The sequence below is a fragment of the Variovorax sp. P2_H12 genome (assembly GCF_056403395.1).
In genome coordinates, this window is sequence record NZ_JBFUFO010000028.1 from 1 (window position 1) to 86,539 (window position 86,539).

An 86,539-nucleotide genomic window follows, 5' to 3' on the forward strand; every position below is an offset into this window, starting at 1 on the left:
ATCGCGGGCTTGACGTAGTCGTCATTGGCGAAGTCGTGCTTGCCCAGGACGTCCTGGTCCTGGCCGCGGAACTTGTAGTTGGTGGTCAGCGAGACGTTGCCCGTGAGATTCGGCGCCGGTGCCGCTGGTGCGTCGGCGGCGGCGGCCTGTGCGCTGGCGAGCATCGGCAGCGCCATCAACGACGCGGCGAGTAAGGTTCTTTCGAATGCGAGTTTCATGATTGATGAACGATTGGGGGAGGTGAGAGCGTACGGCTGCGCTCGTAAAAAGCTCGTAAAAAGCGTGGGGCTGCGCATAAAGATTTGGTCTCTTTGCCGCCAGGCAACGCACAAGGCAGGTGCCTCTTGCTGACGTCGGTGGCAATATGTCCGAAATCCTCAATGCGCGCGTTCCAATGCTCATCAACTGCGTCGTTTACGAAGAGGGCATCAAGCTCGCTGACATCCAGGTCGCTGAGATCAGCGAGTACGCGTCGCTTCCCGGATGCTTCGTCTGGGTTGCACTGCGCGACGCGACGCCCGAAGAACTGAGTGAACTCCAGGGCGAGTTCGGTCTCCACGCGCTGGCCGTCGAAGACGCACGGCACGGCCACCAACGGCCGAAAGTCGAGGAGTATGGCGACTCTCTTTTCGTGGTGCTGCACCTGCTCGAGTCCGACCCCGCGGGAAAAACGGCGTTGCACGTCGGGGAGGTCGACGTCTTCGTCGGGCGGAACTACGTGGTGTCGGTGCGAAATCGCAGCGAGCATGGATTCGTGGACGTTCGGGAGCGATGCGAACGCGAGCCCGAACTGCTGCGCCAAGGACCCGGCTTCGTGCTCTATGCCCTCATGGACTCCGTGGTCGACCGCTACTTTCCCGTGATCGATGCGCTCGAGGTGGAACTCGAGGACATCGAGCAGCGGATTTTCACCAAAGGGGCTGCGCGCGAGAGCATCACGCGCCTTTATGACCTGAAGCAGCGGCTGATGGTGGTCAAGCACGCCGTTGCTCCGCTGCTTGAAGGAACTGGCAAGCTCTACGGCGCCCGGGTGCCGCAGATCTGCAACGGCTCGCAGGAATACTTCCGCGATGTCGTCGACCACCTCAACCGGATCAACAACACCATCGAGGCGATCTTCGACTCTATCGGCACCGCCATCCACGTCAACTTGTCGATGGTGACCATCGAAGACGGCGAGGTGGTCAAGCGCTTTGCCGCCTGGGCAAGTATCTTCGCCGTATGCACGGCGCTTGCCGGCATCTGGGGCATGAATTTCGAGCAGATGCCCGAGTTGAAGTGGACCTATGGCTATCCTGCCGCCTTGTTGCTGATCATCGGCATATGCGGCTACCTGTACTACCGGTTTCGTCGAGCAGGCTGGCTCTGAGGTGCATTTCGAAGGGGGTGTCCCGGTCATCCGGCTGGCTTTCCCCCAGAACCCCCATCTGATTGCGCGGAGAACCCTCCAGCCGGGTGTTGGATCCCTTCTCAAGAATGGGACTGCTTCGCGCGTTTTCGGAAGACGGGGAGCCTCTCTTTACGACTTTTTTACGCCCCCCGCCGCACTTTATTTCCCGTTTTTACGCACCCGAGCGGACACTTTCAGAATTGCTTTTGCAGGAGTGAAGAATGGACGTCGTATGGATTGCCGCCATTGCGGTGATGTGGGTCGTGATGGCCGAAACCGTGCTCGGGCTGTGCAAGCTCGACGCACCGAAAGGGGAGCGTCCGTGATCAGTCTCGAAGTCCTCTACGGGTTCGGCGGCCTGATCGCCGTGCTCCTCTTCGCGTATCTGGTTTTCGCGCTGATTTGCGCCGAGGAATTCTGAGATGAGTGCTTCTGCCTGGGGCCTGCTGGTCCTCTTCCTCATTGTGCTGGGCCTGCTGGCCTGGCCGCTGGGCCGCTTCCTCGCGGCCCTGTGCGAAGGCCGCTTGCCGCGCTGGATGCTGCGCGTCGAAGCGCCGCTCTACAGACTTGCGGGGACTTCTGCCGAACAGTCGATGCACTGGCGCAGCTACGCGTTGGCGCTGCTCGCCTTCAACGCCATCGGCGCTTTGGCCGTCTATGGCCTGCAGCGGCTGCAGGGCATGCTGCCGTTCAACCCGGCGGGCATGGCGGCGGTGTCCCCCGATTCGTCCTTCAACACCGCCGTGAGCTTCGTCGCCAATACCAACTGGCAGGGCTACGCCGGCGAATCGACCATGAGCTACCTCACGCAGATGCTGGGGCTCTCGGTGCAGAACTTTCTTTCGGGCGCCACCGGCATTGCGGTGGCGTTCGCGCTGGCGCGCGGCTTCGCGGCGCGGCGCACCGACGGCAAGGGCTTCGTCGGCAACTTCTGGGTCGACGTCACGCGCATCACCGCCTGGGTGCTGCTGCCGATCGCGTTCGCGATCGCGATGGTGCTGGCGGGCCAGGGCGTGATCCAGAACTTCGATGCCTACAAGACGATCGGCACCTTGGAAGCCACGGCCTACCAGAGCCCCAGGCTGGATGCCGGCGGCCAGCCGCTGAAGGACGCGGCGGGCAACCCGGTGCTCGAAGACGCGACGACCACCACGCAGACGCTCGCCATGGGCCCGGTCGCTTCGCAGGAAGCGATCAAGATGCTCGGCACCAACGGCGGCGGCTTCTTCAACGCCAACTCGGCCCATCCGTACGAGAACCCGACGGCGCTCTCCAACTTCGTCGAGATGCTGGCGATCTTCCTGATCCCGGCGGCGCTGTGCTTCGCCTTCGGCCGCGTGGTCGGCGACCGGCGGCAGGGCTGGGCCATCCTCGCAGCGATGACGGTGATGTTCGTGCTGGCGGTGATCGCGGTCATTCCGGCCGAGCAGGCCGGCAACCCGCTGCTGCCGCCGCTCGGCGTCGACCAGGCGCAGAGCGCGCTGCAGGCCGGCGGCAACATGGAAGGCAAGGAAGTGCGTTTCGGCATCAGCGCCTCGGCCCTGTTCGCGGCCGTCACCACCGCGGCCTCGTGCGGCGCGGTGAATGCCATGCACGATTCCTTCACGCCGCTGGGCGGCATGGTGCCGCTGGTCCTGATGCAACTCGGCGAGGTGGTGTTCGGCGGCGTCGGCACGGGGCTCTACGGCATGCTGGTCTTCGCGATCCTGGCGGTGTTCATCGCCGGGCTGATGATCGGCCGCACGCCCGAGTACCTGGGCAAGAAGATCGAGACGCACGAGATGAAGCTGACCTCGATCGCGATCCTGGTCACGCCGATCCTGGTGCTGGCCGGCACCGCCGTCGCCGTGATCGCAGACGCGGGCCGAGCTGGCATCGCCAATCCGGGCGCGCACGGATTCTCGGAAATTCTCTACGCGTTCACCTCGGCCGGCAACAACAACGGCAGCGCCTTTGCCGGCCTGTCCGCCAACACACCGTTCTACAACGCGTGGCTCGCCATCGCGATGTGGTTCGGCCGCTTCGGCGTGATCGTGCCGGTGCTCGCCATCGCGGGTTCGCTGGCGGCCAAGAAACGCCTGCCGGTGACGGCCGGGACCATGCCCACGCACGGCCCGCTGTTCGTCACGCTGCTGATCGGCACGGTGCTGCTGGTCGGCTTGCTCAACTATGTGCCCGCGCTGGCTCTCGGCCCGGTCGTCGAGCACCTGATGTTGTGGAAATGAGACCGCAGACCATGAAACAGAACCCTTCTCCTATCTCCCTCGGCGAGCCGGCCGAACTGGCGGCCGTGGTTGAAGCCAAGGCCCTCGCCAGGAAGAAAAAGCACCTCTCGCTGTTCGATGCCGCGCTGGTCAAGCCGGCCCTGTGGGGCGCCTTCGCCAAGCTGAGCCCGCGGGTGCAGTGGCGCAACCCGGTGATGTTCATCGTCTACATCGGCAGCATCCTCACGACCTTGCTGTGGGTGCACGCGCTGAGCTTTCCGGGCGACACCGGCATGTCGTCGGCCTTCGTGTTCGCGGTGTCGGTCTGGCTGTGGTTCACCGTGCTGTTCGCCAACTTCGCCGAAGCGCTGGCCGAGGGCCGCAGCAAGGCGCAGGCCGCCTCGCTGCGGGGGCTGCGCAAGGACACCTGGGCCAAGAAGCTGGCCGAGCCCTTCCACGGCGGCAAGTGGCTGCCGCTGCAGGCGCCCGATCTGCGCCGCGGCGACGTCGTGCTGGTCGAGGCCCACGACGTGATCCCGCTCGACGGCGAGGTGATCGAAGGCGTCGCCTCGGTCGACGAGAGCGCCATCACCGGCGAATCGGCCCCCGTGGTGCGCGAGTCGGGCGGCGACTTCTCGGCCGTCACCGGCGGCACCCGCGTGCTGTCGGACTGGCTGGTCGTGCGCATCACCGTCAACCCCGGAGAGTCCTTCCTCGACCGCATGATCGGCATGGTCGAGGCCGCCAAGCGGCAGAAGACGCCGAACGAGATCGCGCTGACCATCCTGCTGGTGGCGCTGACCCTGGTGTTCCTGATGGTCACCGTCACGCTGCTGCCGTACTCGGTGTTCAGCGTCAACGCGATCGGCACCGGCACGGTGGTGTCGCTGACCGCACTGGTGGCGCTGCTGGTGTGCCTGATCCCGACCACCATCGGCGGCCTGCTGTCGGCGGTTGGCGTGGCCGGAATGAGCCGCATGATGCAGGCCAACGTGATCGCCACCTCGGGCCGCGCCGTCGAGGCCGCGGGCGATGTCGACGTCCTGCTGCTCGACAAGACCGGCACCATCACGCWCGGCAATCGCCAGGCCAGTGCCTTCATCACGGCGCCGGGCGTCTCGCAAGCGAAGCTGGCGCGCGCCGCGCTGCTGGCCTCGCTGCCCGACGAGACGCCCGAAGGTCGCAGCATCGTCGAACTGGCCCGCCGCGGCGGCACCGACGACCAGGGCGTCGAAGGTGCACACTTCGTGCCCTTCACCGCCCAGACCCGCATGAGCGGCGTCGACCTGCCGGCGGCGCCGACGAGCCCGGACGCCGATCCGGTCGCGCTGCGCAAGGGCGCGGTCGATGCGGTGCGCCGGCACGTGGAGGCGCTCGGCGGCGCGATGGCGCCCGAGGTGCTGCATGCCGCCGACACGGTGGCGCGCCGCGGCAGCACGCCGCTGGCGGTGGCCGAAGGCAGCCGGGTGCTCGGCATCGTCGAGCTCAAGGACATCGTCAAGACCGGCATCAAGGAGCGCTTCGCCGAGCTGCGCCGCATGGGCATCAAGACCGTGATGCTCACCGGCGACAACAAGCTCACGGCCGCCGCGATCGCCGCCGAGGCCGGCGTCGACGATTTCCTGGCCGAGGCCACGCCCGAAGACAAGCTGGCGCTGATCCGCAAGTACCAGTCCGAAGGCCGCCTGGTCGCCATGACCGGCGACGGCACCAACGACGCGCCGGCGCTCGCCCAGGCCGACGTGGCGGTCGCCATGGGCAGCGGCACGCAGGCCGCCAAGGAGGCCGGCAACATGGTCGACCTCGACTCGAACCCGACCAAGCTGCTGGAAGTGGTGGAGACCGGCAAGGCGCTGCTGATGACGCGCGGCTCGCTCACCACCTTCTCGATCGCCAACGACGTCGCCAAGTACTTCGCCATCATTCCGGCGATCTTCGTCTCGACCTACCCGCAACTGGGCGCACTCAACGTGATGCAGCTCGCGAGCCCGTCGTCTGCGATCCTGTCGGCGGTGATCTTCAATGCGCTGGTCATCGTGTTCCTGATCCCGCTGGCGCTCAAGGGCGTGCGCTACCGCCCGGTGGGTGCCGCGGCGCTGCTGCGCCGCAACCTGGCGATCTACGGCCTCGGCGGCCTGGTCGTCCCCTTCATCGGCATCAAGCTCATCGACTGGCTGCTGGTCGCCGTGCATCTCGTCTGAGGATCTCATCACCATGACACCCATTCTTCGTCCCGCCCTGGTGCTCTTCGTGCTGCTCAGCGCGCTGACCGGGCTCCTGTATCCGCTGGCCGTGACCGGCGCCGCACAGGCGCTGTTTCCGGCCCAGGCCGAAGGCAGCCTGGTGCTGCGCGACGGCAAGGCGGTCGGCTCTTCGCTGATCGGCCAGAACTTCAGCGATCCGAAGCACTTCTGGAGCCGCCCGTCGGCCACCGCGCCGATGCCCTACAACGCGGCTGCGTCGGGCGGTTCCAACCAGGGGCCCCTGAATCCGGCGCTGGCCGAGGCGGTCAAGGGCCGTATCGAGGCGCTCAGGGCCGTCGATCCGGGCAACGCGCAGCCGGTGCCGGTCGACCTGGTCACGGCCTCGGCCAGCGGGCTCGATCCGCACATCAGCCCGGCCGCCGCGCGCTACCAGGCGGCGCGGGTGGCGCGCGTGCGCGGGCTGCCGGCCGACCATGTCGAACAGCTGATCGCGGATCACACCGCGGCGCCGCTGTGGGGCGTGCTCGGCGAACCGCGCGTGAACGTGCTGGCGCTGAACCTGGCGCTCGACCAGGCGCGCTGAGGAGCGCTCGAGATGGACGACGATCTGCTGCACGCGCTGTTGGCGCTGGCCGTCCTCTTCATTCCGCTGGGCTTCGCGTGGTTGATGGTGTCGCTCAGCACCAGGCGGCGCGCCCGCCGTGATCGGCAGGCGGTGCGCAAGCACCTGCCGCTGCGCTGAACCGTCCCGCCATGAACGACGCCGCGCGCCCCGACCCCGATGCCTTGCTCGCGCAACTGCGCGCGGAGGACGAACGCGCGCGGCGCGGCAGGCTGCGCATCTACTTCGGTGCCAATGCCGGTGTCGGCAAGACCTGGGCGATGCTCAGCGCCGCGCAGCGCGAGCAAACGGCGGGCCGCGACGTGGTGATCGGCGTCGTCGAGACGCATGGCCGCAGCGAGACCGCAGCGCTGCTGGCGGGGCTCGAAACGCTGCCCTTGCGCGAGGTCGCCTATCGTGGCCGAACGCTGTCCGAATTCGATCTTGATGCCGCGCTTGCACGAAAGCCGGCGGTGCTTCTGGTCGATGAACTGGCGCACACCAACGCTCCTGGCTCGCGCCACGCCAAGCGCTGGCAGGACGTGCAGGAACTGCTGGCTGCCGGCATCGAGGTCTGGTCGGCGCTCAACGTGCAGCACCTCGAAAGCCTCAACGGCACGGTCGGCGCGATCACCGGCGTGCGCGTGCAAGAGACCGTGCCCGACACCGTGCTCGACGAGGCCGACGAGGTGGTGCTGGTCGATGTCACGCCCGACGAACTGACGGCGCGGCTGGCCGCCGGCAAGGTCTACCTGCCGCAACAGGCCGAGCGTGCGGCGGAGAACTTCTTTCGCAAAGGCAATCTGATCGCGTTGCGCGAGATCGCGCTTCGCCGTACGGCCGAGCATGTGGAAGATGATGTGCGCGGTTGGCGCGTGGAGCAGTCCGGTCCAAAGGGCGACGCGGGGCCCCAGGCGTGGAACACCTCCGGCGCCATCCTTGCCTGCGTGGGGCCGCACGAGGGGGCTGACCAGACCGTGCGGACGGCCGCGCGCCTTGCCGGACAGCTCAACGTGCGCTGGCATGCGGCCTATGTGGAGACGCCTCGGTTGCAACGGCTCGCGGCCGCGCGGCGCGATCGCATCCTCGCCGTCATCAAGCTGGCCGAGGAATTGGGCGCCGAAACGGCGGTGCTCACCGGCGTCGACGTCGCCGAGCAACTGGCGGCCCAGGCACGGCGGCTCAACTGCGCGACGCTGGTGGTCGGGCACGCGGAGCCGGCGCAGGGCTGGTCGCGTTGGTGGCCGCGGACAGACCTGTCGCGCCAACTGGCGCGCTACGCGCCCACCCTCGACATCCTCGAGGTCGCACGAGCCGACAGCTCTCGTCGTCTTGCTCAGGTCCGCGAGGTCGGGCGGCGCAACGAAGCGGGCCTGGAGGAGGATGAGCGCTCTCACGCGCGTTGGCCCGGCTACGCATGGGCGGGGGCAATCAGCATTGCGATGACGGTCGTCGCCATGCCGCTCGTCGGCGTCCTGGAGTTGGTCAACATCGTCATGCTGTTTCTGCTCGGCGTGGTCGGCGTTGCGCTTCGTTTGGGGCGTGGCCCGGCAGCCCTCTCGGCTGTAGTGAACGTGGCTGCTTTCGACTTCTTTTTCGTCCCGCCGCGCATGTCTTTTGCCGTCAGCGACGTGCAGTACTTGGTGACCTTCTCCGTCATGCTTGTCGTCGGCCTGTTGGTGGGGCAGCTCACCGCAGGGTTGCGATTTGCAGCCGGTGTATCGACCAGCCGCGAGCGGCGTGCACAGTCGCTGTTCGAACTCACCCGCGAACTTTCGGCCGCGCTCGAAAGCGCCCAGGTGATCGAGCTCGGCGCTGCCGCAGTGCAAGGCCACTTCGGCGGGCGCGCACTGGTGCTGGTGACGGACGCCAACGACCGGCTCGTAGTGCCTGCCGATCCACCCTCCGGCTTCGACGCCAGCGTGGCTGACTGGACGTTCAGGCAAGGACAGGCGGCCGGTCTTTCGACCGCAACGCTGGCTGCGCAGCCCTGGCACTACGTGCCGCTGAAGGCCCCGATGCGGGTGCGCGGCGTGCTTGCGCTCGAGCCCGCACACCCGCGCTGGCTGCTCATCCCCGAGCAGGCCCAGCAGCTCGACACCTTGGCGCGCCAGATCGCAATCGCGTTGGAGCGGGTGCACTACGTCGAGGTGGCGCAGCAGGCGGTCGTCGAGATGGAGTCGGAGCGACTGCGCAATGCGCTGCTCGGCGCCATCTCGCACGATGTGCGTACGCCACTGACGGCACTGATCGCGCTGGCCGAGTCGCTGCAGGCCACGCCACCGGAGGCTCACGCAGAGGCGGCGCGCGCCATCGTGGCTCAGGCTCGGGAGCTGAATGCGCTGGTCAATAATCTGCTCGACATGGCGAGGCTGGAAAGCGGCATCGCAGGCGGTGCTGTCAACCTGCGACGCGAGTGGCAGTCGGTGGAAGAGGTGGTGGGTGCAGCCATCCGCGCGGCACGGCCCGCGCTAGGAGAAATGATCGTTCAGACAACGCTTCCCGAGGACCTGCCGTTGGTCGAGTTCGATGCCGTGCTGATCGAGCGCGTGCTGGTCAACTTGCTCGAGAACGCCGCGAAATACGGTGCGCCGCCCATCGTGATCGCTGCGCATGCGACGCCCCATGCGCTCGTGTTGACGGTACGCGACCATGGTCCGGGTCTGCCGGCCGCGCTCAAGGGGCGTGAGCGGACGTTGTTCGACAAGTTCACGCGCGGCCAGGCGGAATCGGCGACGCCTGGTGTGGGTCTGGGCCTGGCGATCTGCAAGGCAGTGGTCAGCGCCCATGGCGGCGAGATCACCGCGGCCAGTGCGCCGGACGGCGGTGCCGAATTCAGCGTGACCCTGCCGCGGCGCGCTCCGCCCGCGGCTATCGACGATCCTTCGCCCTGACTGCCATGACCAGCCATGTTGCCATCGTGATCGAGGACGAGCCGCAGATTCGCCGCTTCGTGCGCAATGCGCTGGAGGCCGAAGGCTGGCAGGTGCATGAAGTCGGCACGCTGCGCGACGGACTCGCCGCCGTCGGCACGCGTCAGCCCGACCTCGTGGTGCTCGACCTCGGCTTGCCGGATGGCGACGGCATCTCGTTGATTGTCGATGTACGTGGGTGGTCCGGCGTGCCGATCATCGTGCTCTCGGCGCGCACCGAGGAGGCCGACAAGATCGCGGCGCTCGACGCCGGCGCCGACGACTACCTGACCAAGCCCTTCGGCACCGGAGAGCTGCTGGCACGCGTGCGTGCCGCCGTGCGTCGGCCCCGTGCGGTGGGAGGCGGCGAGCAAGGCGACGGCGGAGCTGAACCGGCCTTCCGCTTCGGAGACATCGAGGTCGATCGTCCGGCCCGGCTCGTGCGACGCGCGGGTGTCGAAGTCCATCTCACGCCCACCGAATACCGACTGCTCGGAGTGCTGGTGGCCAACGCCGGCCGAGTGATCACTCATCGCCAGCTGCTGCGCGAGGTTTGGGGTCCTTTGTGCGATGAACAGAGCCACTATCTGCGCATCTACATGGGCCACTTGCGACAGAAGCTCGAGTCCGATCCCGCGCAGCCTCGGCATCTGCTGACGGAGACGGGTGTCGGCTACCGTCTGGCAATTTGAGAGGCTCGTGCCGCTGCGTGGCGAATCCTGCCTGCGATTCACTGCTGTCTCCAGACCCTCGAGTTAATCGGCCTGATCTCGTAGTCGCCACCCTCCGCTTGCGCGGACACTTCAGGCGACAGGTAGACCGGAAAGCTATGAGTCGCGCCGGCGGGGATGTTGCTGACCCCCGCAACCCAGAGCTGCTCGATGGCGACCTGCTTGCCGAACTTGTCCTTCACAGCGACGGCCACCTGCACTCCACAGGCGATGGGATTGTTGTTAAGCACGGCTGCGGTGACGGTGATGCGCATGCCCTCGGTGCGTGCACTGCGGCTCTCGACCTCGAAGTTGCCTGCGCTGCATTTTGGGGTGTCGTCCTGCGTAACGACCGATTCGATCCACGACCACCCGCTGGCTAAGAGAAAGGCGGCAACCGCCAGTGATGCCGCGCCCAGGCCGACAATGAGGATGACCTTCGTCGGCTTCATGGCAAGAACGCGCTGAGCACCAACGTGGCGACGTGATTCAACATAGTCCCTCCATACCTCCAAATTGATACGTCGACCCGAGACTTCGACGAGCGCCATCGGCGGAAGCCGACCGAGTGCGCTCAATTTCGATGCACCGGCGAACAACCACGCCATGCTTGGGGTGCGTGCCATCTCCCCCATTTTCCAACCGGAGAGCCAAGCATTGGCCTATAACCGCAGTCTCGACAACAAACGGACATCCCAGCATGCACCCACCTCGGCAAGGCCTTGGAATTCTCACGCTGAGCGCGCTGGGCGTCGTCTATGGCGACATCGGTACGAGCCCTCTGTACACCATGAAGGAGGTCTTCAACCCGGCCCATTCGCTCGCCCTCAACGCCGCAAACATCATAGGGGCAGTTTCGACGATCTTGTGGGCGCTGATGATCGTTGTCACGCTCAAGTACGTCGTGCTGATCCTGCGTGCCAGCAATCGAGGCGAAGGCGGGATCATGGCGCTGACAGCTCTTGCAGCCAAGGCGGCGGGAAGCACGCCCAAGCGACATACGCTTCTCCTGCTGATCGGCGTGCTCGGCGCGGCACTTTTTTACGGCGACGCTGTCATCACGCCGGCCATATCCGTCCTGGGTGCCATGGAAGGATTGGAAACGATCACGCCCGCGCTCAAACCGTATGTGCTGCCCATCGCGATCGCAGTGATCGTCGGACTCTTCCTTGGGCAGCGCTTTGGCACCGCGGCAGTAGGCAAACTGTTCGGCCCCATCGTCGTCGTGTGGTTCGCTGTCCTCGCGATCACCGGCGTGGCTCATATTGTCGAGCAGCCAGCGATCCTGTCCGCCCTCAATCCATTGCGGGCCATTGAATTCATGCAGGCGCGCGGTTGGCAGCTGTTCGTCATCATGGGCGCCATCGTGCTGGCGCTGACGGGTGCCGAGGCGCTTTACGCGGATATGGGCCACTTCGGCAAGAAGCCGATCCGCCTGGCCTGGAACACCTTCGTTCTCCCGGCGCTGGCGCTCAACTACATGGGTCAGGGAGCCCTGCTCATCAGCGATGCCTCCGCCCTCGAGAATCCATTCTTTCGGCTCTTTCCGACGCTATGGCTGATTCCCGCTGTCGTGCTCGCGACCCTGGCATCGGTGATCGCATCCCAAGCCACCATCTCTGGAGCCTATTCGCTGACCAGGCAAGCAATCCAGTTGGGCCTGCTTCCACGAATGCAGGTGCTGCACACCTCCGAGAAGGAAGTCGGGCAGATCTACGTACCGCTCGTCAATTGGGTCATCATGGCTGCGGTACTGCTCGCGATGGTGGGTTTCGAAAGTTCTTCTGCGCTCGCATCCGCATATGGAATTGCGGTCACGATCACAATGTTCATCACCACCTGGCTCACCTTCTTTGTCGTTCGACACGCGTGGGGGTATCCACTGCCACTCGCTTGGGCGGCGACCGGAGCATTTCTGTTGGTCGATGCCGTGCTCGTGGTTTCGTGTGCGCTCAAGTTCTGGCAGGGCGGTTGGTTTCCCATCGTCCTTGGAGGCGTCATCTTCTCGATCATGGCGACCTGGCGGCGTGGCCGGGAGTTGCTGATCGAGCACATTCGAAGCGACGACCCCGATCTGTTGCCGTTCATCGAAGCGTTGAGCGCCGACAAGTCTGTGCGCCGCACCCCGAGAACCGCGGTCTACACCGTCGCCAATCCTGATACAGTGCCGCAAGCCCTGCTGCACAACCTCAAGCACTATCAAGTGCTGCACGAGCAGAACGTGATCCTCACCGTGCGCTTTCAGGAGGTGCCGTGGGTGCCGGAGGAAGAACGCCTGCAAGTGGAGCCCTTGGTCGATGGATTCTGGAGGGTGCAGGTCAACTACGGCTTCAGGGATGAGCCCGACGTCCCGCGGGCGTTGCGCCTTTGTGAGCGTGAAGGGCTCAAGGTCGATCAGGCTGCGGTCTCCTATTTTCTCAGTCGGGAGATCGTGATCCCGACACGCGGACCCGGGATGGCGCACTGGCGCGAAGCCTTGTTTGCCACCATGTCTCGCAATGCCAGCAGCGTCGGAGATTTCTTCCGGCTCCCACACAACTGTGTGGTGGAACTGGGGACGCGTGTGCAAATATGAAGCCCGCACTCCGGTGCTCACGAGGGAGCTGAACAAGCGAAGCACAAACCTCGGTCCCGGCCAGGAGCGGTCCTACGATGCATCCTCCCAGTTGAACGATTTCTTGCGAGCTGCCGTTGAGCACAATGCGTGCATGGAAGTTATCAAGACTCTTGGATTGTTCGTGGCCACCGCTGTGGCAGAAATTGTTGGTTGCTATCTGCCTTACCTTTGGCTGAAAGAGGGCAAATCAGCTTGGTTGCTCCTGCCGGCCGCGCTGAGTTTGGCGCTCTTCGCGTGGATGCTGTCCCTTCACCCAACGGCCGCCGGTCGCGTGTACGCTGCATACGGAGGTGTCTACGTCGGGGTCGCCATCCTGTGGCTATGGGCGGTGGACAAGGTCACGCCTTCGACCAGCGACTGGGTTGGTGTTGCCGTGTGTTTCATCGGCATGGCCATCATCATGTTCGGACCGCGCGAGGCATGACATTCTTGGCCGATGAGTATCAGCAACAACCTGAAGACCTGGGCCAAGCAACTCCAACGCGACGGCGTGACGCTTTGGTTTGCAGGCAAGAATCCCCGAACGCCTTGGTATGCGAAGGCCCTGGGTGTGTTTGTGGTCGCTTATGCGCTGAGTCCAATTGACCTGATTCCAGACTTCATCCCGGTGCTGGGCTACGTCGATGATGTTCTGCTACTCCCTGGGCTAATCTGGTTGACCATCAGACTGCTGCCTCCTGAAGTCCTCGCGGAATGTCGCAGCCAAGCAGAAGAGTGGATGCAGACGGAGGGCTCGAAGCCAAGCAGCCGGGCCGGCGCGGTCCTCATCGTGGTCCTGTGGATTTCCATTGGTGCGGCAGTATGGCTTTGGCTCAATCCGCGTCCATAGACCCTTTCGGGGTTGATGCCGATAGTGGGCCGACCACAACTACCGGCTGCGACCAAACAGCGGACGGTGGCCGCTCCAGCCTTCAGCCCTATCCCCGGTGGCGCATGCGCAGGCCTCTCGGATGCGCTCGCGGCCGTAGCTGCCGCCCGGCTCCTTCATCGCATGGGGACTGCGAGCCCAAAGCGACGCCCGGCGCTTCAGAGCCATCGGCGAACCCTTGCCTTGTAGCTGGCATACACGTCACCGAATGCTGACATGAGGGCTCTCTCCTCAGGTGCTATTTGGAAGCGAGTCATGTAGGCCACGAACACTATCGGTCCGGCCAATGTCCAGGGCGCGCAAAGGAACGCCGTCCAGCCGACGAGCACGAAAAGCAAACCAACGTACATCGGAATGCGGGTGACTCGGTAGATGCCGGTGGTGACCAACGATGAGGAAGTTTCGGGCTTCATCGGGTTCAGGGTTGTTTTGGCCTGGTGAAAGGCGGTGATGCCTGCAGCGCTGAATGCGCCGCCGACGAGCGCGATGGCAACTGCTATAGCAATCCGCAGGGGAGCAGCGACTTCGACGGTCAGCGTGAGCCGAGAGACAGCCCACATCGCCAACGCGAGAACCAACGCCACGACCGGGGGCGGAACCTTCAGTTCAAGGGCTTTCATGGGATTCCTGTCGCTTGAGTGCTTCGTCGCAGGCTACTTCAATGTGCTGGGTTTAGTCGAGGATGCGTTTCTACCTTAGACGGCAAACATCCATCCGGTGACCGCAGCGAGCGCGACCACCAACGTTGGACGCCATCGCGCTGGCATTTGGAAGTCGCCTTTCGCACGCGACGTCGTTCTGGTCGTCCGCTGCCACCAGCGATCCGTCCAGTAGCTCCGACTCGGATTTCGTCAATGGTGTCGGCGAAGGCAGGTTCCAAAGTAGACCGGGCGGTCGCGAGGAAAGGCGCCGAAGTCAGCTTTCGACGGCCTCCGTCTTTCGGCAGCGAAATCCGATCGACCGCAACCAGTCTTCAGCAGACATATCGGAGCCGCCCTCCCCCGCGGCTCCGCCTCACGGCCGATCGGGCACCCTCGCCACAATCTTTTCCCGCACCCCTCTGATCGCACCCCTCAGCGCCTGCAGCTGGCGATCCATGTCCGCATTGAGGACAGTCACCAAGCCCCGCAGCTCGGTCGGCTCGATGTGAAATTCTTCGACACCCCTCAGGGGGTAGCGAGGCGACAGAAAGCTCTGCAGGCACTCATAGGCACGGTACGAATCAGCCAAATTGCAGAACGCATCCTCGACTTCCGAGAAGTTCGTCATTGCCGACTCAGGCGGCTCTGGCGCCTCTTGTTTGGCGACTGGCGCGCGGCGCCGCTTCGCAGTGACCGATGGGGGTTTGATTGACTTGGCGATCCTCGGAGAATGCGCGATCGCGCGAGCAGACTTGGCCATGCTGGCCTCCCTGAAGGTTGCGGTTTACTGAAACCGCCGCCCCCGCTTCCAAACGGTGGCGGCAGCTCGAACGGGTTGGAAGACCGGGCAACCTTTTACAAGAAACCGGCAGGACTTTCGCCCTCCCGTTCGAGCCGCCAAAAATGGAGCACGAACGAGGAAGCCGCAGGGCCAATGAAGGCATCTGCGGCGTCCGCCGTAAAAGCATTGCTGCGGGCTTCCAAACCCGACCACGTCCTTTCGTGACGCGGCTCAAGCAGTATATCGATCGCTGCTGCAGCCGTCGCACGCGAACCAGCGCCCCTTGTTGCTCAGCGGATCTCCGCGATGCCCGTCCCCGCAGCGACGTAGGCGCCCTGTTCCGCCTGAAGCGCAATGCGCCCCGCGCGATGCGCCTTGACCTGCATTTCCATCTTCATGGCCTCCATCGAGCCGATCGTGTCGCCGGCTGCGACGGTGTCGCCGTCGGCCACCGCCCAGGATTGCAGGGTGCCGGAGATCGGTGCGGCGACCGCGGCAGGGTCGGCCGCCGCCGAAGCCGCGGCGCCCTCGCTCGCTGCACCGCTGCCCGCGGCCGAAGACAGCCCGCGCAACAGTTCGGCCGGCAGGCCCAGCGCCATCCGGCGGCCATCGATTTCCACCGCCGTGCGCACCAGCGAGACCTCCGCCAGAGGCTCGGGCCGCACCGCCGCGGCCAGCACATTCGCGAAATCCGTCTCGATCCAGCGGGTGTGCACCTTGAAGGCGTCGGCGGAGACGAAGTCGGCGTGCTCCATCACCGCGCGGTGGAACGGCAGGACCGAGGGCACGCCTTCGATGCGGAACTCCTTGAGCGCACGCCGGGCGCGGGCGATCGCCTGCGCGCGCGTGGCGCCGGTGACGATCAGCTTGGCCATCAGCGAATCGAAAGTGCCCGGCACCGTCGAGCCCGACTGCACGCCGGTGTCGACGCGCACGCCCGGACCCGATGGCGCTTCGAATACGCGCACCGGGCCGGGCGCGGGCAGGAAGCCGCGGCCGACATCTTCGGCGTTGATGCGGAACTCGAAGGCGTGGCCGCGCGGCACCGGCGTCTCGGTGATCGACAGCGGCAGGCCGTCGGCAATGCGGAGTTGTTCGACCACCAGGTCGATGCCCGTGGTCTCCTCGGTCACCGGATGCTCCACCTGCAGGCGCGTGTTGACCTCCAGGAAGGAGATCGTGCCCGAGGGGCTGAGCAGGAACTCCACCGTTCCGGCACCGACGTAGCCGGCGCGCATGCAGACATCGCGCGCGGCCTGGTGAATGCGCTCGCGCTGCGCGTCGCTGAGGAAGGGCGCAGGCGCCTCTTCCACCAGCTTCTGGTTGCGCCGCTGCAGCGAGCAGTCGCGCGTGCCGAGCACGACCACGTGCCCGTGCGTGTCGGCGATCACCTGCGCCTCGACATGGCGCGGACGGTCGAGGAACTGTTCGACGAAGCACTCGCCGCGGCCGAACGCAGCGACAGCCTCGCGCACGGCCGATTCGTACAGGTCGGCGACCTCGTCGAGGCGCCAGGCGACCTTGAGCCCGCGCCCGCCGCCGCCGAAGGCCGCCTTGATGGCGATCGGCAGGCCGTTCTTCTCGGCGAAGGCCACGACCTCCTGCGCGTCGCGCACGGGATCCGAAGTGCCCGCGACCAGCGGCGCACCGGCCTGCAGTGCGATCTTGCGGGCCTGCACCTTGTCGCCCAGCGCCTCGATGGCGGCGGGCGGCGGGCCGATCCAGGCCAGCCCGGCGCCGATGACGGCGCGCGCGAAGCCCGCGTTCTCCGACAGGAAGCCGTAGCCCGGGTGCACCGCGTCGGCGCCGCAACGCGCGGCCACGATCAGCAGCTTGTCGATGTTCAGGTAGGTGTCGGCCGGGCGCTGGCCGTCGAGGCCATACGCCTCGTCGGCCATGCGCGCATGCATGGCGTCGAGGTCGGCATCGGCGTACACGGCGACCGATTGCACGCCGTAGTCGGCACAGGCGCGCACGATGCGCACGGCGATCTCGCCGCGGTTGGCAATCAGGACTTTTTTCATGGGGTCTCTCGCAGGACGGGGCGGGTGGTCGGATGGAAGGCGCGGATCGGGTTGAAGCGCACGCTGGCGCCGATCGGGATCTGCCCGGCGCGGTCGAGGTGGTGCGGCGCCACGGCGCCGATCACCGGATAGCCACCGGTCAACGGATGGTCGGCCAGGAACAGCACGGGCTGCCCGCTCGGCGGCACCTGGATGGCGCCCAGCGCCGTGCCCTCGCTCGGCAGCTCGCCGGGCTCGGCGCGCGCCAGCGCTTGTTCGCCCGCCAGCCGCAGCCCGACACGATTGGACTGCGGCGTGACGGTCCAGAGCTGGCTCGCCAGCAGCGCGATCGCCTCGGGCGTGAACCAGTCGGTTCTCGGGCCCATCACCACGTCGAGCACGACGACGTCCCGTGCGGTGGGCAGATCGGCGGGGGATGGCCCGGGCAGGCCGACCACGGCGCCGCGCACGACCGCGCGAACGGGCAACACGTCGCCGGCCTGGATCGGCGGCGGACCGACGTTGGCGAGCGTGTCGGTCGAACAACTGCCGAGCACCGGCGCCACGTCGAAGCCGCCGCGCACCGCGACGTAGGAGCGGATGCCCGCAGCCGGTTCGCCGAGCGTCACGGTATCGCCGTCGGCCAGCGCGAAGGCTTCGTGGCGGCGCATGTTCAGCGTCGTGCCATCCGCGGTGACGAGGCGAACCGGCGCCTCGGCACCGGTGACGGCCACCACGGCGTCGCCGCGGCAGACGAACTGGAAGCCGCCATACACGAGCTCCACGCAGGCCGCGTCAGCCGGATTGCCGACCAGGCGGTTGGCCGCGCACAGGGCGCCCTGGTCCATCGCACCGGAAGCCGACACGCCCTGCCCGGCCTGGCCGTGCCGGCCCCGATCCTGGAGCACCGCCTGCAGCCCGGTGGCCCGGATCCGGAGCGCGGCGCCGCCCGCCGGCGGAGCTTCGACCGGTTCCGTGGGCACGGTCCGCAGGGGCGCCGGCGAAGCCGACGGGCGCAGTCCGGACACATCGACGAAGCGCACCTTGAAGCCCGGCTGCAGCAGCGCCGGAACCTCGCGGCCCAGGTCCCACATGGGCGTGGCGGTCACGCCGATGATCTGCCAGCCGCCCGGGCTGGCCTGCGGATAGACGCCGCTGAAGGGGCCCGCCAGTCCGACGGCACCGGCCGGGATGCGGGTACGCGGCGTGGCGCGGCGCGGCACGTTCAGGCTGGGGTGCCCGCCGCTCAGGTAGGCGAAGCCCGGCGCGAAGCCGGTGAAGGCGACCGTGTAGTCGCTGCCGGTGTGGCGGCGGATCACTTCCTCGCGCGAGATGCCCAGCAGCTGCGCCACCTCGTCGAGATCCTCGCCCTGGTAGTCGACCGGGACCTCGATCCGCGTGGCCGCGCGCTCGACCGTCGCATGCAGGCTGCGGCCGCCGATCTGGTCGGCGAGCTGGTCCGGCGACACCGCCGTGGGGCGAAAGCGAACCAGGATCGTGCGGGCCGCAGGCACCAGCTCCTCGATGCCGGCGATGGGTTCGGCCTGCAGCGATGCGAGCAGGGCCAGGGTCTGCGCCAGGTCGTCGAGTTCGACCAGCAGCGCATTCAGGTTGACAGGCAGGAAACGCATCATCCCCGCGCTCCTTCGACCACTGCCGAATCGACGAAGGAGCCAATGACCACGCCCGAGCGCTCGAGCAGGCCGCGCACCTGCCGCGCCATCTCGACCGCGCCGGGGCTGTCGCCGTGCACGCAGATCGAATCGGCCCGGATGCGCACCGTGCTGCCGTCGATGGCCTCGACCACGCCCTCGGTCGCCAGCCGAAGCATGCGCGCCGCGACCACCTCCGGGTCGTGCAGCACGGCGCCCTTCTCGCGACGCGACACCAGCGATCCGTCCGGCATGTAGGCGCGGTCGGCGAAGGCTTCGGCGACGGTGCGCAGCCCGCTCGCCTCGGCCCAGCCGAGCAGCGGCGAGCCGGCCAGCCCGACCAGGGCCAGGCCGGCATCGATCGCCAGGATGGCGGCGATGACATCGCGCGCCTGGCGCTCGTCGTGCGCGATGGTGTTGTAGAGCGCGCCGTGCGGCTTGACGTAGCGCACCGCGGTGCCCGCGGCGGTCGCAAGGCCCTGGAGCGCACCGATCTGGTAGATCACGTCGGCCACCAGGTCGGCGCTGGCCAGGTCCATGTTGCGCCGGCCGAAGCCGGCCAGGTCGGGGTAGGCCACGTGGGCGCCGACCGCCACGCCGAGCGCCTGCGCGCGGCGCAGCGTGTGCAGGATGCCGGCCGCGTCGCCGGCATGGAAGCCGCAGGCCACGTTGGCGCTGCTCACGATGCCGAGCATCGCCTCGTCGTCGCCCATGCGCCAGGCGCCCAGGCTCTCGCCGAGGTCGCTGTTGAGGTCCATCTTCATCGCGGCGCCCTCAGCGGAACATCAGGAAATACAGCAGGAACACGTTGCAAGTGAGCAGCGCGAGCGCAGTGGGCACCTGGGCGCGGATCACGGCGTTCTTGTCGGGCAGCTCCAGCAGCGCCGCGGGCACGATGTTGAAGTTGGCCGCCATCGGCGTCAGCAGCGTGCCGCAGTAGCCCGAGAGCATGCCGATGGCCGCCATCACCGCCGGGTTGCCGTGGTACATGCCGACCAGGATCGGCACGCCGACGCCGCCGGTCATGACCGGGAAGGCCGCAAAGCCGTTGCCCATGATGACCGTGAACAGCGCCATCCCGACCACGTACACGGCCACGGCGAAGAAGCGCACGTCCATGTTGATGTAGCTGGTGGTGATGTGCGCGACGGCCTTGCCCACGCCCGCGTCGGAGAACACCAGCCCGAGCATGCCGAGCATCTGCGGCAGCACCAGCGCCCAGCCCAGCGCATCCGTGAGGCGGCGCGATTCGCGGATGCCCTGCACCGGCGTTTCGTTCGTGAGCCTGCAGGCCAGTGCCAGCGCGACGATGCAGCCGACGCCCAGGCTCACCAGGGTGGTGTTCTTCGGGTCGAGCAACGGCGTGCCGCCGAACACGAGGTATTTGGCCGAGAGGGTGCCGACCATCGTGACCAGCGGAATCGCCAGCGCCGGCATGAACAGCTTGTTGCCCAGCCGCCGCGCGCTCGCCGCGTACTCCGCCGCGGTGCGTTCGCGGTGGCGGCCCACGCCGACGCCGCCGAAGGCGGCGATCAGCGCCATGACCACGACGCCGACGCCGACCCAGACCGGCGGCACCTGGTCGCCGATGAGGAACACCAGGGAATACAGGCCCCAGAAGAAGGCGCTCGAATAGCGCTTGGGATGCTGCCGGTCCCTGAGCGTCATCACCGCGGTGATGGCGAGGATGGCGCCGACCAGATCGTAGAGATGAGCGATGGAGAGCGTCATGATCAGGCAGCCTTCACTGCAACGGCGTCATCGGTGGCTGGCGCGGGCGCATCGCCGCCGAGTTCGCGCGCCAGCATCCGGTCCAGCCGGCGCAGGCGCCAGGCGTGGATCACGAAGGCGCAGGTGGCGGTCGGAAGGCCCCACAGCGCGACATGGATCGGCTCGACGTCGATGCCGGCCTCGCGCAGGAAGGTGGTCATGAGCACGATCGCACCGAAGGCCACGAAGATGTCTTCCCCGAAGAAGAGACCCACGTTGTCGGTGGCCGCGGCGTAGGCGCGCAGCTTGTGCCGGATGCGTTCGGGCAGCTTGCCGTAGCGCGCCTCGGCCGCACCCTCGGCCATCGGGGCCAGCAGCGGCCGCACCATCTGCGGATGGCCTCCCAGGCTGGTGAGACCGATCGCGGCCGTCAGCTGCCGTGCGCCGAGGTAGACGATCAGCAGCCGGCCGACCGTCGCGGACTTGATGGTGCTGATCCAGTTCTGGGCATGCTGTCGCAGCCCGTGGCGCTCCAGCAGGCCGATCACCGCCAGCGGCAGCAGGATGATCAGCGGCAGGTTGCGCGTCTTGATGAAGCCGGTGCCGATCGTCGCCAGGATCTTGTCGACCGGGAAATGCGCGGCAAAGGCGGTGACGACGGCCGTGACGATCACGACCAGCATCGGATTGAAGCGCAGGATGAACCCCGCGATGATGACGGCGACCCCGAGCAAGGGCCACAGGTTGATGTCGGTAGGCAAGGCGGTTACTCCTGAATGAAAGGTGATTGACTCAACAGATCAAGAATTCGATTGAGTCAATGGACATGAATTGTTCAACAATTCAGACAAAATTGCTCGCAAGTTGCATGCCAATTCATAGGTAGAAACCCGGATTTCGTTGAGCAAACGGGAGAAAACGGGGGGCAACATCTGCTACAACCGTGAACAAATGAGCCTTGCCACGCCCCCCTCTCCCACCGTCCAGACCCTCAGCGAGCGGATGGCCGAGCAGCTGCGCCTGAAGATCACCCAGGGTGAGTTCTCGCCGGGCCAGCGGCTGTCGGAGCAGGCACTGAGCGACAGCCTGGGGATTTCGCGCAACACGCTGCGCGAGGTGTTCCGCATGCTGACCAAGGACGGGCTGGTCAAGCACGCGCCCAATCGCGGGGTGTTCGTGGCCATCCCCAGCATCGCGTCGATCATCGACATCTACCGGGTGCGCCGGCTGATCGAGTGCCAGGCGCTCGCGCAGGCCTATCCGCGCCATCCGGCCAAGAAGAAGATGCGCGAGGCGGTGGAGACTTCGCTGCGCTGCCGCGCCGGCGGCGACTGGCTGGGCGTGGGTACCGCCAACATGGCTTTCCACATGGCCATCGTCGAGCTGGCCGACAGCGAGCGGCTCAACCTGCTGTTCGAACCGGTGCTGGCCGAGCTGCGGCTGGCATTCGGGCTGTTGCGCGATCCCGAGTTCCTGCACGCCCCGTACGTGGACATGAACGTGAAGATCCTGGAGCTGGCGGAAGCCGGCGACTACGCCGGCGCCGCCGCCGCGCTCAACGACTACCTCGTGCACTCCGAGCGCATCGTGCTGGCCGTCTACGCCAGGCACATCAGCGACGCCGGCTGGGAGAGCTGACGCCGGCTGGCGGCGCCGGCTGCGCGGTCCGGCCCTACTCGGGCTTGAAGTCGATCGACTTGAGCACCGCCCCCATGCGCTGATAGTCCGCGCTCAGGGACTTCGTCAGCTCCTCGGGGCTGCGCGGCTGGCCGGCCTCGAAGCCGATGTCCTGCAGCCGCTCGCGCACCGCGGGCAATGCCAGCACCCTGAGGGCGGCTTCGCGGACCTTGGCCTGCTGCGCCGCGGGCACGTCCGGCTTGACCCACAGGCCCATCCAGCCCGTGGCCTCGAGCTGCGGATAGCCGAGTTCGGTGAAGGTCGGCACATCGGGCAGCAACGCCGAGCGCTTGGGCGTACTCACCGCGAATGCCTTGATCTTTCCGGCCTTGACGAGCGGCAGCGAGCTCGGCATGGCGTCGAACATCAGCGGCACGTGGCCGCCCATCACGTCGGTCAGCGCAGGCGTCGATCCCTTGTAGCCCACGTGGGTCATGTCGATCCCCGCCGCCTTGTTCAGCTGGAGCCCCATCACATGGGAGAGCGTGCCCGCCGTGTAGGAGGCGTAGTTGACCGTGCCGGGATGGGTCTTGACCCACGTCATCAGCTCGCCGAAGTTCTTGGCCGGCACCGAAGGCGAACCGACCAGCACCAGGCCGCCGCGGCTGAGCTCGGCCACCGGCTTGATCTCGGTCGCCATGTCGACGCGCAACTTGACGATGTGCGGAATCTCGCTGACCAGCGAATTCACCGCGACGAGCACGGTATAGCCGTCATGCGGGGCCTGCGAGAGCTCATTCACCGCGAGCACGCCTCCGGCTCCGGGCCTGGGGTCGACGACCACCGCCTGGCCGGTCTCCCGCGACAGGTTGTCGGCCAGCAGCCTGGCGATGATGTCCGCCGAACCTCCGGCGGGGCCGGCGGCGATGATGCGCACCGTCTTGTCGGGCCATTTCGGCGCATCGGCGTGAGCCATCGATGCCGCCAGGCAGATCGCCGCAGCGCTTGCGAGGGACGCGGCGCGTGCGACATGCCGCATTGCCTTCTTCGACTTCATGATCAGTCTCCTTGTGTCTGGGGTCAGGGCGCCCAGCGCAACCGCGCGAGCACCAGTATGGCGAGAAATCCGCTCTCGCCGAGCATCAGTGCCACCGGCTCCAAGCCGACCGTGGCGAGGTCGCGCAACGGCGTCTTCAGACCGCAGCCAGCAGGTGGTCCTGGAATGCTTCGCGCAGCTTGTTCTTCTGCACCTTGCCTGTCGGCCCGAGCGGAATGTGGTCGACGAACACCACGTCGTCCGGCGTCCACCACCTGGCGATCCGGCCGTCGTAGAACCCGATCAATTCGTCGCGTGTCAAGGTCGCTCCCGGCTTCCGGGTCACCACCAGCAGCGGGCGCTCGTCCCACTTCGGATGACGCGCCGCAATGCAGGCCGCCATCGCGACGGCCGGATGGGCCATGGCGATGTTCTCCAGGTCGATGGAACCGATCCACTCGCCGCCCGACTTGATCACGTCCTTGCTGCGGTCGGTGATCTGCATGAATCCGTCGGCGTCGATGGTCGAGACGTCGCCGGTGGGGAACCAGCCGTCGACCAGCGGACCATCGCCCTCCCCCTTGAAGTAGTTCGAGATGATCCACGGGCCGCGCACCATCAGCTCGCCGGCCGAGGTGCCGTCGCGCGGCAGTTCCTCGCCGTCCGCGCCGACGATCTTCATGTCGACGCCGAACACCGAACGCCCCTGCTTGGCCTGGATGGCCAGGCGTGCCTCGGTGTCGAGTGCCTGCTGCCCCGGCTTCAGGGTGCAGACCGTACCCACCGGGCTCATCTCGGTCATGCCCCAGGCGTGCAGCACCTGGACGTCGTAGCGCTCCTGGAAGGCGCGCATCATCGCCGGCGGGCAGGCCGAGCCGCCGATGACCGTGCGGCGCATCGTGCTGAACTGCAGGCCCTGGCCCTCCACATGCGCCAGCAGGCCCTGCCAGACGGTGGGCACCCCGGCCGACATGGTCACGCCTTCGGCCTCGAACAGGTCATGCAGCGATTTGCCATCGAGCCAGGGGCCGGGAAACACCAGCTTCGCGCCGACCATGCATGCGACGTACGGCAAGCCCCAGGCGTTGACATGGAACATCGGCACGACCGGAAGGATGACGTCGTTGGCCGAGCAGTTCAGGGCATCGGGCAGCGCCGCGGCGTACGTGTGCAGCAGTGTCGAGCGATGACTGTAGAGCGCGCCCTTCGGATGGCCGGTCGTGCCCGACGTGTAGCACAGCGACGAAGCGCGCTTCTCGTCGAAGGTGGGCCAGGCGAAGTCGGCCGACTGCGCCTCGACCAGCTCTTCGTAGCAGAGCAGGTGGGGCAGCTTCGACGACACCGGCATGTGCGCCCGGTCGGTCATCGCCACGAAGGCCCTGATCGTCGACACGCGCGAGGCGATCGCCTCGACCAGGGGCAGGAAGGTCAGATCGAAGAACAGGACCTGGTCTTCCGCATGGTCGGCAATCCAGACCACCTGGTCGGGATGCAGGCGCGGATTCAGCGTGTGCAGCACGGCGCCCGACCCGGAGACGGCGTAGTACAGCTCCATGTGGCGGTAGCCGTTCCAGGCCAGCGTGGCGACGCGGTCGCTCTCGCCGATACCGTGCGCCGCCAGGGCGTTGGCCAGGCGGCGCGAACGCTCGGCGAGTTCGCGGTAGGTGGTGCGGTGGAGGTCGCCCTCGACCCGGCGCGAGACGATTTCCTGCTCGCCGTGATGGCGCTCGGCGTGGGTGAGCAGCGTCGAAATCAGCAACGGCTGCTCCATCATCAATCCATTCATGGAGATCCTCTTTGGTTCGGTGGGTTGGAGATTCGGCCGGTTCAGGCCAGGGCCTCGCGCGCTGTCTGCGCCGGGCCCCGCTTCGGCAGCTCGGCGTGGTCGGTGGCTTCGGCGGCTTCGCGGGCCCGCAGGAGATCGGACTCGTAGGTGCGTGCGGCCACCAGCAGCGCGCCGGCAGCCAGCACACTGAAGACGGGCACCGCCGTCAGCGCGAATTCGAGCGTCCAGGCGTCCGACAGGAAGCCTGCGATGAGCGGTCCGGCGGCGAGGCCGAACAGGTTCTGGAACAGCGAAATCACCGATGCGCCGGTGGCGCGGATGCCGGGGTGGATCACGTCGATGACCGCCGCCGGGAGCGGCCCGACCGTGCAGGTCATCAGGAAGCCGCCCACCGCCAGCAGCGCGAACTGCGCCTGCGCGCCGATGGCGAGCCCCAGGCTGGGAGCGCCGAAAGCCAGCACCAGCACCAGCATGGACGCCATGCACAGCAGGGCCACGACGTACAGCCTGGCGCGCGGACGGTGCCGGCCGGCGCGATCGGCCACCGCGCCCCAGACCACGCTGCCCAGCGCGCCGCAGAGCACGACCAGCGCCGCGTTCATGGCGGCCTTTTCCGGCACGACGCCGTGGACGCGATTGAGAAAGCTCGGCAGCCAGGACCAGATCGCGGAGACCACGACCAGCTGCGCCGCACCGGCCACGCAGAGCCACAGCATGGTGCGCGTACGGATCAGCGCCTGGGTGATGGCGCCGGCGGCGCTGCGCGTCGAGCGCGTGGCCCGGTCGAGCCTCGGCGTGAGCTTGACGGTCGGATAGTCGCGCACCTTGAGGTACAGCAGCGCGAGGATGAGGCCCGGCACGCCCACGACGCCAAAGGCGGCCTGCCAGCCGAAGCGCGCCGCGATCATGCCGCCGAGCAGCACGCCCAGCACCGAGCCGACCGAGGCGGAGGCAAAGAAGCCGGCCAGCAGGGCACCGCGCAGCCGTGCCGGGAAGTGGCTGGCGATCAGCGCGGCGCCGACGGAGCCGTAGCCCGCCTCGCCGAGGCCGACCATGGCGCGGGCCGCCAGCAGCTGGCCGTAGCCGCGGCTGAACATGCACGAGATCGACGCCAGGCTCCAGACCAGGCCCATCACGACCACGCTGCGGACGCGGCTGCCGCGGTCGGCAAGCAGCGCCACCGGGATGGCGCCCAGGGCGACGGTGACCGACACCGCCGACACCAGCCCGCCGAGCTGCTTGTCCGAAAGGGCCCATTCGGCCTTGAGGTATGGAAAGAGCGACACGATGACCTGGCGGTCGATGTAGTCGACCATCATCAGGCCGATGGTCATGGCGAAGGCGAACCAGGCTTGCCCGCGGCTGAACAGGTAGCCGTCCTCGTGCCCTTGCGTCGCTTCGCGAAGCGCAGCGGTGTTCATGCTCAGAGCGCCAGGACCGTGGCGCCGACCGTCCGGCGCGATTCGAGTGCGATGTGCGCCTCGGCCGCATCGGCGAGCGGGAAGACCTGCTTCGGCTCGCTGACGATGCGGCCTTCCAGCACATGGCCGAACAGCTCACCGGCCATGTCGAGCATGTGCGCGCGCGGCATGATGTAGTGCATCATCGCGGGCCGCGTGAGCCACAGCGAGCCCTTGGTGGCAAGCGTCATCGTGTCGATCACGACCGGGCCCGACGTGGTGCCGTTGCTGACCAGCACGCCGCGCGGGCGCAGGCTGTCGAGCGAGGCTTCCAGCGTGTCCTTGCCGACCGAGTCGTAGACCACCGGCACGCCCTTGCCGTCGGTGATCTCCCGCACCCGTTCGGCGATGTTTTCCCGCGAGGTCACGATGGTGTGCGTGCAGCCGTTGGCGCGGGCGACCGCAGCCTTCTCGTCGGTGCTGACGGTGCCGATCATCGTCACGCCCATCGCGCGCGCCCACTGGCAGGCGATCAGGCCCACGCCGCCGGCGGCCGCGTGGTACAGGATGGTCTCTCCGCCGTGGAGCGGGAAGACCTGGCGAAACAGGTACTGCACCGTCATGCCCTTCATCATCAGCGTCGACGCGGTGCGGTCCGACACACCGTCCGGCAGCGGAATCAGCACCTCGGCGGGCATGACGCGGACGTCCGAGTAGGCGCCCTGCGGTCCGATCAGATAGCCCACGCGGTCACCCACCCTGATGTCGGTCACGCCGGGGCCGACGGCCTCGACGACGCCCACGGCATCGGAGCCCAGCCCGCTGGGCTTCGGCAAGGGATAGCGGCCGGTGCGGAAATAGATGTCGATGAAGTTGACCGCGACGTAGCTGTGGCGCACGCGCGCCTGGCCGGGGCCCGGCTCGCCGACCTCGGCGTTCTCCAGTTTGAGCACCTCCGGGCCACCGGTCTCGTGCAGGCGAATGGCTCTTGCCATGGATGTCTCCTAGTGATTCGAAATCTCAGGCCGCCTTGCGCAGGAAGCCCTGATGGGCGCCCTTGCGGTTGGGCGCGAAGCCGTTGGCCAGCAGCGACTCCTCCACCGTCTTGTAGAAGACGCCGATCTTGCAGATCTCGCGCGCCTGCCGGGCGCTGGCCACCTCGCGGCCGAACTCGCGCGAGATGCGCACCAGCTGCTCGATCTGCTCGACCGTGCTCATCTTCTTCGTGCGGGCCTGGTTCCACAAGTTGTCTTCGGTGCCGCAGCGCACGTGCAGGCCCATGGCGATGCCCATCATGTTGACCGGCAGCACGTTGCGCATCGAGCTTTCCACCGTCAGCACCGCGCCGTCCGGCGTGGCACGCACGAAGTTCGACAGGTTGTAGATGTTCGGCGCGTCCATGCCGCCGCTGATCGCCACCCAGTTCATGACCAGCGGGCCCTTGTAGATGCCGCGCCGCATCAGGCGCTCGACCGACTCGAAGCTGTTGATGTTGTAGCACTGGAAGGCGCTCTGGATGCCGGCTTCGTTCAGGCGGCGAATGTGCTCCTCAGCCCAGCCGGGCTGGGCCGGCACCGTCATCTCCTTGTAGGCGTTGAAGACCGCCGGGTCTTCCATCGAGGTGCCCTTGTAGTCCTCGTACTCCCAGTGCTCGACCACGTTCATCTGCGAGGTGTTGATGGTCACCGTGACCTGGTCGGGCTTGGGGTCGAGCTCGGCCAGCATGTGGCGCGTGTCGTCGCTCAGCCACTTGGCGGCCGCGCCCTCGGACTCCGGCGCGAAGCTGATGGAGCCGCCCACCTGGATGATCATCTCGGGCACCGCGTGGCGCACGCCGGCGATCAGTTCGTTGAACTTGGACAGGCGCTTGCTGCCCTTGCCGTCGAGTTCGCGCACGTGCAGGTGCAGCACGGTGGCGCCGGCGTTGTAGCAGTCCACCGCCTTCTGGATCTGCTGCTCCATCGTGACCGGGATGTCCTCGGGGAAGTCGGAGGGCACCCAGGCCGGCGCATAGGGCGCCGCCGTGATGATCAGGGGTTGCTGGTTTTCGGGATACAGGGAGCCGTCGAGAAAGTTCATGGTGAAGACCTCGTGGGAAAGGGAACAGGAAGGAGGAAGGAGGAAAGAGGAAGGAGAAGAAGATCGCTCAGAAGGTCGCTTCGCCGACGATGCCGGCGCGCTCCATCTTTCGGACCGCGGGCCAGTAGTCCTGCACGGCGTAGTGCTGGGTGCAGCGGTTGTCCCAGAAGGCCATGCTGTTCTTCTTCCAGCGGAAGCGAACCTGGAACTCGGGAATGGCGGCCTGGCTGATCAGGTAGTTCAGCAGCTGGCTGGCGCCGGGCGCGTAGTCCTGGCCGTAGCGCACGTTCTCGGGCGTGTGGAAGTTGACGAAGTGCGTCGTGAAGCCGTTCACGAAGAGCACTTTTTCACCGGTCTCGGGATGCGTGCGCACCACCGGATGCTCGGCGTCGGGGTACTGCGCCTTGAGCTTGTGGCGCTGCTCGATCGGCATCGCCGCGCCGAAGGTCGCCTCGATGCTGTGGCGGGCGCGCAGCCTGGCGATCTGCACCTTGATGGTCTCGGGCAGGTTCAGGTAGGCCGCGGCCATGTTCGACCAGATCGTGTCGCCGCCGATCTCCGGCGTCTCGACGCAGCGCAGCACGCAGCCGAACGGCGGCTTGTCGCGCCACGTGGCGTCGGCGTGCCAGGCGTTCTCGTAGTGCTCCTTCTTGCTGTCGAGGTCCTTGTAGATGCGCACCAGCCCCGGGTGTTCGGGGTCGCTGCCGGCCACCGGGTGGTCCTCCAGCTCGCCGAAGCAGCGCGCGAAGGCGACGTGCTCGGCACGCGTGATGTCCTGATCGCGAAAGAAAAGCACCTTGTGCTTGAGCAGCAGAGCGCGAATCTCGGCCATCAGGCCGGGATCGCGCGAAGCCGCGCCAAGGTGCACGTTGCGCAGTTCGGCGCCGATCGTGCAGGTCAGCGGTTCGACCTTGATGGAGGTCTTCAGCGCCGCGGCCGAGACGACGGCGGGTCCGGCCGGCAGCGGGCTCGGGAGGGTGACTGAGTTCATGGGCCTGTGTGTCTCCGTGGTGAGCCTCTGGACGGATCCGGGCTCGTTGGGGGGGAGCGAGCCGCGATCCGGCGGCTCCGCAGGCACCGAGAATAGGCAGAAGGCCCCGCCGGCGCCCCCTCCTTGCAGGAGGGGCACCCACCCCACCCCAACCCACCCTGGCGGGGGCGGCGGCTCGGCCGCGGGTCAGTCCGCCGGCTGGATCAGCCCGAGGATGCGGGCACGAAGCACGGCCTGCTTGCGGGTACCCGCATCCAGCTTGGCGAAGAGGTTCTTCACGTGCCACTTGATGGTGGTCTCGCCGACCTGCATGGCGCGTCCGATTTCCTTGTTCGACAGGTTGCGTGCCAGCAGCTCCATCACCTCGCGCTCCTTCGGCGTGAGCACCATGCCGAAGGACGCGGCAGGTCGTGGCGGTTCCGGCATCTTCGCGGTCGGCCGCGGCGCCGACGCCGGAATAGCGGTGAGGACTTCGCGCCCCGACCCTTCTGCCGCAACCTTGCGCACCCAGTCGCCCAGATCGGGATGCGCGTCGGCGAAGACGCGCCGAAGACCGTAGGTATCCGCCAGGTCCATGGCTTCCTGCAGGCGTGTCTGCGATTCCTCGCCGCACCGGTCGAGGGCGAAGGCATGCAGGCCGAGGATTTCGATATGCAGGCGGCCCTGCTGGAGCGCCCGCGCCAATTCGTCGGCGCGCGACAGCGGCTCCAGCGCAACACGCCAGTCCTTCGCGGCAATCGCCGCATACCCCCGGGCCACCTCGCGCAGGATGTCCACGCTGCGCCGCCAAAGCCGGCCCTGGGGCCATGCGTCGTCGCGCAGCAGTGCATCGATCCGCTCGCAGAGCTCTCGGCAACTCGCCGCGCGGTATCGCCCGGCATGCATCCGCACCTGCTCGGTCAGGCTTGCGATGCGCAGACGCGGCAGCCCTCGGGCGGCGCCGACGGCATCGAGGGCGCCGAGCAGCTCGAGCGCACGGTGTTCGGCGCCCTCGGCCGCCGCAATGCGCGCCATGGTCCGGTAGGCCAGCAGCAAGGACTCCGCGAAGCCGCTGCGCTCGAGGATGTCCAGCCGGTCGGCCAGCAGGGCTGTCGCATCGTCGGGACGGTCGCACTCCCAGGCCGCCGCGGCGAGCAGCGCCGCCAGCATGCAGCTGAACCGGTTGCGCCGCCCCAGGTCGGCCTCGGCGCTCGCCACGGCCGGCCGCAGAAAGCTGTCGGCAAGCAGGATCTGCCCTTCCCAGATGTAGCTGAGCCCGACGATGAACTCGCCCCAGCGTCCGATGTACCCCACGCCGCGGCCGAAATCGCCGCGCGGCGCCTGTTGCTCGCGCAGGCGCGCCAGGGCCGGCTCGCCTTCGAGCAGCGCACGGTACGCCGTCCGGTTGGCATGCACCTGCAGGAGCATCGGATCGCGCAGCGGCGCTGCATCCGCCCAGGGATCGTGCAATGTCGCGAAGCGGTCCGGATCGTCTGCGAACAGCGCCGCACCGCCGAGGATCAGCGCGCATTCGCAGCGAAGCTCGTCGTCGACCTCGGGCTGGGCCAGGATCCGCGCCACCAGGCGCTCGGCTTCCTCGTGGCGTTCGCTGACTCCCAGGGTCCAGGCGGCAGCGAGCAGGAGCCGAGGCCGCCGATCCAGTTCGGCAGCCGGGAGCTGCGCCAGCCATTCGAGCACCGCCCCCTGGCGGCCATGTCTCATGATGGACTCGTAGAGGCTGCGCTCGGCCAGCCCATAGGCCTTCTGCTGCTCGCCTGCGGTCAAGGCATGCCGGGCCGCGTATTCGAGCAAACCGTGGTCGGCGAGCCACGCCGCCGCGCGCGCATGCGCCTCGCCCTGCTGTGCCGCGGTCAAGGCCGAAAAGAGCTTGCGCAACACGTCGCGCGCGAGGGTGTGCATGCGCAGCCAGTCGCCCCGTTCGGCCGCGGCGAAGACCGGCGTGTCGCGGCTCAGGCGCGCCAGTCTTTCGGTCGCGTCTTCGTACTGCGTGACTGCGCGGCACAAGTCCGGATGCAAATGGTCCAGGATCGAGATGCGAGTGAGGAAGTCGCTGTCGCCGGGGTCGAGGTTGGCGAGCAGCAGCTTCACGAAGTGGTCATGCAACTCGCCGCCCAGCGCGGCCATGCTCGCGACATCGGCGTGCGCATCGACACCGCGTGCGACGATCGTCAGTGCAAGCTGAAGGCCCAGGGGCCAACCCTCCGTCAACTCATGCAGCCGGGCGGCGGTGTCGTTGTCGAAGCGAAGTCCCAGCCGGCCTCGCACGAGTTCCAGGGTTTCGGCAAGCCGGAAGCGAAGCGAGGCCGGCCCGATCACGACGCATTGGCCGTAGGCGATGAGATCATCGATGTCCAGTCGGCAATCGGGACGCGCGCCGATGATCACGCGCAGGTTCGGCGGCGCATTGCGCAACAGATAGGCCAGGGCTTCGCGCGAGGCCGGCGGCAGGCGATCGGCCTCGTCGACGATCAGTACGACGTCGAGCGCCGACTGTGCCAGTTCCGCGAGCCACACCGTGACGCCCTCGAGGCCGCCGGGGCCGACGGCTTCGAGCAAGGTATGGCCGAAAGTGGACCGCCCGGCTGCGCGCCGGACCGCCAGAGCGAGGCTCTGCGCCAGCCGCTGAGGGTCGTCCTGAGGCTGGCCCGACAACCAGGCGACCACCGACCCGTGGGACAGATGCTCGAGCCGCCACTGTGCCAGCAAGGAGGTCTTGCCGAATCCGGCCGGGGCTTGCACCAGGATGGCGGGAAGATCCCGAATCGCGGCTTCGGTCGAAAGGAGGCGCGCACGCGAGACCAGATGGCGAGGCACCCGCGGGGGAGCGACCTTGAGCAGCAAGTCATCGTCGACTTCGGCGGGACCACGCGTCACGAAATTCCCTCTGAGAACATGAGGAGGTGCGGAAGTCGACTGCCCGGTGCGATTCAGGTGACTCGACAGCTCCCCGTCGCGCAAAGGCAACCCTGCAGCTTCGGGAATTCTAGCTTCGCCCTCGACGTGGCTGAGGGAGCGAATTCTGCCCCCCTGCGAAGGACGGCCTTTGACGTCGGCCGAAGGCGGACGCCTCAACCCGGAATATTCGGCTCGACCAACTGGGCCAGCGCGAGCAGCGACTCCTGCCAGCCCAGGTAGCACATCTCGGCCGGAATCACATCGGGGATGCCTTCCTGCACGACGGACATTTCGGTGCCGCAGGACACTGGGGTCAGCGTCACGGTGGTCTTCATGGTGCCCGGCAGGTTGGGGTCGTCGAACGTCGCATCGTAGGCAATGCGCTGGCCGGGGACAAGTTCCAGGTACTTCCCGCCGAACGAGTGGCTGTGGCCGGTACCAAAGTTGGTGAAGGACATGCGCCAAGCGCCCCCGACCACGGGCTCCATGTGATGGACCTGGCCCGTGAATCCGAAGGGTGGCAGCCAGCGCTCGAAAGCGCTGGGTTCGACGAAGGCACGGTAGAGCCGGTCCGGTGAAGTGCGCAGCACGCGGTGCAGACGGATGGTGTTGGTAGCCATGGTGGTTTTCTCCTGAAGTTGCTGAGGATGATCCTCACTGACACGACGAATGAGCCTGCGGAAAATCGACACCGCGCGACGTCTGCCGGTCTCTGCGGGCCGTCCTGTACGACATGTTCAGCCGAGGCGTGCCGGCCCGTTGGACTCGGATGCCTGCAGCGGTACGGCTCCAGTCGCCATCGGCCCGGAGCCTGGGGAGGATGGCGCCGCCAGACTGCGCTTCATCAGCCATGGCACACCCGGCAGGCGCAGGCCCATTGCAAAGAGCGCATCGCGCCAAAGTCCGCCGCCCTGGGCCTGGAAGCAAGGAGTCAATGCCCTGCTGAGGGTCTGAAACGCCTGCGACGGTCGCAGCCGCTGGCGCGAGTACTCCCGCGCCGCTTCGGATGCGCCGTGGCCCGCCACGGCTTTGGCAAGGGCGAGGGCATCTTGGATGGCGAGTGTGGTTCCAAGGCCGAGTTGGGGGCTCATGGCGTGCGCGGCATCGCCCACGACGCACAGAGGTCCCTCGCCCATGGCGCGCGGCCACGTGTGGCGATAGACCGCAAACGACAGGTCGTCGTGGCGTCGAATTTGATTGACCACGGGCGCCGCCTCCGGCCAAAGCGACAGCACATGCGAGCGCCATGCGCAGAGGTCGCCCGCATGCCATTCGCCACAGCGGTCGACGCGAAGACTCCAGAAGAACGAGAGGCGAACCACGTGGCCTGAGACCTCGGTCGGCAGAAGGCCCATCATCTCCGACGTTCCCCTGAACCGCTGGAGCAGGACATCCGGCTCTTTCCACTCGGGAACCCAGAACTGGCCCCACAGGGCGCCCCACCGGTAGGTCTTGGAAGGGCCTGCAAGGCCGACGTTCTCTCTCAGGCGCGAAGCGGCCCCGTCAGCGATTGCGAACAGGTCGAAATCTGCGCCCCCTTGATTCGTCATTGTCCGTGCGCGCCCATCCAGCGCCGTGAGGGATTGGACCTCGCACCCGAAGGAAAAATGGACCCCGGTCCCTTGCGCTGCCTGGTAGAGCACTCGGGAAAGCGCAGCCCGGCTGACGGCACGGGCTGGCGAGCCCTCGTAGTCGATATCGACGACGCGCCACGCGCGGTGGCTGGCCCCGAGAAGCCGCCTGATGGGAACGCTGACGCTGTCGAACTCACGCCGTACACCCAGTTCTTCGAGTGCGCGCAGGCCCTGCGGCTGGATGAGCAGCCCGGCACCCAGCGGTTCGAGAGTCGGATGCTTCTCGAAAACCTCAACCCGGTGGCCTTGCCGGCTCAATGCAATGGCTGTGGCCAGACCGGCAGGTCCGGCGCCGGCAATTCCGATGTTCAGTTTGGTTGACGGCGATTGCATGCGGTGCTGAGTCGAACCGCTTGAGCATATAGCACCGTCGGGTTGCGGTCCTCAAGCAGACTTTTGGAGAAGTGGTTCCTGGACGGGCATTTGACTGTCACTGAGCAGGCCTCAACAATGAGACAAGCATCCGAGGAGTACCCCATGAAGCAACGACGCGTCAACTGGGAAGTTGCAGGCCCGTTTCCGATTCGCGTTGCTGCAGCAGCCATGCTGCTCGCATGCGCGACGCTGGCCGGTGCACAGACGGACACGCCTCAGCAGCGCTATGACAGCCTCATCGCTCGCTGCAACGATGGCACGATGCCCCGCCCGGAGCGCGATGCGTGCGTGCGGGACGCCGGCCTCGCTCTGCAGCAGGGTCGATGGGGGAGCTCGGGAAATTCTCAGACAGAAGACAGGTCCACGGTGATCTCACCCAGCGGTGCATCGCGCGCCGGCACCGACTCCAGCACCGTCTTCACCTCGCCGGACGGCCGTGCAGTCATCGTGCCGCCGGCCGGCTCCGCACCGCCCGCCGGCGCCGTGACGCAATAGGCGATCATCGGTTCAGATGACGCGGCGGGAGCCCAACTCAAGGGTCACCGGCGCCGAAATCGAACAGGCGCCAAACCACGCCAGCGTCTAAAGGCCCGGCTGAAAGAGAACTCCGACTGGTAGCCGACGCGCACCGCGATCTCGGAAAGCCGCAAGTCGGTCTCTTGCAGCAATTGCGCAGCAACGCCCATGCGCCATCTCGTGAGGTAGTTGTGCGGCGGTTCGCCCACCGAGGCGTTGAACTGTCGGGCGAAGGTCGCGCGCGAGACGCCGGCCTCCTTCGCCAATTCTTCCAATGTCCAGCCGCGCTCGGGCGACTCGTGGATGCAGGCCAGCGCACGTGCCAAGTGCGGGGTGCGCACAGCGGAGAACCAATCGTCGACACGTGGTGCAGCGGTGTTGGCCCAATCACGCATGAAATATACGAAGAGCATGGATAGCAGGTTGCGCACGACGATCTGATTGCCGAAGTTCGGCGTCTCGACCTCGGCCTGCAGAAGGCGCATCGTGTCGCCCAGCGCGGAGTCGCCCGGTTCACTGCCGGGGCGCAGGTGCACCACGGCTGGCAAAGCGCGCATCGCCGGCAGCGCAAGGTGCCGGTCAATGCCGAACTCGCCGCAGATCAGCGTGCATGCCTCGGTCGCGGAATCGGCGACGCCATTGCGCCGTGCCATGAATTCGGCGAGCGGCAGGGCCTTGCCGCGGACCGAATGGGCCACTTCGTGCGCCCTGCCCCGGGGGAATAGCACCAGTTCACCAGGCAAGACCTCGATGGCTTTCGCATCAGACTGACGCACGACGGCGCGCCCCTCGGCCACGAAGTGGAACACCGCGGCGTCGCGCGCGTCGACGGCAAAGCCCCAAGGACCGGCCACGCGCGTGCGTACCAGCACCATGCCGTCGGCGCGCACTGTCCTGAGCCAACCGTTCAATGCCTGCATTGCCGCATGGTAGCGAATGAGACGATTGGTTATTGAATTGAGACTTACACGCATGGATCGTCTGAGCAATTGGCGCTCCAATCGCTGCAACGCCACGCATTCGTGAGGCGTGTCAAAACCCGGAGAAATCATGCAAAGAGCCAAGATTCAAGCTGCAGTGGCCACCATCTACGACCAGATCTTCAATGAAGGCCAAGCCGATCTGCTGCCGGGCCTCGTCGCAGGTCCTTACATTCAGCACAATCCACTGTTCCCGAACGGCACGGATTTCATCACCGGCTTCATCAAGCAGGTCAAGACGGTCCCGTGCGAAGTCAAGCGCGTCGCGATCGATGGTGATCTGGCCTTCATCCACGTGCGGTATCTGGATTGGGGTGGCAAGGAAACCGCGGGCGTGGACATCTTCCGCTTCGATGCCGATGGAAAGATCCTCGAGCACTGGGACGTGCTGCAGCCGGTGCCAGAGACGGCGAACAACACGAACACGATGTTCTGAGCGAGTCGAAATGACGCTCACACCCCAGTGAGGTCGAATCGCAGGTGCGTGCGTGCAGCCGTCTCGCCCGAGCATTTCGAGCAGCTGCTCTTCACCCAGCAGTCATGGGGCGTGCGCGGCGGCATGTCATGCGACCTTCGGTTCGGACAGGACGGCCGTCAGCGCAAAGTCGACGAGATGGAGCCAGGTCGCTTCGAGGCCCATGATGCTGTGGTGGTTGGAGCCGGGAATCGTCTGTACGCTGATGGGCGTCGGCCAGGCGGCGATGAGCTTCTGCGAGCGCTCCGGCAGCACGACGTCGTCCGACTCGGCCAGCAGTACCTGGGTTCTTGCGGCGACCTCCCGGCTGTGCGCGAGCGAATTGAACGGATGCCGCAGCAAGATCGAAAGCGGCACCAGCGGAAAGCGCTTCCTCGCCACCTCCAGCATCGAGTCGTACGGCGTGACCAACTGGAGGCTCGAGAACTCCTGTCGCGCCACCAGCTGGATGGCCACGCCCGTCCCCAGGCTTCGGCCGACCACGTGCAGGCGTACCTTCGGCAATGCCCGGCGCAGGTGATTGGCAAACTGGATCGCGTCCGTGACCGAAGCGACTTCGGAGGGGCGACCTTCGGAATCGGCCACCCCCCGATAGTTGACCGCGGCGAAACCGAAGCCTTCCGGCAGCCAGTGCAGGGCCTTGGCGGTGGCGCGGACGTCCTCGCCTCGACCCGCGAAATAGATGAGCAGGTCCTGCAGCGCAGCCTCACCCTGGGGGTGATAGACATACCCGCGGACCATCCCGCCCGGCACGGTGTGAGAGTAGGTGGAAAAGTCGTCGGACAGATGAACGACCGGGTGGCGCTTTCGGGCGTCGAACAGGATGTGTCCCTGGCGTGTCGCCAGGAGGGTCCAGTAGGCCGCGATGCTTCCAAGCGCGGCCGCCGAGGCCGAGAGGGCGATGCGAGAGACTTTGGATGACAAGGTGGGGTCCTGACCGCCTTCCGAGGCTAGGGGGTATCGACCCGAAGGTCCGCAACTGGCCCGACAGAAGTCGGTCGGTCGTGAGCTTAGCAGCACGCTCCTGGCGCCTGCTTGCATTCATGCGGTCAAACCCGCTTGACAGCATTTCACGAATTGATGATATTTATGATCATAAACACCGAACGCGTATGCCACCCAAACCCAAGCCTCCCCTGCTGCGCGCCAAGCGCGTCAAACGCTCCGACCAAGTGGTCCACGGCATCAAGCGCTGGATCGTCCAGACGCAGCAACAGGTGGGCAGCAGGCTGCCCCAAGAGAAAGAGCTGATCGAACAGATGGGCGTTTCGCGAGGCACGGTGCGCGAAGCGCTGGCCGCGCTGCAGGTGCAGGGGCTGGTGGCCCTCAGCACCGGACCCAACGGAGGCGCCACGCTCACGCAGACCTCCTACGAACAGTGCCTGGAGGCGGTGTCCAACTTCCTCTATTTCCAGCCCGTCGACATCACCATGCTGTACGCGTTGCGGCGCGTGGTCGAGCCCGAATTGGCCGCCAACGTGGCCACGCGCCTGGACGAGGCCGACCTGGCCGAGCTCGAGGCCCTGATCGGCCACAGCCATCCGGCGCATGGTGGCAGCGAAGACTGGAACGAGCGCCGCGAGGCCGACCTGCGATTCCATGACCGGCTGATCGACGCCTGCAGCAGCCCCTTTCTGGGACTCGTCTGCCGCCTGCTCAACGACGTCATCCGGCGAGTGATCATCGTGCGCCATGCGCTTCCGGAGTTCGACCGCTTCGACGAGGAAATCCTGCACAGCCACACCGACTTGCTGGATGCGCTGCGCGCCCGCGACGCCTCGCGGGCGCGCGAGATCATGCGGCTGCACATGGAGCATGCCGAAGCGCTGGCCCTCGAAGCCGAGTCCCGGGTCGACCGCGGCAGTCTGCTGATGAACCCGAGCGGCTAGGCGCGATCGCGGCGCGGATCACCCGCTGCCGCCGCTTCACTTCCAACACCTTCCTTCACCCCGGTCGAGCCGGGGTGCCGGGTTTCCTTTGTCTGAAATTTCTGGAGTCCACACATGAATCAACAACAAGCGCTATGGCGGCTGAGTGCCGTCGACATTGCCGCTGCCGTGCGTCGGCGCGACGTGTCCTGCCGCGAAGTGGCGATCAGCGTGCTGGCGCGCATCGAGCAACTCAACCCGCAGATCAACGCCCTGGCCGAAGTGCTGGCCGATGAAGCGCTGGCCAGCGCCGATGCCGCCGACCGGCTCACGCTGCGTGGCGATGCACTGGGCCCGCTGCACGGCGTGCCGGTCAGCATCAAGGTCAATGTGGACCAGGCCCACCATGCGACCACCAATGGCGCGATCCCGCTGCGCGAGCACATCGCACGCGAGGATGCGCCGCTGGTGGCGCACTGGCGCAACGCCGGAGCCATCATCGTCGGACGCAGCAACACGGCCACTTACTCGTCGCGCTGGTTCACCGACAACGGCCTGCACGGGCGCACGCTGAACCCCTGGGATGCGGCCATCACGCCCGGCGGCTCCAGCGGCGGCGCGGCGGCCGCAGTGGCCAGCGGCATGGGCGCATTGGCGCACGGCAACGACATCGGCGGCTCCATCCGCTACCCGGCCTATGCCTGCGGTGTGCTCGGCCTGCGCCCCACGGTCGGCCGGGTGCCGGCCTACAACCCGAGTGCAACCGCCGAGCGCGGCATCACCCCGCAGCTGATGTCGGTACAAGGGCCGCTGGCGCGCAGCCTCGCCGACCTGCGCCTGGGTTATGAGGCGATGGCACGCCACGACGCTCGCGACCCCAACTGGGTGCCGGTGCCGCTCGAACTGCCGCGGCCTGCGGGTCCGATTCGCGTGGCGCTCTTCAGAAGTTCCCCCGGCTTCCCCGTGGACCCGGCCGTGACCCAGGCACTGAACGACGCCGCGCGCTGGCTGCAGCAAGCGGGCTATGACGTGCAGGAAGCCGAATTGCCCTTCTTCGCCGAAGCCGCCGCCTTGTGGCGCACGCTGACGGTCGACGACAGTCGCCGCAACATCATCGCCGGCGTTGAAGACCACGGCGACGAGGTCATGCAGCGAAGTCAACGCAACCTGCTGGCCGGCATGGCCGAAACCGATCGCGATGGCTTTCTGGAGGCGCTGGCGCGGCGCCAGGCGCTGCTTCGCAGCTGGTCCGTTTTTCTGCAATCCCATCCGCTGGTGCTGATGCCGGTGTCATGGCAACGCCCGTGCCCGCAGGACGAAGACGCCGGCACGCTGGAGCAGGCGCGCGCGTTGATCGATGCCCAGAGTCCGCTGCTGGCGACCGCCGCGCTGGGCCTGCCAGGCCTCTCGGTGCCCACCGGGATGGCAGGCGGCGTGCCCATCGGCGTGCAACTGCTGGCTTGGCGCTTTCGCGAGGATCTGCTGCTGGACGCGGGCCAGGTCCTGGAAGACGCAGCGCAGTTCACCCCGTTCACCGCCCGGTAATTCCCTCTCCGTCTCCATCACTTCAACCAGGAGTTTTCCGATGAGTCAACGCAACCCCGCTTCCGCCATCCCGCTTTCGCGTCGCAACGTGCTCGCGGCTGCCGCCATGGGCCTCGGTCTGGGCGCCATGCTTCCGACCGCAGCCCTGGCGCAAAGCGTCAATCGCATCATCGTGCCCTTCCCACCCGGCGGCCCGGCCGATTTCATGGGCCGCCTGCTGTCGGAAAAACTGAAGGACGAACTCGGCCGCACCATCATGGTCGACAACCGTCCCGGTGCCGGCACCCGCCTGGCCGCCGAGGCGCTGAAGAACGCGCCTGCCGATGGCACCACCGTGCTGCTGGCACCCGTGGACCCGATGTTCATCGGCCCGGCGATCTACGCCAACATGCGCTTCAATCCCGCCACCGATTTCAAGCCCATCACCGACGTGACCGGCGTGCAGTTCGGTCTGGCGGTCAGTGCGGCCTCGCCGGTCAAGACACTGGCCCAGTTCGTCGAGGCCGCCAAGGCGCATCCCGATCAAGGCTCGATCGGCATCACCACGGTGGGTTCGCTGCTGCACTTCCTGGCGATGGACTTCGTGGCCTTGTCGCACTCTGGCGCCACCCTGGTGCCCTATCGCGGCGGCGCCCCCATGGTCACGGAACTGCTCGGCGGCCAGGTGAGCGCCGGCATGGATGCCACGACCACGCTCACCGAGTACCACCGGGCCGGCAAACTGCGCGTGCTGGCGGTGGCCGGCAACAAGCGTGCCGACGGACTGCCCGATGTTCCGACCTTCGCCGAATCGGGTTACCCGACGCTGGTGGCCTCTTCGCGCTACGTGCTCTACGCCCATGCCAACACGGCACCGGCCACCATCGCACAGTGGAACCGGGCCATGCGCAAGGTGCTTGCCATGCCCGACGTGCGCGAAAAACTGGGCCGGGTCGGCTACGACTTGCTGCCCGGCGCGTCAACGGAGGAGGTCGTCCAGTACACCGACGCGCTCGCCGCACGCTGGCTGCCGGTCATCAAGGCCTCGGGCTACAAGGGCGACTGAAGGGTGGCGTACGACGCGCGGCCGAGCGCCAACAGGCGTGGGACACATCCCCCACATCGAGAACCCCAGGGGTTCGCCGATTCGCTTCTGAATGCGTTGAAGCCGGCGCCGTAGACCGGCGGTTACATTTTTCATGACGCGCCGACTACAACTTGGCTCATGGCCGCCGATACATAGGCAGCATGGACAAGCCACATTCAAACCGGTCGCCGGAGCTGCTCACCCAGCTCCCGAGAGAAAACGTCCTCCAGGACGACGGGGTGCATATGCTCGTGTCGACCAAAGGCGTGGAAGGCTCGAGGAGCGATGGCATGCTCCTTCGCCGATGCGCCTTTTCGCTGGCCGCGCCGCTTGGCTGCGAATTCCTGGGTCAGCACAGGCAGCTTTCGGATGGGTTCTGGCACGCGTCCATGCGCAGCAGGGCCCGCAGCGACGGCTCCTTCGGCCCGCCCCAGGTGGCGATCTATGCGACGGAACTCGACGCGCTGGTCAACCTCTGGGCGAACCGCCGGCGCTTCGATCTCGGTATGCGGGTCTGAGGGCCGGAGGCCTCGCGGGAGAGCTCAGGCCGCGGGCACGGCCGCGCCCACCTGCTGGTACACCGCCATCTCGAAACCCATGAGCGTCTCGATGACGGGCATGTCGAAGAAGGGCAGCAGCTGCGTCATCAGGACCCCACCGATGCCCTTGGCGCGGTCGATCCAGTAGTACGAGTTGAAGACGCCCGCCCAGTCCCCGGTTCCGTTGCTGCGCATGCCCGGCAGATCGGCCAGCGTGAGATGGAAGCCCAGGCCCCAGCTCTGCGGCACCGGAAGTGCGGGCACGTCGTTCGACAGCTCGGGCACCGTCGACTTCAACAGCGTCGGCAGCTGGATCCGGCCAAGGTGGTCTTGCAGCGCCATCTGCACGGTGGCGGGTTTGAGGATGCCGGCGCCGTCGTTCAGCCAGGCCTGCACGAAGCGGCCATAGTCCTGCACCGTGCCATAGGAGCCGTGGCCGGCCGCGTCCCACTCCGAGGTGGGCGGCAAGTCGAGCAGCGACGGCGCGAGCTTGCCATCGCCCTGACGCTGCATCACGCGCAGCAGCCGTTCGCGCTGTTCGGGGCTGGGCGCGAAGGTGGAATCATTCATTCCCAGCGGCCCATAGACGAATTGCCGCAGGTAGCTGCCGAGGCTCTGCCCCGAAATCTTCTCGACGACGAGCCCCAGCCAGTCGGTGTTGACGCCGTACTCCCAAGCGGTGCCCGGGTCGTTGACCATCGGCACCGACAGGCTGCGCTTCAGGCCCGACAGAGGGTTGGGCTCCCCCGTCAGCGCGTGGTACCGGAGCAGCTTTTCGTTGAGGAAGAAGTACCCCAGGCCGGCCGAGTGCGTCATGAGCTGGCGCACCGTGGCCTTGCTGGCCGGCGGTCGAAGGCGCGGCGTGTCGCCGTCGAAGCCGTCCAGGACCGACAACCGACCGAATTCCGGAAGGATGGATTCGACGGTGGCATCGAGGCTCAGCCGCCCCTGCTCCACCAGCTGCAGCGCCGCCGTCGTGGCCACGGCCTTGGTCATCGACGCGTTGCGGAACAGCGTGCGCTCGCCCGCTTCGCCGGCCGCATGATGGAACAGCGGTCCGTTGCGGTCGACCACCACCGCCGCAACGCCGTGCAGGGTTCCCTTCGATACAGCGCCATCCAGCAATGCCACGATGGCCGAACCGTTGAATGCCATGATCGCCTCCGATGTTCAGGTGGAGAATCCGCGCGAGGGGTTGTTGCTGGCACGGGTGGGACATTCTGCCCAAACGAGCAGGACAGTGCCACCTCGGCCGGTGTGCGGCGCCCGTCCGTGGCCTGCCCTTTGGTGCAAGACCCTTTGCATCCAAGGCCACTTGCTGCACACCCCAACTTCGAAACAATGCACGCCAAACAGGGGGCGGCTCTTCCAGGATCGGAACATGAAAAAGTCGGACGCGAGCCGAGGCCAGTCGGCTTCGGCGCTCATCTCGGAACGGATCGCCGAGCTCGGGGACTGGCGCGGGGAAACTCTCGCCCGGATGCGCAAGCTCATCCAGGAGGCAGACCCGGAGGTCGTCGAAGAGTGGAAATGGATGGGCACCCCGGTGTGGTCGCACGACGGCATCCTCTGCACCGGCGAATCCTACAAGGACAAGGTGAAGCTCACCTTCGCCAAGGGCGCGTCCCTGAAGGACCCGGCCGGTCTCTTCAACGCGAGCCTCGACGGCAACATGCGCCGCGCGATCGACATCCACGAAGCAGAGGAAGTGGACGAGTCCGCCTTCAAGGCGCTCGTTCGCGAGGCGGTCGGCCTCAACGGTTGCGCCAAGTCGAAGCCTGCGAAGCAAGCGAAGTCCTGAGGAAATCCGCCCCCTGAGCAGCTTCTGCATCGGGGTGTGCGGGATACCGTTCTCGCGCGATTCCCTTCGGGCGTATAAAGCGTCCCGGGAGAATCCATCACTTGAACATCATCATCCTCGGCGCAGGCCGGATCGGCGAGAGCGTGGCCGGCACGCTCGTGTCCGAGCGCAATGACATCACCGTCATCGACACCGATGCGGCGCGCCTGCGCGAACTCGAGGAACGCCTCGAACTGCGCGGCGTCGTGGGCAGCGGCATCGAGCCCGACGTGCTGGCCGAAGCCGGTGCGCGCGATGCCGACATGCTCATCGCCTGCGCCGCGCAGGACGAGACCAACCTGGTCTGCTGCAAGGTCGCCCATCAGGTGTTCGGCATTCCGACGCGCATTGCGCGCGTGCGATCCGATGCCTACAAGGAAGACAGCCCGCTCCTTGGCAAGGAGGGCTTCGCCGTCGACTGCGTGATCTGCCCCGAGGAATCGCTCACGCGCTACATCGGCAAGCTGGTCGAGTACCCCGAGGCGCTGCAGGTGCGCGAGTTCGCCAACGGGCTGGCCTGCCTGGTGTCGGTGCGGGCAGTGGCGGGCGCGCCGTTGGTGCGCCACAGCATCGCCGAGCTGCGCGAATGCGTGCCCGGTGCCGACATGCGCATCGTCGCGATCTACCGCCGGCTCGAAAACGAGCCCGACCGCTTCATCATCTGCGAAGGCCAGACGCTGATCGAGCCCGGCGACGAGGTGTTCGTGCTGTCGGCGCGCGAGCACCTGCAATCGGTGCTGTCGGCGCTGCACCGCTACGACCAGGCGGATCATCGCGACGTCGAGCGCATCATGATCGCGGGTGGCGGGCGCGTGGGGCTGCGGCTGGCAAGACAGCTCTTCGAGACCGGCCGCAACTATCAGATCAAGGTGCTGGAGCGCAACCATGCACGCTGCGTGCAGCTCGCGTCCGAACTGCCGGCCGGCGTGCTGGTGCTGCACGGCGACGGCACCGACGAGGATTTGCTGGAGGACGAGGGCATCGAGGGCATCGACCTGTTCCTCTCGCTCACCAGCGACGACGAGGACAACATCATGGCCAGCCTGCTGGCCAAGCGCCTGGGCGCGCGGCGCGTGCTGGCGCTGATCAACCGGCGCAGCTATGCCGACCTGATGCACGGCACGCAGATCGACATCGCGCTGTCGCCGGCGCAGACCATGCTCGGCGAGCTGCTGGCCTATGTGCGGCAGGGCGACGTGCAGGCGGTGCACAGCCTGCGCCGCGGCGTCGCCGAAGCGCTGGAGATCGTGGCGCGCGGCGACCGCAAGACCTCGCGCGTGGTCGGACGCAAGATCTCGGACATCCGGCTGCCCAAGGGGGCGCAATTCGGCCTCGTCATGCGCGGCTTGCCGGAAGTCGGCGAGGGCGTGGTCCCGGCCGGCGAGGTGCCGCCGACGCCGGCCCAAGTGATCATCGCGCGCGGCGACACCGTGATCGAGAGAAATGACCACATCGTGATCTTCGTGCCGCGCAAGCGCCAGGTGCGCGACGTGGAGAAGCTGTTCCGCGTGAGCGCCACCTTCTTCTGACGGCACCGGCCTCGTTCCATGAGCGACTTCTTTCCGGTGTTGCGCGTGCTCGGCGCGCTCTTGGGCTTCTTTTCGTTCGGCATGTTCGTGCCGTGGGTCATCTCGTGGACGCACGCCGACGGCCTGCGCCATGTGTGGGCCATCTCGGCGGCAATTTCGTTCGTCTGCGGGGTCGCGTTGTGGGGCGGCCTGCACCGCTACCAGCGCGAGCTGCAACCGCGCCACGGCATCTTCCTGGTGTCGCTCACCTGGGTGCTGCTGCCGCTGTTTTCCACGCTGCCGCTGATGTGGGCGCTCGACAGCATCGGCCGGCCGGTCAACTTCGCGCATGCGTATTTCGAGTCGGTGTCGGGCCTCACGACCACCGGCGCGACGGTGCTCTCCAGGCTCGACGAGCTGCCGGTGTCGATCAACGTGTGGCGCACCTTCCTGCAATGGCTCGGCGGCATGGGCATCCTGGTGCTGGGGGTGGCCATCCTGCCGCTGCTGGGCGTGGGCGGCAGCCAGCTCTTCAGGGCCGAGGTGGCGGGCCCGATCAAGGACAGCAAGCTGACGCCGCGCGTGAAGGAAACCGCCAAGGGGCTCTGGGGAATCTACGCGACCTTCTCGGCGGTCTGCTTCCTCGCGTACTGGGCCGGCGGCATGACGGCCATCGACGCGATGATGCACATGTTCACCACCGTGAGCCTGGGCGGGCTCTCGTCGCACGACGCGAGCTTTGCGTACTTCAAATCGCCGCTGCTCGAAGGGGTGGCCGTGATTTTCATGCTCGCGGCCAGTTGCAACTTCGCGCTGTATTTCATCGCGATGCGAAAGGGTCACTGGCGCGGCTTCTGGCGCGACCCGGAGCTGCGGGGCACGCTCATCGCGCTGATCGCCGGCGGCGTGCTGGTGGCGGTGGTGCTGTGGGCGAAGGGCGTCTACGGTCCGGTGGATGCGCTGCGCTACGGCGTGTTCCACGCCATCTCGGTCGGCAGCACGACCGGGTATGCAACCGTCGACTACCTGGCCTGGCCGGTGTTCGCGCCGCTGTTCATGCTGCTGCTCTCGGGCGTGGCGACCAGCGCAGGCTCGGCCGGCTGCGGCATCAAGATGGTGCGGGTGCTCATCCTGGTGAAGCAGGCGCGGCGCGAGATGACGCGCCTCGTGCATCCGCGCGCGGTCCAGCCGGTGACGCTCGGCAGCATGGTGGTCGACCACCGCGTGATCTTCTCGGTCCTGGCCTTCATGCTGGTCTACGGCGTGACCACGATCTCGCTGAGCATGCTGCTGGTGCTGACCGACCTCGACCCGGTCACGGCCTTCAGCGCGGTGCTGGCCAGCGTGAACTGCACCGGCCCGGGGCTGGGCAGCGTCGGGCCGGCCGGCAATTTCAGCAGCCTGACCGATTTCCAGGTGTGGGTCTGCACCTTCGCGATGGTGCTCGGCCGGCTCGAGATGCTGAGTTTCATTGCCCTGCTGACCCCCTCGTTCTGGCGCAAGTGAGCACGGGCCGCCGCGCCCGGCTGGGCGCCAATGAGACGCAAGCGGAGACTTCTGGTTGGGGAAAGTCCTCAGACGAGAAACCGATTTCCAGGCGCCCCACTGTTGTTGCAGCGCAATAGAAGCCGTTTGGCGCCCGCTACGATGGACGCATGGACTGCACGACCAAACTGGAGGCCGAACTGGACGTCTGCTTCGCGTGGCTCGCCCAGTTCGAGGCCGACATTCCTCACGCGCACGATGTGGTCTCGCGCTGGTACACGAGCCCCGCGCTCCAGGCGTACATGCGCTATTCCTGGTTCAAGGCCTCCACGCCCGGAGAGCCTGCCCTCTGCCTGGCCCACATCCACGTCGCCGAGGGCGCCAGAGGCCAAGGGTATTTCGCGAGGCTGATCGAGCGCTTCCTGGATGGAAGCGACGGTCTGCAGGCGCGCGTGCTCTACCTCGAGAACATCGCGAGCCCGCGGTTCGAACGCTGGCTGCTTCGAGTCGGGTTTCAGCGCTGCGCGCACAGCGCCGGCGAATTCTCCGCGTACTACGTGGTCCGATAGGCAGCGGCGGAAACCGCTCAGGCTGCGGACGGGTCGCCGTTTTTCGGCGGCTGCAACTGCGTGGCGATACCGTAGAGCGCCAGCAGGCCCAGCACGTGCCCGATCGCGACGCCTGGCTCGCCCGATTCGATCCGGGCGATGGTCTGGACGTGGACACCCAGTCGGGCGGCGGCCGCGGCCTGGCCGTCGCCGGCGCTGGTACGGGCCAGCCTGGCAGCCGCACCCATGTCCTTGATCGCCTGGAGGGCGTCGCCGCCGATGTCTGCCGAAATCCGCTTGCCTTGAGCCATCCGCGGATTGTCGCCGCACAATCGAAGCGTGCCTCGAACCCTGCCCGACCCGCCACCCAAGCCCTACTGGCTCTACCTCCTGGAATGCAAGGACGGCGCGTACTACGCGGGGATCGCGCTCGACGTGGAGCAGCGCTTCTTTCAGCATGTCTTCGGACTGGGCGCCAAATTCACGCGCGCGCGGCCTCCAGTGCGGGTGCTGGCGGCCCGCGAATACCCCAGCAAGGGAGATGCATTGCGAGCGGAGCTCAGGCTCAAGGCACTGCCGCGCGCCAGGAAGCTGGGCTTCTTCGACGCCGAGGCGTGCCCCTGAGCGTCTCGATTCCCGCGCAGCCACCTCGCCCTATGCCTTGAGCCCCAAGCGCCGCGCCAGCTTGTGCAGGTTGCTGGCATCCAGTTCCAGCTGACGCGCGGCTGCGGCCCAGTTGTCATCGTGCAGGGCCAGGGCCTGCCTGATCGCCTCGCGCTGACTGGCCTCCACGACCTGGTGCATGCTGGCGAGGCGTGAAGCGGCCGCACCGCCCGCAGCCTCCACAGGCAAAGGTGCGCCTGCGCTGGCGGGCATTTCCAAGGCATCGAGATCCAGCATGTCCGCCTCCAGAGTCACGATGTCCGTGCGATCCGCGCCCCGGCTCACGGCTTTCAGCGCGGCACGGCTGATCACGTGCTCCAGTTCGCGCACGTTGCCGGGCCAGCGGTAGTGGCGCAGCGCGTCCTCGGCCTCGATGGACAAGCGCAGGCTGCGCAGGCCCAGGCGTGCACGGTTGAGTTCCAGGAAGCGACCGGCCAGCAGCAGCACGTCATTGCCGCGCTCGCGCAGTGGAGGAATCGGGATCGGATAGACGGACAACCGGTGGTACAGGTCGGCCCGAAACGATCCGTCGCGCACGTGGTCGCGCAGACTCCGGTTGGTCGCGGCGATCACGCGCACGTTCACGCGTCGCGGCCGGTCCGCGCCCAGGCGCTGGATCTCGCCGTTCTGCAAGGTACGCAGGAGCTTGGCCTGGATCGACAGCGGCAACTCGCCCACCTCGTCGAGAAACAGCGTGCCGCCCTCGGCCGCTTCGAAGCGGCCGGGCCGGTCGCTCACCGCGCCGGAAAACGCGCCACGCGCATGACCGAACAGTTCGCTCTCCGCCAGCGACTCCGGCAATGCCGCGCAATTGACATGCACCAGAGGCTTGCCGGCGCGCCGCGACAGTCGATGCAGCCGGTGAGCGAAGAGTTCCTTGCCCACGCCGGTTTCACCCAGCAGCAGCACTGGAAGCTCGGAGTCGGCGACCACCTGCAACTCGTGCAACAACTGCGTGATGGCTTCGCTCTGGCCCACGACGTCGCTGTCCTCGCGTGGCGCATGCGCATCGGCAGGCAAGGCGCCCCCCGACAAGCGCAAGCCGCGGATCTCGGCTTCAAGGCGGGTGACGCGCACCGCGGCTTCGACGGCGCAAGCGAGCTCCCCCAGATCGCGCTGGGCCTGCGCATCGAAAGCACCGACCTCCAGTGCGTCCAGCGTGATCACACCCCAGCGCTCGCCCTCCACGTCGAGCGCCATGCCCATGCAGTCGTGCACCGGCATCGGCTCGCCGGCGCGCTCGGCGATCAGGCCGTCGTAGGGATCGGGCAGCACGCTGTCGTGATGGAAGCAGGTGACGCCGCGCCGCTGCAGGATGGCCGCGAGGCGCGGATGGTCCTTGACGGCGAAGCGGCGCCCGAGCGCGTCGCTGACCAGTCCATCCACGGCCAGCGGACGCAGGTGCTCCTCTTCCAGTTTGAGCAACGCCACGGCCCCGCACCCGAAGTGCGCGCGCAGGCTGCCCACCAGCCGTTGCAGGCGCACCGCCACCGGAAGATCGGCCACCAGATCGGCCAGCAGAAGGAGGGAGGTTGCAGCAGTGGTCATAAACACCCTAAATGGTACATGAGACCATTTTCAATTAGGGTTATATGTACCATCTTCTTTTCAAGGCATTGATTCATAAGGACTTTTTCTTGGCATGCCGTTCGCATAGGACCTGCAACCCTTTCCCACCACCAAGGAGATCTCCATGGACCTGATGAACCAATCCCTGGGCCAGTTGGCCCGGCGCATCCCGGGCGCCACGCGCGTGTTCGATGCACACCAATTCGACTTCTGCTGCGGTGGCAACCAGACCCTGCGCACGGCGGCCGAGGCGGCCGGCGTCGATGCCGCGCCGATCGTCGAGGAACTGCGCACGCTGGAAGGCCGCGCTGCGGCCGGCGATGCGCAAGACTGGGGCGAAGCAAGCGCCACCGATCTGGTCAACCACATCCTCGCGCGCTTCCACGCCGTGCATCGCGAGCAGCTGCCCGAGCTGATCCGCCTGGCACGCAGGGTCGAGCAGGTGCATGGCGAGCGCGCCGACTGCCCGCGCGGACTGGCCGACCACCTCGTGGCCATGGCGCAGGAACTGGAGAGCCACATGCGCAAGGAGGAGGACGTGCTGTTCCCGATGATCGCGCGCGGCCTGGGCGCCAGGGCCACCGCGCCGATCACGGTGATGCGCATGGAGCATGACGAACATGGCGCCGCGCTGCGCCGGCTGGCCGAACTGACCGATGACATCACACCGCCGCGCGCGGCCTGCACCACCTGGCGTGCGCTCTACGCAAACCTGCGGACTTTCCGCCAGGACCTGATGGCGCACATCCATACCGAAAACAACATCCTGTTCGAGCGCTTTGCGCCGGCCGTGGTGCATTGACCCAGGAGAGACCGACATGGGTCCCTACAAGAAGCTCTGGTTCACGCTGATCGGCGTGTTGATCGTGACCTTTTCGCTGCTGGGCTACTACGGCGCCGAGGTCTACCGGCAGGCGCCGCCGATTCCCGCGCAGGTCGCCACGCAAGACGGCAAGGTGCTGTTCGACCGCGAGGGCATCCTCGACGGCCAGACGGCCTGGCAGTCGGTGGGCGGCATGCAGCTCGGCTCGATCTGGGGCCACGGTGCCTACCAGGCGCCCGACTGGACGGCCGACTGGCTGCACCGCGAGCTGACGGCCTGGCTCGAACTGGCCGCGCAGCAGGCACACGGCAAGGCTTACACGGCGCTCGACGGCCCCACCCAAGCCGCGCTGCGCGAGCAGCTCAAGGCCGAGTACCGGGCCAACCGCGTCGATGAAGCGCAGGTGCTGAAGCTCTCGGAGCGCCGCGTACAGGCCATCGCCCGGACCGCCGCCTACTACGACCAGCTGTTCTCCGACGCACCCGCGCTGCAGAAAAGCCGCGAGCACTTCGCGATGAAGGAAAACACGCTGCCCAGCGCCGAACGGCGCCAGCAGATGACGCAGTTCTTCTTCTGGACTGCCTGGGCCGCCGCCACCGAGCGGCCGGGCCACAAGGTCACCTACACCAACAACTGGCCGCACGAGCCGCTGATCGGCAACCAGCCGAGCAGCGAGAACATCGTGTGGTCGGTCGCCAGCGTCGTGGTGCTGCTGGCGGGGGTGGGATTTCTGGTCTGGGGCTGGGCCTTCCTGCGCGATCACGATGAGCCGCTGCCCGCCGCGGGTGCGCGCGACCCGCTCACCACCTTCGCCCTCACGCCCTCGCAGCGGGGACTGGGCAAGTACCTGTTCCTGGTCGTCGCGCTGTTCATCTTCCAGGTGTTCATCGGCGGCTTCACCGCGCACTACACGGTCGAGGGGCAGCAGTTCTACGGCGTCGACGTCTCGCGCTGGTTCCCGTATGCGCTGACCCGCACCTGGCACATCCAGGCCGCGCTGTTCTGGATCGCCACGGGCTTCCTTACCGCGGGGCTGTTCCTTGCGCCGCTGATCAACGGCGGCAAGGATCCGAAGTTCCAGCGCCTGGGCGTGGACGTTTTGTTCTGGGCACTGGTCGCCGTCGTCGTGGGTTCCTTTACCGGCAATTACCTGGCGATCGCGCAGGTCATGCCGCCCGAATGGAATTTCTGGCTCGGCCACCAGGGCTACGAGTACGTGGACCTGGGACGCTTGTGGCAGATCGGCAAGTACGTCGGCATCCTGCTGTGGCTGGTGCTGATGCTGCGCGGCGTCGTGCCGGCCCTCCTGAAGAAAGGCGGCGACAAGAACCTGCTGGCGCTGCTCACCGCCTCGGTCGGTGCCATCGGCCTGTTCTACGGCGCGGGCCTGTTCTACGGCGAGCGCACCCACCTCTCGGTGATGGAGTACTGGCGCTGGTGGGTGGTGCACCTCTGGGTGGAAGGCTTCTTCGAGGTCTTCGCCACCACGGCGCTGGCCTTCATCTTCTCCACCCTCGGCCTGGTCTCGGTGCGCATGGCCACGGCGGCCAGCCTGGCCTCGGCCTCGCTCTTCATGCTGGGCGGCATACCCGGCACCTTCCATCACCTGTACTTCGCCGGCACCACCACGCCGGTGATGGCGGTCGGCGCGAGTTTCTCCGCGCTGGAAGTGGTGCCGCTGATCGTGCTGGGCCATGAGGCCTGGGAGAACTGGCGCCTGAAGACCCGCGCGCCCTGGATGGAAAACCTGCGCTGGCCGCTGATGTGCTTCGTCGCCGTTGCCTTCTGGAACATGCTGGGCGCGGGTGTCTTCGGCTTCATGATCAACCCGCCGATGTCGCTGTACTACATCCAGGGCCTGAACACCACGCCGGTGCATGCGCACGCCGCGCTGTTCGGGGTCTACGGCTTCCTCGCGCTGGGCTTCACGCTGCTGGTGCTGCGCTACCTGCGGCCTCACTACTCGTTCAGCGCACCCCTCATGAAGACGGCCTTCTGGGGCCTCAACACCGGCCTGGTGCTGATGATCTTCACCAGCCTGCTGCCGATCGGCATCATCCAGTTCCACGCCAGCGTCAGCCATGGCCTGTGGTACGCGCGCAGCGAGGAATTCATGCAGCAACCGCTGCTGCAGACGCTGCGCTGGGTGCGCACCTTCGGCGACGTGGTGTTCATCGTCGGGGCCCTCGCCATGGCGTTGCAGGTGGTGCTGGGCCTGCTGGGCCAGGCGCCCGCGCTGCCTCGGCCCGAGCGGCGTCTGAGCGAGGCCCGAGGTTGAGAGGTCTGCAGTCCGGCGCGGCCTGAGCGGCGCCGCTCCAACGCTCAGGGCGCAGCGAGGCCCGCTGATTTCACGATGAGCGCGTACTTGCCGACTTCCGCGGCCGTGTAGCTGGCGAACTGCGCGGCGTTGCGGGTATCCGGTTCCGTCCCGATTTCCCGCAGGCGCTGCACCATGGTGGGCGCCTGCAGGACATCGGCCATGGCCTCGGACAGCTGCCTGAGGACCGGCTCCGGGACCTTAGCGGGTGCAAACACGCCGAACCAGGCGCTGACTTCAAAGCCCGGCAAGCCACTCTCCGCCACCGTGGGCACCTCGGGAAGCAACGGGCTGCGCCGCAGGCCTGTGACGGCCAGCGCCTTGACCTTCTGGGCCTTGAGATTGGGGATGGCCGTGGTCTGCAGGTCGAACATCACGGGGACATGCCCGGCCAGCACGTCCGCAAGCGCAGGCGCACTGCCGCGATACGGCACGTGCAGCAGCTGAATCTGCGCGGCGTTCGCGAGCATCTCGCCCGCCAGGTGGTTGGAGGTTCCAGGCCCCGCCGAGGCAAAGCTGATCGTGCCGGGGCTGCGCCTGCCAGCGGCGATCAGCTCCGACACGTTGTTGTAGGAAGCGGCGGGATTGGCCACCAGGACGAAGGGAATCGAAGCCAGCGCACTGACGACCGCAAAACCCTTGACCGGGTCGTAGCCTACCTTGCTCATGGCCGGATTGATCGCCTGTGAACTGACGGTGCCCATGAGCAGGGTGTAGCCGTCGGGCTTGGCATCGGCGACGAAACGTGCGCCGATGGCGGTGCCGGCACCAGCCTTGTTCTCCACGATCACAGGCTGCCCGAGGCGGGTCGCCAGCTGTTCACCGACGGTGCGCGCCAGAATGTCGGCCGAGCCCCCGGGGGGATAGGGAACCACGAGCGTGATCGGGCGGGCAGGATAAGTCTGCGCGAATGACGGCACAGCGAACACCACTGCAGCCAGCAGCACCGGGGCGGCGAACGGCTTCATGAATTTCATCATCGGGGCTCCAGTTGGCAGATGCGGGGCGATACCCGGCGGCGCTCCTCGGCGCCTTTGCCGACATGATGCAAACGGCGCCTGATGACGTCCAATACGGACTGCGTACCGAATCCATACATGAATCGAATCACCAACGGTCCAGCGGCAGCGTCGCGATTCAGGTCTTGCGCGCGTGCGAGACCACCTTGCTCGCCGCCGACAGGAAAGAATGGATGACGGGGTTGTCGTTGGTGCGGCTGTAAGCGAAGGCCAGTTGGTAGGTCGGTGGCGTACGCATTGCAGCCACATCAAGAAAAGCCACGTCCTTCATCGCCAACATGCGCATGGAGGCCGGCACCAGGGCGATGCCCAGACCACCGGCGACCAGTGTCAGCACGGCCTGCATCTGGGAGGCTTCCTGGACGACTTTTGGCGAGAAGCCCGCGGCCTTGCAAGCACTGAGAAGCGCGGCCACGAACCCTGCTCCTTCGGCCGCCGGAAAGGCGATGAAGGACTCTGCCGCCAGGGCCTTGATCCTCACCGAGCGCTGCTTTGCCAGGGCATGGCTGCGAGGAACGGCAATCACGAAACCCTGTGCCTGGAGATCGACAAAGGCAAGGTCCGGCACGTCCTGCAGCGGACCGACCACCAGAGCCAGGTCGACCTCGGCGCGCCGCAGGGCTTCCACCTGCCGGGTGGTGGTCTCCGCGGTCACCTGCAGGTGGACCGTCGGGTAGTCGCGTTGAAATCGCTTGAAGATGTCCGGCAGCAGGTCGAGCGCGGCGCTCGGCACGAAGGACAGGCTGAGCGAGCCTTCCGCGCCCTGAGCGGCACGTCGGGCGCGCTCTGTCGCCGCATGGGCCTGTATCAGCAGGCGGTGCGCATCCTTCAGGAACACCTTGCCCGCCGGCGTCAGGCGCACATGGTGCCGACTGCGGTCGATCAGCAGCGTGCCGACCTGCGCCTCCAGGTTGCGTATGGCCACGCTCAGTGGTGGCTGAGACATGTGCAGCTTTTCCGCCGCACGGCCGAAGTTGAGTTCCTCCGCCACCACCACGAACTGACGCAGTTGCCTGAATTCGATCATCTGGAGGACCTGACCAATCGTTGTGACATGCTGGATATGAAAGCAATGACGATGCCTGCGAAGGTTGACTGGATATACACAGTTCGGATCACGACTCCATTTAAACAGTATTGGATGTATCAGGAGCAGCCGCATAGCATGAATGGCATCCCCCGTCGCCGAAGGAGCTCCCCCCCATGCAGCCGTCCCTGCTCGAAGAAATTCCCGCCGTTCCCAATCCCTATCCGGTCGTGTCGAAGATCGAGTACCCGGAGGTCTGGCGCCTCTGCACCCAGGCGCGCGATCTGGCCTGGAACCCAGTCACCGACATCGACTATTCCGACCTCCAGAAGGCCGATCTGCCGCCGGAAGTGCGCAAGGCCGGCGCCGAATGGTGGAGCTTGCGCGCCTGGATGGAGCATGGCGCAACCCCCTACGGTGCAGAGCGCCTGCGCGACGCGATCTTTCTGCACCAACCGTTCGAGGTGAAGCAGCACATCACCAACTTCATCGCCGAAGAGTTCCGGCACCACGAGGCCAGCTTCCGCATCGCCGATGGCCTCGCCGAATACGAGCCCATGCCGCGATCGGACTACTTCAAGGACATCATCCCGCGCTTCCACGACGAGTCGGACGAGAAGGCCATGAGCTTCTTCGCCGGCCTCTCGGTCAACACGCTGTTCGAGCAGCTGTCCGGCGACCTGCTACAGGCGCGCTACGAGAACGCCCGCTTCGACTCGATCCGCGAGGTCTGCCGGCTGATCCTGCGTGACGAGGCCCGCCACATCCAGTTCGGCCGCATCATCATGCGGCGCTTCTTCAGCGAGTTGTCCTCCGAGGAAAAGCACCTGATCGGCCTGAAGGTCGCGAAGAAGCTGCGCGGCAGCCTGCTCAACGGCGTGTATGCCGTCGTCAACCTGCCGGACGCCGAGCGCGCGCGCTCCGGCCACAGCCGGGCACTGGCCGCCGACTACGGCCTCGGCGCGACGCATCCCGATGAAGAGATCGGCATCATCCGCAGGGGCGTGAACAAGATTCGCGAGGACATCGGCGTGTACGGCGTCGAGATCCCGGCCATCCCTGAAATCGACAGTGTCGTGCACTGAGAGCGCCATGCGCGCGATCTCCCGGCCCGACGCCATCGACGAACTGCTGCGCGAGGTCGGCCCGGTGTGGCAGCAGGACATCCGCAGCGCGGGCGACCGGGTCAAGGCCGCCTACCTGCCCCTGCTGATGGCGGCGCCGCGCGATGGGGTCGCCGTCACGCGCGAGATCTCCTACGGACTCCATCCACGCCAGCGGCTGGACCTCTATCGTCCGGCCTCCGCGCGCGACGCGCCCGTGGTGGTCTTCGTGCACGGGGGCGCTTTCGTGCGTGGCGCCAAGGACATCAACGAGGCCATGTACGCCAACGTGCTGATCTGGTTCGCCCGCCAGGGTTGCGTGGGCGTCAATGTCGAATACAGACTGGCGCCGGAGGCGCCGCATCCGCAAGGCGCCCTGGACGTCGCCGCAGCCTGCGCCTGGGTGTCCGAGCACATTTGCGGCTTTGGCGGCGATCCGCGCAGCATCTGTCTGATCGGCCATTCTGCCGGCGGCACCCACGCGGCGACCTTGGCCTGCGATCCGTCGTTGGCTCCTCTGCGGCGCAACCTGTGCTGCCTGGTGCTGGTGTCCGCCCGGCTGCACGCCGACTCCTTGCCGGAGAATCCCAACGCGGCCGGCGTGCGGGCGTATTTCGGCGACGACGCGACCCGCTACCCGGCCCTGGCGCCCATGGCGCATGCGGCGCACCTCGCGCTGCCGGTGTTCGTCGTCAATGCGCAATACGAGAACCCGCTGCTCGACGTCTATGCGACCGAATTCGCCTATCGCGTCGCCGTGGCACGGCGGGTCGCGCCGCGCCACATGACGATCGCGGACCACAACCACGTTTCCGTCATGGCGCACTTCAACAGCGGGGAGCAAATGCTGGGCGAGCAGATCCTCGACTTCTTCGTAGCCTGCTGCGAAGATCGTCGACCCCAACTCACGATGTGACAGCGATTCAGCGAAACGTTATTGCTCCGCCGGACCCTCCCAGGTCCGGCAGGCCGAAGAGCGCGGCAAGCGAATCTTGACGTCGTGCAGGGAACGGCTTGGAGGACTGGTTGCCTGCGCACCGTGCCAGAAAATCCTATTGGAGTGTCGATTCCCGAATCGTGTCTGCGGACTGTCGGAGCTGACGCTGGAGCTTTCGATCGAGCCGGCTGGACTCACGGTGGGCGACGATCTCCCAGAGCCATCCACCCGCCACGGCAATCGCGACGACACCCAGCGACACAATCGAATCCATACGCTCCTCCCGCGAACACAACCCGCTCACTGTGCCGCTTCGTGCGATGCGTGGCATCCCCCCGATTGTTGAGACGTTGCAGCCTGGCAGCCCCCGGCGGCCACCAAGGCGTTCAAGACCCGGTCCCCTTGGCACCGCGGCGCCGCAACGCATGGGGGTGATGTCGACCGAGATGATCGCGCGTCGCGGCCTCGACGGCCGGCAAATTCTCATGCAGACGGCGCAGAAGGTCGAGAAGAACCTTGCGCTCGGCCACCGTCAGTACCGACATGAAGGCGCGCTCGCGCTCCATCGCGATGTCGCGAATCTGGTCGTGGATGGCGCGGCCGGACGGCGTGAGCGTGGCGATTCGCGCCCGTCCGTCCTGCGGATCCAGCGCGAGTTCGATGAAGCCGCGCGCCTGCATGCTCTTGAAACAGCGGCTCATCGAGGCCTTGTCCATGCCGATGATGCCGCAGGCCTTCTGCGCCGAGATGGACCCTTCGATCGCGAGCAGCACCAGGACGCGCCAGCTCTCGATCCCGACATCGAACGCGGCAAGATAGGCCTGCGAGGCCCCGCTCGACAGCTTGTTGGCGATCCAGCTGAGATAGGCGGGCGCGTAGTTGTCCAGATCGACAACGTCGCCCCTTGCTGCCTTGGAAGGGGTCTTGCGCGCGGAAGTGGTCTTGGTACGAGGCATCGAATGAGGACTGGAGTTGCTGGCGCCACTGTAGCCGCCCCGGGAAGCCGTCAGGCTTCGATCGCGCCCGCTGCGGCCTGCTTCTTGAGCAACTCGGCGACGATGCGCCTCGCCCTGTTCGCGCCCGCATCGACGTGGATGTCCGTCCAGGTCGCCCTCTCGCCGAACTCCAGCATGTTCCGGTATTGCGCCTCGATGACGGCGCGGTCCTCGTCGAACGTGAAAGCCGTCTGTTGAACGACGGCGTCGATGTTCTCCGGCATGTCCGGGTGCTTGGTGCTGGCCATGCTCCAGAAGTAGTGGCAGGTCTCGTCGGTTTCCGGGGTGATGCCGTGAAAGCCGCGCATGTGGAAGCCGCCGCGATTAGGATCGTCGATGGCGTCGGTGCCCGGCTCCACGGCACCGGTCCAGATGCGCAGGTGGGTGAGATCGAACTCGATCTCCTGCCAGCGCTCGCATTTCTCGCCGAAGGGCCAGGCGGCGCGGTAGGTCGGCGGTGGCGACGAATTGGGCATCAGGCGCACCACCTTGACCTGCTCGCCTTCGGATGACACCTTCATGGGTGCGTTCATGTGCAGTTTGGCGTCACCGCCGATGGTCTGCAGGTGGACATAGCCCAGGTGGCTCAGGTCGAGCAGGTTGTCGTGGATCAGCTGCCAGGGTGACTTGTAGTGGTAGTTGCCGCTGCCGAACTTGAAGCGAGGGTCGTCATGGAACGGATAGTCCGGCGCTGGGCGCACCGGCATGGCGGCTTCATCCCGGGGCATCCAGATCCAGATGATCTGGTTCTTCTCGACCACGTGGTAGGCCTTGACCCTGGCCTTGGACGGGATGCGCTCCTGGCCGGGAATTTCGATGCATTGCCCGTTCGGTGCGTACAGGAGGCCGTGGTAGCCGCAGCGCACGCCAGCGCCTTCGACGGTCCCGCACGACAGCGGCAGCGAACGGTGGCAGCAGCGGTCTTCCAGCGCCGCGACCTGCCCATCACCCGTGCGGAAGAGGACCACCTTCTGGTTCAGGAAGGTCCGGGCAATGGGTTTGTCCGTGAGTTCGGACGAGAAGCCTGCCACATACCACTGGTCGAGTAGAAAGCGACTGGCATCGGCGTTCTTGGTCACGTTCTTGATGGGAATGCAGGTCGTGGTCATTCAGATTCTCCTTGGGGGGAAGAGTGGCAATTCAAAGGTCGAGCACCAGGAGCGGGGACAGGGCTCGCGAACAACATGGCGTGAACTGGTCGTTCGCCGCGCGCTCGGAATCGGTCAGGAAGGTGTCGCGGTGATCGGGGGTGCCTTCCAACACGCGCGTCAGGCAGGTCCCGCAAACGCCGGCTTCACAGGACGTCGGCACTTCCACGCCGTGCGCCACCAGCACCTCGATCACGGTCTTGCCGGCCGGCACCCGGCAGCTCAGGCCGGTGCTTGCAACGCGAACCTCGAAGCTCTCGTCGGTTGCCAATGCGGTGTCAACGCCGGCGAAGTATTCGCGATGCAGTTGCCCTTCGGGCCAGCCCTGCCGCCTGGCGGTCTCCAGCACATGGTCCATGAAGCCGGTCGGTCCGCACACGTAGAGGTGGGTGCCATCGGAAGGGTTGGCCAGCACGCGCTGCGCATCGAATCTCTGCTCGGGAATGTCGTCCGCATGGAGCGCCACGCGGCTCGCGAAGCCTGCCGCCCCGATCTCATCGAGAAAGGCCATCCGGTTCGCGGAACGGCCGCAGTAGTGCATCTCGAAAGGCCTGTCGTGGGCGTGCAGGGCGCGGGCCATTGCCAGGATCGGCGTCACCCCGATACCGCCTGCCAGCAGCAGGGTTCGCGGAGCCTCTGTCAAGGGGAAGTGGTTGCGCGGCGAACTCACGCGCAGGAGGTCGCCGGGCTGCACCCGCTCGTGCATGCCGGCTGATCCGCCACGTGACTGCGCCTCGCGCAACACCGCAATGCGATAGCGATTCCGCTCCGAAGGATCGTTGCTGAGGGAATACTGGCGTATCAGCGAAGGCGCCACGTGGACGTCGATGTGCGCGCCGGCCGAGAAAGCGGGCAACACGTCCCCGTCGACCGGCACGAGTTCGAAACTGCAGATGCCGTCTGCCTCTTCGACTCGCCGAGCTACACGAACCATCAGTTCATTCGTCATGGTGTTTCATCGCCTCTTGGCCGCAGTCGGCCGGCTGCCCTGTGAATCGCGTGCGCACGTAGTCCTGCGTGGAGACTTCCACCGCCGGCAGGTTCGCGTGAAGGCGGCGCAGCAATCCGAGCAGCACCTCCACTTCGTTGTCTTCCAGGACCGACAGGAAGGCGCGCTCGCGATCCAATGCCATGCCCATCATCTGGTCGTGCAGGTGGCGCCCCTTGGACGTGAGCGCCGCGAGGCGAAGCCGGCCGTCGGCACCGCCGAGCTCGGTGCGAATCAGCCCGCTTTCCTGCATGCTCTTGAAGCAGCGGCTGACCGAGCCCTTGTCCATTCCGATGACGGCCGACACCTGCTGCGCCGAGATCGCACCCTCGGTCGCCAGCAAGACGAGACAACGCCAGGTCTCGATGCCGACGTTGAAGGTCCCGAGGTAGTGCTGCGAGGCTCCGCGCGACAGCTTGTTGGCGATCCAGGTCAGATAGGCGGGAACGTAGCGCTCCAGGTTCACCGTGCGCGGCGCAGCGCTTGCCTGAGGCGCAGCGACGGTGTGGAGTGTGCGATCGGTCATGTTGCAACGCTCGGCAGCCGCTCAGTGCACGGCCATGCCGACCCAGCGCTCGAGCGTCTCCGGGTCGGCCAGCAGCGATGCGGCGTCGGCGTTGTGCACCACCGTCCCGTGGTCCAGGATGAGCGCACGCTCCGCGTAACCCAGCGCCTCGTCCACCTGCTGCTCGACGATGACGACGGCAATGCCGGTCTCCCGGCTCAGATTGCTGAAGGCTCGCAGCAACTCCTGCCGGATCAGCGGCGCGAGGCCCTCCAGGGGCTCGTCGAGCAGAAGCAGCGAGGGCCGGCCGAGCAGGGCCCGGGCGACCGAAAGCATCTGCTGCTCGCCACCCGACAGCTGGGTGCCTCCGTTGCGCCGACGCTCGGCGAGCCGCGGAAACAGGGCGTAGGCCTCGTCCAGCGCCCCGCGCGGCCGCCGCTTGAGGCCGGCCAACAGGTTTTCCTCGACGGTCAGCGATGGAAAGATGTCCCGTGTCTGAGGCACGTAGCCCAGGCCGAGGTCCGCACGCTGGTGCGGCGCAAGCGCCGAAATGTCATCCCCGCGGAACGTGATCCGGCCACTGCGAAGCGGCACCAGGCCCATGATGGCTCGCAGCGCCGTGGTCTTGCCCACGCCGTTGCGCCCGACCATCGCCAGGCGCGCCTGTTCCGCCATTTCGAAGGACAGGCCGTTCAATACGGTGGTGGGACCGTAACCCGCCACCACGCCCTCGAGCTTGAGCATCGATGTCGCCATGTTCAGTTTCCCAGGTAGGCTGCCCGCACCATGGGGTCGCGGCGGATGTCGTCGGGGGAGCCATCGGCCAGCACCGCGCCGTCGGCCAGCACCAGGATGCGGTTGGCAAATCGGAACACGAGGTCCATGTCGTGCTCGATGATGAGCACGGCCAGGTCTCGCGGCAGCGCGTCCAGTGCGGCGAGCAGGCGTGCGCCATCGCCCTTGGGAACACCGGCCATCGGCTCGTCCAGCAGCAGGACCTTGGGCCGCAACGCCAGTGCCAGCGCCATCTCGATCAGGCGCTGCTCGCCATACGCAAGGTCCTGCGTCGCGGTGCCTGCATGCGCATTCAAGCCGAAGCGAGAGAGGATCTCCCGTGCCTCCGCTTGCAGCGCGGGGTACGCATCGATGCTGCGCCACATCCCGCCGGTCAACCGCTCGCGCTCGAACAACGCGAGCTCGATCTGGCGCTGTACCGCGAAGTGCGGCGCCAGCGTCGTGATCTGGAAGGTGCGGGCCAGGCCGGCGCGCACCCGCTGGGCCTGGTTCAGTCGAGTGGCGTTCTCGCCGCGGAGCCAGATTTCGCCGGCGTCGGAGGCCAGGACGCCGCTCATTTGATTGACCAGCGTGGTCTTTCCCGCACCGTTGGGACCGATCAGCGCCATCCGGTCGCCGGCGCTCAGCGCAAACGACACGCCGCGCGTCACGTGGAGGCCACCGAAGCGCTTGTCCAGGGATTTGAGCTCGAGCAGGACGCTCATCGCACACCTCCGGCACGGCGACGCAACCAGGCCCAGGCCTTGGCCGGCGACACCAGGACGACCAGCATCAGCAAGGCGCCGACCACGAACAGCCAGTGGTAGGGATTGATGGAGGCCGCCGTGTGATGCAGCAGCGTGAACACTGCAGCGCCGACCAGCGCGCCGGTGAGCCGCCCTGCCCCGCCGAGGATGAGCATGACCAGTGCCTCGGCGGACAGCGCGAACGACAGGCTGTCCATGCCGACGACCGCATTGGTCTGCGCCGACAGCGCCCCGGCGGCACCGGCAACGGCGCCGGCGACGGTGTACAGGACCAGGAGCCGTGCGAACACCGGGGTGCCCAGCGCCGCCATCCGGGCGCGGTTCTCATGGATGCCGCGCACGGCGAGGCCGAACGGCGAATCGACCAGCCGGCGCGCGACGTAGAAGAGAACCACCAGCACGGCCAGCGCATAGAGGGCCGCGACCCGACCCTCGAGATCGAAGGCAAAGCGCCCCAGCACCGGCCCCATGACGAATCCGGACAAGCCGTCGTCGCCCCCCGTCCAGTCGCGCGCCTTTTGCGCCAGGTTCAGCAGGATCTGCGACACCGCGACCGTGAGCATCAGGAAGGTGAAGCCCTGATAGCGCAGCAGGAACGCGCCCGACAGCAGCGCCAGGCCCGCGCCGGCTGCGATGCCGACTGCCAGGCCGATCAAGGGATCGGGGTGGACCTGCAGCGCGAAGATGCCCGCGGCATAGGCGCCCATCCCGAACAAGGCGGCATGGCCCAGGGTCGCCAGGCCGGCAATGCCCACCACGAGGTCCAGGGACAGCACGAACAGCGCGGTGATGAAGATGCGTGTCAGCAGGCCCAGCTGCTCCGGCATCCAGGCGCAGGTCGACAAGCCGATCACCAGGAGCGCAGCGGGCGCGCGCCAGGCCGGCGCGCAGCGCGGGGCGGCGGCTTGCTGCGGCGGCACCGCGAGCGCCGGCGTTGTCGTCATGGTGTTCATCGTTTCAGCAGGCCATCGGGACGCCAGGCCAGCAGCGCGGCCATGGCAACAAAGAAGAAAAGGCTTCCCCATTCAGAGGCGAGATACTTGCTGGCGGTCTCGATGACGCCGAGCAGCACGGCGGCGACCAGCGAGCCGGTGATGCTGCCCATGCCACCCACCGCGACGACCACCAGGACCAGCACCAGGTACTTGAGGGCGTAGTAGGGCTCCAGCGGCATCAGCTCGGCGCCCAGAATGCCGCCCAGGCCCGCCAGGGCCGCCCCGGCGGCGAAGCTCGCGCATTGCACCGTCCGAATGGGAATGCCCAACGTCGAGGCGGTGCCACTGTGGTCGACGGCCGCACGCAGCCAGATGCCGAAGCGCGTGCGTGTGACCGTCCAGGCCGTCAAGGCGGCCACTGCGCAGCCGGCAGCGATGACCAGCAGGCGTTGGGTGGGCAGCGTGCGAAAGCCCAGGTCCACCGAGCCCGCCAGCAAAGGCGGCAGCGGGATCATCTGCACCTGGGGACCGACCAGCGCGTTGGTGGCGGCGATCAGAACGAAGCTCAGTCCGATCGTGAACAGCACCTGATCGAGTTCCTTGCGGCGGTACAGGTGACGCAGCACCAGCAGCTCGAGCACGGCGCCCAGCAAACCCGTCGCCAGGATCGCCGCGGGCACGGCAAGCCAGAAGCTCCATTGGGCTTCGCGGGTCAGGAGGGCGGCGCAGTAGCCGCCCACCATCGCGAAGGCGCCATGGCTCAGATTGACGAAGCGCATCAGACCCAGCGTCACCGACAGGCCGACGGCAATGACGAACAGCACCATGCCGTAGGCCAGCCCGTCGATCAGGATGTTGAGGAAAGTGTTCACGGGACGGAACTCAGGGAATGCGATGCGGACAGGAGTTCACTTCTCCAGGCCGAAGTCGGTCTGGGGTCCGAAGCTCTGTAGTTCCTTGTTGACCAGTTGGTCGCCCACCTTTTCCACCTTGCGCAGATAGACGTTCTGCACGATGTGACGCGTCTTGGGATCGATGTTCACGGGTCCACGGGGGCTTTCCCACTTGAGGGTGCGGGCGGCGGCGAGCGCCTTGGCACCGTCCTTCTTGCCGCCCGTCGCCTCGATCATCTTGTGGATGACGTACATGCCGTCCCAGGCGCCGACCGATGCGTAGTTGGCGACGGCGCTCGGATCCCGCTTCTTCAGCGCGTCGACGAATTTCTTGTTCTCGGGCGAGTCGTGTGCGCCTGAATAGTGGAAGGCCGTGGTCAGGCCCAGCGCGGCGGCACCGAATTTCTGCAGGTCGAACTCGTCGGTCTCGGCGCTTCCGAGGAACTGCACGCCGGCCTTGGCCAGCCCGTTCTCGTTGTAGGCCTTGACGAAGCCCAGGTTGGGTGGGCCGCCGGGGAGGAAGGTATAGACCGCTTGCGCACCGCTCGCCTTGATGCGCTGCACGAAGGGGCCGAAGTCGGTGGTGGCCATCGGCATGCGAATGCTCTCGACCACCGTCCCGCCCTGCTTGGTGAACTCGCTCTTGAAGGCCGTCTCGGCGTCGATGCCGGGCCCGTAGTCGGTGACGGCCGTGACGATCTTCTTCATGTTCTGCTTCGCCGCCCATTGCGCGGCCGGCACGGTGACCTGCCACAGCGTGTAGCTCGTGCGGACGAAGAACTCGGACTTCTCGGTGATGGCCGAGGTTGCGGCGTTAAAGATCACCGTCGGCGTCTGCGACTGCTGGATCAGCGGCGCCACCGCCATGGCATTGGGCGTGAACACGAACCCGCCCAGGTAGTCAACCTTGTCCTTGACGATCAACTCCTGAACCAGGGTCTTGGTCAGGCTTGGATTGGGTCCTCCGGTGTCCCGGTAGATGAACTCGATGTCCTTGCCGGCCAGTTTGCCGCCCTGGCTGGCGACATAGCTTTCCGCGGCAGCCTTGAACAGGGACCCGTAGTGCGCGAACGGCCCCGAAAAGGGTCCGATGATCCCGACCTTGACGGCTTGCGCCATGGCCTGGGGTGCGGCGAGCGACAGCCCTGCTGAGGCGAAGAGTGCACACGCAATGGCGCGACGGTTGAGTTTCATCGTGGTCTCCAGTTGTGGGTCTGCCTGTGCAGCGCCCGTGGTGCCTGCTCAGGCTGGGCGTGATTGTGATTGCTATCTCAACTAGTTGCAATGCCAACTAATTGGGGGTTTACCCTAGGACGCGTGGGGAGCGGCCCTGCGCAATCGTCGCGAATCCCGGCGACCACCCATTCCGCGGACGTGGTCGCCCGGCTGGAGCGCCAGCTCAGCACATCCTGCGATACGCAGCGCTATACCCAACGCTGGACGGCTTCGGCGGTGTCGCTCGGCTTGGTGTTGAAGCAAATTCGGGCCTGAGGGGCAGCTCGATGCACCACATTGACCAGTTGCTCGAAGAGAAGAAAGTAAGCGGGGATGGCCCGGATGCCCGCACCGATGACCACGCAGTCGAACGGTTTTTCGGAGAGCTTCCGGGCAACCGCGTCTGCAGCCGTTTCCCCGAGGTCTGTCAGGCAGAGTTCTGCTTCGTAGCCCAGAGCGGCAAGTCTTGCCTGGTCCGCCCCAAGCCCGGCCCGAACCATTTCTGCGTTCATGTCCGGCATCGTGCTGAAGTCGACCCGTTCCGGCTCCAACCCGATCACCAGCACCAGCGTCTTCTTCATTCGCGCTGGCCTAACTCTTCTTGGAGGTCTTCGCGAAGAACTGCGTCGGTTGGTGCTGAACGGCCTCACTGTCGCATTTGGGGCAACGCAAGCGCGCAGTTTCATGCTCAGCGACGTGTTCGATGTGCTCGAAAACCTCGCCGCACTTGGTGCAACGATACTGGTACGTAGGCATGGCACTTCTCCACCGCAGGGACGGAGGCAAGCGCCCGCCCCTAGCGTCTGATCCTACGACGATGGCGCCGCCTTGGAAACCCTTTTTCGGGCGTACCAAAATGGCGCCCGATGCGGTGAACCTCCAGATCTGAATTGAAATGAATCGACGACACCTTCTCATGCTGGCCGGCTTGCAGTCGGCCTTGACGCTTTCGGCCTGCGGCAAGCGCAAGCCTTCCGTTGCGGCGCTGAAATCCGATGCGCGTGTCCTGGCGCTGGGCGACAGCTTGACCATGGGCTATGGCGCCACGCCCGAGCAGGCCTGGCCAATGCGACTGGCGCAATTGACGGGCTGGCAGGTCGACAACGAGGGCGTCAGTGGCGACACCTCCGCCGGTGCGTTGCAGCGCCTGGAGGCATTGCTGGCAACGAACAGCTACGACGCGGTTCTGGTCGGCATCGGCGGCAACGACATGCTGCGCGGCATATCGCAGCAGACCACGTCGGACCACGTGGCGGCGATCGTGCGCAAGGCACTCGCGCACACGCCTTACGTGGCGGTGATCGCGACGCCCGCGCCCGAGCCGCTGCGCGCGACCGTCGGTTCCCTCAGCGATGCCGGCTTCTACGCAGTGGTGGCGAAGGCCGAGAAGGCGCTGCTGATTCCGGACGTGTACTCAGCCGTTCTGTCGGATGCGGCACTTCGATCGGACCGCATTCATGCGAATGCCCAGGGCTATGCGGTGGTGGCGCAGCAACTGGCCGACAAGCTGAAGGCGGCGGGCTGGCGCTGAGAGGGAAGGTCCATGTCGGGCCTATTTCTTCGCCGCGCCGCTGTCGAGGCCCAGGATCACGACCCTTGCATGCCTCGGCTTCGTGGGCCAGGCGACCATGGTGAAGCCATCGGCCACGGCAACTTTCTGTACGCCCTCGACGCTGTACGTGATCACGCCGCCCCCGATTCCGCCGCCGGTTCCGAGCGGCCCGCCCCAGAGCTTCTGTCCAGTGGAAGAGTCCAGCGCATAGAAGTTGCCGCCGAGGTCGGCGAAGAACACGAGGCCACCGGCCGTCGGCGTGATCGCTGCGACGACGGGATAGTTGGATTTGATGCGCCATTTCCAGACGCCGGTGTCGGCGTCGCTGGCGTAGATCCATCCAGCCCAATGTCCGTCGGTACGGTCTTCCTTGCCGAACATGTTGATCGGGTTGAGGGTTGCCATTCCGGTCCAGGGCTGGCCGACAGCCACCGACCGCAGCTTTTCGTCGGTCTTGATCCTCACGGTATCGCACCAGTCCACGGTGCCGGTGATGATGAGGTTCGTGGTCGGATCGAAGCCGGGCGTGTTCCATTCGGTGCCTCCGACCGGACCCGGACAGAAGTGAACGTCCTGGCCGACGGCGAACGCGCCCTCGGCATTCTCGATCGTCGTGACCGGCACGCGGTAGAGCAGCTTGTTGCCTGGGAGCTCGTAGCCGTAGAGGTGCCCATCCTTCGGTGCGAGCGACATGATCTGCTTGCCGCCCATCGTTTGATGCAGGATCGGCGGACTGGACACGTCCCAGTCATGCCAGTCCTTCTTCACGACCTTGAAGTTGTTCTTGTAGTCGCCCGTCTTGGCGTCGAGCACCACGACCGAATCCGTGAAAAGGTTGTCGCCCTCGCGCGCGCCGGAAGCGAAGTCGGGCGCGGGGTTGCCTCCCGGAACGTACAGCAGGCCGTTCTTCGTATCGAGCGTGTAGGAGGTCCAGGTCCCGCCGCCGCTGATGGGTATGCCTGGTGCGTTGTTCCAGGACTTCTCGTCGAGTGGCGACTTTCCCACCGGACCACGGACGACGTCGCCCTCGGTTTTGGGGACAAGGAAGAACTGCCAGACGACCTTGCCGGTCTTCGCGTCGAGGGCGTAGACCTTGCCCTTGCCGCCCTTGTAATCCCCGCCGGCATTGCCGACAAAGACGAGGCCCTCCCACGCGATCGGTGCCGACGGCACCGACTCGCCGCGTTTCGGGTCGCAGATCGTCGTCTCCCACGCCTGCTTGCCGGTCTTGAAATCGAAGGCGAGCACCCGGCAGTCCTGCGTGCCGCGAAACAGCAGGCCGTCCAGATGGGCGGCGCCACGGTTGGCAGGCAGCAGCCCGCCGGGATAGTCCAGGCGCGTGCGCCAGTTCTCGGCGCACGTGACCGGATCGATGGAGAAGATCTCGAACTCGGCGGTGCCGATCAATGCGTTGTTCACCATGATCAGGCCGGATTCGAAGGCGGTGAACATGCCGAGGTCGTACGTGCACTGGACTTTCAGGTTTCCGACATTCTTCGTGTTGATCTGGTCGAGCGGCGAGAAGCGCTGCGAGGTGGGTGTCCGGTTGTAGCTCGGCCAGTCGCCGGCCGCCGCGTTCGGCCATGCCGCGTCGGCGGGGGGCGCAGAGGACGCTGCGGCAGCGGGCGCCCTATAGGCAGGATTCGATTCGAGAGTCAACGTACCCGGCGGCGCAGTCAGCGACTTGAGAAAGTTGAGTCCCATGCCCCCGTAGGTCGTCATCGGCACCGGGAAGGCAACGTAGAGCGCCCCCGCGATTGCCGCGCCTGCAACAACCAGCACGCCGATGATGGTGAATGTCTTTTTCATGCTTCTAACCCGATGTAGGAGGGAAGACGATGTGGAGCTCGAGCACGTAGGAATCGAGGGCGATGGGCAGGTCGCATCGAGGGATCCTGGTCCTGCATGAAAGATTCTGGAAGGAGGGCCTCCGAATGCGCAATCCCGACAGCCACGTATGTCCACGTACGTGGCAAGCCCGTCCGAGAGCGCTGCGACACATGGCCTTCCTCAGCCACCCGCGCCGCGCGAGCTCTTCATTCGTCCGGCGACCGCTCGCTCCTTCGCGTACTCTTCGCGGCAGGCGTTCGCGTAGTCCTCCGGGCCGAGGTAGGCGATCTCCTGGTCGTACCTTGCCAGGTCTTCGCCGAACTGCGGGTCGAACAGGGCTTTCTTGAAGGCGCGATGCAGCACGTCCAGGGCGTCGACTGGCAATCCGCGCGGGCCGGCCAGGCCATAAGGCGACATCGCCACGATGTCGAAGCCAAGTTCGCGCAATGTCGGCACCTGCGGCCAGCGCCCGGAGCGCCGCGCCCCCAAGGTCGCGAGCAGCCGCAGGCGGCCCGCATCGACCTCCGGCGCGAAACCGGTGGAACTGACCCCCACCATCACCTGGCCCGACGCCACGCCCAGGGTCAGCTCCGAGGTGCCCTTGTATGGCACATGGATGTAGCTCAGCCCGCGCTCGGTGAACAGCGCCTCGAGCACCAGGTGCGGCGTGGTGCCGACGCCATTGGTGGCGATGCTCAACTCGCCCGGCCGTGCGCGTGCGAAGTCGAACAGCTGGTCGAGCGAGCGCAGCGGGCTGGCAGCGCGCACCAGCACCCCGAATGTGACGCCCGAAATCTGGATGATGGGCGTGACGTCTCGCACCGGATCCCACAGCACCTTTTGCATGAACGGAGCGCGAAAGACCGGCTGCGGCATCTGCGCAATGGTGTAGCCGTTGGCTTCGGCCTGCTGCAGGATCGGCATCGCCAGCGTGCCGCCGGCGCCGGGGCGGTTCGCCACCACCACGGGCTGGCCGAGCACCGGCGCGGCGAGTTCGGCCAGGAGCCTCAACGACAAGTCGGTCGCGCCACCCGCCGCCCATGGCACCCACAGCGTGATCGGCCGGGAGGGAAAGGCTACGGCTGCCAGCGCATGCGGCAGAGGTCCCGCAGTCAGCGCCAGCGCGGCCGCACGTCCCAGCCAGCGGCGGCGACCGACGTTCATGCCGCACCTCCACCGCGCTTCGTCAATCCACCAAAACCGCGCTGCGGGTCGTAGCCCCAGCAGGCCAGCACGAAGAAGACCGCCAGGCAACCGAGCACGATCCACGGCGCCTCGCCGGGGTCCTTGCCATACAACGCAAACCGGATCCATTCGACGGCGTGGGTGAACGGGTTGAAGCGGGCCAGCTGATAGACCCATCCGGCGCCCGACTCGCGCAGCTTCCACAGTGGGTAAAGCGCGGTGGACATGAAGTACATCGGAAAGATCACGAAGTTCATCGTGCCGGCAAAGTTCTCCAGCTGCTTGATGTACACCGACAGCAGCAGACCGAGCGCGCCCAGCATCAGCGCCCCGCAGACCAGCGCCAGCAAGGCATGCAACCCGCCCAGCGAGAGCAGCGGCAGGTCGGTGCCGACCAAGGTCGCGACGATCACGAAGGCAAGGGCCTGCAATACCGACAGCAGGGCCGTCGCGCAGAGCTTGCAAAACAGCAGCCATGCGCGCGGCAAGGGTGCGGTGAGCAGCAGCCGCATCAGACCCATCTCGCGGTCGTAGACCATCGCGAGCGACGACTGCATCCCGTTGAACAGCAGCACCATGCCCACCAGGCCCGGCGCGATGTAGACGTCATAGGGGATGTAGGTGTCGTAGGGCTCGACGATCGCGACGCCGAACACGTTGCGAAAGCCCGCCGCGAACACCGCCAGCCACAACAAGGGGCGCACCAGCGCCGACACCAGCCGGCCGGTCTGCTGCGAGAACTTGAGCAGTTCGCGCATGACGATCGCCTGCATGGCCTGCAGCGCATGCGCGACGCCGCGGCGCGGTGCAAGTTCCGCCGCGCCGGCTTCGACGGGGATCATCGCGTCGTCGTGCATCGCTTCTCCGGGGCGTCCGCGCCCAGTGTATCCAGCACATTGCCCGGGTGCAGCAGGCCATCGACCGGCGCCTGCGAAATCACGCCCTGGCCGTCGGTGAGCAGGACGGTCTGGCGCAACTGCCCATCCCAGGGACGAAAGGTGAGATTCGTGCCCTTGGAGCCATCGAGCGGCGTTCTGGCGAGCGCCTGCGCCCAACTGGCGGCGGGCCCTTTCGGTGCCGCGATGGCGGCCGCCACCAGCGCCTTGCCCGCCATCCACGCCGCCCAGTCGCTCGCGGCCATGGGCCGCCCGGCCGCCTTGGCGAAGCGGCGCGACACCTGCGGCGCGCCGTAGCGCTCGTACTGTGCATGCCAGGCCAGCGCCACCAGCCCCGTATCACCCACCACCGGGCGAGGCAACACGATCCGGTACGGCAAGCCGCGCGCAAATTCGCCGTCGCTGTCGACCACCCAGACGGCGTCGTAGGCGCTGCCGGCCGTCAGCAGCAGCGGATTGGCCAGGTCGCGCTCCCGCGGGTCGCCAGAAAGCTTGAAGGGCCGCATCGCGACCACCTGCAAGCCATAGCGCTTGATCGAAGCCTGCGCCGTGGCAGCGCGCAACTGGTCCTGCGCACTCGGACCCACGAGCAGCAGCAATTTGCTCCACTTGCGCGACACGAGCGTTTGCGCCAGTGCGTCGGCGCGCATGCGCTCGCTCGGAAGGATGTGGAACAGGTGGGCGCGGCAGTCCTGTTCGCGCAGGCGGTCGGCGGCCTCGCCGATGTTGATCACCGGCAGCTTCACGGCATCGACCACGGCCAGCGTCCAATCCGCGGGAAGATCCGTCACGAGCACGGCGGCGCCGGACTTTTCGGCCGCCTGCGCGGCCGCGCGTGCGGCCTCCGGCGAGCCGGCGGACTGCTTGGCCAGCGTGACGGCCGCATCGACGGAGTCGAGCTCGAACTGCCCTTCGTCCAGCGCGACCTGCAGGCCGTCACTCGCAGGGCCCTCAGGGTGGCCCAGGAAATGGCGCTCAACGCGCGACCGTTCGAGCCGCGCGTCGGGACCGGGCGAGATCAGCGTCGCCTTCAATGGCGTGACGGCACCCCTCGGCTGTCCGCTCGACGCTGACCCCGCAAGCAGCAGCGACACGCCGACGCAGCAGGCGCACCACTTCATTCGACCACCACCAGGCCGTAAGGCACGCGGCCGACGGGGATGCTCTTGATCGGCCTGGCCGCTGCGACATCGACCACGGTGACGTCGTCGCTCAAGCCGTTGACCACATACAGCCGGGCTTCGGCCTTGTCGAGCGTGACGTTCCACGCGCGCTTGCCGACCAGGACGAGATTCGTGACCTTTCGCTGCGGCACGTCGACGAACGCGACGTGGTTGGCCCTTCCCAGCGCCACGAAGGCGCGTTTGCCGTCGCGCGACATCTGGATGCCCACCGGCGTGATGTCTTCGCTGCGCGCGCCCTTGACTTCGAACTTCAGGCTGCCGACCACACTGCGGGTGGCCGTATCGATGATGCTGACGCTGGCGTCGAGTTCGTTGGTGACCCACAGTTCCTTGCCGTCGGGTGTGAAGGCCATGCGGCGCGGCCGCTTGCCGACCTTCACGTTCTTGACGATGGCACCTCTGGCGACGTCGATCACGTGCACGAGACTGGCGACTTCGGACGTCACGTACAGCGTCTTGCCGTCTGCGCTGACCTTCACGCCTTCGGGTTCCTTGCCGACTTTGATCGACTTAAGCACCTTGCCGTTCGCCGCGTCGATGAAGCTGACCGCACCGTCATCCTCGTTGGAGACATAGATGGTCTTGCCGTCCGGCGACAGGTCGAACGCCTCGGGCTCGCCGCCCAGCGGAATGCGACGCAGCGACTTGCCCGTCGCCGGGTCGATCAGATCGGCGACGTTCGACTCGCTGCAGGCGAGCATGATCAGGCGATCCGCCGTGAGCTGGATGTGCCGTCCCCGATTGCAGGTCGGGATGGTGCCCCTGACGCTGAGGATGGCCAGGTCGATCAGCGTGATCGCCTGGTCTTTCTCGCTCGACACGTAGGCGGTGCCTTGCGCCACCGCAGCCATGCCGACGCATACGCCCGACAGGGCCGCAACCGAACGAGCCACACGCTTCAGGACAGGGGCAACTTCATTCATATCGATGTCTCTCCTGTGTGATTCAGCTTTGCGTTCAACTCGTGCGCGCGATGAAGCCCGCTTCAAGCGTCGACTCCCCTAGCGCTTGCGTCACCTCGACGGGCGTGCCGTCGGCCAGGAGTTCTCCCTTGTGCAGCACCAGCACACGGTCGGCGCCCTCGGCCTCCTCCACCCGGTGCGTCGCCCACAGAACGCAGACACCACGCTCTTGCACGTTCGCATGCAGGGCAAGCATCAGGTCCTGGCGTGACTTGGGGTCCAGGCCGACCGTGGCTTCATCCATCAGCAGCACGGTGGGTCGATGCAGCAACGCGCGCACGAGTTCGACCTTGCGTCGATTGCCGCCGGACAGTTCACGCACCTTGCGATCGAGGTCGGCGTCGATGCCGAGCTGGGCACAGGCCGCCGCGATGCGGGCCGCCGCCAGCCGCCGCGGCAGGCCGTGCAGGTCGGCCTGGAAGAGCAGGTTCCGGCGGATGCTGAGATCCAGATCGAGCGACACCTGCTGGAACACGACGCCGATGTGGCGCAGCGCCGCCGTCGCGGACCGAGCGAGCGAATGACCGGCCACTTCGACCTCGCCCTCGTCGGCCGCAAACAGCCCGGTGAGCACCTGGAACAGCGTCGACTTGCCGGCGCCATTGGGCCCCAGCAGGGCCACGAACTGCCCTGCCGCCAGCGTGAGCGAAAGGCCCTTCAACGCCGTCCGCGCGCCGTAGCGCTTGGTCAGGCCGGTGGTCCGCAGCATGGTCGTCGATGGGAGCGCCTGTGGCATGAATCTTGGGACTGTGCTCAGGTGGGCGGTCGACGACGCAGGATGCGATTCACCAGGCTGCGGAGCACGAGGTAGGGCAAGACCGCGAGGACCACCGCGACCATGACGGCCTCCCCTGGATAGAACCAGCGCACCGAGATGAACTGGTAGACGCCGTCCATGACGAGTGCCACGATGAAGACCTTTCCGATGTGCTGCCAACCTTCGCGCACCAGGGACTTTCGTTGCGCGCGATCCCGCACGAGCGCCCACAGATAGAGAGGCCGCCCGTCTCGTGCGTCCTGCCTGCCGGCCCTGAAAGCGAAGAAGGCTGCAACTGCAGGCTGAAGGATGAAGCGAAAGGCCAGCGGCGCGTGCCGGCCGCTCGTGATGTCCGTCCAGGAGCGGACGAAGGCGTCGATGATGAGTTCCACGGTGAGCGGCTCCGCTGCGCTGGCCCTTTCGTCACCGGTAGCCGCCGCGGACCTTGCCGCGGAACACCCAGTAGACGCCGAAGGTGTAGATCGCGATCACCGGCAGTACCACCACGCCGCCGTAGAACAGGAACCGAAGCGACGCCTCCGGCGCCGCCGCACTGGCCACGGTGACCGCGTACGGCACCATGTAGGGCCAGAACATCACGCCGAGTGCCAGGTACGCCGCCGCGATGAACACCACGGTCAGCGCGTACGCGACGCCATCGCGGCGCGCGCGAGCGCCCGCCACCACGCCGACCAATGAGGCGGTTGCCACCGCAACGAAAGCCCATCCCCAGGGCCGATCCTTGAGATGGCTCTGGGCGATGGCGCCAGCGTCGACCGTCAATGACACGGCGAACGCGAGGCCGAGCACCAGGAAGACAGCTGCCGCAAGCCATGGGATGCGACGATAGGCCCAGTCGCGCAGATCGCCTTCGCTCTTGAGCACGATCCAGCCCGCGCCCAGCAGCGCGTAGCCGAAGACGAGGCCGATGCCGGTCAGCACCGAGAACGGATGCAGCCATTCGAACGAGGTGCCGGCGTACTGGTCGTTCGCCACCGGAAGGCCGCGCATCAATGCGCCCACGGCGGCGCCCTGCACGAAGGCCACCACCGTCGACCCGAGAAAGAACCCCGCATCCCACAGCCAACGCGTCTTCACGCTGCGATAGCGGAACTCGAAGGCAACGCCGCGAAAGATGAGGCCGACGAGCAGCAGCAGGACGGGCAGGTAGAACGCGCCCAGGAACACCGCATACACCACCGGGAAGGTCGCGAACAGGCTGGCGCCGATGATCACCAGCCAGGTCTCGTTGCCGTCCCAGAACGGCGCGATGGTGCCCATCATGTTCAGGCGATGGTTCTCCTCGCGCGTGGTGCCGTAGAGGATGCCGACGCCGAGGTCGAAGCCATCCAGGATCACGTAGACCAGGATCGAGATGGCGATGACCGCCGCCCAGAACAGCGCCAGGTCGCTGGGCACGGCCGGGCTCACTGCGTGCCTCCGGATCCGCCAATGGGCGGGGCGTCCGTGCGCGCGCCGACGGCCAGCGGCCGGCTGCCGGTGACGTTGGCCGTGGCTTGCGTCTTGGCACGCGGTCCCTGGCGCAACAGCTTGTAGATGTAGTAGATGCCGAAGGAAATGAAGAGCCAGTACACCACCACGTAGATGATCAGCGAGGTCAGCACGTCAGCCGTGGTCAGGGAGGGCGTGACCGCGTCCTTGGTCCGCAGGAGCCCGTAGACCACCCAGGGCTGGCGTCCGATCTCGGCGGTGTACCAGCCGGTGAGGATGGCCACGAAGCCGGTCGGGAAGGCCGCCAAGGTGCACCAGAGAAACCAGCGCGACGACTCCAGCTTGCCGCGCCATCGCAGCAAATTGCCGAGCCACGAGACGGCCAGCATGATGAGGCCCATGCCGACCATCAGCCGGAAGGTCCAGAAGGGAATCAGCACCGGCGGCCAGTCTTCGCGAGGAAAGGACTCGAGGCCGCGCTCGGCGGCGGTGAGGTTGCCCGATGCGATCAAGCTGCCCAGCTTGGGCACCGTGATGGCGTAGAGGTTGCGCTGGTTCGCCTCGTCGGGGATGGCGACCAGGACTTCGCTGGCCGGCTGCTCGTTCTTCCAGCGCGCCTCGATCGCGGCGAACTTGGCGGGCTGGTGCTCGAGCACGTACAGGCCCGTCAGATGCCCGAAGAACAGCTGGACCGGGATCAGGACCGCGGCCAGCCCCAATCCCCAGTGCAGCATCATCCGGCCTTCATCGAAGTGCACCCGGCGAAGCAGATACCAGGCTCCGGTGGCCGACACGCACATCGCGGTCGTCAGCAAGGCGGCCAGCAGCATGTGCGGCCAGCGCACCATCTGCACCGGCCCCAGCACGATCTGCATCCAGTCGGTCGGAATGATCTTGCCGTCCACCACCGCGTGGCCCAGCGGCACCTGCATCCAGCTGTTGTTGGCCAGGATCCAGAACGACGAGAACATCGTGCCCAGCGACACCATGCAGCAGGAGAAGAAATAGAAACGCGGCGACACCCGGTCGCGCCCGAGCAGCATCACGCCGAAGAAGGTCGCCTCGAGCATGAAGGCCGTGAAGCCCTCGTAGCCGAGCAACGGGCCCTGGATCGCGCCGGTCTTCACGGCCAGCACGCCCCAGTTGGTGCCGAACTGGAAGGCCATCACGATGCCCGTGACCACACCCATGCCGAAGGAGACGGCGAAGATCGGCAGCCAGAAGTCGAACACCCTGCGATAGAGCAGGTTGCCCGTCGCCAGCCGCGCGCCCTCGATCGTGGCCAGCCACGCCGCCAGTCCGATCGTGAACGCGGGGAAGATGATGTGGAAGCTGATCACGAACCCGAACTGGATTCGCGACAGCATGACCGGATCGAGGTCCATGGCGACGCGGCGGCTACGGCATCAGCTTGTTGACGACGGCGCGCTCGAGGGCGTGCCGGGCGTAAGGCGGATAGCGCACGCCGGGGTCGACGGCGCTGCTGTGGTGGAGCACGCCGCGCGCATTGGTGAAGGCCTCGAAGCCCCAGCGGCCATGGTATTTGCCCATGCCGGAATTGCCCACGCCGCCGAACGGCAACTCGGGAAAGAGCGGATGGATGGCGCAGTCATTGACTTCGGCATCGCCGGAGCGCGTGGACGACAGGATCCTGTCCACCACGTCCCTGTCCTCGGCGAAGATGTAGAGGCCCAGCGGACTCGGCCGGCTGTTGACCCACTGGACGACCGCGTCGACCGACCCGATCTCGAGCACCGGCAGGATGGGGCCGAAGATCTCTTCCTTCATGATCGGCGAATCCACCGCTACGTCCACCAGCACGGTCGGCGCGATGTAGAGCGCGTCGGCATCGGTCTGGCCGCCGGCGACGGCCCGGCCGCTGCCGAGCAGCGCGGCCAGCCGATCGAAGTTGCGACGGTTGATCACCCGTCCGTAGTCCGGGCTCTGCTTCGGGTCGTCGCCATAGAACTCGCGGATCGTGTCCTTCAGGTGCTGCACGAATTCGTCCTTCACCTCCGGCCATGCCAGCACGTGGTCGGGCGCGGTGCAGATGTGGCCGGAGTTCAGGTAGCGCCCATACGCGATGCGCCGCGCGGCCGCCTTGAGGTTGGCCGACGAATGGACGATGGTCGGGTTCTTGCCGCCGAGTTCGAGCACGCACGGCGTCAGGTTCTTCGCGGCCGCCTGGTGCACGATCTTGCCGACCGGCGGACTGCCCGTGAAGAAGATCATGTCCCACTGCTGTGCCAGCAGGGCCGTGGTCTCGGGCACGGCGCCCTCGACGACCGCGACCGCACGCGGATCGAAGTACTCGGGCACCAGCCGCGCCGCCGCGGCGGCGCAATGGGCCGCGACCTCCGAAGGTTTCAGGACGGCGGTGTTGCCCGCGGCCAGAGCCGCCACCAACGGCCCGAACACCAGCATGAAGGGCTCGTTCCAGGCACCGATGATCAGCGCCACGCCCAGCGGGTCGCGATTCACCCGGACGTAGCCCGGCTCGAACACCAGCGGCATCGGCTCGTGCAAGGGTTTCATCCACGCGTCGATGTGCTCGAGCGCGTAGGCGGCCTCCTTGGCGCAGTAGTCGACGTCCATCAGGTCGGCATCGTTGACGTTGCGACGCAGGTCTTTCCAGAGCGCGTCGCACAACGCGTCGTGATGGTCGGTGAACATGGCCCGGACGGACTCGAGCTGGGACTTTCTCCACGCGACCGGGCGCGTATGGCCTTCCAGGAAGAACGCCCGCTGGCTGGCGACGAGGGCGGCGTAGTCGGGCAGGGACATGATGGATGGACCTCGTGCTTTCAGAAGGGGGGCAAGGAGCCGTCGCAGTCGAAATCAGCCATGAGAGTCCTCTTGTGGACCGAAACGGAGCGAATGATGGCCTTGAGCGCGCGCGTTTGCCATCCCTGCGGCCACGTACGTGGCGTGGCACACGCTGGAGCGCAGACGCGAGTTCATTTCGGATCCGATCGCGCCCGACGCACCGCGGCGCGCAGTTCGCGCACGCTGACCGGCCGCTCCAGGAAATCGGTCGCCTCGAGTCGCGCGATGTCGACCGCCGTGCGAAACGCCGTGTGCGGGCCCAGGACGATCACGGGCAGCGCGATCCCCCGCTGCCTCAACTCGCGCACCAGCCTGAGGGTTGCGGCCCCGTCGACATCGGCCGACGCAATCAGGCATTGGCCCGGGCCACTCGGCGAGCGGGCCAGCAACGCCTCGCCGTCGTCCACGAAGACCACGGCATCGACGCTTCGCCCGAGCGTCGATTCGATCCAGGCGCGCTCATCCGCCTTGAAACCGACGACGTAGACGGTGGTGGACATGGCTTCGGCGTCTCCCACTGCGTTGGGGGGTGCCGGTTCTTCCGCAGTGTCGGGCTTGCGCAGCGATCCGCACGCGATGCGGCCGAGGCGTTCAACACCACGCGCAACGCCTTCAAGCCGCCTCCGTTCACCTGCGTCGAACCGGTCCTCTATGGTGCGACCATCCGGGCGATGCGACCATCCCGGCGACCACGCAGCACCACGTACGTGGGAGGCCGGCCCGGGACGCGAACACCTGCTCGGCCGCCGCATGCGCCGTCGGCTTGCGGCTAGCGACGGAATCCGACGAATGCGGGGCCGCCCCAGCCGCCCCAGCCGCCCCAGTCCATGGCATTCATCTCGTTCATCTGGGCGGCCTCGAGATTGTTGTTGCTGAGCTGCTTGGCGACGCGCAGCCGCTGGTAGTCCTGGTACTGGGGCAGTCCGCCGACATAGGCGAGGTTGTTCATCGAATCCGGCAGGACGTAGTAGGTGGCGCCCTGGTAGGTGACGGGCGATACCTTGTCCTTGGGGAGCTTCGCGAGCATGGCCTGCTGGTCCGGCTTCGTGGGCGTGATGACCTTGAAGCCGGCGGCAATGGCAAGATTGTCATTGCTGAGCGCCGTGTTGCTGGTGGCACAGCCGGCGATCAGCACGAACGAAGCCGCGACGGTCAGGTATTTCAATGCGTCGAATCGTTGAGTCATGGTCGTTTACCCAGTGAGTAATCCTGAGATGGTCGGCCGGCCCACGCGCCGGCGTCAATCCCGGCAACTACTCAAACCACGTACGTGGACGCGCCGCGCCGACGAGCACGTACGTGGCCACACAGGGGCCGCGGCTGGCGAAAGCGCGCTCCAATGGGTCCGGGTGCATGGCCGCACTTCCCCACCGGAGAGACGTCATGTCGTTCATCGAGATCGTTCAGCGGGCCATCGACCTCCTGCCCGTGCTCGCCCGCTTCGCCATCATGATGGCGCTGATCCTCGCCATTCCGCGCATCTCGCGGGTCCTTCGCATTCCGACGGTCGTGGGATTGCTGTTGAGCGGCGTGCTGCTCGGGCCGCACATGCTCGATGTCTTCCCGCGCGAGCATCCGGTCGCCGAATTCTTCTCCGAGCTCGGCATGCTGCTGCTGATGTTCTTCGCCGGCTGGGAAATCGATCTGGACCTGTTCCGGCAGAAGATCTTCCGCTCGATCGTGTTCGGCGTGGCCACGACCGCCCTGCCGCTGCTTCTCGGCACGCTGGTCTCCCTGTGGCTCGGCTACGCGGTGCTGCCGGCGATCGTCATCGGGTCGCTGCTCGCCTCGCACACGCTGCTGGCGCTGCCGATCGTCACCAGCCTGGGCGTGCAACGCCAGGAAGCCATCGTGGTCGCGGTCGGCGCGACGATGATGTCGGACACCCTGTCGCTGCTCGTGTTCGCGGTCTGCGTGCCGATGTTCGTCAGCGGCTTCTCGGCGTCGGCGCTGATCCTGCAGGTCGCCGAGATCGTGGCGTTCGTCGTCTTCGTGCTCGCCGGCTTGAGCCGCGCGGCCGGCTACATCCTGAAGAAGGTGGAGAACGACGAGGAGACGTACTTCGTCCTGATGCTCGGCATTCTGGCGCTGACCGCGCTGCTCGCCCAGTACATCAACCTGCCGGGCATCGTCGGCACGTTCATGGCGGGGCTCGCGGTCAACGCGGCCGTGAAGGACAAGCCCGCCAAGTCCAAGCTGGAATTCATGGGCACCACGCTGTTCATTCCGGTCTTCTTCGTCGTCACCGGCTTCCTGATCGATCCGTTCGCGCTCGCGCGCAGCCTGTCGGCGGACGCCCTGCTGGCCGTCGGGATCATCGGGGCCCTGCTCGTGGGCAAGTGGATCGCCGCGGAATCCTGCGGGCGGGCCTTCGGCTATGCGCCCGCCGCGCGCAGGACCCAGTGGGCGCTGACCCTGCCCCAGGTCGCCGCAACGCTCGCGGCCGCCCTGGTGGCGACCAAGACCTTCAACGCCGCGGGGCAGCCCTTGCTCGACGCGCGGATGTTCAACGGCGTCCTGCTCATGGTTCTGGCCACCTCCATTCTCGGGCCGCTGCTCGTGCAACGGTTCGCGCCAGCCATGCGGACCGGGCGTGACGACTCCCGCCCCGGCGGCGCCGGCACCCGCGACCGGTCATCCGGCACCTGAGGCCCGAGGCCGGGGCGACCGCAGGGGATCACCGGGTCACGATGGGGAAGGTGCCCGGTGCCTTGTCGATCAGCGACAGGAAGCGCACGAGGTCGATCTTGCTGCCGTCGATCGACAGCTGGTCGGACAGCAGCGTGTCCTTCACGCCCGCGGTGCCGGCCATCATCTTGACGAAGATCGGCTTGGTCAGCGTCAGCGTGGCGTTGGCGTCGGCCGCCGGCGCGGCCTTGCGGTGGTGCAGCACCGAGTTCTCGAGCCAGAGCTGGAAGCTCTCGCCGGTGTCGCTGAAGACGAGGTTGATCTTCGTGTCCTTGCCCTCGGCGGCAGGGCCGTCCAGGCCAGCCGCCATGGCCTCGAGGAAGCGCTCGACCGGCGTGTGCGTGAGCATGTCGACGAAGCCCGAGCGATCGACCCCCTTCGTGGGCGGCCCCTGGCGCAGTTCCGCCGCAGCGCTCAGGTAGCTGTTGCGCCAGGTGGCGGCCTCGGCCACGTAGCCGAGCTGTTCGTAGGTGCGCGCGAGCAGCTCGCGGGCGGCCTTGTCGCCGCTGTCGGCGAACACCACGTGGCTGAGCAGTTCGGCCGCCCACCGGTAGTCGCCCTTGTCGAAGGCGGCTTGCGCCGCCTGCAGGGCGCGATCGGCGCCGCCGGCCAGCGCCACGTAGCGCTTGGCCGACTCCTGCGGCGGCAGCGGATCGAGGTTCGCCGGGTTGCCGTCGTAGGCGCCGAGGTAGAACTGGTAGACCGCCTTGACGTTGTGGCGCAGGTCGCCGTAGTAGCCGCGCGCGCCGAAGTGCGTCTGCAGCGATTTCGGCAGCTTGATCCGGTCGGCGATCTCCCGTGGCGTCAGGCCGGCATTGATCAGGCGCACCGTCTGGTCGTGCGTGTACTTGTAGACGTCGCGATGCTTGGTGATGAAGTCGACGATGCGCTGGTGGCCCCAGATCGGCCAGTTGTGCTGGCCGAAATAGACCTCGGCGCCGTCGAGCTGGTCGAGCGCCTGCTGCATGTAGTCGGCCCATTTCAGCGCATCGCGCACCTTGGCGCCGCGAACCGGCAGCAGGTTGTGCATGGTCTGCGCCAGGTTCTCCGCGCCGCCATAGGCCTTCAGCGCCGGAATCGAGAAGGTCATCTCCGCCGGCGCCTCGGCGCCCGGCACGTTGTGAAAGACGAAGCGCACGCCGTCGAGCGTCATCTCCTCGGTCGGCTGCGTGACCAGGACGGTCGGCGGCAGGATGCCGAAGGTGCCATAGCCCACCGCCTTGCCGAGGCCGGTGTCGACCAGCCCCTTGGGCGACCGTTCGAGCTCCTTGCCGAATTGGTAGAACGAGCGCCGACCCATGGCGGTGCCGACCATCACGTTCTCGCTGGTCGCCTCCTCCATGAACCCTGTCGAGGCGACGATCGGCACCTTGCGAGTCGCCGCCTCCTCGGGCGAGATCACGCCCAGCGCACCGCCGAAATGGTCGATGTGGCTGTGCGAGAAGACCACCGCGCTGACCGGCTTGTCGCCCAGGTGCTTGCGCGCGAAGGCCAGCGCCGCGGCGGCGGTCTCCCTGGCCGTCAGCGCGTCGATGACGATCCATCCGGTCTTGCCCTCGACGAGCGTCATGTTGCCCACGTCGAAGCCGCGCAGCTGGTAGAGGCCGTCGGTCACCTTGAACAGCCCGGTCTGCGCGTTCAGCTGGGCATGGCGCCACAGGCTGGGGTTGACGGTCGGCGGCGCGGCGCCATCGACGAACTTGAAGGCATCGAAGTCGATCAGCACGCGGCCGTCGGGGGCCGTGATCTTGCCTTCGGGGCGCGCGATCAGGCCCCGTCGGGCGTCTTCGAACGCCTGTCGATCGCCGAGCGGCAGGATTTCTTCGAACACCGCGTTGGCCGCGACGGTCGGGGCCGTCGCATCGCCCGTGGGAGCGGCGTTGCGTGGGCCGCAGGCGGCCAGCATGAGAATCAGCGCCGCCGCGAGCGGCGCCTTGAGAGTTGGCTTCATGGGAGAGTCTCCGGAGTCTGGGGTCTGTCTGTCAGTGCGGATGCGCGGTCAAGGCATCGGCGCAGATCATCTCGGCGGCCTTCTCGCCGATCATGATGGTGGGCGCATTGGTGTTGCCGCCGACGATCGTCGGCATGATCGAGGCGTCGGCGACGCGCAGGCCGGCGATGCCGCGCACACGCAGCCGCGCGTCGACCACGGCCTGCTCGTCCGAACCCATCCTGCAGGTGCCCACCGGGTGGTACTGGGTGTCGGCGCGGGCCCGGATATCGGCGACCAGCGCCTTCGTGTCGCCGGCGGCCACCGGGTACAGCATCGCGCCGCGGATGCCGTCGAAGGGGGCCGATTCGACAATGCGCTGCTGCGCCTGCGCGCCCTTGACCAGCAGCGCCAGGTCGCGCTCGTCCTCGAGAAAACGCGGGTCGATGCGCGGCGCCTGGCCCGGATCGAGGCCCGCCAGCTCGACACTGCCCCGGCTGTGCGGCCGCAGCACGTCGACATGGCAGGAGATGCCATGCCCCAGGTGCTGCTTGCGCGCATGGTCGTCGGCGATGGCCATCACGAACACCAGTTGCAGGTCGGGGACCTCGACCTCGGGGGACGAGCGCAGGAACGCGCCCGACTCGGCGATCGAGCTCGTGATGCGGCCGGTGCGCTTGCGCTTCCATTCGAGCATGGCCGCACCGAGCTGGAGGCCGCCGCGCAACGAGACGCCGAAGGTGCGACTGTCGCTGCGGGTGCGCCACGTCTGCACGTAGTCGATGTGGTCCTGCAGGTTGCGCCCGACGCCGGGCAGGTCACGCTGCACCGGAATCCCCATCTGCTGCAGATGGCCCCCGGGACCGATGCCCGACAGCATCAACAATTGCGGCGAACCGAACGCGCCGGCGCAGACGATGACTTCGCGCCGCGCCCTCAGCTGCTGTGTCGCGCCGCCGTGCAGGTACTCGACGCCCACCGCCCGGCCCGACGCGAGCACGATGCGCGAGGCCACGGCATGGGTCACGACCTGCAGGTTGGGCCGCGCAAGGTGCGGGGTCAGATAGCCCTTCGCGGCACTGCAGCGCTCCCCGTTGCGCTGGGTCACCTGGTACATGAAGGCGCCGAACGGGTCCGGGACGTTGTAGTCCGCGATCGTCGGCACGCCCTGCAGTGCCGCGGCCGCGAGGAAGGCCTTGTTGATCGGGCTGGGACACTGCAGCGCCGCCACGTTCAGCGGGCCCCCCTGGCCATGCCAGGGCGTGCCGCCGAACTGCTCGTTGTGCTCGGCCTTGCGAAAGAGGGGCAGCACCTCGTCGTAGGCCCAGCCCGCATTGCCGAGGCCGGCCCAGTGGTCATAGTCATGGCGGTGCCCGCGCACGTAGAGCATGGCATTGATCGAGCTGCTGCCACCCAGCGTCTTGCCGCGCGGCTGGTAGCCGCGGCGGCCACCCAGGCCCGGCTGCGGCACGGTCTGGTAGGCGTAGTTGTTGATGCGCGTGGGCACCATCGCCACCACGCCGGCCGGCGCGTGGATCAGCACGCTCTTGTCCGGCCCGCCCGTTTCCAGCAGGGCGACCGTGACGCCCGGATCCTCGCTCAGGCGCGAGGCGATCACACATCCGGCCGATCCGGCCCCCACCACCACGTAGTCGAATTCCATCGTTGTCTCTCATCGTTTGCGCCGGCGCATGGATCACGGGGGCCGGTCCGTGGACCCGAAGAATGCCGAAGGGAGATGCATCCGTCCAATGCATAATCAGGAGCCACTCATTGCGTGGAGTGCATAGTGAACCTGCGACAACTCAGTCATCTGATCGCGCTCGCCGAAGAAGGGCGCTTCGTCGCGGCAGCCGACAAGGTTCATCTCAGCCAGGCGGCATTCAGCCGCAGCATCCAGTCGCTGGAAGAACACTTCGGCCTGCGGCTGTTCGAACGGGGTCCCCAGGGCGCGACGCTGACGCCGGCCGGCCGAACCCTGGTCGAGCGCGCGCGACGCCTGGTCTTCGACAGTCGATGCCTGGAACGCGACGCCCAGTTGCTGCGCCAGGGCGAACTGGGCGAACTCTGCATCGGCATGGGGCCCATACCCGCCGCCATCCTGGTGCCGAGGCTGCTGGCCGATTTGCGCCGCAAGGCCCCGCAGGTGATTGCGCGCGTGCGCAGCGGCAACGTCGACAGCCTGCTCGCCCTGCTCCTGGCCGAGTCTATCGACTTCTTTGTCGCCGATCCGCGTCTGCTCGTTCGCGATGCCCCGCTGGACATGGTGCCGATCATGAAGATCGCCGGGGCGCTGTACTGCCGACCCGACCACCCCTTGCTGCGGGACAAAAGGGCGACGCCGGAGAGCCTGCGCCGCCATGGCATCGGCATGGTCTCGACCAAGCCGGAGCTGTTGTGGATGGTCGCGCAGGCCATCGGCTTCGAGGATCCCGGGAGGTTTCCGCTGGCGGTCGAATGCGACGACCTGCCCACGCTGGCCAGGCTGGCCCTGGAGGGCGACCTGCTGGCCTTGCTGCCGCACGGGCTGGCGGCGGTCCTCGGCATCGACTTGCGTCCGGTAAGCATGTTCGCGGCCGAAACGACGCTGTTCGCCGATGTCCACGCGATCTGGCTGAAGGGCCGCACCCTCTCGCCCGCGGCCGATCTGGCGATTCGCGAGTGCCAGGCGCTCGGCGCGGACTGGCCCGGCCTGTCCCCGGTGCCTGCGGCGACCCCGCACACATGAAGCTCGCCGCACTCGTCTTGACACGGAAATGTGACAACCCGATGACCGCCGTCGCTCCCCGTCGACGACTGTCGCCATATCCCGAAAGCCGGGTTGACGGTGCGCAAACGAAGTGGCGATGATGCGCATGCGGCCGTCGCGATGCATCCGGATCCGATCGGAAATCACCGCAATGCCGCGAGGAGCCTCGGACGTGATCGATCGCGACGGCTCCGGCGCCCCGGAATGACACGGGATCATCACGCCGACACACAAGGAGGGTTCCCGCCACGGGCGCCGATATGACGGCCTCAGTCCTTCCATGGGCCTCGCGCCCGCCTCCTCGCGACCTGCAGGGCCTGCTGCGCTTCGAGCGCCTGCTGTCGGACCTGTCGGCCACCTTCGTGGCCGTGCCGCTGCACGACATCGGCCGCGCCATCGAGGACAGCCTCGCGCGCATCGTGAAGGCCCTCGACATCGACCGGTCGACGCTGACGCGCGTGTTCACGCTGACCGGAAGCGCCCATGTCACGCACTCCTTCTCCAGAGACGGCATCGCACCGGTGCAGCACTGCCTCGACGTGCGCGATTCGAATCCGTGGGCGCTTTCGATGGCGATCGCGAACAGGCCGATCGCGTTTTCCCGCCTCGACGACCTGCCGCCGGAGGCCCGCGTCGACAAGGAGAGCTGGCGCCGGCTCGGTCTGAAATCACACGTCATGATGCCCATCATGGTGGCGGGGCATCTTCACGGCGCGCTCGTCTTCAGCGCCATTCGGTTCGAGCGCCAATGGTCGGACGAACTTCTCGAGCGGATGCGTCTGCTGGCGGAAATCCTCGGCGGCGCCCTCGCGCGCAAGCGCGCCCAGGAAGAACTCGAGCTCGCGATCGGCTTCGAGCGGCTGGCCAGCAGCATCCTGGCTTCCCTGGTGCTGGCCAGACCGGACGAGCAAGGCGAGGCCGTGTTGCACGGATTGCGCGAGATCGGCGAATTCGTGGGTGCCGAGCGAGTCGCCCTCTGGCAGGGGATCGACAGCGACGGGCGCTACGAGCCGGCGCGGCATTGGCATGCCGAAGGGTTCGCGGCACCGCCGGGTACGCACGCAACGGGTTGCCTGCCGTGGCTGGGCAGCCGCGTGGCTGCCGGCCGGGTGGTCCGGCTGACCGGTCTCGACGAGCTTCCAGTCTCGGCGCATCAGGACCGCAACACCTTGCAGGCACTGGGTATCCGCTCGTTGCTCGTGGTGCCGGTCGCGGGGGAACAGGCGAGCGCCCTCTCGATCGCGACGGTCCGGCGTGAACATGCCTGGCCCGACGCGCTGCTCCCCGGGGTCCAGCTGCTGGCTGAAGTCTTCGGCAGCCTGCATGCGCGCGAATCTGCCGAGCGCCGCCGGTTGGCCGCGGAAGTCGAGGCGGCGCACTGGCGCGAACGTCTGGCGCACCTGGTGCGGGTCCACACGGCCGGAGAAATGTCGGTCGCACTGGCCCACGAGATCACCCAGCCGCTGGGTGCGATCGAGAATTACGCGCTCGCCGCGCGACGCCGCGCGGGCGAGCGATCGCCCGACATGGTCCGTGTCACGGAACTGCTCGACAAGGTGATCGGCCAGTCGACGCGCGCCGGCGATGTGGTGACGCGAATGCGCAGCATGGTGCAGCGCCACGAGCTGGACCCGAAGCCGATTCGCATCGACCAGGCGGTGCGCGAATGCGTCGGCATGGTGAAGCTGGATTGCGATCTTCGCGACATCCGCATCGAGTTGCCGCCGACGGGCCCCCTGCCCGTGGTGGTCGTCGACGAAATCCATGTGCAGCAGGTGGTTTTGAACCTGCTGCGCAATGCGATGGAGGCGATCGAACTGGCGCCGCCGGCCGGTGCCCGGGAGATCAGCATCGCCATCCAGGCCGGCGAGCACGACGAGGTGCGGGTCGATATTTCCGACCGCGGCGTCGGCATCCACGAAGGCGACCTGGAGCGCGTCTTCGAATCCTTCTATTCGACCAAGTCCAGCGGTCTCGGGGTGGGCCTGGCGATCTGCCGCAAACTGATCGAGGCCCATGGCGGCAAGCTCTGGGCCTCGCACAATCCCGGCGGCGGGGCGGTGTTCAGCTTCACCCTTCCGCGGCTCCCCTAGCCCACGCCATGGACGAACCGACTGTCTTCATCATCGATGACGACGAGGCCTATCGCGACTCGGTGCGCGAACTGGTGAACTCGATCGGCCTCGCCACCGAGGTCCACAGCTCGGCGCTGGAGTTCCTCGGGACCTTCGATCCGTCGCGGCCCGGCTGCCTCGTGCTCGATGTGCGCATGGCGCGCATGAGCGGGCTCGCGCTGCAGCAGCGCCTGGTCGCGATCGGCGCGCGAATCCCGATCGTCTTCATCAGCGGCCATGGCGACATCACGATGGCGGTC

The 86,539-nt window shown here is 66.8% G+C and carries 81 protein-coding genes and 1 pseudogene; 32 read left to right on the top strand and 50 right to left on the bottom strand.

Annotated features, from left to right (window positions below; translation table 11 throughout):
- Positions 1–218 (bottom strand): annotated as a pseudogene (locus tag AC1DYK_RS21495) (TorF family putative porin); the annotation flags it as partial.
- A 176-nt stretch (positions 219–394) separates the two neighbouring features.
- On the opposite strand from AC1DYK_RS21495, the gene corA reads away from it, so the two are divergent.
- The 8 genes from corA to kdpE all read left to right on the top strand — a co-directional run bounded on the left by corA (position 395) and on the right by kdpE (position 10,003).
- Positions 395–1,369, top strand: coding sequence for a magnesium/cobalt transporter CorA (corA, locus tag AC1DYK_RS21500; RefSeq protein ID WP_478168232.1), 975 nt, complete (start codon positions 395–397; stop codon positions 1,367–1,369).
- A 343-nt stretch (positions 1,370–1,712) separates the two neighbouring features.
- A complete protein-coding gene (kdpF, locus tag AC1DYK_RS21505) occupies positions 1,713–1,811 on the top strand; it encodes a K(+)-transporting ATPase subunit F (protein ID WP_478168159.1) in 99 nt (32 codons plus the stop codon).
- A 1-nt stretch (position 1,812) separates the two neighbouring features.
- Positions 1,813–3,615, top strand: coding sequence for a potassium-transporting ATPase subunit KdpA (gene kdpA / locus AC1DYK_RS21510; protein ID WP_478168160.1), 1,803 nt, complete (start codon positions 1,813–1,815; stop codon positions 3,613–3,615).
- A gap of 11 nt (positions 3,616–3,626) precedes the next feature.
- A complete protein-coding gene (kdpB, locus tag AC1DYK_RS21515) occupies positions 3,627–5,795 on the top strand; it encodes a potassium-transporting ATPase subunit KdpB (protein ID WP_478168161.1) in 2,169 nt (722 codons plus the stop codon).
- 13 nt (positions 5,796–5,808) lie between these two features.
- The gene (kdpC, locus tag AC1DYK_RS21520) at positions 5,809–6,381 is read left to right on the top strand and encodes a potassium-transporting ATPase subunit KdpC (protein WP_478168162.1); all 573 of its coding nucleotides are present in this window, start codon (positions 5,809–5,811) and stop codon (positions 6,379–6,381) included.
- A 12-nt stretch (positions 6,382–6,393) separates the two neighbouring features.
- Entirely contained in the window at positions 6,394–6,540 is a 147-nt protein-coding gene (locus AC1DYK_RS21525; protein WP_478168163.1) for a hypothetical protein, read from the top strand.
- Between the two features lie 11 nt (positions 6,541–6,551).
- Positions 6,552–9,293: a DUF4118 domain-containing protein gene (locus tag AC1DYK_RS21530; RefSeq protein ID WP_478168164.1), complete on the top strand. Its 2,742-nt coding sequence runs from the start codon at positions 6,552–6,554 to the stop codon at positions 9,291–9,293.
- A 5-nt stretch (positions 9,294–9,298) separates the two neighbouring features.
- Entirely contained in the window at positions 9,299–10,003 is a 705-nt protein-coding gene (gene kdpE, locus AC1DYK_RS21535) for a two-component system response regulator KdpE (protein WP_478168165.1), read from the top strand.
- 38 nt (positions 10,004–10,041) lie between these two features.
- Here kdpE and AC1DYK_RS21540 read toward each other — a convergent pair whose 3' ends face one another.
- A complete protein-coding gene (locus AC1DYK_RS21540) occupies positions 10,042–10,629 on the bottom strand; it encodes a hypothetical protein (RefSeq protein WP_478168166.1) in 588 nt (195 codons plus the stop codon).
- 92 nt (positions 10,630–10,721) lie between these two features.
- Between AC1DYK_RS21540 and AC1DYK_RS21545 the strand changes: the two genes are divergently transcribed.
- From AC1DYK_RS21545 to AC1DYK_RS21555, 3 genes are all read left to right on the top strand, one after another.
- A complete protein-coding gene (locus tag AC1DYK_RS21545) occupies positions 10,722–12,596 on the top strand; it encodes a potassium transporter Kup (RefSeq protein WP_478168167.1) in 1,875 nt (624 codons plus the stop codon).
- Positions 12,597–12,729: 133 nt separating this feature from the next.
- Positions 12,730–13,062, top strand: a complete 333-nt coding sequence (locus AC1DYK_RS21550) for a YnfA family protein (protein ID WP_478168168.1) — start codon at positions 12,730–12,732, stop codon at positions 13,060–13,062.
- Positions 13,063–13,074: 12 nt separating this feature from the next.
- On the top strand, positions 13,075–13,467 hold the full coding sequence (locus tag AC1DYK_RS21555) for a YkvA family protein (protein ID WP_478168169.1): 393 nt from the start codon (positions 13,075–13,077) through the stop codon (positions 13,465–13,467).
- Between the two features lie 197 nt (positions 13,468–13,664).
- Here the strand turns inward: AC1DYK_RS21555 and AC1DYK_RS21560 are convergent, their stop codons facing one another.
- From AC1DYK_RS21560 to AC1DYK_RS21590, 7 genes are all read right to left on the bottom strand, one after another.
- Positions 13,665–14,126, bottom strand: a complete 462-nt coding sequence (locus tag AC1DYK_RS21560) for a methyltransferase family protein (RefSeq protein WP_478168170.1) — start codon at positions 14,124–14,126, stop codon at positions 13,665–13,667.
- Positions 14,127–14,520: 394 nt separating this feature from the next.
- Positions 14,521–14,907 (bottom strand): hypothetical protein, encoded by a 387-nt coding sequence (locus tag AC1DYK_RS21565; RefSeq protein WP_478168171.1) that lies wholly within the window; start codon positions 14,905–14,907, stop codon positions 14,521–14,523.
- A 311-nt stretch (positions 14,908–15,218) separates the two neighbouring features.
- Complete coding sequence (locus tag AC1DYK_RS21570; protein ID WP_478168172.1) at positions 15,219–16,952, bottom strand: acetyl/propionyl/methylcrotonyl-CoA carboxylase subunit alpha; 1,734 nt, start codon at positions 16,950–16,952, stop codon at positions 15,219–15,221.
- Positions 16,949–18,562, bottom strand: a complete 1,614-nt coding sequence (locus AC1DYK_RS21575) for a 5-oxoprolinase subunit B/C family protein (RefSeq protein WP_478168173.1) — start codon at positions 18,560–18,562, stop codon at positions 16,949–16,951. Before AC1DYK_RS21575 ends, AC1DYK_RS21570 begins: the two co-directional genes overlap by 4 nt.
- Positions 18,562–19,347: a LamB/YcsF family protein gene (locus tag AC1DYK_RS21580; RefSeq protein ID WP_478168174.1), complete on the bottom strand. Its 786-nt coding sequence runs from the start codon at positions 19,345–19,347 to the stop codon at positions 18,562–18,564. The genes AC1DYK_RS21575 and AC1DYK_RS21580 overlap by 1 nt, the downstream gene beginning before the upstream one ends.
- Positions 19,348–19,357: 10 nt before the next feature.
- Positions 19,358–20,314 (bottom strand): DUF979 domain-containing protein, encoded by a 957-nt coding sequence (locus AC1DYK_RS21585; RefSeq protein ID WP_478168175.1) that lies wholly within the window; start codon positions 20,312–20,314, stop codon positions 19,358–19,360.
- Positions 20,315–20,316: 2 nt separating this feature from the next.
- Positions 20,317–21,054 (bottom strand): DUF969 domain-containing protein, encoded by a 738-nt coding sequence (locus tag AC1DYK_RS21590; protein ID WP_478168176.1) that lies wholly within the window; start codon positions 21,052–21,054, stop codon positions 20,317–20,319.
- A gap of 190 nt (positions 21,055–21,244) precedes the next feature.
- Here AC1DYK_RS21590 and AC1DYK_RS21595 point away from each other — a divergent pair, with 190 nt between their 5' ends.
- On the top strand, positions 21,245–21,931 hold the full coding sequence (locus AC1DYK_RS21595; RefSeq protein WP_478168177.1) for a GntR family transcriptional regulator: 687 nt from the start codon (positions 21,245–21,247) through the stop codon (positions 21,929–21,931).
- A 34-nt stretch (positions 21,932–21,965) separates the two neighbouring features.
- Here the strand turns inward: AC1DYK_RS21595 and AC1DYK_RS21600 are convergent, their stop codons facing one another.
- The 9 genes from AC1DYK_RS21600 to AC1DYK_RS21640 all read right to left on the bottom strand — a co-directional run bounded on the left by AC1DYK_RS21600 (position 21,966) and on the right by AC1DYK_RS21640 (position 34,064).
- Positions 21,966–22,967: a Bug family tripartite tricarboxylate transporter substrate binding protein gene (locus AC1DYK_RS21600; protein WP_478168178.1), complete on the bottom strand. Its 1,002-nt coding sequence runs from the start codon at positions 22,965–22,967 to the stop codon at positions 21,966–21,968.
- Positions 22,968–23,103: 136 nt separating this feature from the next.
- Positions 23,104–24,732 carry a 3-(methylthio)propionyl-CoA ligase gene (locus AC1DYK_RS21605; RefSeq protein ID WP_478168179.1) on the bottom strand — a complete coding sequence of 543 codons (1,629 nt, stop codon included), beginning with the start codon at positions 24,730–24,732 and terminating at the stop codon, positions 23,104–23,106.
- A 41-nt stretch (positions 24,733–24,773) separates the two neighbouring features.
- Positions 24,774–26,153, bottom strand: a complete 1,380-nt coding sequence (locus AC1DYK_RS21610; RefSeq protein ID WP_478168180.1) for an MFS transporter — start codon at positions 26,151–26,153, stop codon at positions 24,774–24,776.
- 2 nt (positions 26,154–26,155) lie between these two features.
- Positions 26,156–27,127 (bottom strand): quinone oxidoreductase family protein, encoded by a 972-nt coding sequence (locus tag AC1DYK_RS21615; protein WP_478168181.1) that lies wholly within the window; start codon positions 27,125–27,127, stop codon positions 26,156–26,158.
- A 25-nt stretch (positions 27,128–27,152) separates the two neighbouring features.
- Positions 27,153–28,211: a beta-keto acid cleavage family enzyme gene (locus tag AC1DYK_RS21620; RefSeq protein ID WP_478168182.1), complete on the bottom strand. Its 1,059-nt coding sequence runs from the start codon at positions 28,209–28,211 to the stop codon at positions 27,153–27,155.
- Between the two features lie 67 nt (positions 28,212–28,278).
- Positions 28,279–29,202 (bottom strand): TauD/TfdA dioxygenase family protein, encoded by a 924-nt coding sequence (locus AC1DYK_RS21625; protein ID WP_478168183.1) that lies wholly within the window; start codon positions 29,200–29,202, stop codon positions 28,279–28,281.
- 186 nt (positions 29,203–29,388) lie between these two features.
- Positions 29,389–32,076 (bottom strand): helix-turn-helix transcriptional regulator, encoded by a 2,688-nt coding sequence (locus tag AC1DYK_RS21630; RefSeq protein WP_478168184.1) that lies wholly within the window; start codon positions 32,074–32,076, stop codon positions 29,389–29,391.
- 194 nt (positions 32,077–32,270) lie between these two features.
- On the bottom strand, positions 32,271–32,717 hold the full coding sequence (locus AC1DYK_RS21635; protein WP_478156144.1) for an SRPBCC family protein: 447 nt from the start codon (positions 32,715–32,717) through the stop codon (positions 32,271–32,273).
- 117 nt (positions 32,718–32,834) lie between these two features.
- The gene (locus tag AC1DYK_RS21640) at positions 32,835–34,064 is read right to left on the bottom strand and encodes an FAD-dependent oxidoreductase (RefSeq protein ID WP_478168185.1); all 1,230 of its coding nucleotides are present in this window, start codon (positions 34,062–34,064) and stop codon (positions 32,835–32,837) included.
- Between the two features lie 144 nt (positions 34,065–34,208).
- Here AC1DYK_RS21640 and AC1DYK_RS21645 point away from each other — a divergent pair, with 144 nt between their 5' ends.
- A complete protein-coding gene (locus AC1DYK_RS21645) occupies positions 34,209–34,601 on the top strand; it encodes a hypothetical protein (protein WP_478168186.1) in 393 nt (130 codons plus the stop codon).
- Positions 34,602–34,645: 44 nt separating this feature from the next.
- Here AC1DYK_RS21645 and AC1DYK_RS21650 read toward each other — a convergent pair whose 3' ends face one another.
- Complete coding sequence (locus tag AC1DYK_RS21650) at positions 34,646–35,542, bottom strand: AraC family transcriptional regulator (RefSeq protein ID WP_478168187.1); 897 nt, start codon at positions 35,540–35,542, stop codon at positions 34,646–34,648.
- Between the two features lie 157 nt (positions 35,543–35,699).
- Between AC1DYK_RS21650 and AC1DYK_RS21655 the strand changes: the two genes are divergently transcribed.
- A complete protein-coding gene (locus tag AC1DYK_RS21655) occupies positions 35,700–36,038 on the top strand; it encodes a nuclear transport factor 2 family protein (protein WP_478168188.1) in 339 nt (112 codons plus the stop codon).
- A 126-nt stretch (positions 36,039–36,164) separates the two neighbouring features.
- Here the strand turns inward: AC1DYK_RS21655 and AC1DYK_RS21660 are convergent, their stop codons facing one another.
- Complete coding sequence (locus tag AC1DYK_RS21660; protein ID WP_478168189.1) at positions 36,165–37,001, bottom strand: alpha/beta hydrolase; 837 nt, start codon at positions 36,999–37,001, stop codon at positions 36,165–36,167.
- A 188-nt stretch (positions 37,002–37,189) separates the two neighbouring features.
- Between AC1DYK_RS21660 and AC1DYK_RS21665 the strand changes: the two genes are divergently transcribed.
- The 4 genes from AC1DYK_RS21665 (at position 37,190) to AC1DYK_RS21680 (ending at position 41,074) form a co-directional block, all read left to right on the top strand.
- On the top strand, positions 37,190–37,966 hold the full coding sequence (locus AC1DYK_RS21665; RefSeq protein ID WP_478168190.1) for a FadR/GntR family transcriptional regulator: 777 nt from the start codon (positions 37,190–37,192) through the stop codon (positions 37,964–37,966).
- 114 nt (positions 37,967–38,080) lie between these two features.
- The gene (locus tag AC1DYK_RS21670; protein WP_478168191.1) at positions 38,081–39,490 is read left to right on the top strand and encodes an amidase family protein; all 1,410 of its coding nucleotides are present in this window, start codon (positions 38,081–38,083) and stop codon (positions 39,488–39,490) included.
- A 40-nt stretch (positions 39,491–39,530) separates the two neighbouring features.
- Entirely contained in the window at positions 39,531–40,535 is a 1,005-nt protein-coding gene (locus AC1DYK_RS21675; protein WP_478168192.1) for a Bug family tripartite tricarboxylate transporter substrate binding protein, read from the top strand.
- Between the two features lie 182 nt (positions 40,536–40,717).
- Positions 40,718–41,074: a hypothetical protein gene (locus AC1DYK_RS21680; protein WP_478168193.1), complete on the top strand. Its 357-nt coding sequence runs from the start codon at positions 40,718–40,720 to the stop codon at positions 41,072–41,074.
- Between the two features lie 24 nt (positions 41,075–41,098).
- Here AC1DYK_RS21680 and AC1DYK_RS21685 read toward each other — a convergent pair whose 3' ends face one another.
- Complete coding sequence (locus AC1DYK_RS21685; protein ID WP_478168194.1) at positions 41,099–42,250, bottom strand: serine hydrolase domain-containing protein; 1,152 nt, start codon at positions 42,248–42,250, stop codon at positions 41,099–41,101.
- A gap of 226 nt (positions 42,251–42,476) precedes the next feature.
- Between AC1DYK_RS21685 and AC1DYK_RS21690 the strand changes: the two genes are divergently transcribed.
- From AC1DYK_RS21690 to AC1DYK_RS21705, 4 genes are all read left to right on the top strand, one after another.
- Positions 42,477–42,896, top strand: coding sequence for a DUF1801 domain-containing protein (locus AC1DYK_RS21690; protein WP_478168233.1), 420 nt, complete (start codon positions 42,477–42,479; stop codon positions 42,894–42,896).
- A gap of 101 nt (positions 42,897–42,997) precedes the next feature.
- A complete protein-coding gene (trkA, locus tag AC1DYK_RS21695) occupies positions 42,998–44,464 on the top strand; it encodes a Trk system potassium transporter TrkA (protein WP_478168195.1) in 1,467 nt (488 codons plus the stop codon).
- A gap of 18 nt (positions 44,465–44,482) precedes the next feature.
- Positions 44,483–45,949, top strand: a complete 1,467-nt coding sequence (locus AC1DYK_RS21700; RefSeq protein WP_478168196.1) for a TrkH family potassium uptake protein — start codon at positions 44,483–44,485, stop codon at positions 45,947–45,949.
- 149 nt (positions 45,950–46,098) lie between these two features.
- Entirely contained in the window at positions 46,099–46,497 is a 399-nt protein-coding gene (locus AC1DYK_RS21705) for a hypothetical protein (RefSeq protein ID WP_478168197.1), read from the top strand.
- A 17-nt stretch (positions 46,498–46,514) separates the two neighbouring features.
- Here AC1DYK_RS21705 and AC1DYK_RS21710 read toward each other — a convergent pair whose 3' ends face one another.
- On the bottom strand, positions 46,515–46,787 hold the full coding sequence (locus AC1DYK_RS21710; protein WP_478168198.1) for a helix-turn-helix domain-containing protein: 273 nt from the start codon (positions 46,785–46,787) through the stop codon (positions 46,515–46,517).
- Between the two features lie 28 nt (positions 46,788–46,815).
- Here AC1DYK_RS21710 and AC1DYK_RS21715 point away from each other — a divergent pair, with 28 nt between their 5' ends.
- A complete protein-coding gene (locus tag AC1DYK_RS21715; RefSeq protein ID WP_478168199.1) occupies positions 46,816–47,100 on the top strand; it encodes a GIY-YIG nuclease family protein in 285 nt (94 codons plus the stop codon).
- 30 nt (positions 47,101–47,130) lie between these two features.
- On the opposite strand, the gene norR is transcribed toward AC1DYK_RS21715, so the two are convergent.
- A complete protein-coding gene (norR, locus tag AC1DYK_RS21720) occupies positions 47,131–48,687 on the bottom strand; it encodes a nitric oxide reductase transcriptional regulator NorR (protein ID WP_478092370.1) in 1,557 nt (518 codons plus the stop codon).
- Between the two features lie 145 nt (positions 48,688–48,832).
- Here norR and ytfE point away from each other — a divergent pair, with 145 nt between their 5' ends.
- Positions 48,833–49,510 carry an iron-sulfur cluster repair protein YtfE gene (ytfE, locus tag AC1DYK_RS21725; protein ID WP_478168200.1) on the top strand — a complete coding sequence of 226 codons (678 nt, stop codon included), beginning with the start codon at positions 48,833–48,835 and terminating at the stop codon, positions 49,508–49,510.
- A gap of 16 nt (positions 49,511–49,526) precedes the next feature.
- Positions 49,527–51,809 carry a nitric-oxide reductase large subunit gene (locus AC1DYK_RS21730; protein WP_478168201.1) on the top strand — a complete coding sequence of 761 codons (2,283 nt, stop codon included), beginning with the start codon at positions 49,527–49,529 and terminating at the stop codon, positions 51,807–51,809.
- A gap of 44 nt (positions 51,810–51,853) precedes the next feature.
- On the opposite strand, the gene AC1DYK_RS21735 is transcribed toward AC1DYK_RS21730, so the two are convergent.
- On the bottom strand, positions 51,854–52,825 hold the full coding sequence (locus tag AC1DYK_RS21735; protein ID WP_478168202.1) for a Bug family tripartite tricarboxylate transporter substrate binding protein: 972 nt from the start codon (positions 52,823–52,825) through the stop codon (positions 51,854–51,856).
- A gap of 160 nt (positions 52,826–52,985) precedes the next feature.
- A complete protein-coding gene (locus AC1DYK_RS21740; protein ID WP_478168203.1) occupies positions 52,986–54,029 on the bottom strand; it encodes a LysR family transcriptional regulator in 1,044 nt (347 codons plus the stop codon).
- 41 nt (positions 54,030–54,070) lie between these two features.
- Between AC1DYK_RS21740 and AC1DYK_RS21745 the strand changes: the two genes are divergently transcribed.
- Positions 54,071–54,979 (top strand): ferritin family protein, encoded by a 909-nt coding sequence (locus AC1DYK_RS21745; protein ID WP_478168204.1) that lies wholly within the window; start codon positions 54,071–54,073, stop codon positions 54,977–54,979.
- Between the two features lie 7 nt (positions 54,980–54,986).
- Positions 54,987–55,913 (top strand): alpha/beta hydrolase, encoded by a 927-nt coding sequence (locus tag AC1DYK_RS21750; RefSeq protein ID WP_478168205.1) that lies wholly within the window; start codon positions 54,987–54,989, stop codon positions 55,911–55,913.
- A gap of 407 nt (positions 55,914–56,320) precedes the next feature.
- Here AC1DYK_RS21750 and AC1DYK_RS21755 read toward each other — a convergent pair whose 3' ends face one another.
- The 11 genes from AC1DYK_RS21755 to AC1DYK_RS21805 form a co-directional block, all read right to left on the bottom strand.
- A complete protein-coding gene (locus AC1DYK_RS21755; protein ID WP_478156166.1) occupies positions 56,321–56,890 on the bottom strand; it encodes a MarR family winged helix-turn-helix transcriptional regulator in 570 nt (189 codons plus the stop codon).
- A 50-nt stretch (positions 56,891–56,940) separates the two neighbouring features.
- On the bottom strand, positions 56,941–58,038 hold the full coding sequence (locus AC1DYK_RS21760) for a Rieske 2Fe-2S domain-containing protein (RefSeq protein WP_478168206.1): 1,098 nt from the start codon (positions 58,036–58,038) through the stop codon (positions 56,941–56,943).
- Between the two features lie 31 nt (positions 58,039–58,069).
- A complete protein-coding gene (locus AC1DYK_RS21765) occupies positions 58,070–59,026 on the bottom strand; it encodes a PDR/VanB family oxidoreductase (RefSeq protein ID WP_478168207.1) in 957 nt (318 codons plus the stop codon).
- Positions 59,016–59,591 carry a MarR family winged helix-turn-helix transcriptional regulator gene (locus AC1DYK_RS21770; RefSeq protein ID WP_478168208.1) on the bottom strand — a complete coding sequence of 192 codons (576 nt, stop codon included), beginning with the start codon at positions 59,589–59,591 and terminating at the stop codon, positions 59,016–59,018. Before AC1DYK_RS21770 ends, AC1DYK_RS21765 begins: the two co-directional genes overlap by 11 nt.
- A 21-nt stretch (positions 59,592–59,612) precedes the next feature.
- Complete coding sequence (locus AC1DYK_RS21775; protein ID WP_478168209.1) at positions 59,613–60,326, bottom strand: ABC transporter ATP-binding protein; 714 nt, start codon at positions 60,324–60,326, stop codon at positions 59,613–59,615.
- A gap of 2 nt (positions 60,327–60,328) precedes the next feature.
- On the bottom strand, positions 60,329–61,069 hold the full coding sequence (locus AC1DYK_RS21780; protein ID WP_478168210.1) for an ABC transporter ATP-binding protein: 741 nt from the start codon (positions 61,067–61,069) through the stop codon (positions 60,329–60,331).
- The gene (locus tag AC1DYK_RS21785) at positions 61,066–62,055 is read right to left on the bottom strand and encodes a branched-chain amino acid ABC transporter permease (protein WP_478090517.1); all 990 of its coding nucleotides are present in this window, start codon (positions 62,053–62,055) and stop codon (positions 61,066–61,068) included. Before AC1DYK_RS21785 ends, AC1DYK_RS21780 begins: the two co-directional genes overlap by 4 nt.
- Before the next feature lie 5 nt (positions 62,056–62,060).
- Positions 62,061–62,918, bottom strand: coding sequence for a branched-chain amino acid ABC transporter permease (locus AC1DYK_RS21790; protein ID WP_478168211.1), 858 nt, complete (start codon positions 62,916–62,918; stop codon positions 62,061–62,063).
- 36 nt (positions 62,919–62,954) lie between these two features.
- Positions 62,955–64,133 (bottom strand): ABC transporter substrate-binding protein, encoded by a 1,179-nt coding sequence (locus AC1DYK_RS21795; RefSeq protein WP_478168212.1) that lies wholly within the window; start codon positions 64,131–64,133, stop codon positions 62,955–62,957.
- Positions 64,134–64,363: 230 nt separating this feature from the next.
- Positions 64,364–64,735 (bottom strand): hypothetical protein, encoded by a 372-nt coding sequence (locus tag AC1DYK_RS21800; RefSeq protein WP_478168213.1) that lies wholly within the window; start codon positions 64,733–64,735, stop codon positions 64,364–64,366.
- Between the two features lie 10 nt (positions 64,736–64,745).
- Positions 64,746–65,072 carry an FmdB family zinc ribbon protein gene (locus tag AC1DYK_RS21805; RefSeq protein WP_478168214.1) on the bottom strand — a complete coding sequence of 109 codons (327 nt, stop codon included), beginning with the start codon at positions 65,070–65,072 and terminating at the stop codon, positions 64,746–64,748.
- Between AC1DYK_RS21805 and AC1DYK_RS21810 the strand changes: the two genes are divergently transcribed.
- A complete protein-coding gene (locus tag AC1DYK_RS21810; protein ID WP_478168215.1) occupies positions 65,050–65,685 on the top strand; it encodes a GDSL-type esterase/lipase family protein in 636 nt (211 codons plus the stop codon). The genes AC1DYK_RS21805 and AC1DYK_RS21810 overlap by 23 nt on opposite strands.
- A gap of 21 nt (positions 65,686–65,706) precedes the next feature.
- Here the strand turns inward: AC1DYK_RS21810 and AC1DYK_RS21815 are convergent, their stop codons facing one another.
- The 12 genes from AC1DYK_RS21815 to AC1DYK_RS21870 all read right to left on the bottom strand — a co-directional run bounded on the left by AC1DYK_RS21815 (position 65,707) and on the right by AC1DYK_RS21870 (position 77,984).
- Positions 65,707–67,671 carry an outer membrane protein assembly factor BamB family protein gene (locus AC1DYK_RS21815; protein ID WP_478168216.1) on the bottom strand — a complete coding sequence of 655 codons (1,965 nt, stop codon included), beginning with the start codon at positions 67,669–67,671 and terminating at the stop codon, positions 65,707–65,709.
- Positions 67,672–67,716: 45 nt separating this feature from the next.
- A complete protein-coding gene (locus tag AC1DYK_RS21820) occupies positions 67,717–68,700 on the bottom strand; it encodes a Bug family tripartite tricarboxylate transporter substrate binding protein (RefSeq protein WP_478168217.1) in 984 nt (327 codons plus the stop codon).
- Positions 68,697–69,563, bottom strand: a complete 867-nt coding sequence (locus tag AC1DYK_RS21825; RefSeq protein WP_478168234.1) for an ABC transporter permease — start codon at positions 69,561–69,563, stop codon at positions 68,697–68,699. The genes AC1DYK_RS21820 and AC1DYK_RS21825 overlap by 4 nt, the downstream gene beginning before the upstream one ends.
- A complete protein-coding gene (locus tag AC1DYK_RS21830) occupies positions 69,560–70,738 on the bottom strand; it encodes a type 1 periplasmic-binding domain-containing protein (protein ID WP_478168218.1) in 1,179 nt (392 codons plus the stop codon). The genes AC1DYK_RS21825 and AC1DYK_RS21830 overlap by 4 nt, the downstream gene beginning before the upstream one ends.
- Positions 70,735–71,724: a PQQ-dependent catabolism-associated beta-propeller protein gene (locus AC1DYK_RS21835; protein WP_478168219.1), complete on the bottom strand. Its 990-nt coding sequence runs from the start codon at positions 71,722–71,724 to the stop codon at positions 70,735–70,737. The genes AC1DYK_RS21830 and AC1DYK_RS21835 overlap by 4 nt, the downstream gene beginning before the upstream one ends.
- Positions 71,725–71,758: 34 nt before the next feature.
- Positions 71,759–72,472, bottom strand: coding sequence for an ATP-binding cassette domain-containing protein (locus tag AC1DYK_RS21840; RefSeq protein WP_478168235.1), 714 nt, complete (start codon positions 72,470–72,472; stop codon positions 71,759–71,761).
- A gap of 44 nt (positions 72,473–72,516) precedes the next feature.
- Positions 72,517–72,912: a hypothetical protein gene (locus tag AC1DYK_RS21845; protein WP_478168220.1), complete on the bottom strand. Its 396-nt coding sequence runs from the start codon at positions 72,910–72,912 to the stop codon at positions 72,517–72,519.
- A 31-nt stretch (positions 72,913–72,943) separates the two neighbouring features.
- Entirely contained in the window at positions 72,944–73,951 is a 1,008-nt protein-coding gene (cydB, locus tag AC1DYK_RS21850) for a cytochrome d ubiquinol oxidase subunit II (protein WP_478168221.1), read from the bottom strand.
- Entirely contained in the window at positions 73,948–75,339 is a 1,392-nt protein-coding gene (locus tag AC1DYK_RS21855; RefSeq protein ID WP_478168222.1) for a cytochrome ubiquinol oxidase subunit I, read from the bottom strand. Before AC1DYK_RS21855 ends, cydB begins: the two co-directional genes overlap by 4 nt.
- Positions 75,340–75,370: 31 nt before the next feature.
- A complete protein-coding gene (locus tag AC1DYK_RS21860; RefSeq protein ID WP_478168223.1) occupies positions 75,371–76,756 on the bottom strand; it encodes an aldehyde dehydrogenase family protein in 1,386 nt (461 codons plus the stop codon).
- 173 nt (positions 76,757–76,929) lie between these two features.
- On the bottom strand, positions 76,930–77,298 hold the full coding sequence (locus tag AC1DYK_RS21865; protein WP_478168224.1) for a response regulator: 369 nt from the start codon (positions 77,296–77,298) through the stop codon (positions 76,930–76,932).
- Positions 77,299–77,567: 269 nt separating this feature from the next.
- Entirely contained in the window at positions 77,568–77,984 is a 417-nt protein-coding gene (locus AC1DYK_RS21870; RefSeq protein ID WP_478168225.1) for a hypothetical protein, read from the bottom strand.
- A 197-nt stretch (positions 77,985–78,181) separates the two neighbouring features.
- Between AC1DYK_RS21870 and AC1DYK_RS21875 the strand changes: the two genes are divergently transcribed.
- The gene (locus tag AC1DYK_RS21875; protein ID WP_478168226.1) at positions 78,182–79,447 is read left to right on the top strand and encodes a cation:proton antiporter; all 1,266 of its coding nucleotides are present in this window, start codon (positions 78,182–78,184) and stop codon (positions 79,445–79,447) included.
- Between the two features lie 28 nt (positions 79,448–79,475).
- Here the strand turns inward: AC1DYK_RS21875 and AC1DYK_RS21880 are convergent, their stop codons facing one another.
- Together AC1DYK_RS21880 and AC1DYK_RS21885 are read right to left on the bottom strand one after the other, a co-directional pair.
- Complete coding sequence (locus AC1DYK_RS21880) at positions 79,476–81,437, bottom strand: alkyl/aryl-sulfatase (RefSeq protein WP_478168227.1); 1,962 nt, start codon at positions 81,435–81,437, stop codon at positions 79,476–79,478.
- Between the two features lie 31 nt (positions 81,438–81,468).
- On the bottom strand, positions 81,469–83,079 hold the full coding sequence (locus AC1DYK_RS21885) for a GMC family oxidoreductase (RefSeq protein WP_478168228.1): 1,611 nt from the start codon (positions 83,077–83,079) through the stop codon (positions 81,469–81,471).
- A gap of 126 nt (positions 83,080–83,205) precedes the next feature.
- Between AC1DYK_RS21885 and AC1DYK_RS21890 the strand changes: the two genes are divergently transcribed.
- The 3 genes from AC1DYK_RS21890 to AC1DYK_RS21900 all read left to right on the top strand — a co-directional run.
- Positions 83,206–84,144, top strand: a complete 939-nt coding sequence (locus AC1DYK_RS21890) for a LysR family transcriptional regulator (protein WP_478168229.1) — start codon at positions 83,206–83,208, stop codon at positions 84,142–84,144.
- 281 nt (positions 84,145–84,425) lie between these two features.
- On the top strand, positions 84,426–86,258 hold the full coding sequence (locus AC1DYK_RS21895) for an ATP-binding protein (protein ID WP_478168230.1): 1,833 nt from the start codon (positions 84,426–84,428) through the stop codon (positions 86,256–86,258).
- 8 nt (positions 86,259–86,266) lie between these two features.
- Positions 86,267–86,539: response regulator transcription factor (locus tag AC1DYK_RS21900; RefSeq protein WP_478168231.1), on the top strand; the 273-nt coding region annotated here is incomplete at its 3' end.

Excerpts from the sequence above, each read along its gene's own strand:
- corA (WP_478168232.1), top strand. The coding sequence starts at position 395 with ATGCTCATCAACTGCGTCGTTTACGAAGAGGGCATCAAGCTCGCTGAC.
- kdpA (WP_478168160.1), top strand. The coding sequence starts at position 1,813 with ATGAGTGCTTCTGCCTGGGGCCTGCTGGTCCTCTTCCTCATTGTGCTG.
- kdpC (WP_478168162.1), top strand. The coding sequence starts at position 5,809 with ATGACACCCATTCTTCGTCCCGCCCTGGTGCTCTTCGTGCTGCTCAGC.
- AC1DYK_RS21525 (WP_478168163.1), top strand. The coding sequence starts at position 6,394 with ATGGACGACGATCTGCTGCACGCGCTGTTGGCGCTGGCCGTCCTCTTC.
- AC1DYK_RS21530 (WP_478168164.1), top strand. The coding sequence starts at position 6,552 with ATGAACGACGCCGCGCGCCCCGACCCCGATGCCTTGCTCGCGCAACTG.
- kdpE (WP_478168165.1), top strand. The coding sequence starts at position 9,299 with ATGACCAGCCATGTTGCCATCGTGATCGAGGACGAGCCGCAGATTCGC.
- AC1DYK_RS21540 (WP_478168166.1), bottom strand. The coding sequence starts at position 10,629 with ATGGCGTGGTTGTTCGCCGGTGCATCGAAATTGAGCGCACTCGGTCGG.
- AC1DYK_RS21545 (WP_478168167.1), top strand. The coding sequence starts at position 10,722 with ATGCACCCACCTCGGCAAGGCCTTGGAATTCTCACGCTGAGCGCGCTG.
- AC1DYK_RS21550 (WP_478168168.1), top strand. The coding sequence starts at position 12,730 with ATGGAAGTTATCAAGACTCTTGGATTGTTCGTGGCCACCGCTGTGGCA.
- AC1DYK_RS21555 (WP_478168169.1), top strand. The coding sequence starts at position 13,075 with ATGAGTATCAGCAACAACCTGAAGACCTGGGCCAAGCAACTCCAACGC.
- AC1DYK_RS21560 (WP_478168170.1), bottom strand. The coding sequence starts at position 14,126 with ATGAAAGCCCTTGAACTGAAGGTTCCGCCCCCGGTCGTGGCGTTGGTT.
- AC1DYK_RS21565 (WP_478168171.1), bottom strand. The coding sequence starts at position 14,907 with ATGGCCAAGTCTGCTCGCGCGATCGCGCATTCTCCGAGGATCGCCAAG.
- AC1DYK_RS21570 (WP_478168172.1), bottom strand. The coding sequence starts at position 16,952 with ATGAAAAAAGTCCTGATTGCCAACCGCGGCGAGATCGCCGTGCGCATC.
- AC1DYK_RS21575 (WP_478168173.1), bottom strand. The coding sequence starts at position 18,562 with ATGCGTTTCCTGCCTGTCAACCTGAATGCGCTGCTGGTCGAACTCGAC.
- AC1DYK_RS21580 (WP_478168174.1), bottom strand. The coding sequence starts at position 19,347 with ATGAAGATGGACCTCAACAGCGACCTCGGCGAGAGCCTGGGCGCCTGG.
- AC1DYK_RS21585 (WP_478168175.1), bottom strand. The coding sequence starts at position 20,314 with ATGACGCTCTCCATCGCTCATCTCTACGATCTGGTCGGCGCCATCCTC.
- AC1DYK_RS21595 (WP_478168177.1), top strand. The coding sequence starts at position 21,245 with ATGAGCCTTGCCACGCCCCCCTCTCCCACCGTCCAGACCCTCAGCGAG.
- AC1DYK_RS21600 (WP_478168178.1), bottom strand. The coding sequence starts at position 22,967 with ATGAAGTCGAAGAAGGCAATGCGGCATGTCGCACGCGCCGCGTCCCTC.
- AC1DYK_RS21605 (WP_478168179.1), bottom strand. The coding sequence starts at position 24,732 with ATGAATGGATTGATGATGGAGCAGCCGTTGCTGATTTCGACGCTGCTC.
- AC1DYK_RS21610 (WP_478168180.1), bottom strand. The coding sequence starts at position 26,153 with ATGAACACCGCTGCGCTTCGCGAAGCGACGCAAGGGCACGAGGACGGC.
- AC1DYK_RS21615 (WP_478168181.1), bottom strand. The coding sequence starts at position 27,127 with ATGGCAAGAGCCATTCGCCTGCACGAGACCGGTGGCCCGGAGGTGCTC.
- AC1DYK_RS21620 (WP_478168182.1), bottom strand. The coding sequence starts at position 28,211 with ATGAACTTTCTCGACGGCTCCCTGTATCCCGAAAACCAGCAACCCCTG.
- AC1DYK_RS21625 (WP_478168183.1), bottom strand. The coding sequence starts at position 29,202 with ATGAACTCAGTCACCCTCCCGAGCCCGCTGCCGGCCGGACCCGCCGTC.
- AC1DYK_RS21635 (WP_478156144.1), bottom strand. The coding sequence starts at position 32,717 with ATGGCTACCAACACCATCCGTCTGCACCGCGTGCTGCGCACTTCACCG.
- AC1DYK_RS21640 (WP_478168185.1), bottom strand. The coding sequence starts at position 34,064 with ATGCAATCGCCGTCAACCAAACTGAACATCGGAATTGCCGGCGCCGGA.
- AC1DYK_RS21645 (WP_478168186.1), top strand. The coding sequence starts at position 34,209 with ATGAAGCAACGACGCGTCAACTGGGAAGTTGCAGGCCCGTTTCCGATT.
- AC1DYK_RS21650 (WP_478168187.1), bottom strand. The coding sequence starts at position 35,542 with ATGCAGGCATTGAACGGTTGGCTCAGGACAGTGCGCGCCGACGGCATG.
- AC1DYK_RS21665 (WP_478168190.1), top strand. The coding sequence starts at position 37,190 with ATGCCACCCAAACCCAAGCCTCCCCTGCTGCGCGCCAAGCGCGTCAAA.
- AC1DYK_RS21670 (WP_478168191.1), top strand. The coding sequence starts at position 38,081 with ATGAATCAACAACAAGCGCTATGGCGGCTGAGTGCCGTCGACATTGCC.
- AC1DYK_RS21675 (WP_478168192.1), top strand. The coding sequence starts at position 39,531 with ATGAGTCAACGCAACCCCGCTTCCGCCATCCCGCTTTCGCGTCGCAAC.
- AC1DYK_RS21680 (WP_478168193.1), top strand. The coding sequence starts at position 40,718 with ATGGACAAGCCACATTCAAACCGGTCGCCGGAGCTGCTCACCCAGCTC.
- AC1DYK_RS21685 (WP_478168194.1), bottom strand. The coding sequence starts at position 42,250 with ATGGCATTCAACGGTTCGGCCATCGTGGCATTGCTGGATGGCGCTGTA.
- AC1DYK_RS21690 (WP_478168233.1), top strand. The coding sequence starts at position 42,477 with ATGAAAAAGTCGGACGCGAGCCGAGGCCAGTCGGCTTCGGCGCTCATC.
- AC1DYK_RS21700 (WP_478168196.1), top strand. The coding sequence starts at position 44,483 with ATGAGCGACTTCTTTCCGGTGTTGCGCGTGCTCGGCGCGCTCTTGGGC.
- AC1DYK_RS21705 (WP_478168197.1), top strand. The coding sequence starts at position 46,099 with ATGGACTGCACGACCAAACTGGAGGCCGAACTGGACGTCTGCTTCGCG.
- AC1DYK_RS21710 (WP_478168198.1), bottom strand. The coding sequence starts at position 46,787 with ATGGCTCAAGGCAAGCGGATTTCGGCAGACATCGGCGGCGACGCCCTC.
- norR (WP_478092370.1), bottom strand. The coding sequence starts at position 48,687 with ATGACCACTGCTGCAACCTCCCTCCTTCTGCTGGCCGATCTGGTGGCC.
- ytfE (WP_478168200.1), top strand. The coding sequence starts at position 48,833 with ATGGACCTGATGAACCAATCCCTGGGCCAGTTGGCCCGGCGCATCCCG.
- AC1DYK_RS21730 (WP_478168201.1), top strand. The coding sequence starts at position 49,527 with ATGGGTCCCTACAAGAAGCTCTGGTTCACGCTGATCGGCGTGTTGATC.
- AC1DYK_RS21735 (WP_478168202.1), bottom strand. The coding sequence starts at position 52,825 with ATGAAATTCATGAAGCCGTTCGCCGCCCCGGTGCTGCTGGCTGCAGTG.
- AC1DYK_RS21740 (WP_478168203.1), bottom strand. The coding sequence starts at position 54,029 with ATGCGGCTGCTCCTGATACATCCAATACTGTTTAAATGGAGTCGTGAT.
- AC1DYK_RS21745 (WP_478168204.1), top strand. The coding sequence starts at position 54,071 with ATGCAGCCGTCCCTGCTCGAAGAAATTCCCGCCGTTCCCAATCCCTAT.
- AC1DYK_RS21750 (WP_478168205.1), top strand. The coding sequence starts at position 54,987 with ATGCGCGCGATCTCCCGGCCCGACGCCATCGACGAACTGCTGCGCGAG.
- AC1DYK_RS21755 (WP_478156166.1), bottom strand. The coding sequence starts at position 56,890 with ATGCCTCGTACCAAGACCACTTCCGCGCGCAAGACCCCTTCCAAGGCA.
- AC1DYK_RS21760 (WP_478168206.1), bottom strand. The coding sequence starts at position 58,038 with ATGACCACGACCTGCATTCCCATCAAGAACGTGACCAAGAACGCCGAT.
- AC1DYK_RS21765 (WP_478168207.1), bottom strand. The coding sequence starts at position 59,026 with ATGACGAATGAACTGATGGTTCGTGTAGCTCGGCGAGTCGAAGAGGCA.
- AC1DYK_RS21770 (WP_478168208.1), bottom strand. The coding sequence starts at position 59,591 with ATGACCGATCGCACACTCCACACCGTCGCTGCGCCTCAGGCAAGCGCT.
- AC1DYK_RS21775 (WP_478168209.1), bottom strand. The coding sequence starts at position 60,326 with ATGGCGACATCGATGCTCAAGCTCGAGGGCGTGGTGGCGGGTTACGGT.
- AC1DYK_RS21780 (WP_478168210.1), bottom strand. The coding sequence starts at position 61,069 with ATGAGCGTCCTGCTCGAGCTCAAATCCCTGGACAAGCGCTTCGGTGGC.
- AC1DYK_RS21785 (WP_478090517.1), bottom strand. The coding sequence starts at position 62,055 with ATGACGACAACGCCGGCGCTCGCGGTGCCGCCGCAGCAAGCCGCCGCC.
- AC1DYK_RS21795 (WP_478168212.1), bottom strand. The coding sequence starts at position 64,133 with ATGAAACTCAACCGTCGCGCCATTGCGTGTGCACTCTTCGCCTCAGCA.
- AC1DYK_RS21800 (WP_478168213.1), bottom strand. The coding sequence starts at position 64,735 with ATGAAGAAGACGCTGGTGCTGGTGATCGGGTTGGAGCCGGAACGGGTC.
- AC1DYK_RS21810 (WP_478168215.1), top strand. The coding sequence starts at position 65,050 with ATGAATCGACGACACCTTCTCATGCTGGCCGGCTTGCAGTCGGCCTTG.
- AC1DYK_RS21805 (WP_478168214.1), bottom strand. The coding sequence starts at position 65,072 with ATGAGAAGGTGTCGTCGATTCATTTCAATTCAGATCTGGAGGTTCACC.
- AC1DYK_RS21820 (WP_478168217.1), bottom strand. The coding sequence starts at position 68,700 with ATGAACGTCGGTCGCCGCCGCTGGCTGGGACGTGCGGCCGCGCTGGCG.
- AC1DYK_RS21825 (WP_478168234.1), bottom strand. The coding sequence starts at position 69,563 with ATGATCCCCGTCGAAGCCGGCGCGGCGGAACTTGCACCGCGCCGCGGC.
- AC1DYK_RS21830 (WP_478168218.1), bottom strand. The coding sequence starts at position 70,738 with ATGAAGTGGTGCGCCTGCTGCGTCGGCGTGTCGCTGCTGCTTGCGGGG.
- AC1DYK_RS21835 (WP_478168219.1), bottom strand. The coding sequence starts at position 71,724 with ATGAATGAAGTTGCCCCTGTCCTGAAGCGTGTGGCTCGTTCGGTTGCG.
- AC1DYK_RS21840 (WP_478168235.1), bottom strand. The coding sequence starts at position 72,472 with ATGCTGCGGACCACCGGCCTGACCAAGCGCTACGGCGCGCGGACGGCG.
- AC1DYK_RS21855 (WP_478168222.1), bottom strand. The coding sequence starts at position 75,339 with ATGCTGTCGCGAATCCAGTTCGGGTTCGTGATCAGCTTCCACATCATC.
- AC1DYK_RS21860 (WP_478168223.1), bottom strand. The coding sequence starts at position 76,756 with ATGTCCCTGCCCGACTACGCCGCCCTCGTCGCCAGCCAGCGGGCGTTC.
- AC1DYK_RS21865 (WP_478168224.1), bottom strand. The coding sequence starts at position 77,298 with ATGTCCACCACCGTCTACGTCGTCGGTTTCAAGGCGGATGAGCGCGCC.
- AC1DYK_RS21870 (WP_478168225.1), bottom strand. The coding sequence starts at position 77,984 with ATGACTCAACGATTCGACGCATTGAAATACCTGACCGTCGCGGCTTCG.
- AC1DYK_RS21875 (WP_478168226.1), top strand. The coding sequence starts at position 78,182 with ATGTCGTTCATCGAGATCGTTCAGCGGGCCATCGACCTCCTGCCCGTG.
- AC1DYK_RS21880 (WP_478168227.1), bottom strand. The coding sequence starts at position 81,437 with ATGAAGCCAACTCTCAAGGCGCCGCTCGCGGCGGCGCTGATTCTCATG.
- AC1DYK_RS21885 (WP_478168228.1), bottom strand. The coding sequence starts at position 83,079 with ATGGAATTCGACTACGTGGTGGTGGGGGCCGGATCGGCCGGATGTGTG.
- AC1DYK_RS21895 (WP_478168230.1), top strand. The coding sequence starts at position 84,426 with ATGACGGCCTCAGTCCTTCCATGGGCCTCGCGCCCGCCTCCTCGCGAC.